General features: G+C 45.3%; 110 protein-coding genes, 16 tRNA genes, 1 rRNA gene and 1 riboswitch (2 of these 128 running past the window's edge). Of the genes, 18 read left to right on the top strand and 109 right to left on the bottom strand.

The window, feature by feature from the left end; all coding sequences use genetic code 11:
* Window positions 1–274: the final stretch of a flagellar brake protein gene (locus tag NYR53_RS07470; RefSeq protein ID WP_261304593.1), read on the top strand. It extends 401 nt beyond the left edge of the window; only the last 274 of its 675 coding nucleotides appear in the window; its start codon lies off the left edge, out of view; the stop codon is at window positions 272–274.
* Window positions 275–361: 87 nt separating this feature from the next.
* Entirely contained in the window at window positions 362–1,174 is an 813-nt protein-coding gene (locus NYR53_RS07465) for an NAD kinase (protein WP_261304592.1), read from the top strand.
* A gap of 62 nt (window positions 1,175–1,236) precedes the next feature.
* Here the strand turns inward: NYR53_RS07465 and NYR53_RS07460 are convergent, their stop codons facing one another.
* Both NYR53_RS07460 and lipA read right to left on the bottom strand, forming a co-directional pair.
* A complete protein-coding gene (locus NYR53_RS07460) occupies window positions 1,237–1,554 on the bottom strand; it encodes a YutD family protein (RefSeq protein ID WP_261304591.1) in 318 nt (105 codons plus the stop codon).
* A 40-nt stretch (window positions 1,555–1,594) separates the two neighbouring features.
* On the bottom strand, window positions 1,595–2,509 hold the full coding sequence (lipA, locus tag NYR53_RS07455; protein WP_261306298.1) for a lipoyl synthase: 915 nt from the start codon (window positions 2,507–2,509) through the stop codon (window positions 1,595–1,597).
* Window positions 2,510–2,625: 116 nt separating this feature from the next.
* Between lipA and larE the strand changes: the two genes are divergently transcribed.
* Genes larE through larC form a run of 3 tightly spaced genes read left to right on the top strand, consistent with a single transcriptional unit; the run spans window position 2,626 to window position 5,117 of the window.
* A complete protein-coding gene (larE, locus tag NYR53_RS07450) occupies window positions 2,626–3,474 on the top strand; it encodes an ATP-dependent sacrificial sulfur transferase LarE (protein ID WP_261304590.1) in 849 nt (282 codons plus the stop codon).
* Complete coding sequence (larB, locus tag NYR53_RS07445; protein ID WP_057307614.1) at window positions 3,471–4,247, top strand: nickel pincer cofactor biosynthesis protein LarB; 777 nt, start codon at window positions 3,471–3,473, stop codon at window positions 4,245–4,247. Before larE ends, larB begins: the two co-directional genes overlap by 4 nt.
* Before the next feature lie 9 nt (window positions 4,248–4,256).
* A complete protein-coding gene (larC, locus tag NYR53_RS07440) occupies window positions 4,257–5,117 on the top strand; it encodes a nickel pincer cofactor biosynthesis protein LarC (RefSeq protein ID WP_261304589.1) in 861 nt (286 codons plus the stop codon).
* 51 nt (window positions 5,118–5,168) lie between these two features.
* Here the strand turns inward: larC and larC2 are convergent, their stop codons facing one another.
* The gene (gene larC2, locus NYR53_RS07435; protein WP_261304588.1) at window positions 5,169–5,657 is read right to left on the bottom strand and encodes a nickel pincer cofactor biosynthesis protein LarC2; all 489 of its coding nucleotides are present in this window, start codon (window positions 5,655–5,657) and stop codon (window positions 5,169–5,171) included.
* 115 nt (window positions 5,658–5,772) lie between these two features.
* Here larC2 and NYR53_RS07430 point away from each other — a divergent pair, with 115 nt between their 5' ends.
* Window positions 5,773–6,822: a M23 family metallopeptidase gene (locus NYR53_RS07430; RefSeq protein ID WP_437180135.1), complete on the top strand. Its 1,050-nt coding sequence runs from the start codon at window positions 5,773–5,775 to the stop codon at window positions 6,820–6,822.
* 10 nt (window positions 6,823–6,832) lie between these two features.
* On the opposite strand, the gene yunB is transcribed toward NYR53_RS07430, so the two are convergent.
* Window positions 6,833–7,630: a sporulation protein YunB gene (yunB, locus tag NYR53_RS07425; protein WP_261304586.1), complete on the bottom strand. Its 798-nt coding sequence runs from the start codon at window positions 7,628–7,630 to the stop codon at window positions 6,833–6,835.
* 1,134 nt (window positions 7,631–8,764) lie between these two features.
* On the opposite strand from yunB, the gene NYR53_RS07420 reads away from it, so the two are divergent.
* Window positions 8,765–9,610 carry a transposase gene (locus tag NYR53_RS07420; RefSeq protein WP_261304585.1) on the top strand — a complete coding sequence of 282 codons (846 nt, stop codon included), beginning with the start codon at window positions 8,765–8,767 and terminating at the stop codon, window positions 9,608–9,610.
* An 818-nt stretch (window positions 9,611–10,428) separates the two neighbouring features.
* Here NYR53_RS07420 and NYR53_RS07415 read toward each other — a convergent pair.
* The 33 genes from NYR53_RS07415 to NYR53_RS07255 form a co-directional block, all read right to left on the bottom strand.
* Entirely contained in the window at window positions 10,429–11,292 is an 864-nt protein-coding gene (locus tag NYR53_RS07415; protein ID WP_261304584.1) for a hypothetical protein, read from the bottom strand.
* 106 nt (window positions 11,293–11,398) lie between these two features.
* Entirely contained in the window at window positions 11,399–11,959 is a 561-nt protein-coding gene (locus tag NYR53_RS07410; protein WP_261304583.1) for a 5' nucleotidase, NT5C type, read from the bottom strand.
* Between the two features lie 62 nt (window positions 11,960–12,021).
* A complete protein-coding gene (locus NYR53_RS07405) occupies window positions 12,022–12,666 on the bottom strand; it encodes a pentapeptide repeat-containing protein (protein WP_261304582.1) in 645 nt (214 codons plus the stop codon).
* A gap of 92 nt (window positions 12,667–12,758) precedes the next feature.
* Window positions 12,759–13,328: a hypothetical protein gene (locus NYR53_RS07400; protein WP_261304581.1), complete on the bottom strand. Its 570-nt coding sequence runs from the start codon at window positions 13,326–13,328 to the stop codon at window positions 12,759–12,761.
* A 254-nt stretch (window positions 13,329–13,582) separates the two neighbouring features.
* Entirely contained in the window at window positions 13,583–14,605 is a 1,023-nt protein-coding gene (locus NYR53_RS07395; RefSeq protein ID WP_261304580.1) for an ATP-grasp domain-containing protein, read from the bottom strand.
* Window positions 14,602–15,438, bottom strand: a complete 837-nt coding sequence (locus tag NYR53_RS07390; protein ID WP_261304579.1) for an HAD family hydrolase — start codon at window positions 15,436–15,438, stop codon at window positions 14,602–14,604. The genes NYR53_RS07395 and NYR53_RS07390 overlap by 4 nt, the downstream gene beginning before the upstream one ends.
* Window positions 15,435–16,586 carry a cysteine protease StiP family protein gene (locus NYR53_RS07385; protein WP_261304578.1) on the bottom strand — a complete coding sequence of 384 codons (1,152 nt, stop codon included), beginning with the start codon at window positions 16,584–16,586 and terminating at the stop codon, window positions 15,435–15,437. The genes NYR53_RS07390 and NYR53_RS07385 overlap by 4 nt, the downstream gene beginning before the upstream one ends.
* Window positions 16,541–17,956 (bottom strand): phosphoribosyltransferase family protein, encoded by a 1,416-nt coding sequence (locus NYR53_RS07380; RefSeq protein ID WP_261304577.1) that lies wholly within the window; start codon window positions 17,954–17,956, stop codon window positions 16,541–16,543. The genes NYR53_RS07385 and NYR53_RS07380 overlap by 46 nt, the downstream gene beginning before the upstream one ends.
* On the bottom strand, window positions 17,901–19,004 hold the full coding sequence (locus NYR53_RS07375; protein WP_261304576.1) for an HpcH/HpaI aldolase/citrate lyase family protein: 1,104 nt from the start codon (window positions 19,002–19,004) through the stop codon (window positions 17,901–17,903). The genes NYR53_RS07380 and NYR53_RS07375 overlap by 56 nt, the downstream gene beginning before the upstream one ends.
* A gap of 76 nt (window positions 19,005–19,080) precedes the next feature.
* Window positions 19,081–19,818, bottom strand: a complete 738-nt coding sequence (locus NYR53_RS07370) for a TerC family protein (protein WP_261304575.1) — start codon at window positions 19,816–19,818, stop codon at window positions 19,081–19,083.
* Window positions 19,819–19,849: 31 nt separating this feature from the next.
* Window positions 19,850–21,103 (bottom strand): TerD family protein, encoded by a 1,254-nt coding sequence (locus NYR53_RS07365; RefSeq protein WP_261304574.1) that lies wholly within the window; start codon window positions 21,101–21,103, stop codon window positions 19,850–19,852.
* A gap of 68 nt (window positions 21,104–21,171) precedes the next feature.
* Window positions 21,172–21,759: a TerD family protein gene (locus NYR53_RS07360; RefSeq protein WP_261304573.1), complete on the bottom strand. Its 588-nt coding sequence runs from the start codon at window positions 21,757–21,759 to the stop codon at window positions 21,172–21,174.
* 52 nt (window positions 21,760–21,811) lie between these two features.
* The gene (locus NYR53_RS07355) at window positions 21,812–22,393 is read right to left on the bottom strand and encodes a TerD family protein (protein WP_261304572.1); all 582 of its coding nucleotides are present in this window, start codon (window positions 22,391–22,393) and stop codon (window positions 21,812–21,814) included.
* A gap of 38 nt (window positions 22,394–22,431) precedes the next feature.
* Window positions 22,432–23,031 (bottom strand): TerD family protein, encoded by a 600-nt coding sequence (locus tag NYR53_RS07350; RefSeq protein WP_261304571.1) that lies wholly within the window; start codon window positions 23,029–23,031, stop codon window positions 22,432–22,434.
* 102 nt (window positions 23,032–23,133) lie between these two features.
* Entirely contained in the window at window positions 23,134–23,580 is a 447-nt protein-coding gene (locus tag NYR53_RS07345) for a tellurite resistance TerB family protein (protein ID WP_261304570.1), read from the bottom strand.
* A 228-nt stretch (window positions 23,581–23,808) separates the two neighbouring features.
* Complete coding sequence (locus NYR53_RS07340; RefSeq protein ID WP_261304569.1) at window positions 23,809–25,137, bottom strand: LLM class flavin-dependent oxidoreductase; 1,329 nt, start codon at window positions 25,135–25,137, stop codon at window positions 23,809–23,811.
* A gap of 22 nt (window positions 25,138–25,159) precedes the next feature.
* Window positions 25,160–25,690 (bottom strand): GNAT family N-acetyltransferase, encoded by a 531-nt coding sequence (locus NYR53_RS07335; RefSeq protein ID WP_261304568.1) that lies wholly within the window; start codon window positions 25,688–25,690, stop codon window positions 25,160–25,162.
* 49 nt (window positions 25,691–25,739) lie between these two features.
* The gene (locus NYR53_RS07330) at window positions 25,740–26,219 is read right to left on the bottom strand and encodes a DinB family protein (protein WP_261304567.1); all 480 of its coding nucleotides are present in this window, start codon (window positions 26,217–26,219) and stop codon (window positions 25,740–25,742) included.
* On the bottom strand, window positions 26,216–27,403 hold the full coding sequence (locus tag NYR53_RS07325; RefSeq protein WP_261304566.1) for a M20 peptidase aminoacylase family protein: 1,188 nt from the start codon (window positions 27,401–27,403) through the stop codon (window positions 26,216–26,218). Before NYR53_RS07325 ends, NYR53_RS07330 begins: the two co-directional genes overlap by 4 nt.
* A 37-nt stretch (window positions 27,404–27,440) precedes the next feature.
* Window positions 27,441–28,451, bottom strand: a complete 1,011-nt coding sequence (locus tag NYR53_RS07320) for an LLM class flavin-dependent oxidoreductase (RefSeq protein WP_261304565.1) — start codon at window positions 28,449–28,451, stop codon at window positions 27,441–27,443.
* Between the two features lie 18 nt (window positions 28,452–28,469).
* On the bottom strand, window positions 28,470–29,222 hold the full coding sequence (locus NYR53_RS07315) for an amino acid ABC transporter ATP-binding protein (RefSeq protein WP_261304564.1): 753 nt from the start codon (window positions 29,220–29,222) through the stop codon (window positions 28,470–28,472).
* A complete protein-coding gene (locus NYR53_RS07310; RefSeq protein WP_261304563.1) occupies window positions 29,219–29,929 on the bottom strand; it encodes an amino acid ABC transporter permease in 711 nt (236 codons plus the stop codon). The genes NYR53_RS07315 and NYR53_RS07310 overlap by 4 nt, the downstream gene beginning before the upstream one ends.
* On the bottom strand, window positions 29,926–30,708 hold the full coding sequence (locus NYR53_RS07305; protein ID WP_261304562.1) for an amino acid ABC transporter permease: 783 nt from the start codon (window positions 30,706–30,708) through the stop codon (window positions 29,926–29,928). Before NYR53_RS07305 ends, NYR53_RS07310 begins: the two co-directional genes overlap by 4 nt.
* A 44-nt stretch (window positions 30,709–30,752) precedes the next feature.
* Window positions 30,753–31,619, bottom strand: a complete 867-nt coding sequence (locus NYR53_RS07300) for a transporter substrate-binding domain-containing protein (protein ID WP_261304561.1) — start codon at window positions 31,617–31,619, stop codon at window positions 30,753–30,755.
* 146 nt (window positions 31,620–31,765) lie between these two features.
* The gene (locus NYR53_RS07295) at window positions 31,766–32,656 is read right to left on the bottom strand and encodes a LysR family transcriptional regulator (RefSeq protein ID WP_261304560.1); all 891 of its coding nucleotides are present in this window, start codon (window positions 32,654–32,656) and stop codon (window positions 31,766–31,768) included.
* Window positions 32,657–32,836: 180 nt separating this feature from the next.
* Window positions 32,837–34,420, bottom strand: a complete 1,584-nt coding sequence (locus NYR53_RS07290; RefSeq protein WP_261304559.1) for a sensor domain-containing diguanylate cyclase — start codon at window positions 34,418–34,420, stop codon at window positions 32,837–32,839.
* A gap of 161 nt (window positions 34,421–34,581) precedes the next feature.
* Window positions 34,582–35,421 (bottom strand): hypothetical protein, encoded by an 840-nt coding sequence (locus tag NYR53_RS07285; protein ID WP_261304558.1) that lies wholly within the window; start codon window positions 35,419–35,421, stop codon window positions 34,582–34,584.
* Between the two features lie 162 nt (window positions 35,422–35,583).
* The gene (rpmG, locus tag NYR53_RS07280) at window positions 35,584–35,733 is read right to left on the bottom strand and encodes a 50S ribosomal protein L33 (RefSeq protein ID WP_029195131.1); all 150 of its coding nucleotides are present in this window, start codon (window positions 35,731–35,733) and stop codon (window positions 35,584–35,586) included.
* A 34-nt stretch (window positions 35,734–35,767) separates the two neighbouring features.
* Window positions 35,768–36,988 (bottom strand): GTP-binding protein, encoded by a 1,221-nt coding sequence (locus NYR53_RS07275; protein WP_261304557.1) that lies wholly within the window; start codon window positions 36,986–36,988, stop codon window positions 35,768–35,770.
* An 81-nt stretch (window positions 36,989–37,069) separates the two neighbouring features.
* Window positions 37,070–38,011, bottom strand: coding sequence for a metal ABC transporter substrate-binding protein (locus NYR53_RS07270; protein WP_261304556.1), 942 nt, complete (start codon window positions 38,009–38,011; stop codon window positions 37,070–37,072).
* Between the two features lie 9 nt (window positions 38,012–38,020).
* The gene (locus NYR53_RS07265) at window positions 38,021–38,908 is read right to left on the bottom strand and encodes a metal ABC transporter permease (protein WP_261304555.1); all 888 of its coding nucleotides are present in this window, start codon (window positions 38,906–38,908) and stop codon (window positions 38,021–38,023) included.
* The gene (locus tag NYR53_RS07260) at window positions 38,854–39,561 is read right to left on the bottom strand and encodes a metal ABC transporter ATP-binding protein (protein WP_261304554.1); all 708 of its coding nucleotides are present in this window, start codon (window positions 39,559–39,561) and stop codon (window positions 38,854–38,856) included. The genes NYR53_RS07265 and NYR53_RS07260 overlap by 55 nt, the downstream gene beginning before the upstream one ends.
* A 318-nt stretch (window positions 39,562–39,879) precedes the next feature.
* A complete protein-coding gene (locus tag NYR53_RS07255) occupies window positions 39,880–40,461 on the bottom strand; it encodes a TetR/AcrR family transcriptional regulator (RefSeq protein ID WP_261304553.1) in 582 nt (193 codons plus the stop codon).
* Window positions 40,462–40,638: 177 nt separating this feature from the next.
* Here NYR53_RS07255 and NYR53_RS07250 point away from each other — a divergent pair, with 177 nt between their 5' ends.
* Window positions 40,639–40,860 carry an alpha/beta-type small acid-soluble spore protein gene (locus NYR53_RS07250; RefSeq protein ID WP_261304552.1) on the top strand — a complete coding sequence of 74 codons (222 nt, stop codon included), beginning with the start codon at window positions 40,639–40,641 and terminating at the stop codon, window positions 40,858–40,860.
* A 76-nt stretch (window positions 40,861–40,936) separates the two neighbouring features.
* On the opposite strand, the gene NYR53_RS07245 is transcribed toward NYR53_RS07250, so the two are convergent.
* The 6 genes from NYR53_RS07245 to NYR53_RS07220 form a co-directional block, all read right to left on the bottom strand.
* On the bottom strand, window positions 40,937–41,767 hold the full coding sequence (locus NYR53_RS07245; RefSeq protein WP_261304551.1) for an ATP-dependent DNA ligase: 831 nt from the start codon (window positions 41,765–41,767) through the stop codon (window positions 40,937–40,939).
* A gap of 103 nt (window positions 41,768–41,870) precedes the next feature.
* Complete coding sequence (locus tag NYR53_RS07240) at window positions 41,871–42,035, bottom strand: hypothetical protein (RefSeq protein WP_261304550.1); 165 nt, start codon at window positions 42,033–42,035, stop codon at window positions 41,871–41,873.
* 214 nt (window positions 42,036–42,249) lie between these two features.
* Window positions 42,250–43,632 carry an ADP-ribosylglycohydrolase family protein gene (locus NYR53_RS07235; RefSeq protein WP_261304549.1) on the bottom strand — a complete coding sequence of 461 codons (1,383 nt, stop codon included), beginning with the start codon at window positions 43,630–43,632 and terminating at the stop codon, window positions 42,250–42,252.
* An 83-nt stretch (window positions 43,633–43,715) separates the two neighbouring features.
* The gene (locus tag NYR53_RS07230) at window positions 43,716–44,570 is read right to left on the bottom strand and encodes a helix-turn-helix domain-containing protein (RefSeq protein ID WP_261304548.1); all 855 of its coding nucleotides are present in this window, start codon (window positions 44,568–44,570) and stop codon (window positions 43,716–43,718) included.
* 220 nt (window positions 44,571–44,790) lie between these two features.
* Window positions 44,791–45,564, bottom strand: a complete 774-nt coding sequence (locus NYR53_RS07225; RefSeq protein WP_261304547.1) for a TrmH family RNA methyltransferase — start codon at window positions 45,562–45,564, stop codon at window positions 44,791–44,793.
* A gap of 34 nt (window positions 45,565–45,598) precedes the next feature.
* Window positions 45,599–46,303, bottom strand: coding sequence for a potassium channel family protein (locus NYR53_RS07220; RefSeq protein WP_290429005.1), 705 nt, complete (start codon window positions 46,301–46,303; stop codon window positions 45,599–45,601).
* Window positions 46,304–46,414: 111 nt separating this feature from the next.
* Here NYR53_RS07220 and sspI point away from each other — a divergent pair, with 111 nt between their 5' ends.
* Window positions 46,415–46,618: a small acid-soluble spore protein SspI gene (gene sspI, locus NYR53_RS07215; protein ID WP_029195114.1), complete on the top strand. Its 204-nt coding sequence runs from the start codon at window positions 46,415–46,417 to the stop codon at window positions 46,616–46,618.
* A gap of 220 nt (window positions 46,619–46,838) precedes the next feature.
* On the opposite strand, the gene NYR53_RS07210 is transcribed toward sspI, so the two are convergent.
* The 13 genes from NYR53_RS07210 to NYR53_RS07150 form a co-directional block, all read right to left on the bottom strand.
* A complete protein-coding gene (locus NYR53_RS07210) occupies window positions 46,839–48,500 on the bottom strand; it encodes a glycoside hydrolase family 3 protein (protein WP_261304545.1) in 1,662 nt (553 codons plus the stop codon).
* A gap of 15 nt (window positions 48,501–48,515) precedes the next feature.
* Window positions 48,516–50,801, bottom strand: coding sequence for a glycoside hydrolase family 3 C-terminal domain-containing protein (locus NYR53_RS07205; RefSeq protein WP_261304544.1), 2,286 nt, complete (start codon window positions 50,799–50,801; stop codon window positions 48,516–48,518).
* A 115-nt stretch (window positions 50,802–50,916) separates the two neighbouring features.
* Complete coding sequence (locus tag NYR53_RS07200) at window positions 50,917–53,622, bottom strand: family 78 glycoside hydrolase catalytic domain (RefSeq protein WP_261304543.1); 2,706 nt, start codon at window positions 53,620–53,622, stop codon at window positions 50,917–50,919.
* A gap of 90 nt (window positions 53,623–53,712) precedes the next feature.
* The gene (locus NYR53_RS07195; protein ID WP_261304542.1) at window positions 53,713–55,233 is read right to left on the bottom strand and encodes an ABC transporter substrate-binding protein; all 1,521 of its coding nucleotides are present in this window, start codon (window positions 55,231–55,233) and stop codon (window positions 53,713–53,715) included.
* An 84-nt stretch (window positions 55,234–55,317) separates the two neighbouring features.
* Entirely contained in the window at window positions 55,318–56,202 is an 885-nt protein-coding gene (locus NYR53_RS07190; protein ID WP_261306297.1) for a carbohydrate ABC transporter permease, read from the bottom strand.
* A gap of 16 nt (window positions 56,203–56,218) precedes the next feature.
* Complete coding sequence (locus tag NYR53_RS07185) at window positions 56,219–57,196, bottom strand: ABC transporter permease (RefSeq protein WP_437180133.1); 978 nt, start codon at window positions 57,194–57,196, stop codon at window positions 56,219–56,221.
* Window positions 57,197–57,338: 142 nt separating this feature from the next.
* Window positions 57,339–58,949: a response regulator transcription factor gene (locus NYR53_RS07180; RefSeq protein WP_261304541.1), complete on the bottom strand. Its 1,611-nt coding sequence runs from the start codon at window positions 58,947–58,949 to the stop codon at window positions 57,339–57,341.
* A 1-nt stretch (window position 58,950) separates the two neighbouring features.
* Complete coding sequence (locus NYR53_RS07175) at window positions 58,951–60,696, bottom strand: sensor histidine kinase (RefSeq protein WP_261304540.1); 1,746 nt, start codon at window positions 60,694–60,696, stop codon at window positions 58,951–58,953.
* 151 nt (window positions 60,697–60,847) lie between these two features.
* The gene (locus tag NYR53_RS07170; RefSeq protein WP_261304539.1) at window positions 60,848–62,587 is read right to left on the bottom strand and encodes a DUF5605 domain-containing protein; all 1,740 of its coding nucleotides are present in this window, start codon (window positions 62,585–62,587) and stop codon (window positions 60,848–60,850) included.
* Between the two features lie 3 nt (window positions 62,588–62,590).
* Window positions 62,591–64,093, bottom strand: coding sequence for a glycerol kinase GlpK (gene glpK / locus NYR53_RS07165; protein WP_261304538.1), 1,503 nt, complete (start codon window positions 64,091–64,093; stop codon window positions 62,591–62,593).
* A gap of 11 nt (window positions 64,094–64,104) precedes the next feature.
* A complete protein-coding gene (locus NYR53_RS07160; protein ID WP_261304537.1) occupies window positions 64,105–65,040 on the bottom strand; it encodes a transketolase family protein in 936 nt (311 codons plus the stop codon).
* Between the two features lie 2 nt (window positions 65,041–65,042).
* A complete protein-coding gene (locus NYR53_RS07155) occupies window positions 65,043–65,888 on the bottom strand; it encodes a transketolase (RefSeq protein WP_261304536.1) in 846 nt (281 codons plus the stop codon).
* A 50-nt stretch (window positions 65,889–65,938) separates the two neighbouring features.
* Window positions 65,939–67,372, bottom strand: a complete 1,434-nt coding sequence (locus tag NYR53_RS07150; RefSeq protein WP_261304535.1) for an L-fucose/L-arabinose isomerase family protein — start codon at window positions 67,370–67,372, stop codon at window positions 65,939–65,941.
* Window positions 67,373–67,697: 325 nt separating this feature from the next.
* Between NYR53_RS07150 and NYR53_RS07145 the strand changes: the two genes are divergently transcribed.
* Window positions 67,698–68,747 (top strand): LacI family DNA-binding transcriptional regulator, encoded by a 1,050-nt coding sequence (locus NYR53_RS07145; RefSeq protein WP_261304534.1) that lies wholly within the window; start codon window positions 67,698–67,700, stop codon window positions 68,745–68,747.
* Between the two features lie 156 nt (window positions 68,748–68,903).
* Here NYR53_RS07145 and NYR53_RS07140 read toward each other — a convergent pair whose 3' ends face one another.
* Together NYR53_RS07140 and NYR53_RS07135 are read right to left on the bottom strand one after the other, a co-directional pair.
* Window positions 68,904–70,907, bottom strand: coding sequence for a beta-galactosidase (locus NYR53_RS07140; protein WP_261304533.1), 2,004 nt, complete (start codon window positions 70,905–70,907; stop codon window positions 68,904–68,906).
* A complete protein-coding gene (locus NYR53_RS07135) occupies window positions 70,904–72,256 on the bottom strand; it encodes a glycoside hydrolase family 30 protein (RefSeq protein WP_261304532.1) in 1,353 nt (450 codons plus the stop codon). Before NYR53_RS07135 ends, NYR53_RS07140 begins: the two co-directional genes overlap by 4 nt.
* Before the next feature lie 126 nt (window positions 72,257–72,382).
* Here NYR53_RS07135 and NYR53_RS07130 point away from each other — a divergent pair, with 126 nt between their 5' ends.
* The gene (locus NYR53_RS07130) at window positions 72,383–73,291 is read left to right on the top strand and encodes a helix-turn-helix domain-containing protein (RefSeq protein WP_261304531.1); all 909 of its coding nucleotides are present in this window, start codon (window positions 72,383–72,385) and stop codon (window positions 73,289–73,291) included.
* A 160-nt stretch (window positions 73,292–73,451) separates the two neighbouring features.
* Here the strand turns inward: NYR53_RS07130 and NYR53_RS07125 are convergent, their stop codons facing one another.
* From NYR53_RS07125 to NYR53_RS07105, 5 genes are all read right to left on the bottom strand, one after another.
* On the bottom strand, window positions 73,452–73,901 hold the full coding sequence (locus tag NYR53_RS07125) for a hypothetical protein (protein WP_261304530.1): 450 nt from the start codon (window positions 73,899–73,901) through the stop codon (window positions 73,452–73,454).
* 228 nt (window positions 73,902–74,129) lie between these two features.
* Window positions 74,130–75,224: a Gfo/Idh/MocA family protein gene (locus NYR53_RS07120; RefSeq protein ID WP_261304529.1), complete on the bottom strand. Its 1,095-nt coding sequence runs from the start codon at window positions 75,222–75,224 to the stop codon at window positions 74,130–74,132.
* 20 nt (window positions 75,225–75,244) lie between these two features.
* Window positions 75,245–75,874, bottom strand: coding sequence for a ThuA domain-containing protein (locus NYR53_RS07115; protein WP_261304528.1), 630 nt, complete (start codon window positions 75,872–75,874; stop codon window positions 75,245–75,247).
* Between the two features lie 30 nt (window positions 75,875–75,904).
* Window positions 75,905–77,065 carry a Gfo/Idh/MocA family protein gene (locus NYR53_RS07110; RefSeq protein WP_261304527.1) on the bottom strand — a complete coding sequence of 387 codons (1,161 nt, stop codon included), beginning with the start codon at window positions 77,063–77,065 and terminating at the stop codon, window positions 75,905–75,907.
* Window positions 77,066–77,146: 81 nt separating this feature from the next.
* On the bottom strand, window positions 77,147–78,181 hold the full coding sequence (locus tag NYR53_RS07105; protein WP_261304526.1) for a LacI family DNA-binding transcriptional regulator: 1,035 nt from the start codon (window positions 78,179–78,181) through the stop codon (window positions 77,147–77,149).
* Between the two features lie 263 nt (window positions 78,182–78,444).
* On the opposite strand from NYR53_RS07105, the gene NYR53_RS07100 reads away from it, so the two are divergent.
* Complete coding sequence (locus NYR53_RS07100) at window positions 78,445–79,809, top strand: putative bifunctional diguanylate cyclase/phosphodiesterase (protein WP_261304525.1); 1,365 nt, start codon at window positions 78,445–78,447, stop codon at window positions 79,807–79,809.
* Here the strand turns inward: NYR53_RS07100 and NYR53_RS07095 are convergent.
* From NYR53_RS07095 to zwf, 5 genes are all read right to left on the bottom strand, one after another.
* Window positions 79,804–80,595, bottom strand: a complete 792-nt coding sequence (locus NYR53_RS07095; protein ID WP_261304524.1) for a YheC/YheD family protein — start codon at window positions 80,593–80,595, stop codon at window positions 79,804–79,806. The genes NYR53_RS07100 and NYR53_RS07095 overlap by 6 nt on opposite strands.
* Window positions 80,555–81,724 (bottom strand): glycosyltransferase family 4 protein, encoded by a 1,170-nt coding sequence (locus NYR53_RS07090; RefSeq protein WP_261304523.1) that lies wholly within the window; start codon window positions 81,722–81,724, stop codon window positions 80,555–80,557. Before NYR53_RS07090 ends, NYR53_RS07095 begins: the two co-directional genes overlap by 41 nt.
* Before the next feature lie 151 nt (window positions 81,725–81,875).
* Window positions 81,876–83,459: a peptide chain release factor 3 gene (locus tag NYR53_RS07085; RefSeq protein ID WP_261304522.1), complete on the bottom strand. Its 1,584-nt coding sequence runs from the start codon at window positions 83,457–83,459 to the stop codon at window positions 81,876–81,878.
* A 41-nt stretch (window positions 83,460–83,500) separates the two neighbouring features.
* Window positions 83,501–84,571 (bottom strand): metallophosphoesterase family protein, encoded by a 1,071-nt coding sequence (locus tag NYR53_RS07080; RefSeq protein WP_261304521.1) that lies wholly within the window; start codon window positions 84,569–84,571, stop codon window positions 83,501–83,503.
* A gap of 165 nt (window positions 84,572–84,736) precedes the next feature.
* On the bottom strand, window positions 84,737–86,272 hold the full coding sequence (gene zwf / locus NYR53_RS07075) for a glucose-6-phosphate dehydrogenase (protein WP_261304520.1): 1,536 nt from the start codon (window positions 86,270–86,272) through the stop codon (window positions 84,737–84,739).
* Window positions 86,273–86,463: 191 nt separating this feature from the next.
* On the opposite strand from zwf, the gene NYR53_RS07070 reads away from it, so the two are divergent.
* Window positions 86,464–86,832 carry a hypothetical protein gene (locus NYR53_RS07070; RefSeq protein ID WP_261304519.1) on the top strand — a complete coding sequence of 123 codons (369 nt, stop codon included), beginning with the start codon at window positions 86,464–86,466 and terminating at the stop codon, window positions 86,830–86,832.
* 42 nt (window positions 86,833–86,874) lie between these two features.
* Here NYR53_RS07070 and NYR53_RS07065 read toward each other — a convergent pair whose 3' ends face one another.
* Window positions 86,875–87,321 (bottom strand): GNAT family N-acetyltransferase, encoded by a 447-nt coding sequence (locus NYR53_RS07065; protein ID WP_261304518.1) that lies wholly within the window; start codon window positions 87,319–87,321, stop codon window positions 86,875–86,877.
* 165 nt (window positions 87,322–87,486) lie between these two features.
* On the opposite strand from NYR53_RS07065, the gene NYR53_RS07060 reads away from it, so the two are divergent.
* Window positions 87,487–88,206: a hypothetical protein gene (locus NYR53_RS07060; RefSeq protein WP_261304517.1), complete on the top strand. Its 720-nt coding sequence runs from the start codon at window positions 87,487–87,489 to the stop codon at window positions 88,204–88,206.
* 135 nt (window positions 88,207–88,341) lie between these two features.
* On the opposite strand, the gene lepB is transcribed toward NYR53_RS07060, so the two are convergent.
* From lepB to NYR53_RS07030, 6 genes are all read right to left on the bottom strand, one after another.
* Window positions 88,342–88,890 (bottom strand): signal peptidase I, encoded by a 549-nt coding sequence (gene lepB, locus NYR53_RS07055; protein WP_261304516.1) that lies wholly within the window; start codon window positions 88,888–88,890, stop codon window positions 88,342–88,344.
* A 26-nt stretch (window positions 88,891–88,916) separates the two neighbouring features.
* On the bottom strand, window positions 88,917–89,564 hold the full coding sequence (locus tag NYR53_RS07050) for a response regulator (protein ID WP_047679491.1): 648 nt from the start codon (window positions 89,562–89,564) through the stop codon (window positions 88,917–88,919).
* Between the two features lie 58 nt (window positions 89,565–89,622).
* On the bottom strand, window positions 89,623–90,684 hold the full coding sequence (locus NYR53_RS07045) for a sensor histidine kinase (RefSeq protein WP_261304515.1): 1,062 nt from the start codon (window positions 90,682–90,684) through the stop codon (window positions 89,623–89,625).
* A 49-nt stretch (window positions 90,685–90,733) separates the two neighbouring features.
* Window positions 90,734–91,396, bottom strand: a complete 663-nt coding sequence (gene liaF / locus NYR53_RS07040; RefSeq protein WP_261304514.1) for a cell wall-active antibiotics response protein LiaF — start codon at window positions 91,394–91,396, stop codon at window positions 90,734–90,736.
* Between the two features lie 173 nt (window positions 91,397–91,569).
* Window positions 91,570–92,202: a PspA/IM30 family protein gene (locus NYR53_RS07035; protein ID WP_261304513.1), complete on the bottom strand. Its 633-nt coding sequence runs from the start codon at window positions 92,200–92,202 to the stop codon at window positions 91,570–91,572.
* A 27-nt stretch (window positions 92,203–92,229) separates the two neighbouring features.
* Window positions 92,230–92,520 carry a hypothetical protein gene (locus NYR53_RS07030; RefSeq protein WP_261304512.1) on the bottom strand — a complete coding sequence of 97 codons (291 nt, stop codon included), beginning with the start codon at window positions 92,518–92,520 and terminating at the stop codon, window positions 92,230–92,232.
* A 163-nt stretch (window positions 92,521–92,683) separates the two neighbouring features.
* Window positions 92,684–92,836, top strand: a riboswitch (cyclic di-AMP (ydaO/yuaA leader).
* A gap of 4 nt (window positions 92,837–92,840) precedes the next feature.
* On the opposite strand from NYR53_RS07030, the gene NYR53_RS34335 reads away from it, so the two are divergent.
* Entirely contained in the window at window positions 92,841–93,629 is a 789-nt protein-coding gene (locus NYR53_RS34335; protein ID WP_290428988.1) for a stalk domain-containing protein, read from the top strand.
* Window positions 93,630–93,756: 127 nt separating this feature from the next.
* Here the strand turns inward: NYR53_RS34335 and NYR53_RS07015 are convergent, their stop codons facing one another.
* From NYR53_RS07015 to NYR53_RS06970, 10 genes are all read right to left on the bottom strand, one after another.
* Complete coding sequence (locus NYR53_RS07015; RefSeq protein ID WP_261304511.1) at window positions 93,757–93,927, bottom strand: hypothetical protein; 171 nt, start codon at window positions 93,925–93,927, stop codon at window positions 93,757–93,759.
* A gap of 85 nt (window positions 93,928–94,012) precedes the next feature.
* Window positions 94,013–95,218 (bottom strand): DHH family phosphoesterase, encoded by a 1,206-nt coding sequence (locus NYR53_RS07010; RefSeq protein ID WP_261304510.1) that lies wholly within the window; start codon window positions 95,216–95,218, stop codon window positions 94,013–94,015.
* A gap of 79 nt (window positions 95,219–95,297) precedes the next feature.
* Window positions 95,298–96,308, bottom strand: coding sequence for a CapA family protein (locus NYR53_RS07005; RefSeq protein WP_261304509.1), 1,011 nt, complete (start codon window positions 96,306–96,308; stop codon window positions 95,298–95,300).
* Window positions 96,309–96,524: 216 nt separating this feature from the next.
* On the bottom strand, window positions 96,525–97,715 hold the full coding sequence (locus tag NYR53_RS07000; RefSeq protein ID WP_261304508.1) for a GNAT family N-acetyltransferase: 1,191 nt from the start codon (window positions 97,713–97,715) through the stop codon (window positions 96,525–96,527).
* A gap of 25 nt (window positions 97,716–97,740) precedes the next feature.
* Window positions 97,741–97,866, bottom strand: coding sequence for a hypothetical protein (locus tag NYR53_RS06995; protein ID WP_261304507.1), 126 nt, complete (start codon window positions 97,864–97,866; stop codon window positions 97,741–97,743).
* Between the two features lie 128 nt (window positions 97,867–97,994).
* Window positions 97,995–99,257, bottom strand: a complete 1,263-nt coding sequence (locus tag NYR53_RS06990; RefSeq protein WP_261304506.1) for a molybdopterin molybdotransferase MoeA — start codon at window positions 99,255–99,257, stop codon at window positions 97,995–97,997.
* Window positions 99,258–99,278: 21 nt separating this feature from the next.
* A complete protein-coding gene (gene moaA / locus NYR53_RS06985; protein WP_261304505.1) occupies window positions 99,279–100,283 on the bottom strand; it encodes a GTP 3',8-cyclase MoaA in 1,005 nt (334 codons plus the stop codon).
* An 89-nt stretch (window positions 100,284–100,372) separates the two neighbouring features.
* Window positions 100,373–100,984, bottom strand: a complete 612-nt coding sequence (gene mobA, locus NYR53_RS06980; RefSeq protein WP_261304504.1) for a molybdenum cofactor guanylyltransferase — start codon at window positions 100,982–100,984, stop codon at window positions 100,373–100,375.
* Window positions 100,981–101,625 carry an MOSC domain-containing protein gene (locus tag NYR53_RS06975; RefSeq protein WP_261304503.1) on the bottom strand — a complete coding sequence of 215 codons (645 nt, stop codon included), beginning with the start codon at window positions 101,623–101,625 and terminating at the stop codon, window positions 100,981–100,983. The genes mobA and NYR53_RS06975 overlap by 4 nt, the downstream gene beginning before the upstream one ends.
* 93 nt (window positions 101,626–101,718) lie before the next feature.
* Window positions 101,719–102,675 carry a molybdopterin-dependent oxidoreductase gene (locus NYR53_RS06970; protein ID WP_367618628.1) on the bottom strand — a complete coding sequence of 319 codons (957 nt, stop codon included), beginning with the start codon at window positions 102,673–102,675 and terminating at the stop codon, window positions 101,719–101,721.
* A 231-nt stretch (window positions 102,676–102,906) separates the two neighbouring features.
* On the opposite strand from NYR53_RS06970, the gene NYR53_RS34405 reads away from it, so the two are divergent.
* Window positions 102,907–103,056 carry a hypothetical protein gene (locus NYR53_RS34405; protein WP_367618627.1) on the top strand — a complete coding sequence of 50 codons (150 nt, stop codon included), beginning with the start codon at window positions 102,907–102,909 and terminating at the stop codon, window positions 103,054–103,056.
* 189 nt (window positions 103,057–103,245) lie between these two features.
* On the opposite strand, the gene NYR53_RS06965 is transcribed toward NYR53_RS34405, so the two are convergent.
* From NYR53_RS06965 to NYR53_RS06945, 5 genes are all read right to left on the bottom strand, one after another.
* Complete coding sequence (locus tag NYR53_RS06965) at window positions 103,246–103,671, bottom strand: copper amine oxidase N-terminal domain-containing protein (protein WP_261304501.1); 426 nt, start codon at window positions 103,669–103,671, stop codon at window positions 103,246–103,248.
* Between the two features lie 489 nt (window positions 103,672–104,160).
* Window positions 104,161–105,204 carry a HAMP domain-containing sensor histidine kinase gene (locus NYR53_RS06960; RefSeq protein ID WP_261304500.1) on the bottom strand — a complete coding sequence of 348 codons (1,044 nt, stop codon included), beginning with the start codon at window positions 105,202–105,204 and terminating at the stop codon, window positions 104,161–104,163.
* Window positions 105,201–105,923, bottom strand: coding sequence for a response regulator transcription factor (locus NYR53_RS06955; RefSeq protein ID WP_261304499.1), 723 nt, complete (start codon window positions 105,921–105,923; stop codon window positions 105,201–105,203). Before NYR53_RS06955 ends, NYR53_RS06960 begins: the two co-directional genes overlap by 4 nt.
* Before the next feature lie 111 nt (window positions 105,924–106,034).
* Complete coding sequence (locus tag NYR53_RS06950) at window positions 106,035–107,270, bottom strand: MDR family MFS transporter (RefSeq protein WP_261304498.1); 1,236 nt, start codon at window positions 107,268–107,270, stop codon at window positions 106,035–106,037.
* 111 nt (window positions 107,271–107,381) lie between these two features.
* On the bottom strand, window positions 107,382–107,765 hold the full coding sequence (locus NYR53_RS06945) for a hypothetical protein (RefSeq protein WP_261304497.1): 384 nt from the start codon (window positions 107,763–107,765) through the stop codon (window positions 107,382–107,384).
* Between the two features lie 236 nt (window positions 107,766–108,001).
* Between NYR53_RS06945 and NYR53_RS06940 the strand changes: the two genes are divergently transcribed.
* On the top strand, window positions 108,002–108,796 hold the full coding sequence (locus tag NYR53_RS06940) for an alpha/beta fold hydrolase (RefSeq protein WP_261304496.1): 795 nt from the start codon (window positions 108,002–108,004) through the stop codon (window positions 108,794–108,796).
* Here NYR53_RS06940 and NYR53_RS06935 read toward each other — a convergent pair.
* Both NYR53_RS06935 and NYR53_RS06930 read right to left on the bottom strand, forming a co-directional pair.
* Window positions 108,786–110,000 carry an ROK family protein gene (locus tag NYR53_RS06935; RefSeq protein ID WP_261304495.1) on the bottom strand — a complete coding sequence of 405 codons (1,215 nt, stop codon included), beginning with the start codon at window positions 109,998–110,000 and terminating at the stop codon, window positions 108,786–108,788. The two genes, NYR53_RS06940 and NYR53_RS06935, sit on opposite strands and share 11 nt — an antisense overlap.
* A gap of 73 nt (window positions 110,001–110,073) precedes the next feature.
* Window positions 110,074–110,883 (bottom strand): class I SAM-dependent methyltransferase, encoded by an 810-nt coding sequence (locus NYR53_RS06930; RefSeq protein ID WP_261304494.1) that lies wholly within the window; start codon window positions 110,881–110,883, stop codon window positions 110,074–110,076.
* A gap of 149 nt (window positions 110,884–111,032) precedes the next feature.
* Between NYR53_RS06930 and NYR53_RS06925 the strand changes: the two genes are divergently transcribed.
* Entirely contained in the window at window positions 111,033–111,146 is a 114-nt protein-coding gene (locus NYR53_RS06925) for a YjcZ family sporulation protein (RefSeq protein WP_261304493.1), read from the top strand.
* 260 nt (window positions 111,147–111,406) lie between these two features.
* On the opposite strand, the gene NYR53_RS06920 is transcribed toward NYR53_RS06925, so the two are convergent.
* From NYR53_RS06920 to NYR53_RS06840, 17 genes are all read right to left on the bottom strand, one after another.
* Window positions 111,407–111,485, bottom strand: a tRNA-Leu gene (locus NYR53_RS06920).
* 20 nt (window positions 111,486–111,505) lie between these two features.
* Window positions 111,506–111,594, bottom strand: a tRNA-Leu gene (locus tag NYR53_RS06915).
* 9 nt (window positions 111,595–111,603) lie between these two features.
* Window positions 111,604–111,677: transfer RNA gene (locus NYR53_RS06910), tRNA-Cys, on the bottom strand.
* 10 nt (window positions 111,678–111,687) lie between these two features.
* A tRNA-Gly gene (locus NYR53_RS06905) sits at window positions 111,688–111,762 on the bottom strand.
* Between the two features lie 8 nt (window positions 111,763–111,770).
* Window positions 111,771–111,842 (bottom strand) — tRNA-Gln (locus tag NYR53_RS06900).
* Window positions 111,843–111,864: 22 nt separating this feature from the next.
* Window positions 111,865–111,937 (bottom strand) — tRNA-His (locus tag NYR53_RS06895).
* A gap of 24 nt (window positions 111,938–111,961) precedes the next feature.
* A tRNA-Trp gene (locus NYR53_RS06890) sits at window positions 111,962–112,035 on the bottom strand.
* Between the two features lie 14 nt (window positions 112,036–112,049).
* Window positions 112,050–112,131, bottom strand: a tRNA-Tyr gene (locus NYR53_RS06885).
* 9 nt (window positions 112,132–112,140) lie between these two features.
* Window positions 112,141–112,216, bottom strand: a tRNA-Thr gene (locus tag NYR53_RS06880).
* Window positions 112,217–112,232: 16 nt separating this feature from the next.
* Window positions 112,233–112,308: transfer RNA gene (locus NYR53_RS06875), tRNA-Phe, on the bottom strand.
* Between the two features lie 20 nt (window positions 112,309–112,328).
* Window positions 112,329–112,405: transfer RNA gene (locus NYR53_RS06870), tRNA-Asp, on the bottom strand.
* Window positions 112,406–112,417: 12 nt separating this feature from the next.
* Window positions 112,418–112,494, bottom strand: a tRNA-Met gene (locus NYR53_RS06865).
* 56 nt (window positions 112,495–112,550) lie between these two features.
* Window positions 112,551–112,623 (bottom strand) — tRNA-Val (locus NYR53_RS06860).
* 14 nt (window positions 112,624–112,637) lie between these two features.
* Window positions 112,638–112,712: transfer RNA gene (locus tag NYR53_RS06855), tRNA-Glu, on the bottom strand.
* Window positions 112,713–112,727: 15 nt separating this feature from the next.
* Window positions 112,728–112,819 (bottom strand) — tRNA-Ser (locus NYR53_RS06850).
* Between the two features lie 3 nt (window positions 112,820–112,822).
* Window positions 112,823–112,898 (bottom strand) — tRNA-Asn (locus tag NYR53_RS06845).
* A 116-nt stretch (window positions 112,899–113,014) separates the two neighbouring features.
* Window positions 113,015–115,343 (bottom strand): 23S ribosomal RNA (locus tag NYR53_RS06840); it runs 587 nt beyond the window's last position.

Raw genomic sequence — 115,343 nt, 5'->3', positions numbered from 1 at the left:
CATATCTGCAAGCAAGGGAGTCGCCTTTTCCGGACAACTGCTTGATATTAGTGCCAGCGGGCTTTCTTTTGTTACGACGAATCGGCTTTTCTTTCCCTTATTTCTGGAATTCAGCTTCATTCTCCCCGGATATCCCCACCCTATTACAGCCTATGGTGAAATTATAAGGGTGACGAATTTCAGTAATGATTCTTACCGGGTCGCCGCCGAATTCCGACATACACCTGAATCGATGCTTCAGGACATTGATAAATATTGTTCGATAACAAGCTAATGCTTACGAAGAAAGTTTTGCTAAAGCAAAACTCAGTTTATGCTTACGATGCAAGTTTTCTTACGAAAACTCTTAGGAGGAAATCAATTGAAATACAACGTCATTGAACGAGGCGATGACATCTCCAAGGGGCTGACAGAGCGGTTCCATAAACTCGCCGCAGAGCAAGGCATGCCGAGGGATGAAGAAAATCCCGACATTGTCCTTTCTATTGGCGGAGATGGCACGATGCTGCAGGCTTTTCATAAATATGTGCAGCAGCTTGACACAATCGCTTTCGTTGGTATCCATACAGGACACTTAGGTTTCTTCGCAGATTGGAAACCAGATGAGCTGGATCATCTAGCTTCATTGATGTTCAGCGTCACTACCCCCGAGGAGCTGCGCGTTGTACAGTACCCCGTCGTTGAGATTGAAATTACGACAGAAAAGGGCTCCGAGACGCATCTGGCGCTCAACGAATTTACAATACGAGGAATCGAAGTATCGCTAGTCGCGCGACTTCACGTTAACGACGAAATGTTTGAAATGTTCCGCGGTGACGGGATTTGCATCTCCTCGCCTGCCGGCAGCACAGCTTACAACAAAAGCTTAGGCGGGGCAATGGTTCACCCTTCGCTCGAAGCCATTCAAATTGCAGAGATTGCTTCGATTAACAATAGGGTCTACCGCACACTCGGCTCTTCCATGATTTTACCGAAGCATCATCACTGTGACATATATCCCAAGGCGCAGCAGAATATGCTTTTATCACTTGATCACTTGTACTTGCAGCGAAACGACGTTGTTTCTATCCGCTGCCGCGTAGCAGCCAACGTGAAGGTTAAGTTTGCCAGGTTCCGTCCTTTTCCTTTCTGGAATAGAGTTCGGGAAGCATTTGTTGGGTTAGAAGTAAAATAAACAAATAAAAAGACGCCCCTCACTCCGCTTAAGAATGAGAGGCGTCTTTTGGTTTAACTGCATTAAAGAGTGGTTGTAATCACTTCAGAAGGCACTTGCTGCTTGGCGCCATTCACTTTTTCGATAATGAAATACGCGCAGCCGAAGTTGCAGTACTCATTCAAGTAATCTTGAAGAGCAGCGATTGATGTTTCCTTGGTCGCTTTAGGATGGATTTCTTTAAAAAAACCTCTCAGCCTTAGCTGGCTGTAACCCCAATCACCGACAATATAATCGTATCGCTCCAACACTTCGCTAAAGCGTTCCTTAAAAACTTCAAAATTCCAGCCATTCTTATGGTCTGTAACGAGCTCATATGTTTTATTTGCAATATGAATCATGATGGTAGGAAGCTCTCCTTTCTATGATCCGTTCGTTCATTTAAACGTTCGATGCGGCTTGAACTTGTTCATGGGCATGGTACGAGCTGCGTACCAATGGCCCCGACTCTACGTGCTTAAAGCCACGTTTCATGCCCTCTTCTTTGAGCATGGCAAACTGCTCAGGCGTATAATACTTGGCTACAGCCAAATGCGTTGTAGACGGCTGCAGGTACTGCCCAATCGTCATAATGTCGCAACCAACTGCGCGTAAATCCTCCATCGTTTGCAGCAGCTCGTCCCACTCCTCGCCCACGCCAATCATGACGCTGGATTTGGTTGGGATGTTCGGAGCAATGCGCTTCGAACGCTCCAGAAGTTCAAGAGAACGGCGATATTTCGCCTTCGAGCGGACGCGGTCTGACATGCGTTCAACAGTCTCCATATTATGGTTCAAGATATCAGGCTTAGCCTCAAGAACCGTGGCCAGTGACTCTTCCCGCCCCAAGAAATCGGGGATCAGCACTTCGACTGTGCACATTGGCAATTTGCGGCGAATCGCTTTGATCGTTTCAGCGAATATCATCGCGCCGCCATCTGCTAAATCATCGCGCGCTACGGAAGTGACGACACAGTGACGCAGTCCCATTTGTAAAGCGGCATCCGCTACACGTTCTGGCTCTTCAAGATCCAGCTCGGTAGGCAGCCCAGTTTTGACCGCACAGAAACGGCAGGCTCGGGTACAAATATCGCCCAAAATCATAAAAGTGGCTGTACGATTGGCCCAACATTCATGAATGTTCGGACATTTAGCTTCTTCACAAACCGTATGCAGCGTCTTGGAACGCATCATTGACTTTATTTCTTTGAAATTCTCATCTGTCTTGAGATTGATTTTTAACCAGTCTGGTTTTCTCTCTAATGGCTTTGTAGGCATTATATTTCCCGCCTTTAATTGGTTTCTCGTTCTTGTTATTATAACATGAATGACTGACAAAACAATCCACTTTGCCAGTCAGTTGTGATACACTTATCAAGATGGCCAAAACAGCTTAACCTTATCACGTAAAGGCTGTATGGGAGGGAAGAAACATGAGCATACAAGAAGTAACACGAGAGAAAGACCGCAAGCTCGGAGAAATTTTAAGAGGTATGGGCCGAGTATTAATCGCCTTCTCCGGAGGGGTTGACAGTACATTCGTCCTCAAACGCGCGCAGCAGGAGCTCGGAGATCAAGTTTTAGCCGTCACTGCAGCATCTGAAACGTTCCCTTCTAGGGAATTCGATGCCGCTGTTGAACTAGCAGAACAAATCGGTGTCCCCCTGTACAAAACAGAGGTCAAGGAACTGGAGAACGCGAATTTCGTCGCGAACAATCCAGATCGCTGTTACCATTGCAAAACGGGACTTTATTCACATTTGCAGCAACTAGCCAAAGACTTAGGTTACCCCTATATTCTGGATGGTTCGAACATGGACGATCTCGGTGATTATAGACCGGGTCTACAAGCCAAGAACGAGCAAGGCGTCCGTAGTACTTTGCAGGAGTCCGGCATGACCAAAGACGAGATCAGACAGCTTTCCAAAGAGCTCGGACTACGTACTTGGAATAAACCGTCTTTTGCTTGCTTGTCCTCTCGCATCCCTTACGGGACACAAATTGAGAAGTGGAAAATCGACCAACTGGACGAAGGCGAATACTTCTTGTCCCAGCTTGGATTGTATCAGGTGCGCGTACGTCACCATGAAAAAATTGCCCGGATCGAAGTTATGCCGGATGAGATTCATAAAGTCGTTGAACACCGTGATGCGATTTATGAAAAGTTCAGCAAGCTCGGCTTCACCTACGTGACGCTCGATTTACAAGGTTACCGCACAGGCAGCATGAACGAAGTCCTGTCCAAAGAGACGAAAGACAAGGTGAAAGAAGCATCCTTATGATGGACCTAGAGAAAATCTTAAAGCTCGTCCAGGCGGGCGATCTGGACGTAGAAGAAGCCAAAAAGCAAATCATCAAGGAAGGCAGCGCCGCAGGCCCGGCTAACCTTGATCTTGGATTTGCTCAGCTCGACATCGATCGCGAGAAGCGTACGGGCTTCCCCGAGGTCATTTTCGGGGAAGGCAAAACCGCCGAGCAGATCGAGGCGATTTTCCGGCGGCTGATGGAGCACACCGACCGCGTGCTCGCTACGCGCGTAGACGCGGCCAAAGCCGCCCATGTTACCGCTGCCGTGGAAGGTGTCACCTACCACGAAACAGCGAGGTCGCTGACCTGGTTCAAGCGGCCCATGCTTAAAGTCCACGACGGCTATATCGCCGTCGTGTGCGCAGGCACCTCCGACCTCCCCGTGGCGGAGGAGGCGGCCCTTACGGCAGAATGCCTGGGCAGCCACGTTGAACGTATATTCGACGTGGGTGTCGCTGGCATTCACCGGCTCTTCCGTCGGCTGGAGCTCATTCGCGGTGCAAACGCGATTGTAGTCGTTGCCGGCATGGAAGGCGCGCTCGCCAGCGTCGTCGGCGGACTAGTAGCCAAACCGATCGTGGCTGTGCCTACAAGCATCGGTTATGGCGCGAACCTTGCAGGTATCGCCCCCCTGTTGTCGATGCTAAATAGCTGCTCACCAGGAATCTCCGTAGTGAACATCGACAACGGCTTCGGAGCTGGCTACTATGCAGGACTCATAAACAAAAATATGTCGAAACGAGCGTGAGATCCTACAATGCGCATTTTATATTTAGACTGCTTCTCCGGAATCAGTGGCGATATGACCCTTGGAGCTTTAGTAGATGCGGGAGCAGATCGAGCTTACATAGAAGATGAGCTTACCAAAATCAAGCTAGAGCCGTACATGTTGGAATGGAAGCGTGTCGTTAAGCGCGGTATTTCCGCCATGAAGCTAGATGTCATTCTAGATCCACAGCATCCACCAAAGCACCATCGTCATTATTCAGAAATCGTACAAGTCATTCAACAAGCAGGATTCAATGAGCGTGTAACAGCTCTCAGCTTAGCTATCTTCGAAAAGATCGGTATTGCTGAAGCCAAAATCCACGGCATTCCCGTTGAAAAAGTACACTTCCACGAAGTCGGAGCCATAGACTCCATTGTCGATATCGTTGGTGTGGCCTTAGCTATTGACTCTCTGCAAATTGAGCGCATCTTTGCCTCTCCAGTACCACTAGGTTCAGGAACGATACATATCGATCATGGTATATATCCCGTACCGGCTCCGGCAACACTGGAAATGATGCGAGGGTTACCCATTGCTTCAACCAGCTATAACCTAGAGATGACTACGCCAACTGGTGCCGGTATTATTTCCGGAATCGTGGACGAGTTCTCCAAAAGCTTTCCTCCTATGATCGTTGACACTATCGGTTACGGGGCAGGTACAAGAGATTTACCTAATCAACCTAATGTGCTTCGCGTTGTAGTCGGTAAAGTTGATCCTTATATTGGAAAATGGCAAGTAAGCCACGAACACCTTGCACACGAGCACGGTCATGGTCATGGACATACACACGATGATCACCATCATCACCAACATGAACATTCACATACACACCCTCACCATACATGAGCCTCCAAAGAGGCCGATAATAAAATTGCCAAAAACGCCTCTTCCTTCAAATCAGGAAGAGACGTTTTTTTGTTTTTGTTGTATAAACTGCATCCTAACTTCCTCGTATACCTGCTTCAAAGGTACTTGATGCTCCTTAGCAATTTGTTCGCATTCTTTAAACTCTGGTGCATATTGTACCAATTTCCCTTGGTGATAGCCGACTTTTACCGTTAAAAGTCCCCATCTTGTTAGCACTTGCTCGAATTCTCTAGCCAATCTATGACAGGAAGCATGCATATAGCGGATGCCAAGTGTCGTTGTCTCGCTAAAAATAACTTCCTCTACAACAGGGAGCCGCCCACCTTCAACCAGCACGTTCAGCATAATCCCTGGTCTGCCTTTCTTCATAATAATCGGAACTACAAATACATCGTTCGCACCTACTTCAAAAAGCTTATCCATTATATAAGAAACCCACTCCGGGTTCATATCATCCAAGTTAGCCTGAATTAACAGCATACTATCGTCTACATGCTCATCCCTATGATTAAAACTCACGATCCTCACCTCTTACAGCATCATAGCAAAAATCGGATAACAACGAAAGATGCAGGGATAAACATTCGCAGAAGAGTACATCCTAAGAACTAACATTTAAGGAAGGATGATAGAGATGAAAAGCAGACCGTATTGGTCGCGGGTTCTTGTTCTTAGCCTCCTCCTATCAGCAACCGAATTCGGGACTCTCTCAGGCAATGCTGAATCCCATGCCGCTGTATCTGACCAAATTTTTACCACAGCTCCGTCTAAGGTTAACCCGAACTTGAATGCTGAGAGGAAAGAGCTATTTGAAAAAACAAGCATCTTGTCGGGCATTCCATGGGCTTACCTTGCCGCAGTTGATCAGTACGAAAGAACGATGAATATCGCGAAAAAAAGACCCGTGCATCAAGGAATTACCAGCATCTACTTCCCTGAAGCAGATTGGGTGGGCTCATTAAATCCAGACCAGCAAGATACGAATCCAAAAAGCATCTCCTTCTTTCATGGTTACGGACGAGATGGTTCAGGTGACGGCATCGCAGATCGAAACAACGATTTAGACGTATTGGCAGCTATGGCCACACTCATGAGCAATAATGGCAACCAAGAAGAAAATTTACAAATTAACTTATGGAATTATTATCAAAACTCGCGCAGTGTTGAACGTATCAAACAATTCGCTACAATCTATGCCACACTAGGTACCCTCGATGTTTCTGAGCATGCTTTTCCATTGCCGGTGAACGCAGACTACTCCTACCGCAGCACATGGGGAGACAGTCGCGGATGGGGCGGGCATCGTTCCCATGAAGGAACAGATTTATTTGCGGGTTATGGTGTTCCTGTACGAAGCACTTGCTATGGCATTGTGGAGATTAAAGGCTGGAATCCCTACGGAGGCTGGCGGATTGGTATTCGAGATGTGAACAATATTTACCACTACTACGCCCATCTCTCTGGTTATCAAAAAGGAATCAAAGAAAACGATATTGTAAGGCCTGGACAAACCATCGGCTGGGTGGGTAGTTCCGGTTATGGTAAGCAAGGAACATCAGGTAAATTTCCGCCTCATCTTCATTTTGGACTTTATCGTGATAACGGGCTTACCGAATGGAGCTTTGATCCTTACCCCTCCCTTCGCAAATGGGAACGAGAAGACCGGATGAAAAAGAAAAAATAAAACCGCTCCATTATTGGGGCGGTTCTTTTTTTGTCTTGCTTTCTTGCGTTGAAACTCCTTCTGTCTTTGGTGTTATTGTAGTTCCGCCATTCGGTATGCTAGGCAGCGATAAACTTGGTGGACTCGCATCCTTATTACTCCCCACAGGCTTTCCTTTATTATCATAATAATAGGTAGGGACATCCCCAACCACGAGAGAATATGAAATAGGAATTTCTGTTTCCACAATTTCAGTATCAGAATCAAAGGGAATAATCACCGATACTTCAGCAATAATACGAACATATACTTCAAACATAACCATATTGATTCCCGCATTTTGAGAACGTGTATTCAAATCAACCTTTACAGTCCCAACTGGTAGCAGCCGAATTGGAATATCAGGGCCAAATGAAGAAAGAATCGCACTATTCATCGCTTGCCCAACCGGAATATGCTCAGAAATACTTTGCAAATCTTTCAGTTCACCTTGCACAGTTTTAATCGTATCCGCAGTTATACGCATATGTTCATTATAATTAAGCATGAAGCCTGTTATTTTACCATTTTTATCCATTTTCCAATCAATTAATTGCTCCGCACTCGTACTTCCAGCCACATGATCCGCTATAGCACTATTAATCGCTTGTGTCGCTATCTGCTTGATACGTACCTTTGCCAAATTCATCAGCGGAGGTCTAAGATTGCGTTCTACGAAAATAAAAAACTGCACGGTAAATAAGACAAAGATGAGAAGACCGATCAACAGCACCTTTTTGCGGTTTGTTTTCCCTGTAGGTCTGCTTCTCCAGCGTCTCCTTAGCAGCATCCCATTCCCTCCCCCAGCCACTTAAATCAATTAGTACTACCTTATGCGGACATGGAGTGAAAAAGAAGGCGCGTTCCCTACAGCAAGTCCTATCAACACTCATACGTTCAGTTCCTTTGTTAACCTATCTATTCTCCGTCCCCATTCCATTTGTGCCTCGTCCATGCGTATCCCGTATCGTCTACACATTATTTTATCTGAAACCCCATCCACCTAACCCGCTTCCCTCCTTTTAAGTTATCCCCATCATTTAGTATCCTCTCAAATCTGGATCATATCGTCTCCGCGTCTTCTCTTCTGCGACCCATAATCTCAGCTGCTTCTCATGTACGTCTTATTCGTATCATCTCACTCCAGCGTCACATCGGTCTCAACTTCCTCTCATTTGTGTCTCAACCCTCTTATCTTCTTATTCTTGCTGCTACCCATCATCTAAGCATCTTTTCACATGCGTCTCATCCATTTCGTATCTTCTAACAATGCAAAACATCATAATAGCATCTTCCCACTTGCATCGCATACTTTCCGTATCTTCTCACGTCTGCCCCCATCGTCTCCGCAACACCCAAGTTTTCTCACTCATCCTTCCGTCGACAAAAAGTGTCTTGTTGTCCTGATCTGTTCTGTTTGTTCTGTTTGTTCTGTTTGTTCTGTTTGTTCTGTTTGTTCTGTTTGTTCTGTTTGTTCTGTTTTGTTCTGATCTGATCTCCTCAGATCTGCTCTGATCTGATCTTGTCGGTTCTGTTTGGTTCTGATCTACTCTGGTCTGATCTGATCTTCTCTGTTCTGCTCTGCTCTGCTCTGCTCTTCTCTGATTTGTTCTGTTCTGCTCTGTTCTGCTCTGTTCTGCTCTGCTCTTCTCTGATTTGTTCTGTTCTGTTCTGTTCTGTTCTGTCCTCCCTGTCTGCGACATGAACCTCATCTTATTAGTATCTTCGCTCTCACGTCACCTCACTTTGCATCCAACCCTACTTTTCTGCACTTCTATGGACACTATCCCAATCACTCAGAAATCAGAAAATAACCTCGATCTTCAAAGAAATATTTTCCACATTCCATTGATATAGGATCGTATGTTTGGTATAATACTAATAAGAACGTATATTCTCATATCGGTGTAATGGAGAGGTGCATATGAATTTTGCAAGTATGTCTCTTGATCAATTTCAAAATCATTTTTCAACTGATAGTGCTTGCATCGAGTATATTTTCCATACTAAGTGGCCTGATGGTTTTAGTTGCCCGCGTTGTAAACACAGACATGCTTATGTGACAACTACTCGGCGTCTTCCGCTTTACGAATGCTGCCACTGTCGACATCAAACGTCTCTTATTTCCGGGACAGTTATGGAAGGAAGCCGAACTGAACTAAGTAAATGGATGCTGGCTCTTTTTCTATTCTCTCGTTCCAATAAAGGTACAACCGCAACCGAACTTTCTAAACTTATTAATGTTACTTATAAAACGGCCTGGCTAATCTTACATAAAATCCGCTCTATGATTCATAGTTCCGATAATCAAACTCCGCTTTCGGGCTCAGTTTGTATTAATTCGGCTATCTATGGACGACCTTATAATCCTTCTGTTCACAAACATCCGCAAGAGCACCTTCTTCTCATTGGCTCTTCAGTAAATGAATGGAATGAGTCTACCTACCTCAAAATAAAGCACGTTCTTCTTGCGAATCCAAAAGAAAGACATATTCCTCGTTTTGAAACAAAAGCCTTCCATCAACAGCACATTGAATCCGATACCCAAAATATTGAGGTTGTCACAGGTTTTTATACCCTTTCACGACTTCGCCCATTGCTCGTATTCGCTAAACAAGCTAGTAAATGGATAAATAACACCTTCCATGGCCTCGGACCCAAGCATTTACAAAAATACCTAGACGAATTTAGTTATCGACTGAACCTTTCTTCAAAAAACATACCTATTTTTGCCCATTTAGCTCAACTCTGCTTCAAATCGGTTAGCTAATAATAAGACTATTAGCGGTATTCTATTTGACCATTTCAATTTCTTGTCATATATAAATAAAACTTAGTTTCAATTGAGGAACAACTTGATCACACGCACGTACGCATAAATACATAAATACATACATACATCTTACTTGCCTACTTACTTACTTACTTACTTACTTACTCACTAAACTTACTTTCTACTTACCTTTCTTATTTTCATACTTATTTATTTACTTATTTATTTACTTATTTACTTACTTATTTACTTACTTTCTTTCTTACTTTCTTTATTACTTTCTTAATTTCTTACTTTCTAGCTTGCTTACTTACTTTCATGTTTGCTTTTCATTCTGAGTTAAAGGGATAGTGAACATAGGGAATGGAAGTGAATGACCACCTTTGTTGAAAGGTGGTCATTCACTGGATTCATAATTTGGGGTTTGGGGTTTGGGGTTTGGCTCCTGGTTCTTGAGTGTTCTGTGTTCTGTGTTCTGTGTTCTGTGTTCTGCGTTCTGTGTTCTGTGTTCTGTGTTCTGCGTTCTGCGTTCTGCGTTCTGTGTTCTGCGTTCTGTGTTCTGCGTTCTGCGTTCTGCGTTCTGCGTTCTGCGTTCTGCGTTCTTCGGTCCTCGGTTTCTTGGTTATTGATTCTTCTATTTTCGGTTCTTTGCTTCATGGGTCTTCTATTTTCGGTTCTTTGCGTCTTGGTTCTTCTATTTTCGGTTCTTGGTTTTCGATTCTTTGCTTCTTGGGTCTTGTTCTCGATTCTTAGCTATTTGGTCTTAGTGCTTGATCTTGGTTCGTTTTTATGGCCGGCGTCTTATAGATAATGGTTTAATACCGGTCCATGATTAGTTGTGTTTTTAGTGAATCTTGAGCGAGGAACCAGCCTTTATTTTGTAGATAGGTAATTAATTCATCGTGCTTAGTGGATGCTGTCGATTCACTATTTGTTTTAAATGAAGCTTCAACAATGTATTCAGTTCCCGTACCAGTTGCGTTAAGAATTGGCCATACTTCGATATAAAGCTGTTGGCCGCTCCATGTTCCGATTGAACGTTTAGCTAGGACAGGACCGTAGACACGAGAAGAGGCAAGCTTGCTAGTCCCCCAACCACTGTAGAGCCAATTATTAAATTTATCAGGTGCATTATTGATCAGAAGACTGCGGGAATCGGTCAGGTTTGGGAGATCCATACCGCTATAGCCTGATTTACTACCTGTCTTTGGACGTGTGATACTTAGTGTCTTCTTCTGATATCCCCACTCGACTTGTGCCTCATAGCCCGTGTCGCCGGAATCAAAGCCTTGTTGGTTTGCGAGTGTTAAGGCACCATTAATATCGTTGTCAATAACGGCATAACGCTTTTTGTAGGTAAGCTCGAAGTCGTTTTCTCCCTCTGTCTTACGAATCCTTGGACTCCAGCCATTGTTATAAATATCCTTGGCGTTCGTGTCCAGGAACTCGACGTTCATCTTGGTCACGCTATCAGGCATGCCAAATGCACTCTTTACGCTGCTTGTAAGTTTAAAGTCTGATCCAAGAACTGCGCTTGGGTTAAGGAGAAGCTTCACTTCATAATTCGGTACCATGTTGCTAGCAGCTGCTACAGGCTGGGGGGCTCCGCCTAGACTAGCAAGTAAACTAGTTCCTACTACGGCCACTAGGACGACCGTCATAGCATTTTTCTTTAACATGAATTCATCTCCTCTTCCATTCTGGAAAGTTTAACCTTTCAGATTGACATTAATGGAAGAATGTCAGTGGACGATTACCTACACATGTATTTATTGTAAAACTGTTTCATTTTATAATTTCTCGAAGTTCATCCCAAGATTCAATCCTAGGCAGGTTCAAGTGCTGATTATACGATCTATCTTTCACATATAGGTTCAATGGGAGGTGTGACAAGGTTTCCAGAACGGCCGGTTTGTCATCAAAATAATAATCCAAGTTCAGTTTTTCAATAATATGTACTTTCTCGGAATCACTCATCCCACAATAAAAATGTCCCTCAACTACCGGGAAACCATTGGCTATTAACCAGTTTTTCGTTCGGTCTGTATGCTCTTTGGCCCTTGCCGTGATATAGTACACCTCATGACCTTGTTGCACTAGTTCCTGCAAGATGTCAACGGCGTGTGGAAAAGAGGGACACTGCGAATAATAAATGTCATCGCGAAGGCTAAACCACAGCTTGCCTCCTTCTTCTTTCGTCAAACCGAAGGCACTGTGGATTTCCATCGTCGTTAAGGCGTGGAACGCGTCCAAGCCAATATTTTGCTTTAGTTTATGGTTATAAATATGAAAGGCATGTTCTCTTAAATTAATTAGTGTATCATCGATATCAAAGCCGAATTTCAAGGTTAACTCCTCATTTCACGGATATACTTGGCTGCCGGAGCAATTCCCTTTATTATTTCCCCTTATTCCTTCAATATAAGTCCAAAAAGACTTGCAAAAACAGAGGCTTGTCCCCTCGAAATGATGCAGCCGCGCAAATCCTCAATACTCACACCTAAACTTGTGAATTCACAGCTGCTGATATCAATTCCTGCAAGCTTTACACCCGTGAATTGTACACGGTCCAGCTGACAATTATCGAAATATACTTTTTGCAGCGTGGATTCGTAAAAATCGGCACTTAAAAGTGAACACTCTTGAAAAACAATCTGCTTAAAATTAGCCATACGAAAGGTCGCATAGTCGGCCAAGCATGTATGGAATAAGACGTTTCGAATGGTTGCTTCTGTCAGGTCAATGCCCATGATTTTGCAGTTTCTAAATTCAGTCCGATGGATTGTTGCTTCACCAAAATCAACGTTGGATAGATCGCATTTCTCGAAAATAACATCAGTCAGCTCGATGTCTTTCATTGATATTCGAGTAAAAGTGACATTACGAAATATCACTTTATCAAACGCGACTTTATATGCGGACTGATTGTCAATGATACAATCACTTATTAGACCCGTATGAAAGCTATCTTCCGGCTGCATTTCCTCATTTGGCAGTGTAATGGCAGGTATTTCTTTGGGGATCTTCGGTGTTTCTATTTTGGGATTGCTCATCTGGTACTCCTTTGTATCAAGTGATAGGGCAAAAAAATAAGCCTTACGGCTTTTTGAACATTTACTCTTTGGTTTTTAGCGCTTCCTCTATACTACCATCTCTTCTTCCCGCCAGACAAATCTTGATCGCTTAACCCACTCAATTTCTCATACGATCCTTTCCACATCAAATAAATGGATTGAATCTGGATAAATTCCTCGTCCGCCGGTCCCGCTCCTTGCATGAACATAGCTTCTAACATTTGTTTGTAAAAAGTCATTCGTTTATGAATAATTTGTTTCTCCATATCTATAATTTCATCCAAGGTATGATAATCCATAAATGACTTTATATCGTCGGGAAGCTCTTCATCCTGTCGTTCTTCTCTAGGTGAAGGACTAGGTGTAGACGTGCTTGTTCTATTACTTAAATCAACCGTCGTCCGCAGTTCTGACAATAGGATATTCTCTTTCGCGCACATGACATGAAAGTATTTATTTTTGAGCAGTTCATTAATTACAAGCTGACACATATCTTTATTCCGTATTAACATACCATCAAAGGGATGAAGTGTCCAAACATGATCTTTCTCATATATATTGAAAGTGAACCATTCATTGGCATACAAAATTCTGGTATTAATTGTAGACTCATCAACAATCTCAAATGTAAAATCCAGCAACGTTCAGCCCCCTCCCCAGCTTTACAAATCTATTCTTATATTCTACCAAAACTTAACAAAAAAAAGAAACCTTTTCAGGTTTCATAATTGACTATTTTTCAATAAATTTAGACACAAATTCTGCTTTTTCAGCGCTTGCTACGACAATGAGCACAATGATTATTCCAGAAAGTATAATCCCGCTTATGATCATCCTGTGCACCTTCTTTGACAGATTTGTTCATCTTATTCAAAGATATGATGCACGGTTTCTTTTATTCGCCTAAATCCATAATAACGTATTTCTCAATATGACTGGCCAGAATGCCATAATTAGGCTTTTGGTTGTCCACATGCCCACCCAAAATTGATTTCACTGCTAAATAAGGGAAATTAATGCCAGATAGACAAGTCACATGCAACCCGCCAGACATTCTCGGATTAATCTCAAGTAATTTAGGCACACCCTGATTGTACTTCACTTGAATGTTGTAATTAAACGGGATCTTGTAGGTGGCAGCAACCTGATGTGCGATTTCGATCAGCTCAGGCACTTCCTCAAGCAGTCTTAGCCGTCCGTCCGCTTTGCGACGCGGTACAGCTGCAAGTAATTCCCCTGAAGCCGTTGCTAAGCAATCGATGCTGTACTCAAAGCCGTTTAATAATTCCATCACCATCAAGTCCTCGAAACGATCTACGGATGATAAAGTCTTGTACACCTGTTCCGTAGAGAGATAGGGAGTAACTGTGCCGAACAGGTCACTTAATGTATCCCGCCCATTGCTGATGATTCTGAAGCCCATACCGCCTTCGGCATTCGTCGGCTTCATACAAACCTGATGACCTGCGCTTACGAGCGCCTCATAGGCTGTCATAAATTCATCTGCCGTATTGACCACATGATAATCAGGTATTTCAATAATGTTCTTTTCCCTAATGGCTTCATAAAACTTTTGTTTCTCCAACAAGTTCTCTAAAAGCTCTAGGTCACGGCAAACCGTTACTTTCGTTCCTACTTTTTCGAATAAATCAATATGCTTCGCAATGGCATACATATGCAATCTGGGAATGAATACATCAATGCCATGCTTTTTACAGAAATCTAGAGCAAAGTCCACATAATCATCATCACCTAACACGGGTTCGGTATCTGCGAAATCAGCCGCCTGTAGAGCCATGTGAGTACGGTCCGGATGAGTAGCGTACATTTTGAATTGGACGCCATCTTCATTATTACGAATGCTATTCATGTAATGAAAGGCTACCGAGAACCAACGGTTAAACCATACTTTTTTCATGAGGACTCCTTTATGACAAATAGATTCGTTTGCCCTATGTTTACGGATTCAACATACTTAAGTATTTCGTCTGCAGCGAAAATCCCGGATTCCTCGGTAAATAAATAGTTCCCCGTCGATTGAAGCTGCTCTTGTCGAAATAATTCTCCATGTCTTGGTACGATAGAGAAATCAGCGAAATCAATCAAGATCTGATCCAAGAGGGAATCACCAGATGCCACAACTTGGCGCTCCTCTGTTAACTGTTTTAGATACTGAACGGCATCTCTTTTATTAACGACTTGGGGAACGACATAGACCTTTCTTCCTTGAATGGAAGTGCTCCAGCCCATGCGCTGAAGTTCTGCACTCATCTGAGTTACTTCCTCCAGCGGCATCTTTGCTCGGTCAATGATATGGGAAAAAAATAGCTCGTCGCAATAGCTAGAACTGATGACCCACTCCGGACTAAGGACACGATCTAGCAGTATCCTGACATCCTGCACATGCTCACTTGATTCACTAACGCGAGCAACAACAGAGGCTTGCCACTCCAGATCGGGTTGTCCATTTATTAGAATATTTCCGCCGTTGCTCGTAACGGCATAGGTGGGCTTCAACATTTGACTAATTAAATGTATACGATTGTACTGCTGCATGGTTCGTGTCGTTACCGGGATGAAAATGAGTTCTGACATCAACTTTTGAAGCAGCTGATAGGAACTTGAGGACATATACGATCTCACTTTACCGTCAATCAGTTCTGCTGTAATAATCCGATCGCCTAATTCTTCGGCGCGCTCTAAAGACTGTGAATAGATTAACGTTTGATCTAAATCACTTGCAAATATCATTCGGCATCTCCTTTCACGGATTTTATAATACCACAACAGGAATAAGTGAGATCTGGGTACACTTCTACTGGTACGTCCCTAGCTTCAGCTAAAAGGAGGATATGACGTATATTCGGATTATCTAATCGGTCAACTAATATTCGCCATGGCACTCTACGGAGCAGTACACGTGTCGTTTCTCCAACACCGGGTTTAATCAAGTTGATATCCGCAATCTGATACTCGCTCTGAATCGTTTGGATATCCCGCAAACCCTTCCATGAAACCGTCGGAGGATGCTGGAGTAATCCCAAGGCACTATGCTGCGCTTCTTTCATTACCTCACCAAAAAAAGGCACGATCTCCTCAATAAAATGATTGGAGAGATCCTGTTCCAACCACTCTTTATAATATTTGGAACCATGAAAGTCATGCGGCCCAATAAGATCCTCACGCAGTACCGTTCGACTCATTAAACCGGATACCACCGCATTTAAGCATGCACTCGGAATCAAGAAGTCTTCTCTAGTTCCAAACATATCCGTGCAATGGCCAGGATCAGCAAGTACAGCAAGATCATCGTCCAGCTTGATTCCGTACTCTCGTTCCAGCTTACTGCAAGCCTCTATAAGCACTTTACGGATTGCTCCTTTGCCGGTCCACCCGTCAACGAATTGAAGCTTCGCCTCTGGATGTTTTTGCAAGATATAAAACAAAGCGTTCTCGTCAATCCCTTTACCTCGAATAATCGAGATGCTGTAATGGGGCAAGTCTAGCTGATGTACTTCTTGCAGGTAACGTCTTATTAGAATACCAACCGGCGTGCCCGCTCTCGCAAGAGAGACCAGCACCGTGTTCGGTCCTTTCTTAGTTCGAATAAGCTCTGCCGTTGTTGCGACTGCGAATGCAACCTTCTTGGCCGACATCTGAAGCGTCTCTCGGTACAGTTCTAAATAATCGGACGTTGGCAGATGCTCTTGTGGTAGCATCTCTGAGTAATGCGTACCCGATTGAATGGCTAATTCTCTCGCATCCATCGACTTTTCCAGCTTAACCTCGCTCAAATCCTTAAGCAGGAATGTCACATCGGAAGCTGGATAGCTGCCCAAGTGCACAGGCTCCTCTATTGGTTTAACTCGCCAATCTTCCAAGCAGTGTCCTCCTTCCATTTGACTGTTTGAGGAGAGAAAAAAACAATATGAATCTGTTTCAGCCCTCGCGTTTGAAGAATTTGAAGCAATGGCTGCATCGAAGCTGGATCTGCTTCTCTTTCCATAAATACATAAAGATCATCATACATACCTTCTGGAACATTGTATAGAAAATGAGTTACGTCGGGATCCTCCGGAGATGAGTACGGATAGCCTACCTTAACTGCGTAATCCTCTGTATCAATCGTATGAATGGGACTCCTCGTCGTCGATTGGTAAGACACACCTTCTCCCATTTCAGCGGCAATTCGCATGGGGATATACATAAACTCACCTGTGCCGACGCACAACGTCTTCTTACCAATACGAGTAAGTTTCAACTGCTTGGCGGCTTGAGATATCGAATGACCGGATAGTTCGCTTTCCTCCGGCGTAAGACCAAATCTTCCACTGTGCTGTAAATAAGGATGCTGGCTCACGTAAGGAGCATGAGCAAATAAATGATCTATATACGTGAAATGAATGGGTTCCATTTGATTTGGAACAGGAAGGACAGGCACTTGGGGGGTTAAACTTTCAGATGAACCCGTTACTTTTACCTCACCTTTGACTAAGGAAAGCACGTAGATGGAGATACCTAACTCCAGTTCTAACTTCAGAAACTGCTGCTGATCCTCTGGGGTTCTCCAATCAAGCAGAGCAAGGATGTAGTAGGTTTTCTTCGGAAATTTCCCCTGCATATCTCGAATAATGTTCAAAGAGGTCTTGCCTGTCGTAATTTCATCATCTACAAGGACAACAATCTCAGGATGCGTAAGCATCTGAGGATCCTTCGCGTAACAATAATGAGCTACCGCATGGGAATGCTCCTCACTGAAATTAATGATGGATTCCGATCCTTCGATCACTTCACGCGTGGTATGAATATAGCTGCCCCCATGACCAAAGGTTTCATGAACCGCATGCCCGATGGCTGTGGCAGTTTCAGCAAACCCTATAAAAGCAACAGATTGCGGCAAACTTAAACGATAGGACATAATTTCTTTATAGGCCGCCTCGGCCTGAGAAGGATCTATAATGCCCTGAATGGCTTGAGGAATTAACTGTAGCGGCATAGCACCTTTTAAAGCTTGTTGTAAAAGTAGTCCCAATGAAGCCCCGCTTAACAAGGAGGAATACGGATTGACAGGGATATGTTTACCCAGCACTTTGCTAACAAACAGAAACGATCGTTTCTTATTGATTCTTGCCGCCATGCCGAAAAGAGAGTCGAGGGGAATCTCAAAGGGGTTAGAGGTCAATGTCACTTGAAGCTCTAAATCTCCCGCGATCTTATACGTATGCTCGATTATGCTTGAGCAATAATCCGTCATATTGTTGTTGTTCATGCAGCACCCCATAGATTTGTGATCGTAAGAGAATACGTCTAGCCCAGCTTAAATGAGGTTTGATTTCATTCATTTTATTGGCATATGTGCTCTTCATAACGCCATGATCACCATTATTGTTCGTAATGATGCTTGTTGCATCGGTATACTCTTCATGAGTCACCGTGTATAGTGATTGAACGGGTTTAATATGAGTGGGATGAATAATTGTCTTGCCAATCATGCCGTTCTCTTTATCCATAATCACTTCACGAACTAAACCCTTTTGAGGGAAATATTCCCATACAGGTCCAGAAATAACGTAAGAGGCTTCAACGCGGCCAAATATATTAATAATGTCAGCTAAGCAATCTCGAATCGGCGTTATATCATAAATGGTCATGTCTGGGCTGCGTCTCAAACCAAATAAGCTGGAGAAGTCCGTAGCACCAATTCTTACATTGAGGACCAAATTCTTATACTGCTCTAGGATCTCTTTAATCGTTTGAAGCGTATAGCTGCGGCTTTCTTTATAAATAACAGGTCCAGATTCTAGAATTGGCAGACCATATAGTATTGGGGCGGAAGGCGGTTTCTCATCATTATAATTTTCAAGTATTTGAAAATAAGCTTCGCTATTGTCTGCAGTAAATTTCGGGAATACAAATCCCGTTAAAAGGGTTACATTCTCTTCTAACCGTTCGATCAAATAATTTAACTGATTCACACTTCTTACACGTACGAATAAAAGCGGAATATTGTCCGTATCGAGAATTCCGACCTCGATGAAGGTGGCGAGCTTATTCATTTGATTCACTAAGGATTCTTCTGCGGCATGAACCTCATTTTCACCAACAGCATCTTCCAAATCAAGAATAACAGAAACAAGACCTTCAATTTTACCAAAAGCGATATCTTCCGCGAATGTGGGACGTGTAGCAGGCATATAAAGAGCAGCACCAATGGAATAAGCAAGGATTTCTTTGCGCGAATGATTATGGAAGGAAGTCGGAGGTAAATAAAATAGAGCTTTCTCTTCATCCGCTGTTAAATAATTAAAATATCTCATTCCCGATTCCTCCCTCTTTCGTTTAAGAAACAAATCCCCCCGTAAAGGAGGGATTGTCATCGTATAGTCAGTATTATTAGTTAGCTGATTCCTGCTTGTCCTTTTTGCGAAGTAAACTAAGAACGATCGTGCCTCCAAATATGACAATCAGAGTTGAGAAGAAAAGAACATGTGAAATATGAACACCGAATGCGCCGGCAATCATCTTAAGACCAATAATGATAATAAGGATGAAGGCTGCTTTCTCCAACTCTGGAATCTTGTCAATGAGCTTTAAGAAGACTTGCGCCACGCCTCTCATCATAAGTACACCGATGATGCCTCCAAGGAACAATACCCAAACCTGGTCACTTACGCCAAAGGCAGCAAGTACGCTATCGACACTAAAAGCAATATCCATGACTTCTACAGCAAGAACTGTTCGCCAGAAGGAAAGTCCTTTATTCTGAACCTCCCCTTCCTCTTCATTCTTCTTGAAGAAAAGATTACTGATGGCAATCCAAAGGAGATAGGCGCCGCCGAGCACTTTAATCCAAGTAATTTGAACAAGGAACGTACCTACACCAATAGCTATAAACCTGAAAATGTAGGCACCTAGAAGTCCGTAGAATAAAGCTTTTTTCTGCTGCTCCTTCGGCAAATGCTTTACCATTACGGCCAGCACCAATGCGTTATCTGCGGATAAAAGACCTTCTAATAAAACCAGTGTCCCGATAATTCCCCAGCTAACCGGATCAGAAAGTGTTGTTGAAAGCACTTCCCAGTTGAAAAAGTTAAGGAAGTTGTTGATGAAACTTTGGAAAAAATCTGACATGCCTTGACCCTCCTGTAAATTTCGCAATTAATTACTTATTTCCTGCAACCCATCTCATTCCCCATCCAAAGGCTTCATCTAACGCCTTATGACCGGTGAAATATTGAACAAGCCGCTCAATGCTAAATGTTTCATTATTTTGGTTACGAATTAATGCAATAGCACACATGCCCTGACGATTATCATGTTCATTCAATTTCACTATGATGTCGGGTCCACCATCTTGTTTGATGGACACTACGCCATCTGCTTCAGACCAAGTTGTTGCACCTTCGTAAATGAAAGTAAAGATTAGAATTCTTTCAAATTCTGAGAGCTTATTCCCATTAATTCGTATGTTTTCTCCCGTTGTTACCGAGCCCGTACGATCATCACCGTCTAAGGCAATGTACGGCTCTCTATGGAGTGAACCGAAGCGGTTGCCAAGCGCTTGAATAACGCCCTTCTCACCGTTCTTTAATTCATATAAACAAGCTAGATCCAGATCGATCACTTTGCTTTTACCGAAAAATCCACCGGATTTCTTCTGATTCCAGTTTAAATTAATGACAATTTCCCCGAGATTTCCTGTTGTCTTCTTCTCGAGACTAATGCGATCGCCCTTCTTCTTCAATTCAATCTTATTCAGATTAATTGGAGCTGGAGGGATAAGAGGAGGTTTACCCGATTGCGCCGGAGTTGAAACTGGGGGCGGCACAGGTAGCGGATTAGGTATAGGGCTAGGTGTCAGTTCATCCTTAACCTCGATTCCGAAATTACCGCACAGCGCCTTCAGACCGCCAGAAAAGCCAGATCCAACCGCACTGAATTTCCATTCCGTACCATATCTATATAATTCCCCTACAACAATAGCTGTCTCGACGGAGAATTGATTTCCTAATTCATATCGCAACATATCTTGCCCTGTGTTAGGATGAAAAATCCGTAAATAAGCTTGTGTCACTTGGCTGAATTGCTGCTTCAGCTTCTCACCTTCATGAATGGTTAATGTGATAGCAACTTTCTCAACATGGGCTGGAACGCCCGAAAATTGAATAGAAAATTGCTTCTTATCGGTCCCGTGAGAGGGTTGATCGATGAAATTCACACCGCTTTTTGTGGGATTGTTGTAGAATACCAACTGTTCGTCATTATCTACCTTTCCATTAGCGCCTAACAAGAATGCTGAAGTATCCAAATCTATGTTCGCAGGAGAGTTCCATCCGAGTCCAATACCAATCTGTGAGAGTCCCGGATTTGTTTTTGTAACATCCGTCTTTTGGCCTTTGACAAGAGATATATGCATAAGGGCTGTCCCTTCCGTACTTCATAATTGAAGGGTGATGCCTTACTCGCACCACCCCACCTGTGAATTTATTGGGCATCAAGTCCGTAGTTTTTACAAAGGGCTTGAAGACCGCCTTGAAAACCACTTCCAACAGCTTGGAACTTCCATTCTTGACCTTGGCTGTCTCGGTACAATTCACAAATGACAACAGCAGTCTCTACAGAAAAGTCCTCACCCAAGTCATACCGTAAAATCTCGCGATTCGTTACCTCATCAACAAGGCGAACGAACGCATTCGATACTTGACCGAAATTCTGATTACGACTAATCGCATCATGGATCGTTACTGCAATGCCGACTCGGTGAATATGCGCAGGGATTTTGGAGAAATCAACTTTAATTTGCTCGTCATCTCCATCGCCATCACCTGTCCGATTGTCGCCTGTATGTTGAACGCAACCACCCACACCAACTAAGTTGTTGTAAAAAATGAAGTCCTCAAGACCTTTGGCTTTACCTTCAGCATGCAGCAGAAAGGCTGACGCATCCAAATCGAATGAATGCCCACCACTGTATTTGTTCGTATCCCAACCTAATCCGATAATAGCCTTACTGAGGCCAGGGTTCGTCTTCGTTAAGTCAATTCTTTGACCTTTTGACAAGCTGATTGACATTGCTGCATCTCCTTAGAGTTTTCGCAAGAAAACTAGCATTATTAATAAGATCTTAGGAAGTTTGTAAGCCGTAATCGCGAGCTAATCCTGCAAGACCGTCTTTGTAGCCGCTGCCGATTGCGCTGAATTTCCATTCGCCGTTGTTGCGGTACAATTCACCGATGACTACGCCTGTTTCAATGGAGAAGTCTTCGCCAAGATCAAAACGAATCAATTCTGTGCCTGAAGTTTCGTTAAGAATACGAACGTAAGCATTGGAAACTTGTCCAAAGTTTTGCGCTCTTGCTTCAGCATCATGGATTGTAATGCAGAAAGCAATTTTCTCAGTCTCAGCTGGAATCGCACTTAGATCGACACTTACTTGCTCATCATCGCCATCGCCAGCACCTGTACGGTTGTCGCCGTTATGTACGATTGAACCATTCGCATTCTTCGGGTTGTTGTAGAAGATGAAATCAGATTCAGATCCTACTTTGCCAGAAGCATTAACAGCGAAAATGGAAGCGTCTAGATCGAAATCTTTACCGCCATCATATTTGTTCGTGTCCCAACCTAAACCAACAACAACTTTAGTTAAACCTGGGTTTGTTTTTGTCAAATCTACTTTTTGACCTTTGGATAGTGAAATTGCCATTGAAATAACCTCGCTTTATAGGGGATTTGGTATAGCTCTTATTGATATCGTTTAACTAATTGGCCAATCGTTGTATCTGTGCTGCCTTCACCAATCGCGTTGAATTTCCATTCGCCGCTATGACGATAAAGTTCACCAACAATCAGGGATGTTTTACCGGAGTAATTGTCCGAAAGATTAAATTTAATTAATTCTTGATTATTGGAATCATTCACGATCCGAATATAAGCTGATTGAATGAGTCCGAAATCTTGTTTTCTATTTACGCAGTCGTAGATATTAACAACGAAAACGATTTTACTAACATCCGCAGGAACTTGTCCTAAATTAACAGATACTTGCTCATCATCGCCATCGCCTTCCCCTGTGCGGTTATCACCGGAGTGAACAACGGAGCCATCAGGACTTTGCAAGTTAGCGAAGAAAACAACATTCTTCTCTTTCGTCAATTTCCCATTCTCATCTAATAAGATGACGGAAGCGTCGCAATCAATTTCAACAGCTGTTTTTTTGGAACCGAAGAAACCTTTCTTCTCAACAACCGCAGGATCCCAACCTAGTCCAACTACAACCTTGGAAAGACCAGCATTACCTTTGGTTAAATCAATTTTTTGACCTTTGACCAAGCTAATTGTCAACGAGGTCACCTCCTCTCATTTCCTGTATTCACTCTTTCATTTGATACGGATGAAGTCCAAACACGTTTCACTTTTCAAATTAAATGTTTTGTAAATCGACGATCACAGACTAAATTCGCTAGGATTGAGGTTCAGCGCTGTACAAATATCTCTGACAACTTTCTTCTCTTGATCATCAAAATCACCGTCTGCAGCACCAATTGCGCAGCATACCGCAATGATGATTCGTCCAACTTCAGGCTTATTGTTAAACTTGGAAATAACTTTAAGCGCCTCTTGCTTGCCTACAATATTTGAGAACTCAAAGTTGCCAGCAAAATGATTGAAGCGAGCGATGACATTACTAACATCAAATACTTTAAGCTCTTCGCTACGGCTGATGTAACCAATCATCTTTTCTTTTTCTGAATTGCCAATGCTGCCATCAGCTGCCGCAACAATCGCACAACCCGCTACAACGGCATCCAGAAAATCTTTGTTTTGAAATTTTTTGACTTGATCGGACAAGCCTGATTTGGCATTTGAAAACCATGATTTAAACGTACTCATTTCAGCACCACCTATAAGATTTAGTAACACATTACGACTATAGGCTACATTTTTCTCCACAATAGTCTATGTTCACAGTTTAAACGATTACACATTTGTTTTCAAATTTTGGAATTTCGACGCTGCATTGGGAAATACTTCAATCTAAACGCCATAAAACCGCCCTTAACGGGCGGCTAAATAGATTGAATATATAAAATGAAAATGAGTATCCATCCACTCTAATTATTAGATAGTTGCCTCTACTTTCGTGTAGCGATTAGCCGGAATCGGTACGCCTAGGTTTCCGCGCAGCGTGTCAGATTCATACTCTTTCCGGTATATACCGCGCTCTTGCAGGATAGGCACAACGAGATCGACGAAATCGTCCAATCCTTTGGGAAGAGCTGCAGCAATAATAAAGCCGTCTGCCGCTTCTTCTTTGAACCATAGCTCGACACGATCCGCTACTTGTTCAGGTGTTCCTGTAAATTCACCACGCGGAGTTGCCACGTTAAGCGCCACTTGTCTCAAAGTGAGGTTTTTCGCTTTGGCCGTTTGCTTGATTTTATCTGTACCGCTGCGGAAACTGTTGCTGCCGAAATCACCAAGATCCGGGAATGGTTCATCCAGTGGATATTGAGAGAAATCGTGGTGCTCAAAGAAGCGTCCGAGGAAATCCAATGCTTTATCAATCGTAACTAAATTAGCAATTTCTTGATATTTGCTCTCCGCTTCTTCTTCCGTACGTCCGATAATCGGGCTAATCCCAGGAAGAATAACGAGATCTTCGGCTGAACGGCCATAAGCTACCGCTCTGCTTTTAATATCCTGATAATAAGCCTTCGCTTCCTCAATCGTTTCGTGTCCGGCAAATATGGCATCAGCGACTCTAGCCGCGAAAGCCCGACCATCCTCAGAAGCTCCTGCTTGGAAAATAACCGGCTGACCTTGCTTCGAACGCGCGATATTGAGTGGTCCCTGCACGGAGAAGAACTCCCCTTTGTGGTTCAACGTATGAAGCTTGCTCGGATCAAAGAATACGCCGCTTTCTTTATCCCGGATAAAGGCATCGTCTTCCCAGGAATCCCAAAGTCCACGCGTTACTTCCAAGAATTCATTCGCGATTCGATATCGTTCTGGATGTGTGGGGTGTTGGTCTTTGCTATAATTTCTAGCCGACCCCTCTAGCGGTGAAGTCACGATGTTCCAGCCTGCACGCCCATCACTGATCAGATCAATCGAGCCGAATTGTCTGGACACAGTAAATGGTTCGCTGTAAGAGGTCGAAAGCGTACCAACAAGACCGATGTTGGATGTGACAGCAGCCAGCGCCGAAAGAATCGTAATCGGTTCAAACCGATTCAAAAAATGAGGGATGGATTTCTCGGTAATGTACAGACCGTCCGCAATAAAGACCAGATCGAATTTACCGGCTTCAGCCTTCTGAGCCTGCTGTTTATAAAAGCCAAAATTGACGCTGGCATCCGTAATCGCATCGGGATGGCGCCATCCTGATATGTTTCCACCAACACCATGAATGATAGCTCCAAGCTTCAATTGCTTTTGTTTTGACATCGTCATCACGTCCTTATGATTATTATTGAAGAATCGCTGCTTCTTTGAGCTGCAGACGATAGCTTTTTACTACGTTTTCGCCCTTTAGAATATCCTTATCAAATGCCCGTTCGAAACCTAAACGCTCATAAAGCTTCACGGCAGATTCCATCATATCGGAAGTGTGCAGATGCAGCGTAGATGCACCCAATTCCAGCGCTCGCCTAGCACTTTCTTTAATAAGCTCCGTAGCAATTCCCTTGCCTCTAGCCTGGGGGGAAACAGCCAATAAGCGAATAATCGGCGTATGGATATCCAATTCAGGAAGTCCATAGGCAACCTGAGAAGATAGGAACAAGAGGGAGCTGCCAACGATTTCCCCATTGATTTCGGCAATTAGTCGTGCAGAAGGAGCGTCGCCATCTACAGAGGCAAGAATGTTGTCTTTGTATTGCTGCCATCCTTCAGGAGGGAGCACAGTTTCGTACTGACCATAAGCATCAATAAGAAGCTGTCTGATCACCTCACGGTCTTCTGTACGAGCGTCACGAATCCGAATCCTATTTATACTCATTTCCCCACACCTCTTTCTATCCCATATAGGTTTAGTCCGTTTTAGACCATTAAAGATTCGCTGCTCGCTCAGCTTGTTTAATCCGCTCAATTTGAGCAAGGTGTACCTGCACATGTGCGGTAAAAGATTGAACGACATCCGTCAGCGCTAACGTCTGTCCTTTGAAGTTAACACCCGTTTTCTCCCAGTCTTGGGGGGATAATCTTCGCAATAATAGGCTGTTATAGGTCAATAACGCTTGAAAAGCGTCCAAAATATCTACAGCTGCGCCTTCATTGGCCTTGGCACTACTTACCCATGCATCTTGCCCAAAGGCAGGCAATTGAACCGTCGATCCAGAAATGATCTCGCGAATGCGAAAAGAAACAACGATGTTGTGATCGGTCAAATGAGACAGAACTTCTGTCACACTCCATTTATCCGCATTTTCCTTCCATGTCAACTGCTCATCCGTAAGACCTTCAATCGCAGCCCTTAACTGTTTATTTGTTTCTATATAAGGCCCAATATCGATTACAAGTTGACTCATCCCGATACCTCCACTTCGAATTTGGAGCTTATTTGCTTGAGAGCTTGCTCCGCTAATATGGCAAAATAGTTGGCGCTGATTGGCAGCGCGCGCTCATCGAGATCAAAAGCGGGATGGTGCCATTCCTGCGCACCCGATGTGCCCATGAATACGAAGATGCCTGGCACCTTCTTCTGATAGAACGCGAAGTCTTCCCCTGCTAGCGACGGTGTAGGCGTGATGACTTGCAAGCCTGCAATACCCGCAGCACGGGTTGCTAATTCCGCTAACCCCGCATCGTTATGCACGGCTGGCGGACCCTTGATCCATCGTACAGATGCTTTCGTCCCATAAGCAGCCGCTACACCATGAACCACCTGATCGAACCTGCTCAGAACCGTGGCTCGAACCTCCTCGTCAAATGTCCTAACCGTTCCGTCTAAGACAGCTTTATCCGGAATGACATTCCAAGCGGTTCCACTGTGTATCTTGGTAACGCTTATCACAGCGCTTTGCAGCGCACTCACATTCCGGCTTACAATCGCTTGGAGTGCTGTGACGATATGTGCGCCGGTTACAATGGGGTCTATCCCCGCTTCAGGCACTGCAGCATGTGTACCCTTTCCCTCGATTTCAACAACGAACCCATCTGCAGATGCCATGAGTGGTCCCGATTTAATGCCGATTGTGCCCACAGGAAGATCGGGTTTGTTGTGCATCCCAAATACCGCATGAACCCCCTCTAAAGCACCGCTTCGGATGACCTGCTCCGCTCCTTGCGCTTTCTCCTCCGCCGGTTGGAAAATGAAACGGACCGTACCCCGCAGCTCTTTCTCTTGCTGCTTTAATATGAAAGCGGCGCCCAGAACGGCTGCGGTATGAAAATCATGTCCGCAAGCATGCATGGTGCCCGGAACTGATGAGGCATAAGCCAGTCCAGTAGCTTCTTGGACAGGCAAAGCATCAATATCGGCTCGCAGCGCAATAATGGGTCCTTCGTGCAGACCTCCAACCTCCGCGATAAGACCTGTTTTCAGCGGAAAGTTATCCACTCGGATGCCCGCTTCTTGCAGCCAGCCTCGGATCGATACGGTCGTTTGAACTTCTTCGTTCGATAATTCCGGATTTTGATGCAGATGGCGCCGAATCGCGATCAGCTTCTGCTCAAATGCCGACTGTGATTGTTCCGACAGCGCTTCGCTCATGCTCATTCCCCCTTTGTAAAGCCGTATGGCGTTATAACTACACAAGCAGCTCCGAGAAAGCCTCACTAAGCAACTCAAAGGAACGCAAGCGTTTGGCGAAATCTTTCACCGACGTTGTAACGATGAATTCGTCTACCCCATACGTTTGCTGGATGTCCAGCAGCTTTTGGCGGACGGATTCTTTGGTACCTTTCGTAATCTCCGCTACCTTCTCTTCAACGGTGAATTTGGCCTGCGTTTGCCGCCCATACTCCTCGGCTTGTTCAAGAGTTCCAACCGTCAAGGTTTTACCGTTTTCCAAATGGATTTTGACATTTTTATACTCGCCAGCCAGCACTTTGGCCTCTTCTTCTGTATCAGCTACAATTAAGGACAGAGCCAAGATCGCCTTCGGCTGTCCGCCATGTTCTCGATTAAACCCAGCATGATACGCTTCAAAAGCAGCTGCTGCCACAGCATGATCACCATTAATGAATTGGGCAAATACATAAGGAAGCCCTAATTCAGCAGCTAATTCTGCACTGGCCGCAGTGGCGCCAAGCAGATAGATATCCGCTGGTTGTCTCGGAATCGGAGATACCCGAAGCCCTGTTAACGGATGATCAGCATCCAATCGATTATGAATAAATTGTTTGAGTTCCTTCAGCTTCTCAGATAATGTAGCTGGCTCCGTGATGCCTTGCTGTAGAGCTTTGGTAGAACGAGGAAGCCCGCCAGGCGCCCTTCCGATACCGAGATCTACTCTTCCAGGTGCTAATGCTGCCAGGACATTAAAGTTTTCAGCTACTTTGTAGGGACTGTAATGCTGCAGCATAATGCCGCCAGAACCAATGCGAATACGCTCTGTTTTCGCTAATAAATGAGAAATGAGCACCTCGGGCGAAGAACCGGCCAACTGATCGGAATCGTGATGCTCCGATACCCAAAAGCGGTGATAGTTCAGCTTTTCCGCTAATTGCACAAGCTCTATGGTATGCTGCAGAGCGGCTTCCGCATTCTCGCCCGGGAAAATAACGCTTTGATCCAAAATACTAAGTTTGATCCCCATGTCATCCACTCCATAAAATTAAATGTTATACGTATATTCCGGCGTAATTCGTTTCAGAAATTGTCTTGTACGCTCTTCCTTTGCATCACCAAAAATATCCTGCGGCTTTCCTTCTTCCACAATCACACCTTGGTCCACGAAAACAACATGATTCGAAACTTCTCGAGCAAAGCCCATTTCATGCGTAACAACGATCATCGTAATGCCTTCTTTGGCAATTTTCTGGATAACCTCCAGCACCTCGCCGACCAGCTCAGGATCTAGTGCAGAAGTTGGTTCATCGAACAAAATCACTTCTGGATTAAGTGCCAGCGCACGGGCAATACCCACCCTTTGCTGTTGTCCACCTGACAATTGGCTTGGATATGCGTCCAGCTTACTGCCCAGCCCCACTTTCTCCAGCATTTGAATGCTAGTTTGCCGTGCGATTTCCTTGGATTGCTTCTGTACAATGACTAGGCCTTCCATCACATTTTCCAGCACCGTTTTATGCTTAAATAAATTGTAATGTTGAAATACCATCGCTGTTTTCTTACGGAGCGTGTGAATATCCTGTTTGCTTGGGCGCTTGCAATTGATGGTGAAATCTCCAATCGATACCTCACCTTGATTCGGCTTCTCCAAGTAATTGATGCAGCGAAGCAGCGTCGTTTTGCCTGAACCGCTTGGGCCAAGGATACAGACGACTTCTCCTTTTTTAACCGTCAAATTGATACCTTTCAGCACCTCATGCTTGCCGAAAGCTTTGGTGATATTCGCCATTTTGATCATCGTACACCACCTCGGTTGTAAATATTTATTCGTTTCTCGAGCAGCCCCGTTAGCTTCTCGATCAGAATCGTCACTCCCCAGAATAGGAAAGCCGCGGCAATATAAGATTCAAAAAATTTCCAATTTGTCGTAGCAACGATTTGCGCTTTGGCGTTAATTTCAACAACAGATACCGTAAAAGCCAGTGTAGAACCGTGAAGCATACCTATGAGCGAATTGGATAAGTTAGGCAAGCTAACAGCCAATGCTTGAGGAAGCACGATGCGCCATAATGCTTGCGGTGTTGTCATGCCGATGGAATAAGCGGCTTCAATCTGTCCTTTATTCACGGCTAGAATGCCCGATCTTACGACCTCTGCCAAATAGGCTCCTGCTGTAATCGAGAAGGAAAGGAAGGCAAAACCGATCATTGGAATAGAAGTCGAGCGGAAGCTCCAACCGATGGCTGCTGCCAAAGAGTCAATAAGCACAGGCAATCCGAAATAAATGAGCAGCAAGTGCATCAGCATCGGTGTTCCTCGGATAAACGTCACATAGCCGCTTGCGATGTAATGGATAAAAGGAACGCGGTAAATTCGGATGATCGCCACGGCCGATCCAATTAGAAATCCGAAGAAAACCGATACAATCGTAATTAGCAGCGTAATGGGCAAAGCAGAGAGCAGTTGAATAAAGGCGGAACCGATAAACCCTAAATCGAGCTTCATGGCTGATACCCTCCTTTATCCGTTTGAGCGGATGCAGCCCAAGATGTCTTAAACAATCGCCTAAATGTAAACTTCGAATCACGTTGAACAAGGGGTTGATCGTGGCGCAGCAGTCTCTTTTCAATATCCAAGAACAGCTTCTCGAGCCCGTAACAAATAACAAAATAGATGAGCGATAAACAAATGTAAGTTTCAATAAAATGCTGAGTTGCCGCACCAAGCGTCTGCGCTTTCCCCATCAATTCCATTGCGCCTAACGAAAAGGCTAATGAAGTATCCTTCAAATTGGCGATAAGCAGATTCGCAAAGTTCGGTATCGATATGGCAAGCGCTTGAGGCATGATGATACGTGTAAAGGCTTGGTAACCTGTCATACCTATGGCATAGGCAGCCTCCACTTGCCCTCGATCCACGGCTTTCACGGCTGCCCGAATGACTTCCGAGATATAAGCCCCGCCATGCAGCCCAAAAGTCAGAATAACGAAGGTCAGGACAGGGACTTTAGAGACGTCGACGTTAATAAGCTTCAATATCTCTGGAAGACCATAATAAATGAGGAACAGCTGGATGAGGATCGGCGTCCCCCGGAAAAATGACACATAGATTTGAGACATCCTTCTTAGCACCGGAACCTCATATAACCGGGGCAGGGCTATGAGGAATCCGATTAGCACACCCAGCAGCATAGAGCAAGCTACAATAAACAATGTAATATGCAGATAAGAAACTAATTTGGGCAAAAAATCAAAGACATAGGTGATATCAAATTGTTGTTCCATTCGGACGATCTCACCTTTCTGTACCGTACTTATTTAAAGCAGCATTACTCTTTCTTCGTATAGTCTCCGCCGAGCCATTGCGTGCTAAGCTTGGAAAGCGTTCCATCTGCCTTAACAGCCTTCAATGCCACGTCGATTTTATCCGCAAGATCTTGCCCGTCTTTATCATTTTTGCGGAAAAGGAAACGAACCTCCGCTTCTTCAATAATCGGTCCTACGGCTTTTAATTTGCTTTGCGGGTCGACGAGCGGCAGCAAGAAATCCGCTCCTAGTGATCCGTCCGCACGACCTGTTGTAAGCTGACTAACCAAGTCATTGGCAGCACCGCTTTGGTAAACAATTTTAATCGCGTTATCGTTTGCTTTATTATAATTTTCTAATAGCGTAGCTTCAGCACTAGTCGCTGTCGTTAACGCTTTTTTACCTTTCAAATCATCAATCGATTTAATGTTTGTATTGTCTTTTGCCACAATAACTTTGGTTTTCCAGTAGGCATAAGGCTCGTTGTTGAAAAGGTATTTTTGCTCTCTTTCCTTGTTCTTCTCGATCTCGTGGGCTACAAAGTCAATTTTGTTCGTTTCCAAGCTGAGGAGCAGATTGGCGAAATCCATCGTTTTGAATTCAAACTCGTAATCAGGAAGCCGATTATCCAATTCTCTGACAAGCTCGATATCATAACCGGTTAGTTTACCGTCTTTATCAAGAAAAGCCACGTTCGGAAATTTAGTTCCCGTTCCAACAATGATCTTCTTCACTTTGACAGGCTCAGTCGCAGTTGTTGCAGCTGCAGCAGCTTTCGTACCTTCAGCGGCTGCCTTTGGTGATGCGATCGTTTCTGTATTTTTCGCCCCGCAGCCTGCAGCTACCAAAGCCAAAGTTAGTGTTGTTCCAAGGATTGTTAATTTTTTCATCTGTGTATACCCTCCATTTTTTCGTTTACAAACATTAATCTCATAATTCCTACCCGTTTTGTATGAATTACTTTAGAATTAATTTATCATCAAGTTTCACAACTGGATAATAGAGTTTTTCTATAAGCATATATAAGAATCTGATATTACCCTTTCGTTCGGCCCCATAATCCTTTGCAAATATCCAACATACTGTTGAAAAATAACGTATTCTCCCCAGTTAACGTAATCAAATTCGTCTGTAAGGCAATGCCTGCTGTCTCTGGAAAGTCAATTGGAAATAGCTTATTGTCCTTAACTTCCTGACTAACGCTAAGCCCTGGCAAGAAAGCGATACCTGCCTGCTGAAGAACCAACTTCTTGGCAGTTTCAGAGTTATCCGTCTGAATCTGGATGTTTGGCGACTCTTTCAAATTCTCAAATACACGGTGAATACGCATCCAGTCCAGAGAGCCGCACTCAAAGAAAATAAGAGCCTGACGTCCGATATCTTGGATCGTTAAGTTTTCTTTCCCAATAAAGGGATGCCCTTCATAAACATAGAGTCGGATAGGATCTTCATAAAATTTCGCTGATAAAAGACTAGGATGGGTGATTCCACGCACAAAGCTGATATCCACATCTCGGTTCAGAACCTTGTTGACGAGATCATCTGTGATTCCAGTCGTCAGTTTAAAATTGATTTCCGGGTATTTATGCTTCATCTTCGGGATGATGGCTGGCATCATGTAATTAGATACAGATACCGTACATCCGATTCGCAGTTCGTTAGGCAGCGCCTTTTTCTGCTTAAGATGGATTTTACTCTTTTGAAATGTTTGCAGTAATTGCTGCGCGTAAGGGAGGAACTTCCTGCCATCATCCGTTAAATGAATTTGCTTGCCAATTCGATCAAAGAGCTGACAATCCAGTTCCCGTTCTAACGATTGAATTCTAGCCGTTACCGAAGGCTGGGAAAGGAATAATACTTCCGATGCCTTGTTAAAGCTGCCATAATGGATGACATAGACGAAAGCCTCTATATTCTCAATATTCATCGCAGTGCCCCTCCAGTTGACCTAAAAAATATATTTTCAATTATTCCAATCAATTAACTCGGAATTAAATATTTTTATAACTATAAGCTATCTACCAATTGCTGTCAATATAAAAATGCTGTTCGTAAAAAAAGACCTTAGCTCCTGCCGCAAGTTGTTGCGGAGAGCAAGGTCTTCTGATCATGTAAACTTAGGATCGTAAACAACGGTACAATTCCGCCCTTTACCTTTGGCAAAATAGAGCGCTTGATCCGCATGTTCAAGCACTTCATGTGCCGTCACTCCATCTGTTGGAAATGAAGACACTCCCAGAGATACCGTGATGGGTTGACCTACTGGGCTTATTGTCAATTCCAGCTTATTGCGGATTCTCTCTGCATACAGATAGGCATCCTCTTTCGTCACACGGGGCATTAGAACAATGAATTCCTCTCCGCCAAACCGGAAATAGTGTTCGTTCTCACTTGCCATTGCCAGCAAAAGCTTGCCTAAATATTTAAGAACCGTATCTCCTACAAGATGCCCGTGCGTATCATTAATAATTTTGAAATGATCAATATCCAGCACAATAAGAGAAAAATCGATGCCATCCTCCAACCAATCGAGCATTTGTGTTTCCATGCTCCTTCTGTTGGCAAGGCCCGTTAAATTGTCCGTTTGAGCTTCCAGTTCATATTGATTCGCTTTCTTTTGCAAAGCATCAATCGTGATTAGCATGGTTTTATTCAAATGAAAGGCTTCGTACGTATTCGTTCTTACCTTCGGCAGATCTGCGATTTGCTTGCCATTCAAGATTTGATAGGCGGTCGCAGCCAATCGAGAAAAGGGAAGAGTCAACTTCTTGGCCAGCCATGCTGTTAGCACAAGGATGAGAAGAAGAAAGGGTAATGAGTATAGAATCGCATTTTGGATCAAACCCATCGACTTTTCATTTATCTCTTCCAGCGGGGATTGCACCACGATTCCCCACCCATTGGCAGGGACATAAGAATATCCAGCCAACATGGGTACGCCGAGTGTATTCACGACTTTATCCTTGCCGCTTTGACCGCTAATGAGCTTGGCTACTACTGGATTAGCACTCACATTTTGACCTAAGCGATTGTGTTCTGGATGATAAATCAGATTGCCGGCCCCATCGACAACATAGATATATGAACCCGATGGCGAGTAGCTGTTGGAACCGAATATATCATTTAAAACATTGTTTTCTCGCAAATAAATGGCGCCCCCTAAAGAGCCCATATACTGACCTGCAGAATTAAATATGGGATTTGTCATTAATACAATAAGCCGATTCGTTACAGATTCAAAGGATGCTGAGATCGTAGGTTTTCGTTGTTCAATCGCATCTAAAACGGCTTTCGATGTCAGCTTTTTGCTAGTAAGACCTACCGAAGCAGGGGATATGGCTAAGACATTCCCGTTGGCGTCATTGACCATTTGTGAGTTAAAGTAATTGCTGCTCCCCGTTACCAAATCCAATTGCGCTTGGATAGAATCATGAGTTTGCATACTACTCTCTAGGTGTTCAGAGGTCACTTTCAAGCTGTTCTCCATCGCTTTGAAAAGGGAGTTCATGGTCACGCTCATTTTTTTTGCACTTTCATAATTAAGCTCTAGTGTCGTTTCATACAAGGAATCTCGTTGTGCCTTAAACGAAGCAGCTATTTGAATGATCGATATGATCAAAATAGATACAAGCATCAATAGGGTTATAAAATGAACAAGTCGTATCCGCGGAGCAGCATCGGTTGTTCTCATACTCCTCATCTCCTAAAAAAGATAGTTACGAGTCGTTTCGACAACTTTCGACAGAACTCCTTCATTTTTAATGCTAAGCTTGCAAATGAAAAACTGTACAACAACTTGCCTTCCTTATTCAGCCTTCCGCCTATTAGTGAAAATAAACGGTTTCGTGGTAACTAAACCTTCCAGTTCAATACGCTTTCCAGCATGGAAGTCAGATGCTTCACGCGGTGCAGCTCAGGTTTTGCTTTTACTATTTTAAATTCATCCTTGATATGTTGGATAAAATCCATCCGTAAGTGTTCTAGCTGCTCCTCCGTTAAAACGTACAAATAATCTTGGACTGATTCGTACGTGTGATACCATTCGCTGTTTTCCAGGAACGTAAAGGATGAACGTTGGTACCACGCCTTTACATGACTCTTCAATGCTGCTGTAATAGTATCATCGTTCCCCGACATGGCATAAAGTCGATCAGAGGAAAGCAGGTTTCTGTACTTGATCATACTCTCATCTGCGAACGAATTGGGAAGGGCATAGAACTGAATGACATGGTCCAAAATTTCAATATAGGCATGTGGTCCAGCCGTTTTCGGATGAAATTGACACTTAACCGCGGCATAAGCGATGCTTTTCAGTAGGTGGAGTGCTTCTGCGGCTTCCTTTTTATCAGGTGAACCTTCAAAAAATAACCCTTGTTTTCCTGCACGAATTTCAGCCCGATCAATCGCGTCATGGAGCGCATCTTCAAATTGATCTTTACTGTACGGGGCCCATTGATCGATATGATCTGTAAGTTCCACACTCATGCCAAACTCCCTACGGATAATGCTCAACAGGTTAATCCCGCCGCTGCCGTTAACTACAGCAAATATATCGTATAAAAACCTTTCCAAGTTTTTTGCCTTTTTTGTTGCCCCCATAATTTCGCTGGGAATCGTGTAAATGGTCTCAGCCGCCTTTTGTTCGAGATCGGTAATAAGCTGCTTCAACTCTGAGAGTAATGGATGTTCCATTCTTGAATCCTCCGCGTTCTATTTATTACTAGATGGTTCCCCCTCCAACTCATTTTTATCAGGTTCAGACCATTCACTCATCAAACCCATCAGCCTCCTTTGGGATATTCCCTTCATTAAAGCAGAAAACCCGGACAAGTATGCCCGGACTTTCTTGGTTTATTAACGTGTTTCACGGTGAAGCGTGTGACGCTTCAGACGTGGACAATACTTTTTCAGCTCCAACCGAGAAGTTTGGGTTCTTTTATTCTTCGTCGTTGTATAGTTTCTGTCACCAGTTTCCGTACACGCCAATGTAATAATGACTCTCATGCTGTTCACCTCCTATCGTTCATCATGGCTGCATTTATTGAGGTAAAGGACAGGCTTCTTCCAACTCCATCACGGCATTCGGCAGCTCATCCTCGAAATGATTCCAATCTCCTTGCATTTCAGCATCCGTTAGCAAGCAGGCATCCAACGAAGCGACAATACCAGCTCGGTCCATCTCCATGCCAATGAATACAACCTTGTTAATGCGATCTCCATAAGTATCATCCCAATGATTGATTTGATCTGCATCTTCTTCGAGAACAGCTTCTCTTTCACCATCTGGCAGCGCCGCTACCCAAAATCCTGCTGGACCGAAGCGAATAGAAGGGCCTGCTTGGCTTAAGTTCTGGGCGTGATCGTTGCGCGTTGCAAGCCACAGGATCCCTTTGGCACGGATGATCTCAGCTGGCCAATCTTCCATCCAGCTCATCAGCCGCGAAGGCTCGAATGGACGAATTCTTTCGTAGACGAAAGAGGAAATGCCATATTCTTCGGTTTCTGGTGTATGTGTTTCCTTTTCCATTTCGCGCATCCAACCTGCAGACGTACTTGCTTCATCGAAATTAAACAAATGCGTGTTCAAAATATCCGCTGGAGCAACCTTCCCGTGAACCGAGCGAATGAATTTGGCTCTAGGTTGTAATGTGCGCAGCACGCCCTCTAGCTCAACCAGCTCATCTTCATCCAGCATGTCACATTTGTTCAAAATCAGAACATCACAAAATTCAATCTGATCAATTAGAAGATCAACAACTTCGCGTGTGTCATCTTCACCTACAGCTTGACTGCGTTCAAGGAGCGTCTCTCCAGAGGAGTAGTCTGTCCAGAAACGATAAGCGTCTACGACGGTTACCATCGTGTCGAGACGGCAAAATTGCGTAAGATCAATCCCCTGCTCTTCATCCAAATATGTGAATGTTTGCGCAACCGGTAAGGGTTCACCTACACCCGTTGATTCGATCAGGATATAATCAAACTTATCCTCTTTAGCAAGTCGCTCTACTTCCTTCAAAAGGTCTTCACGCAATGTGCAGCAGATGCAGCCATTGGACATTTCAACCAAGCTCTCATTCGTGCGGGAAATCCCGTTGCCTTCTCTAATCAGCTCAGCATCAATGTTGACCTCACTTAAATCGTTGACAATAACCGCAACTTTTAAGCCATCACGATTATGTAGAATGTGGTTTAATAACGTTGTTTTGCCTGCTCCCAAATAACCGCTTAAGACGGTTACAGGTATTTTACGATCCACCAATATCACAACCTCTTTCTATTCGTAAATTTTACGTATTTAATTTATAAAAAAAGTAAAATCAAGAGTTGCTATTCGCACTATTTATTCATTCAGCGCTTTTTTCAATGCTTCCAGGTTATTCGTCATAACACCGATGTAATCAAGGTTTTTCTTTTTATCATCGTCCGTTAATCCCTCTATGGGATTCAACACAGCCGTTTTCGCACCGACTTCTTTCGCAATTGTACTCGCAACCTTTGGATCTACCAAGGTTTCAAAGAAAATCGTCTGTACCTTATTATCTTTCGCAAATTTAATAATTTCTGCCATTTTATCCGGAGCTGGCTCTTCTTCAGGGGAAAGTCCGGCAATAGGAACTTGTGTCAGCCCATATTCTTTGGCCAAATAACCAAAAGCAGCATGCTGTGTGACGAATTCTTTATGCTTTACGTTTTTAAGACCTGTTTTAAATGACTCATCCAAGGCTTTCAGCTTTCCGATATAGGCATCCGCATTTTTCCGATAATCATCCTTATGAGCAGGGTCAGCTTGGGTTAATCCAATTACAATAGCCTCAACTTCTTTTTGAGCAAGAACAGGCGTTAACCAAACATGCGGATCTAGGATTTTGTCTCCATGCGCTTCATTCTTGTGATCTTGATGCTCTTCTTCCGCTAAGCCTTCCATTAATTCAATTCCTTTACTGGCTTCAACCACAACACGATTCTTATTCTCAGCGCTCTGAAGTGACTGCTCCGCCCATCCTTCTACGATACCGTTGTATACGAACACATTGGCGTTCTTCAGTTGTTTCATATCTTTCGCACTAGGCTCCCAATCATGGGGTTCGGCCCCCGGCGGGATTAGAGCAATCACATTGGCATGATCACCAGCAACCTGTTTAGTGAATTCATACATGGGATAAAAGCTTGTTACGACATTTAATTTGCCATCGCCTGAAGCCGTTTTAGACGCACAACCCGATAAGAGAACAGCTGTTAGTACGGTAAAAGCAAGTGATTTCGATACCCAGATTTTTTTCATTTTTTCCTCCTAAAATTTGTTGAATGATGAAATGGTCGTTTCTTTGGACATACGAGGGATGGTGTCAATGGCATTTTTTGCTTTGCTTTTGCTCAAAGTTAGCACAACCTTTTTCAAACCAAGGCCAGCAATAAGAATAAATAAGAGAAGCAGCGCTATCGTTCCACCTGGGGGTGTACTAAGCTGATAGGAAGCAGTAAGACCGGAAATAACACCAAGTAAACCAATACTCATAGCTATAAAAAGGGCGGAAGTAAAACTAGGTGCAATTCGAATGGCAAGCGCCGCGGGCAATACAATTAATGCCGAAACGAGAAGAACTCCCACAATCGGCATAGCCACAGATACAATCATACCGGTTAAGACGCTAAAGCCAAGTGAGATCCATTTCACAGGAAGCCCATTGGTTTTGGCCGTATCTTCATCGAATGTAATCTGATAGAGCGGACGACGGAATATATAGAAAAAGATGCCCCCGATTATCGCGACCACAAACATGAGAAGAAGCTCGGTTTCATTCACAGCAACAACAGAGCCGAATAAATAAGCGGAGAAGCCTTTATTGATGCTTTGCTTGAGACTCATGATGATCACTGCTGTTGATAATCCACCCACCATAATGATGGCAACCGAAATTTCACTATAGGTTTTATAGGACCTCCTTACATATTCAACAGCTATTGCTCCCAGTGTAGCTACGACGAATCCAGTTAAAGTTGGATTGATGTTTAGATACGCGCCTCCTGCAACCCCTGCCAAGGAAACATGGGAGAGCATGTCAGCCATCAGTGCTTGCCTGCGAAGCATCAGATATACCCCCAGAATCGAAGCCAGGATGGCAATTAACCCACCGGCACAAAATGCCCGCTGCATGAAGTCGTAGTGCAGCATTTCCATCCGCCATCCCCCTTTCTCTCCAGCTCGATAATACGATCCAGATAGGGAGCGACCTCGCTGAGTCCATGCGTCACCATCACAACGGTTCGCCCATGAGCTTTCACTTGATGATGCATCAACTCGTAGAAACCAAAGCGGCTATCCTGATCCATCCCTGTTGTCGGTTCATCAAGAACAAGCATGTCGGGCTCCTGTACAAGCGCTCTGGCAATGCAAATACGCTGCTTTTGGCCGCCGGAGAGCTCACCGATCCTACGCTTGCGCAAATCCCACATCCCAACCTGACGGAGTGCTTTCTCCGTCTGCGCCTCATCTTCTTTGTCGAGTTTACGAAACCACGATCGGCTTGCATACCTACCTGATTGGACAAACTCCAATATCGTACTAGGGAATCCACTATTGAAGGCGGAAATTTGCTGAGATACATAACCCACTCTCAGCTTCTTCCCCTCTTTATTGGTTGAAGACAAGAAAATACTCCCTTTCCAAGGATCAAGCAAGCCAAGAAGTAATTTCAGCAAGGTCGATTTGGCTGCACCATTGGGGCCCGTTATAGCTACAAATTCACCCAACTGAATCTCTACACTCGCATCTTGAATACATGGGACGTCATTGTAACCGAATTCCACCTCATCCATGGAAGCTAACAGCATAAGAACAGATCCTTTCCGATTTTTATATGTAAAAATTACGATTTTACATCGTGACTTTCCTCGATTTATATGTGGAAGCCAAAACTACAAGAAATTTATTAGGCATTGCCGCTGCGATAAATCGTAATAATTACATTTACACTGAAGAATATATCTTTTTCCAGTGGTTGTGTCAAGAACAAATAAGTGTGAAAACGCGCTATCTAAATCGCCCGAACCAATAAGGACGAAATTTAGTATGTATAAGAAAAAACATTCACCCCAAGGAGTGAACGCCGTATGATGCGCCACCGTCTTTACTGAAAAGCGCATACAGTTTTATTTTTTTATTAATCCAAACGAGGTATTTAGAATAGTTTCGATTTGTTCCACAGGCACTCCTGTTTTCTCTAGAATGCGGGTACCACGCAAGGCATTTGCCAAGAAGGCTCCTAATTCTTTGCTTGAGAAGCGTGTCGTAAACTCTCCAATTGCTTGCCCTTTGCTAATCACTGCCTCGAGTACAAGCTGGACATCACTAAACATTTTTTCAACTTCTTTGGTTACTTCCTCATCGCTCATTCCAAATTCCAGCGCCGTATTTACCATCAGACAACCGCTATGGCTATCTTCATTTTTTGAACAAAGTGAAGCGGATTTAACGGCGTCTAGAATTTCCGTTGGCGACCCGCCTTGATCGACCATTTCTCGAAGTGAATCGAGATTTTGCACTCGATACAGGGCAAGTGCTTTTAGAAAGAGTGAACGCTTGTCTGCAAAGACGCCATACAGACTTTGTTTTTTTACATGAGTCTTATTAGTGAGGTCTTCGAAGGAGGTTGCTTTGTAACCTTTTGCCCAAAAAACTTCCATCGACTGATTCAAAACCTTCTCAACATCAAATTCTCTTGGTCTGCTCATAAGGAAATCATACTCTTAGTTGACTACGCAGTCAATAACTTAGCCGCAGCTTCTGTCTAATATCGCAAATAAGCAATAAGTAGATGATTTCCTGCTCCGAAAATAATTTATATAAGATGAATAAAAAACCATTTAATCCACAAAATACTCCTACATCACAAAAAAGGAGTGGATCAAATGGCTAGAAGAAGAAACAGCAATACATTAGTCGTGCAACAAGCAAGAGCAGCTCTTGAACAAATGAAATATGAAGTCGCTCAAGAATTAGGTATTCAGATTCCGCAAGATGGTTATTACGGCTATATGGCTACTCGTGATACTGGCGCAATCGGTGGTAACATTACGAGAAGATTAGTTCAACTGGCCGAACAACAACTAACCGGCGGAATTAGACGCTAACTCCTTTGGTGATAGGCAAGAGAACAAAAAGACTGTAACCACCACTTCCTCCTTTGGTGATTTCAGTCTTTTTTATTTAGATAACGAATTCCATGAATACTGGCGACCTCAGCTTTCCGCTTTTGGTCCAATTTCTTGTCTTAATCTTTGCCATGATTCGTGGTTCCATATAGGCAAAATTCTGGTCTTCCTTGAATACTAAACGTTTCTTCACTCTATCTAGAATTTTCTGGTGAATGGATGTTACACCTGACTCTATAACCCCGACTGGGAACTTGGAGCCATCAGCTGCATCAATAGAGGCCAATAAAGCAAAATTATTTTTTCTGTAACCGGAAATGTACACATCCGCATAAGTCCAATTAATCACCTTTTGCCACTGTTTGGAGCGTTTTTCTATTTCGTATTTGGAATTCTCTTTTTTAGATTTCATGATGATGCCGTCAAGTCCCCGTCCACGAACCTGCTCAAAATACTCAACGGCATTTCCCTCAAATACTTTAACCTTCTTATAGTTCTCGGTTTCAACGAAAGCCTTGTCCAACAGTTCTTTACGCCTCAGTAAGGTTAAACCGGTAACATCAACGCCTTTGTATCTCAATATGTCAAATGCGCAGAATATCACAGGTGTTTTGTTTTTATTTGATAAAAACCTGGCTGACATGGCTTCAACGTCTGGTTTCCCTTGATCGTCCATCATGATTAATACGCCATCAAGTATGGTCCCTTCAGGCAGGGGGCAATTATACAACTCGGGGAATTTATTTGTAATCAAGTTATTATGTCTCGTATAAACATAGAGTCTATCCATGTTGGAAATAATACATCTTAGACCATCTAATTTTAATTCCGCTATATGATGTTTACTGTGAAATGGTTGATTGTTTTTTGCATTGTACGCTAGCATAGGAGAAATGAACATTTTTTATCACCCTACGCTAAATGATACTTCACTGTTATTCATCTGCCTAATGGAACTTGAAGGAAAACTCATTTGAGAGGGAATACCGTCAGGATACGAAGCATAAGAGGCGTTGTGGCTCCCACCTCCATGCGAATGCCGTAACGCTAATGTTGATGCTATGCGGTCCGTCATGTCCAACCAATACGAAATCATCGACAAAGTCAAATGGGTGCAGCTTCGCGAATGATCCTCCTGCATCGAGACGATCCATGATCAACATCTCTGCGCACGTTTTCAAATCAGCTTCACCGGCAAGCGGAATCCCTTACGCGGTGTTGTTTAGGGAAAACAGCAATTATCGAGAATAATTCGGTTAAAGGCGAGTAGAAAAAATCCCGATGTATCAAATCTTTGGGCCACATCGGGACTGATGCCTATTGGCATTTGTTGGAATGACAATTATCATAAATCGTTCAACAGAACCGTTAGTTTGCCGATATCTTCTTAAACACCTCATAGCTGCGTTTGGCACATTCCGAAATCGCAATCGGATGAAATCCTGTCACTTCTGCGTATAACGTATCGTGAAGCGGTTCTGCCCAATCGGGCGGAAGTTTATCTGCTCCGATCTTCGCACCCATAATCGATCCAACGGTAGCGCCGTTGCAGTCGGTATCCCACCCGCCAAGAACGGCTGTCGTAACGGCCAGTTCAAAATCATCCTTAGCGAAAATCAGCGAGGCAGCAACTAAAGCTGCATTATTGTTCGTGTGGACACAATGATAGTGCTTGAACGCTTCCCAGATCCGATCGACTAAATCCAATTGATCAACGGAGCTGCTCGCTATTTCTACAGCTTTGCGAATATCATGAGCCAATCGGCAGTCTCTAGGAATTTCACTAAGTCCAATTTCAACAATACGTTCATTGTCGGTTTCGTTAAAAGCCGCTGCAATCATGGCGGCCACAAACATTTCCCCATAAATGCCGTTCTTCACATGGGAAAATGAGGCATCTCGCCAAGCTAATTCCGCTGCCAGCTCTGGATTTCCCGCCGCGCCATAAGCAAAGCCATCGGCTCTGATTTGAGCTCCAATCCACTCCCGATAAGGATTTAACCAGGTTCGCACCCATTCACTCTTCTGTGCCCAGTCCGCCGTTTTTTCACCTTGCATATGGGAGGTCACTTGAGCGAAATTCAAATAAGCCTGCGTCTCAGCTGTACATACTTGCTGGTAGCTCAGATACTTATGCCACAGCTTGCCAATATCCCAAGCATCAAAATCCAATCCTTTTTCCTCTAAAAGAATTAAGCCTAACACGGTATAACGAATATCATCGTCGGATTCCATAAACTGAATATGTTCTTTCCAGCTTTTCTGGCACCAATCATTCACTTTCAAATCATACTCGACGGCCGCACGGGAGCTTCCAGGCGTATATCCGCGAATGGGCCAGGCATCTGCGCCTTTGAACCATAGCTCAATATTTTTCCAGCCCGCTTTTCCACCGCTGCCCGACATAGAATGACCATTCTCAAGCGGCTTACCCAAGGCACATCCGATACTTCGGCCGAGCCATGCGCCTTGAAATTGATTAAGCCAATCAGCTTTCGATTTATCCGCCGTTAGTTGTCTGGGGCCTTCAGGCCTCAACGCAAGAATACCAGGCAAATCCGAAGGTTCTTGATATGGGAAATCAGCACGAATTTCAAGCGCCATCAACTGCTGATAAACCGCCATCAGCTTCGTTTCATCATCTCCTGCTGCAGCCCATTTGTCTTGAAACCCACTGACATTGCAGCCTTCTTCTCCCCTTTGTATGATTTCTAAATGTACAATTCCCTTTAATCGTTCCCAGCCAGCCATCGTAAAACCACCTTTAATGTAAGATTTTAAGCTGATTATACGGATTTGGCCATAGAGAATCTTCTCAATTTCCTTCATACTTCTCAAAATAATTGCTTAACGCCAAATTGTTTGCGATATTCTTGAGGGGACATGCCGACTGAGGAGTTAAAGGCGCGATAGAAGGACGCCAAGCTCTGAAACCCGCTGGAAAAACTAATGTCTGCGATACTATCAAGGTTCGTGACAAGCTGTTTCTTAGCTTCGCTAATACGCAGCAAAGTAACGTAATTCAAAAAGCTGCTGCCCGTATGCTCCTTAAAAAGGCGGCTTGTCCGTGAGTTGCTCCAACCTAAATGAGCAGCAACATCCGTAAGCTGAAGGGGTTCACGAAACCGTTCTTTGACAAATAGCATCATTTCTTTGATCTCACGCTGCGAACTGGACATCTTTACCCATTGCTCTTTACTGAACGAACTCCTGTAATGGCGAAGCAGAATAACACCCAACTCCAGCAATTTGCAGCGGGAAATGGTAAGATAACCATCCGCTTTCGCGTTTAGCTCCTCATAGATCTGTTGAATGAATACGCCAATTTGCTGTGCAAGTGGTGTTCCCCCTGCAATATGATTCTCAAATCTCTCAGACCGATAGGCAAATGGCAGTAATAATTTTTCATCTTCTTCAAGGAAGAGACTCGGATCAAAATTAAGAAAAATATATTGGCTCGGATCGTGCTGAGCCGATTGTGCAATATGAAGCTCCGTATTATTGACAATAAAGACGTCACCTTTGCGTACTTCATAAAGCTTATTTTCAAAAATAAAATGCCCTCTGCCTCCCCGGCAATAGCCAATTTCCAAGCTTGAATGGAAATGAAGAGGCTGCGGATACGGTTTTGGACACCAAAGATACGCATTAATTGGAATTAAATTGTCATATTCTATTTTTTGCTTCATTTGGTTTTAATCCACCTTTGAAAGAAGTTGCTCTTGAACATCGCGCAGCTCCAGATAACTACCAGTTATTAAAGAACCTATTTTCATTTGTCCGGCACACAAAAAATCCCGATGTATCAAGGCTTTGAGCCACATCGGGACTGAACTAAGTAGTGACAAAATTACGTTCCAAACGGTGACAAAGTGAATTACAACTCACAGAGTCATGAGTTTATTTGCGCTAGACCAACCGCTGCCGCGAAGCCTCAAACAGCAGCACCGTCGCGGCCATCGCGACGTTCAGCGATTCCGCTTTGCCCTGCATCGGAATAATCACCTGCACATCCGACTGCGCTGCGACCTCCGGCGACACGCCCTTGGCTTCGTTGCCGAGGATCAGCCACGTCGGCTGCCGCAGGTCCGTGTCATAACACGAGCGCTGCGCCTGCAGACTCGTGGTCACAAGCCGCACGCCGCGCTCACGCGCGCGCGGCAACAGCTCAAGCAGATCTGCCTCGACAATCGGCAGATGATACATCGATCCCATCGTCGAGCGGATCGTCTTGGGGTTGTACAGATCGACCGTGCCGCGGCCGAGCACAACAGCCTTGGCCCCGACGGCATCCGCGCTGCGGATGATCGTGCCCAGGTTGCCCGGGTCCTGAACGCCGTCCAGGACCACGACAAGATCATGCTCGCCGGCGAGCAGCTCGTCCATGCCAAGCTTCGGCCGTGTCACAACGGCCAAAACCCCCTGCGGCGTCTGCGTATCCGAGCATTTCTCCAGCACAGCCTGGCTGACGCCAACCCATTCCACAGATGGCGTGACCTGCTCAGCTAATCCAGCAGGCCACCCTTTTTCCAAGCTATACATGATGGTCTCCACTGGAGCTCCCGCACGCAATGCTTCCTCGACCAAATGGTAACCCTCAATGATATATTTCCCCTGTTTATCCCTGCCCCGGCGTTCTAAAAGCTGCGCCCATTCTTTGACTCTGGCATTCTGAACAGACATAATTTCCGTGTGTGCACTTGTCATTTATCTTTACCTACTCTGCAAAAGTCACTTCAAAAGTTTGAAGATCTGAATTTTTTCCGACAATAACTAGAATATCGTCCATCCTAAGCGGGTCTTCCGCACTTGGAGGAATAATCAGCTGTTCATTTTGTTTGATCGCAATGACATTACAGCCATATTTTGCCCGGATATCCAGCTGTTTCAGGCTTTTACCAATCATTTGTTTGGAAACCTTAATCTCAACGATACTGTAATCGGCAGATAGCTCTATGTAATCGATAATATTAGATGAGATCAGATGATGCGCCACACGCTGTCCCATATCTCTTTCCGGATAAACGACTTTGTCTGCGCCAATTTTCTTTAACACTTTTCCATGAAGATCATTGACAGCTTTCACTATAATCGTAGGTATGCCCATTTCTTTGAGGATTAATGTAGTCAGAATACTCGCTTGAATATCCTCCCCAATAGCTACAACCACAACGTCAAAATTGCGAATACCTAGAGCACGCAGCGCTTCCTCATCCGTAGAATCAGCTTGAACGGCATGTGTGACGAATGCTGAGACATCTTGAACCGTCTCTTCACGATGATCAATAGCAAGGACCTCAAACCCTAATTGTGACAATGTTTTAGCGACGCTAGACCCGAATCTTCCCATCCCAATAATCGCAAATTGCTTTCTCACTGTTGGTGTGTCCTCCAAATTCCTAAGATGATTATAGTATAACATACACATGGTTCGCATCTCACTATGCATGGAAAGTGGCGAAGTGAGGAGGATGAACGGCTAGAAACTTGCACATATTAATATCGATAACGAAAATGGAAGCGAGGTCCACGAATGAACATCACCTTAAGACAGGCCATCGTCCAGCGAGTCCAGAATAAATCAAATGATGAGCTTCAAGAAGTTATTGAGGACTCCATCGGCGGAGAAGAACGGGTATTGCCAGGGCTTGGTGTGCTTTTCGAAATCATATGGCAGCATAGTGAAGCCAATATTCAAAACCAACTCGTAGAAACGCTCAAAGACCATCTCGAATGACCTACAACCTCTAGCTGGCTAGGGGGCTGCCTATGGCATTCCCTTAGCTGGTTTTATCCTAATCCGGGAACTTACAGGCAGCAGGAAATCTCCCTTGAAGACGGCGAATTGCTGTGCCATTCGGATACGAATCCCAAGCTGGTCCTCTGTGTTTAACCCAAAAAAACCTGCCCAAAAGGACAGGTTCCTACTCCAACTATTTAACTCTCACTACTTCGCCTTATAACTTAGCCCACTCAAGACCGCAGAAAGCATCGATTGGAGACTCTCCTTGAAACGGCTGCTTGCCAATCAAACATCTAATAATTTCCTTCTGTACGGCTAAAGTAGCGTTATAGGCATTTATCATCGTAGGCATGGACGGGAGTTCATAAAGTGTGTACGGATTTCCCAGCGAGATAAACAGGGTCGGCACCTGTGTGGGGTACCATTTGAAGAGTCCGCCTGTTTCCTGGGGTGAAAGCCGCATGGAATTTTGCATGAATCCAGGTGATTTCTGAACAAGAAAGACTACCGCATCTATTTCGTTGCCCTCTTCTTTTACGTTATATTCCCGAACAACCGTGAAGCCTTCCTCACTTAACATCCGGGCGAATTCATCCCCCGTTGCAGCCTTATCGGCAAAAAAGGAAGCCTCATCCGAAGCAGCTAATAGTAAAATCCGCTTGTGCTTTTGAGGTGTTAGTGGTAAGAGGCCTTGTGTATCCTTAACCAGAGTTACCGATTTGCTCGCAATTTCCGCTGCTAACTGCAAATGTTCTGCAGAACCCACCACTCCAAGATCCCTTTCATCCGCATGAGTCAAATGAAGACCAAGTGACGCTTTCAGCGCTAGTATTCTAGTGACCGCTTCATTCAGCCGCTCCTCCGTTAGCACGCCGTCATGGACGCCTCGAAGCATAGCTTGAAAATCTTCCTGCATATCATTCGTAAACAGAAACATATCAACGCTCGATGCAATACATTGAGGAATGATATCTTTACGCCGGCCAAAGCTCGTCATGCCAATCATCGATGTGGCATCAGAAATGATAAGTCCATTAAATCCGAGCTCTTCACGCAGAAGCTTCGTGTTCAATTCGTGTGATAAGGACCCCGGAGTATGTTTGGTTCTTACGTCCGTGATTCCTAATTCTTCATAATAGCTTGGCAGCGAAATGTGAGCGCTCATGACCGTCTTGACTCCGTTCTCGATCGTGGATTTATACACACGGCCGTAGGTCTCGCGCCACTCTTTCATCGTTAATGTATTATTCGTCAGCACCTTATGCTGATCTCGGTCATCCATGCCGTCACCGGGCCAGTGCTTCACGCAGGCAGCCATCCGATTGTTCTTCTGAATAGCCTTCATGACAGGCAGAGCAGTCTGCTCTACGATACCCGGCGTATCGCCGAATGCGCGAATGTTGACGATGGGATTTTGATAGTTGTAATTGATGTCAATGACCGGTCCGTATACCCAGTTGAACCCCATAGCGTGACCCTCAACTTCAATTGCAGCTCCGAACGCGGTTGCAAGTTCTGGATCGTTTGTCGCAGCCAACTGCATATTTGAGGCCAGATTTGTTCCATCGTTTGCCCCGCCTTGTCCTCCGTTCTCAAGATCGCCGGAAACCAATAGCGGTACTTTACTGCGCTTTTGCAAGTCACGGATGATAGCTGCCTGATGCTGCTTCGTTGCATGAGGGGAGAATCCAAATACATGGACTCCGCCTGGGCGAATACCCAGCAAATCCTTTTTATCCCCAGTATCAAACGGAAGATCTACGGTAATAAACAGTTGACCGACTTTTTCTTCCAAGGATAATTCACGTAATGTTTCGTTGACCCACTGAATCGCTGCTTCGTCCAAATGAAACGGTTTTGTTTTCAGATTAATCATGCACGACTCCCCCTTTTATCGCGAACTCACGTTTACTTTTTCTGTGACGGCATTCAAGTTTTTTAAATCGTCAGCCAACATCTCTTCGGAATATTGCCCTTGCCCAAAGCCAATCATTGCGCGCAGCGGCATATATCTCATCATAGCCATCAGCATGTCCGGGTTATCGCCCAAGAGAGCGTCAAAGCCGAATCTCCCAATAAATTCTTTCGCTTTATCGGCCGTGAGCGGATTTGCCATCAAATCGCCGATTAGTGAGTTGCGAGTATACGTCCCCGGAAGAGTGACTGTAGATTCGACCTCAATCGTTGTGCGAAGCTCGATATCCCGCGAAGATTTTCCAAGTAAGATGTCAAATGCCCCGGTTTCCACATACCAATCACCGATTTGAACGTTGTAGTAAGCGAAAGATCTTTTATCCAAAACAAAGGTAACAGTTTGTTGTTCTCCTGGCTGCAGCTCGATTTTTTGGAAGCCTTTCAGCTCTTTTTGCGGACGATTGACGCTGCTCTGAACGTCTTTGACGTAGAGTTGAACGATTTCTTTTCCGGCATAGTCCCCTGTATTTTTCACAGTCACTTGAACGGTAACCGTCTCATTATCTTTGATCGCTGTTTTGTCTACCTGAAGATCGCTGTATGCGAAATTGGTATAGCTGAGTCCGAATCCGAATGGGAATAAAGGCTCAATCTCTTTGGTATCGTAATAACGGTAACCGACAAAGACGCCTTCTCTATATTCCACTTTGTCGCCCTCACCCGGGAAATTCAAGAAGGATGGGTTGTCACTTAGTTTCACAGGGAACGTTTCCGCAAGCTTGCCGCTTGGATTCGCGAGGCCAAACAACAAGTCTGCTACCGCACCGCCAAAAGATTGCCCTCCCAGGTATCCCTCCAACACGGCTTTCGCTTTGCCGATCCAAGGCATTTCTACCGGCGAGCCGTTGCTCAAAATAACGATAAGGTTGCTTTGAACTTCCGCCACCGCTTCGATCAGTGCGCGATGATTGGCTGGAATGGCCATATGCGTTCGGTCATACCCTTCCGATTCGTAGCGATCCGGCAGTCCGACAAATAGAACAGCCACATCCGCATTCGCCGCTGTTTCCTTTGCCTCTCTTATCAAATCTTCATCGATTTCATCGTTATCCAGCTTGTAGCCTTGCGAATAGATAATTTGTGCGCCGTCTCCTGTGACATTCATCATTTCTTCAAGCGCATCGTCCAGCGTGGTCGGATTGACATGTGAGCTGCCGCCGCCCTGATAACGCGGGTTCTTGGCAAACTCACCGATGACAGCAATCTTCCCTTGCTTGCGGAGCGGAAGAATATCCCCTTCATTCTTGAGAAGCACCATGCTTTCATGTGCAGCTTTTCGTGCCAACAAATGATGTGCTGCCGGATCGTAAACAGCTTCTGTCTTCCTGCTATCTGCAGCCTTAAAGATGAAGGTCAACATCCGTTCAACCGCAACATTCAGCGTTTCCTCCGAAAGCTCCCCGCTTTTCACTGCCGCAACAATCTTGGCGTCTCCGATTCCTGCACTTGAAGGCATTTCCAGTTCCAAGCCAGCCTGAAGAGATTTTACACGTTCGTTAACCGCACCCCAGTCTGAAACAACAAAACCTTCAAAACCCCATTCATCCCGCAAAACCTGTGTCAGCAAAAATGCGTTCTCCGAAGCATATTCACCGTTGACTTGATTGTAAGAACACATCACGCTCCACGGTTGTGCCTGCTTCACAGCGCCTTCAAAGCTGGCTAAATAGATTTCCCGCAGTGTCCGCTCGTCAATGACAGCATCCGTGGACATTCTCCGATGCTCCTGGTTATTGGCGGCAAAGTGCTTAAGTGAGGTGCCAACGCCCTGACTTTGAACGCCTTTGATGTGATTGGCCGCCATTTCCGATGAAAGGTACGGATCCTCCGAGAAGTATTCGAAATTTCTGCCGCACAGAGGCGACCTTTTGATATTGGCTCCCGGCCCAAGAAGGACCGCAACGTCTTCCGCTTGACATTCCTTCCCTAATGCCTCGCCTACTTTGCCGATCAGCTCACGATTCCACGAGGAAGCCATTCCCGCAGCAGAAGGGAAGCAAGTTGCAGGTACACTATTATGAAGGCCAAGGTGATCTGCATCTTTTTTTTGTTTCCGTAAGCCGTGAGGACCATCCGTCACCATAAGTGAGGGGATACCGAGCCTCTCTATACCTTTCGTATGCCAGAAATCCAAACCTGAACATAAGCCCGCCTTCTCTTCCAGCGTCAGTTTGGAAATTAGTTCTTGGATTTTCGAATTCATGGGTTTCTCCTCCAGTAAATAGAAGTTAGTTTTATACCACGCCCTAGTGAGAGCGGAAAATGCATTCCTTATTTCCTGTCACTTCAGCCATTGAGGAACGTAGATGCCTTAAAACTTAGCCAAAAACAAACGGCTTCACTTCCGGAAGCGGCGGTATAGGCTGTGTCAACACATAGCTGAAACTGTATTGACCCGAACCCGCTTCTAAGCTCACTCCCATATCAGCTGCCTTAATATTCCAAATACCAGCTGCCTCTTTAAGTGCTGTTCCGCCTTCTGTCACACCATCCGCCGGAGCGTAAGGCAAGCGAATTTCAGCCGTTGTGTTCGGCGGAATCACCACCTGAATGTCTAATCGTTCACCATCCGATTTCGACCAGCGGCAGCTAACCTCCCCATACATCGTGTCGATACGCCCCTCTGCCCATGTCAGGCCATCACCAGGCATGGGGCGAATGATTACCCTTTTATAGCCAGTATGCTGTTCATCCGTATCAATTCCAGCAACAACACGGTAAAGCCAGTCTCCAATGGCTCCGTAAGCATAATGATTAAAGGAATTCATATCCGGACTCCAAAAACTGCCGTCCGGCTTAATCCCATCCCAGTGCTCCCAGATGGTCGTGGCGCCTTTGGTCACTTGATACAGCCAAGATGGATAATCCTGCTGAAGTAACAGCTTATAAGCGAATTCCGATTTGCCGTTATCGCTCAGCACGTGGTTCAAATAAGGAGTGCCGACAAATCCGGTAGTTAGATGAAACTTCTCCTCTTCGAGCAATTCAAGCAGCTTGTGCACGGCACGTTCCTTGGCATCGCCCTCGACAAGTCCAAACATAAGGGACAGCACCTGTCCCGTCTGAGTAGGCACAGATAAGCGACCAGTTGGCGTGACGAACTCCTGTGTAAAAGCATCGAGAATACGCGTATGCAGCTCTGCATAACGTCCCGCTTCCTCTGACCTCCCAAGCACCACGGCTGCTTTCTGCACCAACGACACGGAATAAGCATAGTAGGCCGTTGCTACAAAATCTCGCGCTGTAGCTCCTATATAGCTGTCTGGTCGAGAATCCAATGCAAGCCAATCCCCGAAATGAAAGCCGGAATTCCACAAGTATTCGTTGTCGCCTTGGCGCTTGATATACTCCACCCATGCCTTCATACTTTCGTACTGCTCTTCCAACACCCGCTTATCCCCATAGCAGACATAAAGAGTCCACGGAATAATGACCGCAGCATCTCCCCATGCGGAAGCGGACTGCGCTTTCTCACTCAACACATTGGGAACTACAAACGGCACGCCTCCGTCAAGCTCCGCTTGCTCGGCCTTCAAATCATGCAGCCACTTCCTGAAGAAAGGCACTACATTCGACAAATAGGCGGACGTACGGGCAAACACCTGAGCATCCCCTGTCCAACCCAGCCTCTCATCTCTTTGCGGGCAGTCCGTAGGAACGTCCAGGAAATTCCCTTTCAGCCCCCATCGAATATTATGCTGAAGCTGGTTAACAAGCGGATCGGAGCATGTGAACTCTCCCGTTGTCTCCATATCTGAGTGCAGCACGATACCTGTAAAATCCTCCAGACGGATCGGTTCTGGAAACCCAACAAGCCGGATATACCGAAAACCTTGGAAAGTAAAATGAGGTTCGAAAGTTTCTCTCTCTCCTCCTTTGAGCACATAGCGGATCGTTTGCTTCGCTTTACGGATGTTGTCCAAGTAGAAGTTGCCTTCAGCATCCAATATTTCGGCATGACGGATGCTGACCTCCTGACCAGCGTCCCCCTGCACGGTAAACCGGATCCATCCGACCATGTTTTGACCCATGTCAATGACCGTTTCTCCCATGGGTGTCGTGATAAGCTCGATAGGTTGAATGCTCTCGATTTTACGGACAGGCACGTTCTCCTGTGCCACCAAAATGTCTTTGCGTTGTTCGATCACATCGACAGGATGCCAGTCACTATCATCGTAATCTCCACGGCTCCAATCGGGCCGCTCCAGCCGCGCATCATACGTTTCACCGTCATAGATTTCCGACATCAAGATCGGACTTCCCGACACTTTCCAACTATTATCAGAAACGATAACTTCTTGCCTGCCATCCGCATAATCAATGTGGATTTGTATGAAAAGCGCAGTCCGGTTTCCGTAATGCTCGTTTTTCCCGTCCCATCCAAGAACACCTTTATACCAGCCGCTGCCTAATAAAGCGCCAATTCCGTTCTTTCCGCTGCTCAGCAGTTCCGTAACATCATAAGTTTGGTATTGAAGACGATGCTTATAGCTGGTCCATCCCGGAGCAAAATAGTGGTCCCCCACCCGTTTCCCATTCAACTCTAACTCATAGATGCCAAGCGCTGAGGCGTAGACACGGGCCGCGCTTACTTCGCTATCAATGAGAAATTCCCGCCGAAACATTGGAACTTGATCGGTGCCCGCTGTCAGCGCTGGGGGAGCACTGATCCATTTAGCCGACCACTCCGAAGAATCTATGAATCCGGTTTCAAAGTTAGCCTGATCAGACCAGCCAGAACTTAGCCCATGCTGATTCCAAGCTTGAACGCGGTAGTGATACCGTTTACGCGCAGCCATTTGAAGCCCTATTAATTCCACGTGAACCGATTGATCTGAATCCACTTTCCCAGAGTCCCAAACCGGCTGTTGAAAATCCGCGTCTTCTGCCACTTCGATGCGGTAAGCCGATTGTACCGCTGCTCTTTCTGAAGATTGCAATCGCCAGCTAATCCTGGGAGTCTTGTGATCTAACCCAATCGGATTCACTTGATATTCACAACGAAGATCTTTCACTTTAAACATGACTATGTAACCTCCTACTCAGAATGTACGATCAAAATTTAAGAAAGAAACCGTACCCCACCTGTTGTAGAGTACGGTTCAAGTTCATCCTTATTTACCTGCAGCTTTAGCCCAAGCATCAATCTGTTTTTGTTTCTCTGCGATGATCTTATCGAGTCCCGCAGTTTTGAGCTTCGCATTGAACTCGGCTGTCAATGCCGGATCTAATGTACCGCTTTCCAGACCTACTTTATATTGATTGATAACGTTAGTCGCAGCAGCAAGTTCTGTTTTAACCGGGTCTACGTTGAAAGTAAAGCCGACTGCTTTCGATTTAATCGCAGCGTCATTATGCTTTTTGGTCAAATCCCAAATTTTCGGATCTGTACCTTCCCATACGTAGGTCAGGAAGTTATTGCCGACTTCCCACTGGTTGAATTGGTAACCGCTTTGCTTAACGCCATCTGGAAGCGCAATGATGTTATCCGATTTTTTTACATAGTGCTTTCCTTCAATACCCAGGGAGACCAAGTTGGCAATGTCTTTGTCCGTGTACATCATGTTCATGAATTGCATAGCTCTCTCAGGGTCTTGACTGTTCTTCGTGATCGACATCATGAAGCCTGTGATCGAAACAGACGTTTGCAAAGGCTTCGTCAATCGAACAGCAACCATTTCTTTTCCGGACAAATTCGTTTCCTGCGCCTCAAAGCCCGGCTTCATATTCGATGTATAAGAGAACGCCTTACCCGCTTTGACCAGGTTAACTCCCGTCTCTTGCGAAGTAGCGATATCTTTCATAATATAACCTGCCTGATACCATTTACGAGCTAATGCAATAGCGTCTGTAAATTCCTTTGTTTCGAACAGATTCACGATTTTGGTGCTGTTCCCCGGATCGGCAAGTACACCCAGATTGTCTCCTAATGTATCCACGATAGAGTTGTACATATTGGTTCCCGGCATACCAGTGTTCGTTTGCTGTACTAAAGGCGCCAGTCCTGGCTCGTTATCTTTGATCGTTTGGAACACAGGATCCAGATCCGCCCAAGTTTTGATTTTGCTCAAATCAATCTTGTACTTGTCCACCAAATCCTTCCTCATGATCAAGCCATTGTCAGACCCAATATCTCTTAAGCTTGGAACCCCATACACTTTTCCGTCGATCTTGGATCCATTAATTAAATCCATGCCAACTGTGTCTACAAGACCTTTGCCATATTTCTTAAGCAAATCGTCTAATGGCTCTAATTGACCTTTCGCGACTTGGCTGCCGAAGTTGCCAATGATAGAGGAAGAGACCATCAGATCCAGCTTCTCGCTTCCTGCGAGCATCAGATTCATTTGCTGCGTCCAAGCGGAAATACTGATAGGCACCAGCTTAACGGTTGCATTGATTTTTTCTTTGGTAATTTTGCTGATTGCCTCAGACACGAGATTCGAGTCCGGCATATCATTTAGCTGTATATACGCCATCGTGATTTCATAGGGCTTGGAATTCGCAGGCTTAGCGCTATCTGTCGCTGATTTATTCCCATCATCGCTAGTGCTGCTGCCACAAGCTGAAAGCAAGGTCGACGTTGCAAGAACAACACTTAATAATCCACTGGCTCTTTTCCATTTCTTTTCCATGGTTCATAATCCCCCTAATGTATATGAATAATGGTTGATCTATACTAATCGAATCCGAAAGGGATTCAAGAGTAGCCTCGGTCGTTAACCTTTTATAGCACCAAGCGTAAGACCTTTGACGAAAAATTTCTGAAAAAATGGATAAGCGCAGAAGATCGGAACGATCCCGATAACAGCTATAGCCATGCGAACCGAATCTGTCGGTATGTTCGAAGAAGCTTGTGAGGCGTTGGTCATGCTGCTCTTCTGAAGGAACTGAATATCGCTCAGCATCCGATTCAGCATATTTTGAATACTGAAGAGCTTGCTATCGGTTACATAAATCAATCCATTAAACCAATCGTTCCAATAGGAAATACCCAGCATCAGTCCGATGGTAGCCAGAATCGGCAGCGAGAGCGGAAGCACGATGCGGTAAAAAATCTTGAATTCGGAAGCGCCGTCAATATACGCCGATTCAATAATCGCTGCCGGAATCGAAGTGCTGAAGAACGTTCGGATTAGTAAAATGTAAAAACCGTTTGTAAGTAATCCCGGGATGATAAGCGCCAAAATCGTATTTTTAATATGGAAAAATTCGGTGTAAATCAGATAGGTCGACACAAGTCCGCCGTTAAAGAGCAAGGTGAAAAACACGAGAAACGACATTACTTTGCGAAGCGGCATATCACTGCGTGATAAAGGATAGGCGAGCATCGTCGAGATAGCCAAACCCACAACCGTCCCGAAGATCGTAATGAAAACCGTGATGCCATAAGCCCGAAACAACGAAGTTGAGCTCTTCATCATATACTTGTACGCATCTAAACTAAACACACTTGGTAAGAGTGAATAACCATCATTGATAATTGCTTTCTGATCGGTAAAAGATGCCATAACAAGCAGGACAAACGGGAAGATGCTGGCACAGGCCATGAGAATAAAGATCAGGTTGACCGCGTATTGATTCATGTGATTCGATTTCAAGATAGCACGCTCCTTTCTTTTAGAATAAAGCTTGTTCCGGGCTTTTGCGGCGAATGATAAAGTTGGATACTAGCACCAATACGAATCCTACGACTGACTGGTAAAATCCTGCCGCTGAAGACATTCCGATGTCGCCGAGCGTCATTAAACCCCGGTATACATACGTGTCGATAACATCCGTTGTTGGCTGTAGTGGGCCAGAATTTAGAGGCACCTGATAGAACAAACCGAAATCTGAATAGAAGATGCGTCCAATGCTTAACAAGGCCATGATAATGATTGCCGGTGATAGAAGCGGTAGCGTTATCGTGCGGATTTGCTGCCATTTGTTCGCGCCATCTAGCGTTGCTGCTTCATAATATTCGTTATCGATCCCAACAATAGCTGCCAAGAAGATGATGCATAAGTAACCCACATTTTTCCAAATGTTTACTATTGTTAAGATGTATGGCCAGTATTTAGGTTCTGAATACCAGGAGATAGGATCGATTCCGAACAGCGGTAAAATATGATGATTGAGGAAACCGTTCTCTCCATTCAACATGGCAAGTGCTAAATATCCGACGATAACCATGGAGATTAGATAGGGTAATAGAATGACACTCTGGTAAAAACGGGACATGAACCGATTTTTCACTTCATTCAGTAAAATAGCTACAGCGACGGCTAGAGCCAAATTGATGATAATGAAGAGCCCATTGTACAGAATCGTATTTCGGGTAATGACCCAGGCATCAGCGGTTTTAAACAAATATTCGAAATTTTTGAGACCAGCCCATTCACTTCCAAATATCCCTTTGCGGTAGTTGATATTTTTAAAGGCAATGATAATCCCAAACATAGGGAGATAATTGTTAATTATCAAATAAATCATGCCAGGCAAGACCATTAAAAATAGCGCACGGTAGCGTTTAAACGTTTTCAACGTCTTCTGCAGCGTACCCGTCTTCCTTACAACCTTAGCGTTTTCGTATAAAACTTCTGCTTTGGTGTTCATCGGATGTCAACTCCTTTTCTTTATAGTTCTAGTATAGAAGAAGTTTAACTAGACTGCTCACCACGAATACGACTTTATACTTTAGGTTTTCCGACATTTTCGAAAAAAAGACTCCACGCCTATGTTTTAGGGCGGAGTCTTTCTATCTTTTCTCAAATTGTTTTCTATATTCATTAGGATTCATACATACTGCCTTTTTGAAAAGCGTCGAGAAGTAAGAAACATTCGAATAACCCGCTAATAGCGCTATATCGATAATGGATTTATCCGAGCCCGCAAGTAAATCCTTGGCATATTGGATCCGCTGCTGCTGCAAATAGTCAGAAATGGATAAGCCTGTTTCTTTTTTGAACACCCGTGTCAAATAATCCGGATTTAAAAATACGTGTGCCGCGATAATATCCCTGGATAATTCCGATACGGAAATATGAGCCGCAACGTATTGTTTCACCTTTTCAACAACGGACATGCCCCCTTCGGTCGAATGGATCTGATTCATAGCCACCTCGATGACGTATTGCACCCATTCTTCCAAAGCGGTTATAGATCTCAGAACCAGTTCCGGCTTTTCCGTGAATAGATTGGCTGCAAATACTTTATTCGCTTGTAAACCCTTCATCTGAAGAACGAAGAACAGCATTTGAAGAAAATCCTGATAGAAGCTGTGCAAGAGCGGGGCGCCAATTCCTTCTCTGGTCTCTCTTAACGATTGGAACAATAACTTAACCTCGTTCAACAGCTTTTCCTTTGATCCTTGCTTCATCCACTCTGCCCAGTCATTCAAAGATGGAAGTTCTACCTTGCACTCACCCTTCTTCACATCCCAAAGCACGATGGTTTCATTTACAACAGAAACATTGTCTCGATCCAAATCGTTCAGCCTTTTCACCATAGGCACGACTTCACGAAGAGACGCGGGTTCGCTGATATAGCAGCATAGATCACAGTAGAAGTATTGATTGCAGGATTGCACGTATTCCTCGCATACTTCCCGAAGCTCCAACATTTGATGTTGGCGTTCATATGGGACCATGATCAATAAACACCCAATATCCGGAGAGATGATCGCTGTATGCTGATTGTCTCGTGTAATTTTCTCTTCTGCGGCATTCTTCAATGCATATTCCATAATTCGTTCATCCCGCTGATTCAGGTTCTTATGCCAACGCCTAACGCGAATCATAATCATCACAAACCGCATAGCATCCAAGGATAATAAATTATACTTTTGTAAATGTTCCGTTATCTTATCCTTGGTCGACGGAATCGATTGTTGGATCAGATCCTGCCAAAAGCGTTCTTTCATCAAAGGCTGATGGGACTCCCATAGCTGGTAATAATGCTTATAGGTTTCTTCGAAGGAAAGAAGCTCCTGATCTTTTTTAATTTTGGCCAAAACCTTCAGGATCACCTCTTCAAGCTCTTCGTAATCCACAGGCTTCAGCAAGTACTCGAAGCTGCCCAATTGGATGGCTCGCTTCGCATACGAGAAATCGGAATGACACGTTAAAAATATCGTCTCTGTTCGGGGATAATGCTCTCTGACCCAGCTCAATAAATCCATGCCGGAACCCTGGGGCATTTCGATATCACAGATCATCAAATCAATCGGAGATGCTGCATAGATTTCTTGGGCTTGCTTCATACTATGGGCCGTATGAACCGTAGAAATATGGAGCTTGTCCCAATCTACACCGGCCTTTAACCCTCTCACCGCGTGCACTTCGTCGTCGACGATTAACACATGAACCATATTACTCACCTCCTGTAGGTGGAACATTTGCCGGTATGCGGATTCGCACGCACGCGCCTTTGCCGGCTTCATTATAGAAATCAATAGCGGCTTTATCGGCATACAACAAGTGTAGTCTACGTTTGACATTCCAGATCCCGATGTGTTCCCCTTCATCACTAGTCAAATCCATATTGCTTTTCAATAATTCCAAAATAGGATCCGGAAAGCCTGCTCCTGTATCCTCGATATGAATAACCACCCATTGGTTTTCTTCGTCTTCCTGCGTATTCACGCGGATATCGATCCGAATCTGTTCATCCATATTAACCGCATGTTTAATGGAATTCTCCACCATCGTCTGAATGACAAGCGGAGGGATCTGCAGTGAAAGAACAGCTTCTGGCGCTTCAATCTGATACGATAAAATCCCCGGAAATCGAAGCTCTTGAATACGCAAGTAGTTCTGGGTATGAAGCAGTTCATCCTTGAGTGTTACCAAATAGGAAGTACTTCGGAACATAAACCGGAAGTAAGCAACTAGACACTTCGTCATCTCTTGTATTAATTTAAAATCCTTTACTGTTGCCAGATTATAGACGATGTTCAGTGAATTCAAAAAGAAGTGAGGGTTGATCTGAAGCTGTAGATGCTTAAGTTCCGCTTGCTGATGCATTAATTTTTCTTCATAGACATTAATTTTCAAATGTTGAATCTCAGTGATCATCCGGTTATAGGTTTCATTCATCATACTAAACTCGGTAGAGGTCGGATAATGATCGATTTGCGAATTCCAACGCCCATCGCCTAATTTTCTCATCGCCAGAATGATCCGATTGATCGGCAGCAAAAACACTTTTCTCATGTAAAAGACAAATATCAGCAGAAATACGATGGCTCCAATCGATATGATGGAAGAAATACGTTGTAAATAAGGTAGTTTCTCCAAAGCCGTTTCCTCGGGAATTAAGGCGAATAAATAAAAGTTTCCTTTCTTCGACGGTTCCCCCATAACTAAATAATCCGCATTCGTTCCCGAGAGTGTGTAAGCCTGATTGGTTAGTGCTAAATGAATGCCTTTCTGTGCAATTAATTCTCCGTGACTCATGGGTTCTAGTCGTTCCGAGGTCAGAAGCGCCGCACCATTAGATCCCAGGTCAATGAGTTGAAGAGGGATCATCAGCTTCTTTGCATCTACCCATGCCCCAACATAGACATCACCGGTTTTTATCACATGATAGACATAGTGATTTCCTTCCGATTGCCAGGTATACCATTGATAAACATTTGGAGTCACTGAGCTATCCTGCAGCATCCTTACAATTTCATTTGCAACCTGGTTACGTTCATCAAAGCTGCTTCCAAAACCTTGCGTCATGAGCAAATCTTTGTTTAGGCTGGAATATATAAAAAACGAATCGATTCCCTTGTAATAGCTGACACTGTTGTTGATCGTTTGAAACAGACGAAGCTTGGCTTTCATATAATTATTTTCGTTCGCAATCCTGTCCGTATCCAAATCAAGTAAATCCAAATTCGTTTGTGATAAGTTGATCAAAAAGTTGTCCACTTCCTGCAAATTGCGATCAATCTGCCCCATGTATAAGCTCAGCATGTTTTTATTGGACTGGGCCACTTGGTTGCGAACGACTTGAGCCGAGTAATAGTTGATAACAAGCAGAACGACGATAAGTGGAACAATCGTGAATAATAACCCAGAGAAAAGCTTGAAACGCAAGGAGTTCAGCCATAATTTCAGTTTTCGCATGAAGACGCTCTCCTCTATAAGGTGTAAGGTCTCCCTATTGTACAACGAAGACAGGAACAAATCACCCTGCGATGTAACCTCTTTCATTGAAAAAAAATGACATGCCAAACTGTTGTCAGCTTGCATGCCATTATTGTTGTCGCTTAAAACTCTATATCTTCCGTAATCTAACGGCTATATACGGTGTCCCAGGCAGCTCAATCCGGAAGGCTCCCTCATAGGTCCCAGCCTGCTCTTGGATGGTCATATTCCATGTGTCGATAACATCCACTTTGTAACGGACGCCTGGCTTCATGTTGTAATTTCTGAAACTAGGTTGGTTAAAGCCGTAGTAGTACAAGTAATATTCATCGGGAATGCCGGCTGAAGGAACATCCCACTCGGACTTTAACGGATTTAGACCTTCTGCTGGTCCCTCTTCCATGATTTTGCGTAGGAAACCGATCCGTTCAGGGCTGCTCCCGTACAGTTTCCCACCCTTCGACCACCATAGGATGTCCTCGTCATGCAAATAGGTTTCACCGTGACCGACATAACCGCCTCGAATGGCGCCTTCCCAGAAGCGGCGCACCATTTCCTGTCCGGAAATGTTCCCCCAACCCTGATCAATGTTCCCTTCATACGCGCATTCGTCAATGACAATTGGCTTCTGCCACTGCTCCCGCCAATCGTTGGTATTTTCCGCAGTCCGGTAAACATCGACCCGCTGTATACTGCAATGAGTGATCCAAGGCCGATTGTAATCGTAGAAGCCGAAACAATTGTGAATGGAGATCAAATGATGATACGGATCATTCTCCGTTACGATCTCAGCGAAGCGTTCCCAATCTTCGGTCTCCTTTTTCCACATCAAATCGTATTCATTCGCGAGTGACCACCAGACATGACGATAAGCCGATAACCGAGCCGTCAAATAACGCAGGTAACGGTCATCTGCGGATTTGGACATTTCGGAGAAACCCCAGCGGTCATAACCATGGAATAAAATCAAGTCAGCTTCGATGCCAAGCTTCCCAAGATCAGCGATTCTATTTTCCAAGTGCTGAAAGAAGGCAGGATTGAATCGGGTATAATCCCAACCTTCTTCCACGGAGCCCTCGTAAGGGTAATACACCGGCTCATTCGCGTTGAACTGGTAGGATTTCGGGAAGACGCACATACGCATCTTATTGAACGGGGCGGTTTTAAGCGTAGCTAACGTCTCTTCCTCCAACTCATCGCCTTGATGGGTCCAGACGTAACTGGTGGTCCCGACCGGAATATATGGCGTCCCGTCCTCGTAAGCGAAATGGAAGGTATTCTTGACCCGTACCGGTCCATGACTCCCCTCAGCCTGGGCTATGCATATAAATTGCCCTGTAAGTCCACTAAGGGAGCGCGCGTTGCTGTTGGTTCTGTACATCCACGTACCTTCCACATCCGGCATAAAACGGATCCGATAAATTCCTTCCCCGTCATAAAAACCTAGGGTTCGGACAACACGGCCTTCAAAGCTGAATTCAGCCCCCAAGCTTACATCCACGAACGGATTTCCATGTTGAGGCCCTTGAAGCGTTAGCTCGTAGACGCCCCATTTGTCGATTTGATTGGGCGCATTGATTCTCGCCGACCCCAGAGCTACGGATTCGTTCTCATAATCGAGCGCTGGTGTGATATCTACATCCGTTTCTGTTTCAACTTCGATTAGTGACAATTCCGTGAGCATCGACTCCAGCAATTCCGGAGCTATTGACCAAGCTGGATTGAACGCAGCGTATGAGGGCAGCGTATTTTTCTTAATGAACGAAAGAAATGGGGAATCTTTGAGATGAGGTAAATATTTCAAAAGCACGGCTCGACCTGCTGTATTCTCCCAAATTTGACCGATCTTCGAATTTTCACTAAACGTCATGATCTAGGCCTCCGTCTTCTTGTTTAGTACCGAATCTACGGCACGGTTCCATCCGTTGATATGCTGCTCACGTATGTTTTCCTGCATCTTTGACTCATAAACGGAATAAGCTTGGCTTCGGTTCTTAATCTCTTCGAGCGATAACCAATAACCGACCCCTAACCCTCCCAAATAAACGGAACCCATCGCGGAAAGCTCGGCAACCTCCGATTTGATGACGCTGCGTTCCAGAACATCTGCTTGAAATTGCATAAGCGTGATATTATCGGAAGCGCCACCATCTGCTCGCAGTTCTTTCAGCCTGATGCCGGATTCAGCTTGCATCAACTCTACCGCATCCTTGACTTGATAGGCAATGCTTTCAAGCGCTGCACGGATGATGTGCGACCTTCCACTTCCCCTGCTCATCCCCATAATGGCCGCCCGGGCATAGGGGTCCCAGTAAGGAGCGCCTAGTCCGACGAACGCCGGAACTAGATAGACACCTTCGTTATTCGGAGCTTGAGCTAGCAATTCCTCCATCTCCTCAAAACTGCTAAAGAGGCCCAGTTGGTCGCGAACCCATTTAATCGTATCGCCGGAGGTGCGGATAATAGCTTCAAGCGCATAGGTGATCTTGCCGCTCATCCCCCATGCAATGGTCGTCACCAAGCCATTTCCAAGCTGATCATGCTTCTCACCGATGTTCATGAGTACGGAGGTGCCGGTTCCATAAGTTGCTTTGGCCATACCGGCATCAAAGCATTGATTGCCAAATAAAGCAGCTTGAGAGTCGCCTATGATGCCAGAGATAGGAATCTTTGCAGAGAACAACGCTGGATCCTGCGTATAGCCGAAAATCTCATCTGACGATTTAACCTCAGGCAGTAAGGCAGATGGAACCTGGAACCATTTACATAATTCTGTGTCCCACTCTAATGTATGGATATTGAATAATGACGTTCGGCTAGCATTCGTAAAGTCAGTGGCATGCACGCTGCCCCCTGTGAGTTTCCAAAGGAGCCAACTGTCTATCGTACCAGCCAGAAGCTTTCCTTGTTCGAGTTTCTCCCTAGCACCTTCTGCATGCTCCAATATCCATCCCCACTTGGTGGCAGAGAAGTAAGGGTCGAGGAGCAGGCCCGTCTTGGCTCGAACGATTTCTTCCATATTGGCAGCTTTATACTCCGCGCATCGATCCGCTGTCCGCTGACACTGCCAAACGATAGCGGGATAGACGGGCAGACCTGATGTTCGATCCCAAACCACGGCTGTTTCTCTCTGATTGGTGATGGTCAGTCCGGCTAACTGATCGGTTTTAATACCGGCCAATCCCATGGCATAATGAGCTGTTCTTTTGACATTGTCATAAATCTCAACTGGATCGTGCTCCACCCAGCCAGGCTGCGGATAACTCTGCTTATGTTCGGCCGTACTGCGAGCGATAATACGTCCGGAACGATCTACGATCAAGGCCTTCGTACCCGATGTACTTTGATCTATGGCTAGGATATAGGTTTCAATCATGAGCTGCCCACCTACTTTCCAATCATCTCAAGCGCTACACGTTTGAGATTATCTGCGTGGATCCCGTAATGCTTGAATACTTCCGAGCTTTTGCCCGCGATGGCCGGCTCATCCGGAATGCCGATAAGACGCATCGGAACGGGTTGATGCTGGACGACTACTTCTGCAACTGCTGCACCGAGCCCGCCGAAGATACTGTGCTCCTCTACCGTAATGATATGCCCCGTTTCCCCTGCAGCCCGAATGATCGCTTCTTCGTCTAACGGCTTAATCGTGTGCATATTGATGACGCGACAGGATACACCAACCTCTCGGAGAGCTTTCTCCGTATCAAGTGCCACCCGAACGGTTTCCCCTGCAGCAATGATCGTCAGATCCGTGCCATCACGCAACGTCACCGCTTTGCCAATGACGAATTCATAGTCATCGGATTCGTAAACATCCTCTACAGCATTTCTACCAATACGAACATAAACACCGCCTTCGTGCCTAACTAAAGCCTCTGTCATTCTCTTCGTTTCGTGACGATCGGCTGGCAATACTACCGCAAGTCCCGGAATTGCCCGCGCTACAGCTATATCCTGAACCGAATGGTGTGACATACCCAGGGCGCCATAGCTGACTCCGCCGCTTATGCCAACAAGCTTCACGTTGGTTCCAGAATAGGCCACATCCACTTTGATCTGCTCAATGCTGCGCATACTTAGGAAACAAGCAGGCGAAGTGACAAAAGGTTTCTTCCCGCTATGAGCTAGACCAGCCGATATGCCAACAATATTTTGCTCAGCGATGCCAACCTCAACGAATTGATTTGGGAACACCTTGGCAAAAGGCGCCATAGCCGCTGAACCTCGAGAATCACTGGTGAGAACCATAATATCTTGATCGGTTTCAGCCAAATTCATGAGTGTCTCGCAAATAACCTGACGGTTAGGGATCGTGTTCATGTTTAGCGCACCTGCCCTTCATGTTTCAATAACTCAAGCGCCGCTGAGAGTTCTGCCAAGGCTTGCGAAAGCTGTGAATCGTTCGGCACATGATGGTGCCAAGCAGGATTATTTTCAGCAAAGGAAACACCTTTGCCTTTCACCGTATTGGCCATGACCAAGGTAGGTTTTTCAGGTACAGTTGGCACCGCCCCGAAAGCCTCAACCAGTGAATCCATATCGTTTCCGTCAATGGAAACAACATTCCAACCAAATGCCGCCCACTTCTCTTCTAGTGGCTCAAGCCCCATGACTTCTTCCGTGCTGCCGCTGATTTGCAGGCGATTTCGGTCAATAATACCTACGAGATTGTCAAGCTTGAAATGGGGACCAGCCATAGCTGCTTCCCAGACAGAGCCTTCTGCCTGCTCACCATCACCCATGAGGCAAAATACCCGATAGCTTTTACCATCTCGTTTAGCCGCAAGCGCCATACCTACCGAAATAGCAAGCCCATGCCCAAGAGCACCGGTATTCATTTCAATCCCAGGCACCTTATTGTTAGGATGGCCGATTAAACGTGTACCGAACTGACTGAAGGTCCCAAGCTCTTCTTTCGGGAAAAATCCTAGGTCTGCGAGGATGCACCAAAGTGATTCCACAGAGTGCCCCTTGCTAGCGATGAAGCGGTCCCGCTCAGACCATTTCGGATTCTGTTGATCGATTTTCATAATTTTATAGTATAAGGCCGTCAAAATATCCGTATTGCTGAGGGAGCCTCCAGTATGTCCTGTCTTGGCTCCGTGTATCATCTTCAGCAGATCCATTCGGATCTGGATGGCTTTTGCTTTCAGTTCTGTATGGTTCATTGGGCCCTCCTTAGTGGTTTTGCCAGATAAACTGGCTTCGCAAGCTTTGTTTATAGATCAGAGCCACGCAGCCACGCCTGAATTTCTTGCACAGTCGGATCCACTGGATCCGGGGAAAGACCCGGTATATATTGGCACGCTTCATAAAGCGCGGGAATCACGTTAGCATGAATACCAACGGCATGATGAACGTAAGGACCTTTCACCAACTTCTCTTCCCATAACGGCCAGTCATTGACTTCCACCCAGACATAGGAACCGCGTGTATAAGGACCTTGGATACCTTGTGCACGACCTAAAAATAATTGATATTCCCCATGGTCACCGTCAAAACGGGCCAAGGTTATTCCGCCGCCTTTGATTTCCCCTTCGTGTGTACCTGGCGCATGGTCATCGAACAAGAAGTGCTTGCGCAGCTTCGGCTTATCCTCAACCGAGAGAGAGACAGGGAAATTACCGCAGTGAAAGAGCAGTTCTCCGTTCGGATTCTCAGGATGACGGACCGTCAAATCAGCGAAGAATGTCGGAGCTTGATTCATCGAAGCTGCCTGCACCATGATGGAGGTAATCGCTCCGTGAATGTCGGTTTCGCAGGTTACCGGAATCTGCTCATCCGTTAGAATCGCATTAGCCAGACAAGGCATAATTCCCATAGCATCTTGAAGAGAAGACCAACACTGGATTGCGATAGCTGTGCTTCCGGTTTTGGTTGCGTATTGTTTCATAGCTACTTTCAGGGCAGCAATGCGTTTCACATCATCCTCAGTTACTTCGCTATAATCAAGCTTTTCTTTGATGTATGTAATGGCTTCATTCAGCTCAACGCTGTTTCCTTTTTCAATCTGCTTCGATGTCCGTTGAATATCAACCAGTGTAATGGGATGAATCTCGATGCCAAATCGCTCCAGCAGCTCCCCCTCGTTGCACATCATCGTTAAGAAAGAAGCTGGCCGAGGCCCAATTTGCAAAATACGCAAGTTGCGCATTTGACGAACCACGTTCGCAGCAGCAATGAAATTGGTAAACCCACGTTCAAATACCGGATCATTCACCCGACTGTTCGTCACATACGTAAAAGGCACATTAAAACGGCGCAGCACTTTACCTGTGGCGAATAGCCCACATTGGGTATCCCTCAACCGCATACCGTCCTCAAGAGGCGATTCATCGCGAGGTCCCCATAACAACACCGGCTTTCCAAGCGCTTTACCAACCCGGGCTACGGTATCCTCGGTACCAAAGTTGCAATGCGGAAAAAAGACGGCATCCACCTTTTCCTCTTTAAAACGTTCAATAATCGCATCTGCATTGATATGGTCGTCATAAAGCAGCCCCTCGGAATTCAGACCCTCCAAATCCACGATGTCGATGTCCAAACCGAAGCTTTCGATTTTCTCCCGGATTTGAACCTTATACTTGAAAGCATCTTCAGCGCTAAATACAAAACGACGGGTAGGGGCGTAGCCCAACTTAAACTTCTTCATGATATGTCTCTCCTCTAAAAATCAAATGATAAACGGATGAATAAACAACTAAACACAGTAGTAATGAATACAACAGACCAACTAAACTTAACTTTTATTTTAGTATTTAATGATATAAACAATTTACTTAACTTTCTTTATGAAATCATCCTATCACCCTAAAATTCTGGTGTCAACGACTTATTTTAGCTATTTTAAAATAAAATTTAGTTTATATCTCACTAAACTTAACTAAACAAATATAATTCAACTTGTATATGTTTATCAATCGTTGTAAACTAAACTTACTTAACGAATTAGTTAACATGAAATGAGGAACCCGATAATGAAGATGGAAGATATTGCGAAATTAGCAGGCGTTTCCAAATCTGCCGTATCCTTTGCTTTCAGCGGGAAGCCTGGAATCAGCCCAGAAACCCGTGAACGCATCCTGCAAATCGCACAGGAAAGCGGATACCTCCCTAGAGCAAAATCCCCATCCATTGACCATACAGCTAAATCGCTTACCTTTTTAGTCATTTCAAACTCTGGCATCGTACTAGAGCAGTTTTATCAACAGCCATTCTTTAGGGAACTTATCCAATTCATAGAGGAACGTTGCCGTACGAAAGGCTATTCCTTACTTTTTTCCTCCATCGATATGGAGTTTTTGGAGAGGGATATTCGGATGGTTGCAGAGGAAAAAAAGAGCAATGGAATCGTCCTTCTAGGTACGAACTTAAATAGGGAGCAAATCGCAGATATTGCCAATAATCTTCAATCGCCTCTTGTAGTTTTGGACACTTGCTTTGATACGCTGCCTATTCATTTTGTAGAGATTAACAATTTTATGGGCGCTTATCAGGCCGGCACTCATCTCTGTGAGATAGGACATACTGATATTGGCTATATTGAATCGAATGTGAGAATTCATAATTTCGAGGAGAGAAAGCGTGGCTTTACTTCAGCTATCCAAGAACATGGCAGGGAGATTCTGAATACCCATAGATTTTCCGTAGCGCCTACCATTCTATCCTCCCAAGATGCGCTCAAAGCTCAGTTGCTAGCGTTCCTGAAGGAAGGGCATCGTTTGCCGACCGCGCTATTTTGCGAATGCGATTATATCGCCATCAGCGCTATGAAGACGCTTCAGGAGCTCGGATACCGTATACCGGATGACGTGTCTGTTATCGGTTTTGACAACATCTCCGAAGCGGTCATTGTTTCACCAGAATTAACGACCGTCCATGTGGAGAAACAAAGAATGGCTTATCTCGCTGTGGATCTGCTTATTGAATCGATTGAATTAGAGCAAAGTGCCGGCACTAAAATCAAGGTTGATACGCATTTCATCGAGAGACTGTCCTCGCGCGTAAATCAGGCACCGATAGACTAGGTGAAAAGGTCCACGTTCCGTCAAATGTTGATATGCCCACCATTTTGACATAATAACGAACTCTCGTTCCGCTAAATCATACCCGCCTCGATGACTTAACCAATACATAAAGAAAGACTGCCCCTCTAGGCAGTCTTCTTCGTATAACCTCAGCAGTTACGCTTCCTCAATAATCGCAATTCCCCAGCGAGTCAGCTCCCTGACCTCACCTTGCTTCACAGCCTGTCCGCTCAACAATTCTTTCCCCTCCGCATGCGGGTACTTCAACGTCTCGGTACGATCCGAGTAATTGAAATAGTAACGAACCGTCTTCCCTTGGTCATTAACGCCCGATTTCACAATAAGGGGATAGTGGATATCCTGATCCTTCCCCCATAGTCCGGCATCATAGACCGCCTTTTCCAGCACCTTGCTCATCACGGCAGCGCTCGGCAAACAACCAATATAAGTCGTAGTACCTTTCCCGTAGCGATTCTTTGTTATAGCCGCATACGCTCCCCAGTGAGGATGGTCATAATAGGCTACTACCTCTGCTGTCGTAGGAGTAAGCAGTTCCATCCATGTGTTCACTGCGTTGTCCTCAGGTCCAACTTCAAATGGGTCACCCTTGAATGAAACGGATTTCGGCTCCACAAACATACTGTAGCGAATACCGCAAGCTTCATCGATAGCGCCAGGTTGATGTGTAGTGCGGACTTTGACATGTTCGTTGGTAAAGCCGCTTTTAAACGTGTACACGACATGCCCGCCATTTCTGACGAAAGCATTCAACCGCTCCAGCAGCTCATCTGACGCTGCATACAGTGCCGGAACAAGAATCAGCTCATAATTCTCAAACGTATGACTGTCCGGATGAACGATATCGCAGCCGATATTCATTTTATATAACTCATCGTACATAAGCCGAACAATATCGTTATAGTTGACTTGACGCCCAGGCAAAGGAAACCATTCCATCGCCGTCAAAGCCTCATTGCTGACCAGCATCGCAACCCGATTCGATTTCTGCAGATTCACAAGATGCGGCGACAATCGATCAAAATCTCTGCCAATGGTCTTGGCTTCTTCATAAACGGGATTCGACGCCAAGTCGTGGCTTAGCAAGCCCTTCCAGTAGGTTTCAGCGGAATTGTGGATCGAATGCCAGTGCCAATAAGAGACCATGTTCGCCCCAGAGGCCAGATGGCTGAATGCTTGAAGCCTTAATTGTCCCGGGTAAGGAGTCCAGTTAGGAAAAGCTTGCGCCTGAGTTTCCAACACGAAATAGTTGGTTCCTTTCAGAGAACGGGTAACGTCTCCGCCAAACGAAATTTCGGTTCCAGTCAACTCATCTTGGGAAGGGTGATAGATATCGACTCCAGCGATATCCAAAGACGCCGACGCAGCAAAATGGTCTACATCCGGTTGGACACCGAAGGAGTGACCTCTCCATTCGAAATCAAAATTATGCGTGACGAATTGACCTGATCGTTTATATTCATTCACGATAGCAGCTTGCCAAGAAAGAAAATCAGTAACGAGCTTCCTTTGGAATCGGGCGAACTCCGCTCCTAGACTGCCGTTGATCGTTCCAACGACAGAAGGAAAGTCCTCCCAACTGTTAATTCGGTTGCTCCAGTAGTCCAGCCCGAATTCCTCATTAAGGCGTTCTAGGGTTCCAAACTTATCTTTCATGTACTTCACGAACATGAACTGGACGTTGGAACCTGCCGTCTGATAATGTTTAGTCTCATTATCTACCTGATAACCGATAATCGCAGGGTGATGTTGGACATGCCCGATCAGCTTACGGATGATCCTTTCAGCATAAAACAAATACGTTGGGTTCGTAATGTCCATAATTTGACGAGCGCCATAACGTCCCGGCCCCTTCGGGGTTACAGCCAAAACGTCCGGATGCTCCTTCACCATCCAAGTGGGAATCGCATACGTGGGAGTTCCTACGATGACCTTAATACCCGCTTCATGCATCGCATTGAGCACCCGATCGACATGCGTGAACTCAAATACCCCATTCTGCGGTTCATGCGTACTCCAAGTCGACTCAGCAATTCGCACCAGATTAATTCCGGCATCCTTCATCATCTGGATATCTTGATCCAATCGTTCATAGGGCATGTATTCCCTATAATACGCTACACCATACAGCAGCTCTTTCATCGTCCATTTCCTCCACTAAACACAATTGTATTGAATGAGTCTGGTTCAAGTTCAAATGTATGAACCCTTGTCCCATCTGAAATACAAACAACCTTGGATTCTGCAAAAGGATTGGCGATCACGACCACTTTTTCCCCGTTCGGCTTTTCAAATGCAAGCGCATTTCCGGTCCATGGACCTTTTAAACCTAAGCGTGTAGATTCTGGAGCTATAAAGTGGGAAAAGTGCTTCATCACATAGTATTCTGGGTTGTAAGTCGCTGCCTTAGTCGCTGGATCTACCGTAATCATTGAGTTTTGCTCCCAGCCCCATGTGCTGCGTCCCTTCGGCTCAAGCACCATGTTCCAATAAATATAGGCGTTCACGCCGTTTGTAAAATAGTGCTGATATAAATTAAAAATATATTTGGCATAATCCCACGTATTCGTGCCGTCTCCACATTCATTTTCCGTCTGCATGTAACGAAGCTCCGGATAGCTTTGAACGGTTCGTTGGATGCCGTATTTTCCGGCCCATTGGTAGCCGACACCTTTAATATACTTATAAGCCTCAGGATCACTCAGCACGGTAAAAGCATAGGCATTGAAATCCGACGACGATTTTTTCAACCATTCCTGCCACGGCTCCGGCGCATTAATCGTTCCCAGCCAAATTTCAGCATCGATCCCATGCTTCTCGAAAGCAGGTCCTAAATAATCCCGAATGAAATCGCGAAGCTGTTCCCCTGTCCACAAGCAGGATGGAAATTTTTGATCAGCGACAACTTCGTTTTGAACGTGAATTTGATGAATCGTAATCCCTTCATTGCGGTAAGCTTCTACATATTTAACGAAATAAAGCGCGTAGGCTTCTAGTATTTCTTTTTCCCAGCGTAATGTGCCATAGTTATAGACTCTTGGGAACTTCATCCAAGTTGGAGGGCTCCAAGGGGAGGCGAAAAACTTCAAATCCGGATTATAGCTTAAAGCTTCTTTGATATACGGAATCAAGTACTTCAGATCCCTCTCGATGGAGAAATGCTTCATTTTCAGATCTCCGTCTGTCTCATTTAGACTGTACCACTCGAGTGCATAATCGCTTGCCCCGATCGGAAGACGGCAAATACTAAACTTTTGGTCGCCATCTGGATGAAAAAGGGAGTGTAGAACTTGCCCGCGTTCTTTTTCCGATAAGAGAGAAAGCGCGGCGAAACCTAACTCATTGAAACATCCCCCGAAGCCTTCCACCATTTGAAATGTTTCATCGGTTATCGCAAGGTTTACATCACCGTTCCCACGATTAGACACTTCTTTATTTTGCCACGCGGATTCTTTGGTGCTTGATATCCACTCAATGTTAGCGTTATCCATGATCTAAGACCTCCATCTATTTTTGGTACGACTTGATCCTTTTCTCTCTTTATTATAGATTGAGAATAGATCCCTACGCGATTGTCCAATCAACGTGAAATTTACCCAAAACCAAGGTGAACCGAGATGGCTAAGGAAAAACAGTATGTAAGTTGGGAAAACGCTAATTGGCTTCCTATGTTTGATTGGAATGTCAAATTTTTTGGAGCTCACTTGCAGCAGGTGGAGAACAAGTGGGAAATGCCCATTGAATCTCATATAGGCTTTGAAGTTAACCTAATCCTAGATGGCTGTCAGGAAACGATGATGGAAAAGAATCGTTACTTGCTGAAAACAGGAGATATCATCCTCATCCCGCCAGGATTCAAACATGCTAACCGTTGTATTTCAAAGGAAGGCATGACATATTTTACTGCCCATTTCAATGTAGACGACCCCCTATTTCGGCAAGAAATGATCAAAAACTCAAAGATTCTCTTCCCATCCGAGACCGAGGAAAATGGTAAACTGCGAAAAGTTCTCGATTATTGGGTTGAAATGGCGCAGCAACCTCGTGAATATACGACAGCGGATCGGTTTCGCTTACAAGCTACTTTGTTTGAGTTATTTGGAATCTTGGCGCAAATGGTTAGTCCAGCAGAAGATCAGAACGAAAGCATTCCCCCCACGTCCGTTCAGTATGCCAAAGCAATTGCTGAGTCCATCAAAGCATCCTTCAACCCATATTCTCAGATGGATGAAGAAACGCTAGAAAAGAAATTGAGTATCGATGACATTGTTTCCTCGCTTGGGATCAGCTCTGGTTATGGACTTGAGGTATTCCGCAAAGTGTTTGGGATGTCTCCACGACAGTATTTATCCGATCTTAAATTGCATGAAGCGAAAGTCCTCATTGCGCAGCCCGATCTACCTCTCAAAAAAATCGCCTCCCTATTGGGTTATTCTCATTTATCCCATTTCAGCAGGCAATTTAAACGGTGGACGGGGATGAGCCCCTTGCAGTACCGTCAATCGAAAAAAGCTGCCCTACATTAGGCAGCTTTTCTTTAATCCTCAAGATTGTTCCGGTACTGGCTGGGGGTCATGCCTGTATATTTTTTAAAAAATAACAAAAGGCGTTACCGCAGGTGCAGTCAAGGGCTGATGTCGGAGGACAAGAACATGGGGTTAGATAACAAACAAAAAGCAGGTACCGCTACCTGCTTTTTTTTCTACGAAATCTAAATCCCCCATAATCAATGACTACGATCTGTTTACTCCGCTTTAAACGCAAGTGCTTCTTTAAACGCAGGTTACGGGCATACGATTTATAATAATTGCCTGTACCCCTGGATGGAATGATTCCATTGTCCAAAAATTTCTTTACTAATTTCATAAGCAATCGTCTATTTATTGAGGAATTCCGGAATTTCCGATCATATTTTTTCATAATTACCCAGCGATAATCCGTGTCGTAATCGATAATTTGCGCAAAATATTTTCTTAACGATTTCAAAGATGATTTATACATGTCTACTTCCCTCTTGTTGCATTTGATCCCTTTTTTTGATTTTGCTATCTTCATAACATAGCCGTTACCTAAATCGTATACAACTCGCGTTACACCAGACCCAATGAATTTCTTCCCTTTTATTTTCCTTTTCATGTACGGATTCATCTTAATCAAGACAGCTCACCTCATTCTCAATAATGTAATGCCCTCCAACTGCGCCATTTACGGATTTAATTATAAATTTAGTATATGTTCAGAACCTCGACCCGAACTGGTTGTACATATAGATTGTAAAAAAATGGTCTTTACGTGAATTTATACTTTCTTATCAACTCAAAAAATCCCCCTCTTAATCAAGAGGAGGATCCATGTATTAATTTATTATAGTACGGTATCAGGTGACAGCGGGGCTGGTCTCTCACAGCTGCTTTGCATCACATAATGCTTCCCTGAGTCGGACGCATCGTGAAAGCCATGCATCGCCTCGAGCACGTGGTACGCCAGCTCCCCATTCGCGCGATGTGCATCACTTTGGCCGCTTATCAGAGCCTCAGCCATCGCTGCAACACCTAAACCGCGGTGGTTTTCTGTGTAGCCGTGCGAAAGAGGAATCGGCTCCCAATCGGATCCGCCTTTGCGAATAAGCACCTGACCTCCGAATGTATTCGGGTCCGGAACGCGTAAAGAACCTTGACTGCCGTAGATTTCAATGTGAGGCAGCTGAGTACCACCCATAATATCAAAGCTTGTTACTAACGTGGCAATCGCACCGCTATGGAAATCCAAAACACCAGCAATATGCGTTGGTGTTTCTACCGTGATTTTCTGCCCGCGTTTCTTCTCACTAGAAATTGTGCGCTCCGGGAAACTAACGGCAGCCGAACCGGTAACTCGGCGGATAGGCCCCAGCAAAGCCACAAGCGCGGTTAAGTAGTAGGGACCCATATCGAACATAGGGCCGCCGCCTTTTGCATAATAAAATTCAGGATCCGGGTGCCAATGCTCATGGCCTTTGCCCATCATGAATGCCGCCCCTGCAATCGGTGTGCCAATCCAGCCGTCATTAATCAGCTTCACACACGTTTGGATGCCTCCTCCGAGGAACGTATCCGGTGCACTGCCAACCAGCAATCCCTTACGGCGCGCAACTTCTAGAATCTGCAAACCTTCTTCGCGGGTTACAGCGAGCGGCTTCTCCACATACACGTGTTTGCCCGCTTCCAGCACTTGAATACAGACTTCGGCATGCGCAGCAGGAATCGTCAAATTAATTACAATATCAATATTCGGATCATTCAATAGCTCTTGAACCGTATACGCATGAGGAATACTGAATTCCTCCGCCCGAGCCTTTGCTCTAGCCAAATCGATATCGGCACACGCGAGCAGCTCCAAGTGCTCAAAGGTAGGAATATTTTTCATATAAGCAGCACTAATATTGCCGCAACCGATAATACCAACTTTCTTCTTGCTCATTGCTTACTTCCCCCTAATTGTTATCTTGTTGCCCACAGCAAGCCGCGGCGCATTAACTCTAGTGTTTCTGGCATACGAACGATGTTAGCTTGATGACCTAGCGAGTTATAATACACCTTGCCCGCTCCATAGGTTTTGGTCCAAACAACCGGCATCTCCACATCGCCAAAGTCTGTTACCGCATGTACGTGGATAGCTGGGTCCACATGCATGTAATACTTTTCCGAGACCACAACGAAATCATCCATGCCCTCCGTCAATAGATGCCCCCGATCCTTAATTCGAACCGTATACGTAACGCCGTCATTCCCAGGATGCGCTACCCATTGACCGCCAACCATGTATTGATATTCCACTTCATTACGGAAAGAATCTGCCATGCCGCCATGACAACCTGCGATGCCAGTTCCGCCTTCTTTTACCGCTGCAATTAACGGGTTCAGCTGCTCACTCTCGATTTTACCCATGGTCCATACTGGAACGATAAGATCTACGCCCGCCAAGCGCTCTGCATCTTTGAAGCTGTCCAGTGTATCTGATACTTCCACGCCAAAGCCTTCCTCACGCAATAACCCTGCGAAAATGCCAGCCACCTCTTCAGGTTGATGGCCGTCCCAGCCACCCCACACAATCAATGCTTGTTTACTCACGCTTAAGACCCCTCTCCATACTTTCTATCCTTAGACTTCGCTAATACTGACCCAACGACGCTGCGCAATGGATTGATCCACTGCTTCCAGCACCTCTTGACACTTCACACCATCTACGAAATTCGGGACCGGCTGACGGTCTTCCGAAAGTGCGTTCATGAACTCAACGACTTCGTGTACAAATGTGTGCTCATAACCAATCGTATGTCCCGCAGGCCACCACGCATCCATATAAGCATGCGACGGATCTGTCGCCAGAACTCGTCTGAAACCCTGTACATCCTCATCATCGCTTGTAAAATAAACCTGTAATTCATTCAACCGCTCAAAATCAAACTTCACACTGCCCTTACTGCCATTAATTTCAAAAGAATTCGTGCACCGGTGCCCTGGAGCAAAACGAGTAGCCTCGAAGCTGCCAAGCGCCCCATTCGCGAAGCGTGCCATGAACAGCGTCGCATCATCGACCGTGACCGGTCCGTGCGGTGCATCCTTGCTGCCTTTGGCGCTAAGCCCCGTCATCGAAGTCGGCAGCGGACGCTCCTTGACGAACGTCTCACTCATGCCGATAACCTCCGTCATGTCACCGACTAAGAAGTGCGCCAGATCGATGAGATGCGCGCCCAAATCGCCGTGCGACCCAGAGCCGGCAATCTCCTTCTGGAGGCGCCACACCAGCGGGAACGTTGGATCTACGATCCAATCCTGCAGGAACCAGGCGCGGAAGTGATAGATGTCTCCGAGACGGCCGCTCTCGACCAGCTTCTTCGCGAGCTGCACCGCAGGTGCAAACCTGTAGTTGAAGCCCACCATGTGCTTCACCCCGGCTGTTTCAGCCGCCTCCAGCATTTCCCTTGCATCCGCAAGGGTCAGCGCCAGCGGCTTCTCACAGAACAGATGCTTGCCGGCCTTCGCCGCAGCAAGCGCGATTTCCTTGTGCGCGTCGCTGGGCGCATTGATATCGACGATGTCGATATCGGGATGCGTGACCAGCTCGCGCCAGTCGGTGACATACCCGTCCCAGCCGAATTGTTCGGCTGCGCTGCTGACACCGCTTTCATCTCGACCGCAGATGAGCTTCATCTTCGGTACCGCTGTCTGCGGGAAAAACATATGCAAATCCTTATAAGCATGACTATGTGCTTTGCCCATAAACTTATAGCCAACCATACCGATATTGAAAGATTTCATAAAAGTGCGCCTCCCTAGAGTTTCGCCTTAGCAAAACTAGCTTCTTTAGCATTCATTTGGGTTCTTTCATCCATATACCTATTAATCATTTATGATGACTGCTCTCGATGATTGTCGCACAACCAACCGGGTTGGCAGTTTGATTCGTGTATCCTTCGTGCCTTCCGCATGCAGCAAACCCGCCAGCACACTGCGTGCTGCTTCTTTGCCCATCTCATAGAAAGGCACATTGATGCTGCTTAGCGGTGGATCGCAGAGCTTGGCAGCATCCGAATCATCGCAGCCAACTATGGCGAAATCACGTCCAGCGACCCAGCCTCGCTCACGGAGCCCTTGCATCAGACCAATCGCCATGCGATCATTGGCCGCAAATACCGCTTCCACTTGATCCCGATGTTCCCATAGCCTTGATGCTGCTTCATAACCGCTTTTACGGCTGTAATTGCCTTCAAGCAGGAGCTCAGGAGGAACTTCTAAACCTGCTTCACTCATTGCTTTCCTATAGCCTAGAAGTCTATCTCCAGAGTTTGAGTACTGTGGCGAACCGTTCAGAAAAGCAATCTTCCGATAGCCCTCTTCCTGTAAATGCCGAACAGCCCTATAACTGCCCTCTACATGATCCGCATCCACTTCATGAAAGGATAACCCCTCGAAGCTTTGATTGACCAAGCAAAAAGGCAGTCCCTGCTCCTGCAGCTGCAATAACGATTCCCGCTGCTGCGGAGTATCCCTTGAACCCAGGATGACACAAGCATCCACCTTCTGCGAGCGATAAAGTCGGGTGTAATCCAAACTCTCATCCGGTGTTAAGAGCGACAGCAGCATATCGTACCCCAGCTCCCTTACTTGTTCCCCTATGCCGCTTAATATTTCCGCGAAATAAAAGGCAGAGAAGAGATGCACTTTGGGCATATAGGGCAGTACAACGCCAAGATTACCGCTGCGCCTCCGAGCGAAGCTTTGCGCAATCGCATTGGGATGATAGTTGAGCTGTTTAGCAGATTCAAGTACACGCTCTTTCGTAGCAGGCTTCATGGGGCCTAGCCCATTGAATACACGGGATACGGTCGCCTCTGAAACCCCTGCTAGTTCAGCAACCTCTTTTCTCGTCACCATGCATAAGCCTCCAATAATTCATCCATTAAACTAACAATGTACACGCGTACATTCTCTCATTCAAAAGCCATTCATGTCAATACAAAATTAACGATTATTTTAATTTACAATATTCGACATTTTCATCAATTTTACATAAAGTTAAACAAATATTTTGCTATTTTTTGTAAAAATAACTAATTTATAATCTTGTCTACTGTTCGCCTTTCGACTTATGATAAAGGGTACAGTGGACAACTATGATGTGGGAATGAGTGATAGCAATGAAAGCAGTCTGGCGCCTTTTTCACTTCGCCGCATCGACAAAATTAGGTACTCTTAGGAGTAAGAAAATACACACTCGCATTTACCAACGCCAGCAGCTTCAAGCATTGTTAAAGCAGGCTATTGGAAGCCGATATCACGATAAGCTCACAGCTCCATTACGCACGCTTCTCATCCTTGATATTGACCGGTTTCGTCAAGTTAATTTCTCGCTTGGCTACATGTCTGGCGATCTCCTTTTGGAAGAAGTGGCCCATCGTCTGCGGAACATACATGGCTGTGACCTAGTTGTTCAATCAGGAGATGATGAGTTTGTTCTCCTTATACATGCTAATACCCAAGATCAGCTTTCCCAAACCATTCAAAGTATCCAGCAGGTTTTTGCTACATCCTTCATTGTAATGGGTCAAGAATGTTTTATTACCGCAAGTATGGGTAAAAGCGCTGTAGACATATCACTAGCTACAATTGAACAAGCTATGCATCAAGCTGATCAAGCTCTCCTAGCCGCTAAGCGTACAGGCAAGAACAAGCTCGTCAGCTATCATTCATCACACATGCAGCGTTTCTCCAATCAAATTGAGATGGAAACTGAGCTGCGGAAGGCTATACTTGAGAATCAACTGATCCTATACTATCAGCCGCGTCTTGAACTCTCCACCGGTAACATTATTTGTTTGGAAGCCTTGGTGCGCTGGAATCACCCGAAGCTCGGCTTAATTGCTCCTAACGAGTTTATTCCGCTTGCCGAAGAGTCCGGTTTGATTTTGCAGCTCGGTGAATGGGTGCTCCGTGAGGCTTGTCTCCAAAAAGCGAGATGGCTGGAAGCCGGCATTTTAAACTATCAAATTGCTGTAAATATCTCCCCTTGTCAATTTCAAGATGAGTCCTTTTCCGATAAGGCCATTCAGATTATTGAGCAGACCGGTATTGACCCTGCTTTTCTGGAATTTGAAATTACCGAAAGCTCTATTATGCAAAATATGGATACAACCGTCGCGGTACTAGAAAAGCTATGTACGAAAGGGATTTCGATCTCGATCGATGACTTCGGAATTGGCTACTCATCACTTAATTACTTGAAAGAATTTCCTATCCATTGTCTGAAAATTGACCGTTCTTTCGTGAAAAATATACATAGCAATAAAGATGATTGGGCCATTACCAATGCCATTATCCATCTCGGCCATGCTCTTGAGGTACAAGTGGTTGCAGAAGGCGTAGAAGAATGGAGCCAGCTTGAAATATTGAAAGAAACGACCTGTACGACGATTCAAGGCTATTTATTAAGTCCTCCTGTATCCGCTATCGAAATTGAGCAAACCTTTCATAGGAATAACAACAGACCGGTTATGATTTCATAACCGGTCGTAAGCTTTGGCATAACGTCTCATTTTCGCAAAAATACGTTTATCACTCAATCTCCGAAAAATATAGGGATCTGGACTCGTATTGACCTCGAGAATCCATGGATGCAGCTTATCATCCAATGCCACATCGACGCCGATCTCCTTAACCCCTTTATAGCGCGCGTTAATCGCCTTCGCAACCTGCGTCCCCAGACTGTGCAGCTTCTTGACATAATCTTTCCGCTTACTTGCAGGCAAATATTTGTGGAGCAGCGTTTCCACTGGCTTCAATGTTCCCCCATTGTGGAAGTTAGTAACCACTTTTTTCGGATGGGCCACTCTGCCTATGACACCCGTTGTCTCCCATTTCTGAAGAGGCGTTTGTTGAACCATAACACGAAGATCGAAGCGGTTTCCTTTGTATTTGAGCAAGTGAATCCCTTTTTGCACTAAATAATTCCGTTTTTTCGTCCTTCTACTGATGGATGCATACATCTCATCAAATGTTTTAAACTGTCTTAGTCGAACCCCAGACTGATACGAATATGGCTTTTCTACCCCCTCATTCCCCTGTTCCACACGAATAACACCGTTTCCAAACATCCCTACATTCGGTTTAATATACACCATTTTATATTGATTAAGCATTTCCCTTAGTGTCTCTTGATTCATTCGTTTGGTGATCGGAACATATTGACGCAGCTTTTGCTTCGATTCGATTGCTTTCGTTTTGCCAATTTTGCTTGTGACGTACCTAGCTCTACGAATACGACGAACTGGTTTCTTTGACGTCTTTTTCATGTTTTGCCTCCAGCTTCAGTCTATAGAATTCGGCCAAAGATTGTGCTGTGGCCTGCCAGCTGAATTGCTTGATGACATCGCTCCGCGCCTGTTTGGCTAAACCATCTGCCCATTCTTTCCGTTCGGCCATCGCCACAATACTTCGTGCGAATGTGCGAGGATCTCGAAATTCTTGGATCAGAACCCCGTTATGTTCATGCTGAATGATCTCTTTAATTCCCCCTATATTCGAAGCGATAACCGGAAGTTCAGAAGCCATTGCTTCCACATTCACCAATCCAAATGCCTCATGCTTCTGTGAAGGACAAACGAAGCAATTCGCGAGTCCATATACTTCATGTATCTTTCGATGAGGAATATTGCCTAGAAACTTTGCCGGCACTCCAAGCTTATTTGCCTTCCTTTTAAGCAGTGCCTTGAAGCCATTACCTTGTTCGCCCCCAGCAATCAAAAGCTTCATCCCAGGGATGGATTTTCTAGCCAGATGAACAGCGCGAATCAAATGAAATATACCTTTACGCCTTATAAGTCGGCCGACATAAAGGACATGAAAACCGTTTCCGCTAACCCGGTACTTTCTTCTTAAACGTCTTCTCCTTTTCTCCGATCTAGGGCGAAATCTAGCCACATCGGTCCCGAGGTAAATCTTGTGAAGCTTATTTTGTTGTTTCGGATAAAGTCTTGTTAACTCCTCTGCAAGTGAGCTGCTGTTAGCTACAATCCAGTCCACTTTATTCAAATGCTTGGAGCATCTGCGAATAGAAGCATACGGCGGCTTCACGAAAGTTAAGGAATGTAGAAATAAAGATACTGGTGTTTTCGGAAAATGGCGTTTAATGACAGCAGCATACTCGGGTCTGTTATCGACTTGAATCCAATCGAATGTTTTTCCCTTGGTTGCCTTAAGCACTTCCTTCAAGTACGTACGAGAGCTTCCCGTAGGTACTCTAATAATCGTAAGTCGACCCTGACGTGAAATACGGCTGTACCTAGGATGCTGCCGCGAAATAACGGTGACTTGGTGCATTTTGGCAAGCTCGCGTGCAATGGAATGAATAGATATTTCGACGGAACCACCTAGTATCGGCGGCACTGGAATTTGTTCAGGAGCAATGATTAAGAGGTGCACGTCTCTACTTCACTTCCTTAGGACTGGTTTATAAAACTACTTATTAACCCGTACCTATTGTATGAAGCAAACTGTCCGTTGGCGACAAAATTGAAAGAAGAGGCTGTTCCCCAGATTAAGATCCGGAGGCAGCCTCTTCTTTAATTACAACTTATGGAGCGCTAGTTAAAAATTTAGCAGTCGGGTTTTTCTCGATCGATGATCGCAGCGCATACTCGCTCTCGAACAAGCCCACGTAATTCCCTTTTTTATCTTTGACCAGCTGTGAGTTAATGCGGAATTTGCTTGGATCCAGCTTCTCGTCTATAATCCAACGAGCGAACTGATAGTTCTGACGCTGTAATAAAATGTCAACGCCGTATTCGGATTTCATCCGATGCTCAAGTACTTCGAATTGCAGTTGACCGACTACGCCAAGAATCATATCCTCGAAACCAATCGTGGTGAATACTTGAATCATACCTTCTTCGGTCAATTGATCAATCCCTTTGAGGAACTGCTTTTGCTTCAAAGCATTCTTGATCGAAACTTTGCTGAACAGCTCCGGAGAGAAAGTCGGCAGCTCGTCGAAGACGACCGCTTCCCCTTCACTTAGGGAATCGCCGATGCGGAAAATTCCTGGATCAAACAAGCCAATGATATCGCCTGGGAATGCCTCTTCGACGATGTCGCGGTCCTGCGCCAAAAATTGCTGCGGCTGAGCTAACTTAATGTCTTTGCCCAGTCGAACATGTTTCACAGACATGCCACGCTCAAATTTCCCAGAGACGATACGAAGGAAAGCCACACGGTCGCGGTGAGCTGGATTCATATTCGCTTGAATCTTGAATACATAACCTGAGAATTTCTCTTTGGTAGGCTCAATGATACCTACTGTGCTGTTACGCGGCTCTGGCGCTGGCGCAAGCTGTAGGAAGTTCTCAAGAAACGTCTGCACTCCGAAGTTGTTCACGGCACTTCCGAAGAAAACAGGTGTAAGCTCGCCTTTCAACACTTTCTCCATATCAAACGGATCACCGGCTATATCGAGCAGCTCAATGTCCTGGCTTAATTGTTTGTGCAGGAATTCACCAGCAATTTGCTTCACTAATGGATCATCAACACCATCCACTTCGCGTACTTGAATATCTTTATGATCTTCACCTTGATACAGCTCTAATTGCGATTTCCCGCGATCGTAAACTCCGCAGAACTGCTTGCCAGATCCAATCGGCCAGTTCATAGGATACGAACGAATGCCGAGAACCTCTTCTAATTCCTCTAAAAGTTCAAACGGGTCGCGGCCCTCGCGATCCATTTTGTTAATAAACGTGAAGATCGGTATTCCGCGCATTCTGCACACCTGGAATAGCTTCTTCGTCTGCATCTCGACCCCTTTGGCTACGTCAATCAACATCACCGCACTATCCGCGGCAGTAAGTGTTCGGTACGTATCCTCACTGAAATCTTGGTGACCAGGTGTATCCAGAATGTTCACGCGATGCCCTTCGTAATCGAACTGCATAACGCTGGAAGTTACCGAAATTCCACGCTGCTTCTCAATTTCCATCCAGTCGGATGTCGCATGTTTGCTAGCCTTACGCCCTTTGACTGTTCCAGCTAAGCGAATCGCGCCTCCGAATAACAGCAGTTTCTCGGTCAATGTTGTTTTACCCGCATCCGGGTGAGAAATAATCGCGAAAGTACGCCGCTTAGCGACTTCTGTTGCGAGTTGTTTTGTGAGTTGCGTTGTCATTAGATTATTCCCTTCTTCTTTTACATATGGCTTGCTATGAATCAGGCTTGAACTTTCTGCAAATCAATACTCCAATTCGCTTCATCTAGGAAAGTTCGATTGCTAAACTCTCGGCCGCGCACGACGACCTTATCTGCAAATACTTGCACATAGATGCCCTGTGCTTTATTCTTGGCTTCTTGCTGGTAGGCCCGGTTAAGCGTTCTTCCAACCGAAGCATTGTGGAAATAATGGAAAGACTCCTTCACATAATGCGGTGTCCCATTCTGGAAATCTTGATGACGATGTCCGCAGAACACGAATACATTCTTATATGGCTTTAACGTCTCGCGGAACTTGATAGCGCGCATTAATTGATGTGATCCCCCATCTGTGCCACTAGGCGGCAGCGGCTGATGCGTCATCACGAACAGTGGTCTTCCAGGTTTGTAGAGGCTTTTCACCCGTTCTTTGAACCATTCCAATTGCTCATCGGAATACCAAGCTCCCTCACCCACCTCAGGCTTCTCTTGCACGTAGGCTTCTTGTGAAAGCAGCAAGATGGAGTGACCCTTGGTCGTAAAATCATTGTAGAGCTGCTTGTAGCCAAAAAACTTCTTGAACGACTCTCGGCTCATCGCGTCACTTTTGCCGTTCGGAACGGCTGCTTGATCCCATATATTCGCTTTATTAATCCAGATCGAGTAATAATCGTGATTTCCCATATTCGCATGAACAGGTGGAAGTTTATATTCACTTACAATGGTACGCAGCTCCTTATAATCTTGTTCCGTTCCTGTGTCCGTCAGATCGCCTGTCAACATGATAGCATCAACAGGACCGTCGAAATGGGTAATATCATCAAGCGCTTGTCTTAATTTCTTACCCGTAAGTGCATCACCTATACTAATATGAAGGTCGCTTAATATAAAATAGGACATGAGGGGACCTGCCGGCAAGGGTTCTGCCGAAGATGCTGCCACGGATTGGGAAGGCTCAGGTTTCACAGATGATAGGGAGGGCTTAGCATCCGGAATAAACTTTTTCTTAACCATTTGACTAAAAATGGCACTTAATCCAACAAGTGCAGCCCCTATTGCCAGCAACCACCTGATAAAAGCTCTTCGTGACATATACGCACCTCAAGTAATGAATAGTAAGATTTACTCCGTAATATTTATTATACCACAAAAAAAATCCAACAGGCAGAGTTCGCCAGTTGGATGTTAAGCTTGTTACCTCAAGGATAAACGGCTTACGCCGTCCATAACGAGCGCGTTTGTCAAGGTTGAAAGCAACTAGGTTAAAACCGTTGTTTTTTGAACGGCTTCCCAATCAACTTCACCTTCATTTTGACCGTTAATCGGCCACCACTTGAAGCCGTCATCGCTTAGGAGCTTCGATGCCTCTTCAGGCCCCCAAGATCCGGCTGGATAGTGTTTGAGGTCTTCCGTCTTCTCACTCCATGCTGCTGCAATACGATCCACATAGGACCATGCAAGCGCCACTTCATCCCAACGGGTAAAGTACGTGGAATCTCCACGCGTTGCGTCATACAGCAAGCGCTCGTAAGCTTCCGGCGTATTGATACCGATCTGACAGCTTTGGCAGAAATCCATCGCTACGGGAACGATGACGCCTTCCGAGCCCGGCTGCTTCGCATTCATTTTCAGATAGATGCCTTCCATCGGGTTCACACGGAATACAAGCAAATTCGGCTCTAACTCATGCTTTTTGGCCAAATACACATTATTCGGAATGTTCTTAAATTCTACAACAACTTCGGTTGTTTTGACTGGCAGCCTTTTCCCTGTACGAATGTAGAAAGGTACACCTGCCCAGCGGAAATTATCCACGTGAACTCTGGCTGCAAAATAAGTCTCTGTTGTAGATTGCGGATTCACCGAATCTTCTTCACGGTAAGCAGCCAGCGCTTTTCCTTTGGAAGAGCCGCTCGAATATTGACCACGGACCACATTCGCACGAACATCTTCGCCGGATTCGAATAAGCGGAGGGAACGCAGGACCTTCACCTTCTCATCCCGGATATCTTCCGGATGCAGGCGGCTTGGCGGCTCCATGGCCATCATCATCAGCATTTGCAGCATATGATTCTGACCCATATCCCGCAGAGCGCCAGAGTGATCGTAATAACCGCCGCGTTCTTCAACGCCAACCGTTTCACTTAGCGTAATTTGAATGTTAGCTATGTATTTATTATTCCAAAGTGGTTCAAAGAAAGCATTCGCGAAACGAACGAACTCAATATTTTGCACCATTTCTTTACCTAAGTAGTGATCAATTCGGTAAATATCTTGCTCTTCAAATACTTGACGAAGCTGTCCATTCAAACGCTCCGCTGAAGGCAGGTCGTATCCGAACGGCTTCTCAATAACAAGACGATGCCAACCTTTGGTTTCGAGTAATCCGCCTTCACTTAAGTTGTACGATACGTTGCCGAAAAGCTCTGGAGCCAGAGCCAGGTAGAACAAACGATTCCCGCCGGTCTGATATTTCTCATCCAATTTGGCAGTCAGTACATTAAGTTCATGGAAACCAGCGACATTATTGATATCCAGTGACATGTATTCAAAACGTTGTGCGAATCGATCCCATTCCGCCTCATCCGTCACTTTATAACGGGCAAAATCCTCAATCGAATGCTTTACATCATCACGAAATTGTTCATTCGTGCGAGGTCTTCTAGCCAAACCAACTACAGCAAAATTTTCCCCTAACTTTCCTTCACGATATAGGCTATAAAAAGCAGGAAACAGCTTTCTTTTCGCCAAATCGCCCGTTGCTCCGAAAATATAAAACACAGCTCCACTCATCTATGCATCATTCTTTCTCTATTAGGATTAGTTAATATGCTTAGCATACCTAAAATAGTCAAGCTATTCAACTTTTCTGAGAACTTTCTCTCATAACTTTTTCTTATACGAATCTAGACATTCGTCTATACCGATCCGCCCGGCAATGAATAGGCTGAAAGTACACAATAACACGGAGGTGCTAAGATACAATGCAGCCTGTTTATCCAATTACTGATAAAACCTGTCGAAGCTTATACGGAAAGCATGTTCTTATTTTTTTAAACAATGGTTCCGAAATCTATGGCGTATTAAGTCGTATTGAAAAAAACAAGCTGATCCTGAATGATGATGCCAATCCGAAGCTCAGCACAACTACGAAGAAAACCAAAAAAACCATTTCCAAATCAAAAGCAATGAAAACAAATCAAGCAAAGCCACTAGATCAAACACCATTCTCAGGCACAGCAGCAGAGAGTTATTCCTCCTTTGGCTTTCCTCTTTTTGGTGGCATAGCTCCTGGGAATCAAGGCCCGATCGATATTCCACTTGAAAATATTGCGGCTATGTTCAGCGAATGATGAAGGGGCTGTGGATGAAACCATCATCTGCAGCCCTTTGTCTTATCTTCTTAATTTCTTACTCATTTTATAACAGCTTAACTCGGGAATAAACGAATGGATCTCGTAACCTTTGCGTAAGTAAAATTGAATCGCTTTAGGGTTGCTTTCATCAACAAAAAGTTCAGCCGTCATACAGCGTTCACTTTTCCCATACTCTTCGGCGACCTTCATAAGCTCATTCCCCCAGCCTCTCCCTTGCTCACGAGAATCGACGGCTAACATATCAATGAATAACACACTCGATTTGCGAATCATCGTGATGAATCCGAACGGCTGTTTATACCCTCTGGCCGTAACAAACGTTTTATTCTGATTCAGTCTCTTCCGTATTTCCGAAAATGTTACGGAACTACCTGTGTCATACAATCTAGAAAAGGGTACTAACTGTTCAACGACTAATCGATGGATAGCTCGATCGTCAATGGAAGCCAATCGTTTGCGTATCACTTGGCACCGCCTCCACAAGAAGCAATAATGCTATCTTATGTTGGCAAGACTGCAAATGACTCCGCTTAAATAGGCAGCTTTTTTCTCTTCTAACGAAGCAAGTACCAATTTACCCCAGTCCCTACGAATGCTATACTTGAATTAAGCGAAAATGAGGTGATCTCCATGATTTATGCATATCCCCCAATCACAGCTTTGAACAGCTATCAAACCCATAAAGACTACTACCGGGTAAGCGCGGTTAGCGGTATTGCCGGCGGTAAATCAAGTACCATTCGACGTCCTCTTGACATGCCTTTTGCAGAACTAGCCTACAAACAACATGCTCAGTCTGCAGCGAAAGACGTAGCCGAATTTGTTCAATCTGCACAGAATGTTAAACAATCAGCACAATCCTTAGTGGAGTCTCGACTTCCTGCCATTGCCTTCAAGGCAGCACCTCTTTCGTCAGAAGCTGATAGCGAATCCATCATTGAACCTATACGTCAATTCGTACATACATATAATGAATTTCAGGACAGTTTGCGGGATTCTCCCGAGTATTTGAATCGCTCGCTTCTCATCGGACTAGAGCAAGCCGCTAAGCCCTATTCTCTGAAAGAAATCGGGATAACAAAGCTGGACGACGGAAGCTTAGAACTCCAAGAAGATGAACTTCAAGATCAGATTAAGAACCATTCTAGCTCCGCGTTAAAAAGTCTTGGCAGCATTACAAACTTCGCCGCCTCGCTTTCTAATTCGATAGGACAATTGCAGCAATTGCCTTCGGAGTCGTTGTTCCAAATGTCTCGTTCACAACTCAAGCCTTACGGCCAATATCGATCCCAGCTCCAAGCTTATCTGCCGGTTCCGATGAGCGGATTACTGCTTGATATTCAGATGTGAGTGAATATTCAAAATATATAGCTCTTATGAAAATGACCTGGCGATGCTCAGGTCATTTTTAATTTCCTAACAACAAAAAAAACGACCCTCGAATGAGCTCATGCACATGCACGCTCATCCAGAGGGTCGCTTTCTTTAGAACAGCTTCTTACCTAAAACATGATCAAGAGGGATGTATCCGATCACTCTGCTATCCATACTATTATTTCGGTTATCTCCCATCACGAAAATATGATCGGCAGGCACCGTCCATTTCTTGTTTCCGTTGGCTCTCATTGCCTCGTTAATGTATGGCTCGTCAAGAGGCACGCCGTTACGATACATCTTGTCGTCCTTGAGCTCCAATTGATCTCCCGGCTTACCAATCACCCGTTTGATCCAGACATGTTTATCATCACCATTAGTAAATAAACTGAGCAATGGGCTGTCTAACAAGTCGTTCTTGAACGTTCTCTTAAGATCCACTCTGGAGTCGATAATCACAATATCCTCATAGTTAGGTTCATATTTAAACGTATGAGAAAGCTTTGATACATACACGCGTTGACTGTCATGCAGCGTCGGATCCATGGAATGTCCCATCACCTTCGTGGATTGGAACACGAAAACACCAAGAAATACGACTAAAATAAACGAAATGGCAATGGAACCAAACCAGCTCCAAATTTGCTTTAATAGATTCATTCGTATCGCTCCCTTGTGACTTTTTGCTATTCAGCCAAACCATGTTTAAAAGCATAGATGGCGGCTTGTGTTCGATCTTCTACACCTAGCTTGGCCAGAACATTGGTGACGTGAAACTTTACCGTTTTCACACCGATAAACAAATCATCTGCTAGCTCTTGATTGGATTTACCTTTGGCAATCAAGCGAAGCACTTCCATCTCACGATCGGTTAATTCCTCATGCGGTTCTGCTGCCGGCTTGGGCTGACGAAAGCGATTCATAATCTTGGAGGCAACTTGCGACTCCAGAATGGATTGCCCTTTAGCCGCTGCTCTGATCGCTTGAGCGATCTCGGAGGCGCGTGACGTTTTGAGCAAATAGCTGAACGCCCCAGCTTCTATCACAGGATACATTTTCTCATCATCTAAGAAGCTCGTCAACACAATGACCTTGCAATCTGGGTAAAGTTGCAGCAGCTTCCTTGTCGTTTCGATACCGTCCATGCCTTCCATGACCAAATCCATGAGTACGACATCTGGTCGATATTCCTGAGCAAGCCGAATGCCATCATGACCATTGCTGGCTTCCCCGACCACTTCAATACCATCCTCTGTCCCTAGTACGGCTGCAAGTCCGATCCTGACCATTTCGTGGTCATCGACAAGCAAAACCTTAATCAACGCGTCGTCCATTTGCTTCTCCTCTCGTTAGAAAACTATTTTCGCCTTGATAGAATATCTTTGATAATAATTAATTTTCAACCGCATACTCAGCAGCCAATATAGGCACACGAATTTCAATACGCGTACCTCGATCAGGCGCCGTAATAATATCCACAGAGCCGCCGATTTCATTAACCCGCTCCTTCATGGACACGATACCATATGATGTAAGCTTCTTAGCATCTAATTCAAATCCAACCCCGTCATCGCGTATCGCAAGCCGAACACCGTCAGGACGATGCAGCAGCTTCACTTCCAGCTTATTTGCCTTAGAATGACGCAGCGCATTAGAAAGCGCCTCTTGTACAATACGGAACAAATGATCCTCAATCCCCTTATTCAAGCGGATATCCTCGTCCATATCCCAAGTAATCGCCATGGGTACTTTAGCCGCAAGCTCCTTCAGAAGCTCGACAAGTCCTTCGGACAGTCGTTTCCCTTCCAGATGAATAGGTCTTAAATGCAGAAGCAAAGCTCTCATTTCCGACTGGGCGACAGAAGCCATCTCCTCGATGAGATGAATTTGCCGTTTAGCCTTCTCGAAATCTTTATCCAAGGTCCGCCCTACTGCTGTTGCCGTCATTGATATTGCAAATAATTGCTGGCTCACCGCATCATGAAGTTCTCGCGCCAATCGCTGTCTTTCTTCAATCACAGCAGAAAGCTTGGCTTTCTCCGCAAGCTCCGCATTATCATTAGATAAGCGCTGCAGGGAAGTAACCTGCTCTTCCCACCGTTTCATAATACGGCCTAACTGATCACCCAGGCGCCCGATTTCATCTTCCCCGTTCTGGAAGCCGCCGCGGGCAAACGTCCCTTTTTCGAGCAAAATCATCGTTTCCATCATCGGCTCCAGCCTCCGAGTAATTCGGTTGCTATTCCAGAAGCCGTACACAGCGCCAATGCCGCCTATTACCAAAATCGTTATGAATGTAAACTTAACGCCCTCTTGCCAGCTTGTAAATGGCACAATCAGATTGCGTGAATTCAAAAAATAAATGATCGCGCCAAACACAACGAAACTAAAGATGATCGATTCACTCATGCTGCGCCATATCATATTCGTTAATCGCCGTTTATAGCCGTCCAATTGGTGATGAACCTCCTCTAGATCATTACGCATGCCCAAGCGCACATTCTCACAATACTTTGATCTTGATATCTCCTACGATGTAAGAAAGCACAAGTTTCACGCGGTGATCGCAGAGTTCATAGTTAGGGGACTGCCAGACCAGCTTGTTCATAACCCCTGACTCACGCTCATTCGCAACTTGAATCTGCCCGAAAGAGATGGAAGCTGTGACAGCGACACCGATATCCTCCGGCACTTTGATATCTACATCTCCTACAATGCCTTGCAGGATGACCGTGGTTTCCTTTTGCTCCAAAATCGCAAGTGAAAGATCAATGTAGGTTTCTCCAATAATGTACCAAGTTGAACTGTTACGTAAAATCCAAGGCTCACGGCCTAATCGGACGCTATCCACCAATTTCTGCTTTTGCATATACGTGTCGTCTTTGTGTACTTGCTTAGATCGTATGAAAAACAAACCTAGCGAAATTAAGACAATAGAAAACACGATGGTAATATGATCACCGAATAAAATCACTGCCCCTATGCCTATCAGTACATAACCTTTGCGCTCTTTGCGTGAACGCACCCGATGAATGCCTAGCAAGATGAGGATTATGGCAAGAATGGGGAAAAAGCCTATCGTATGATCTAGAAGCAAAAAAAGACCGGCTCCAATCAGCACTAGTGCTGTATTGCGGTTACGGTTGCTTTTAGTTTCTTCTCCCATCGCTGCACCTCCTCTGGCTGACTTTTAAATTAGTTCATATAGATTCCTAGCATACCATAAGAATGGACGACCTCCAAGATGCAAATCCTTGCGCGGCAAGGCTTCCGCATGAATCATGGAGGTCAAGGGCCCCTCTGCGCCTACTTACTTGGCGCTGGAGGGATAACACGCGGCTATTTCTTGCCGCGCGGGTCAGTGTCATCGCTGGAGCGATGCTGCTGCCACTCCTGCTGGAACTTGCCGCGCAGCGTGCGCAGTTCCTGCTGAAGGTTGCCGCTGGCTTCCTTCAGCGTCTCTTGCGACAGGCGACCCGCTTCGCGGAGCCCCTGCAGCGCTTCCCGGCCGAGCTCGCGGCCGGTCACTTCCAGCTCGCGCCATGCGTCGCGAGCCTCTTTCTCGTGCAGCCCGCTGCTCGGCGGCTGCACCCGAGGCCCCTCGGCTGCGCGCCCCGCACGCAGCCCGCGCAGTTCATCCGCGAGCGCCAGGCACACATCCTGGCTGCCCGCGTACTGCGCGCGGTAGAGCTCGCAAGCGGCTTCCTCGCGCTGCTTCTCTTGCAGCGCTAGCCGCGCGAGCTCTTCATCGCCGGCGCGCATTGCCAGCTCGGCTTGCTCGCCGCGCAGCTGCGCCATCTCCTCTGCGTTCACAATGTGGCGTCGCAGCTCAATGGTTCGCTGCAGCGCCTCCTCATAGCGCTGTTCAAGCTTATCTATCACGCTGCCCCCCCGTTCATGTTGCTCAAGCTTGCTTGCCGTTTCTTGCCATGCAGCTTCAGCTATTTTGCCAATCCGATTCAATATATTCATGAAGTTACACCTCCATTTGCTTGAAAATTAATATTCATTTCGTTTCTTCAATAAATGAAATCCATACAACACTATACATACTGCGAAAGCGATCGCGATAAAGCCCGATAGTTTAATGGTCAGTATCAATCCGCCCAAGCCGGCAATAAACCATCCAATTTTCTTCCCATTCTGAATGCCTACATAGCCTAATCCAAGCAGAGCTGCCGGGAATAACAACCCCATTAAATGAATGTGACCACCAAACTGATGCAGACAAATAAGTAAACCTGCTGTGATTAAAACCAAAGCCAACCCTTTAGATCGATCCATACTCATTTTTGCTTACCGCCCTTCACATATTCTTCATGCTTCTATCGTACCTGAAACAGATAACCGTCAAAACGGACTCGCGACTGTTTTTGTACCTAGACCTAAGTCTAGTACACTCTAAGACCTCCATCCATATTTTGGTCGTTGTCCCACAGAGCCTCGAATGCTAAACTATTTGAAGCCGAGTCCGGTGCACAGACAAAGTGCCGGTACGGGGGACGATTTACATGGGGTGAATATTTGCTCTTCAAAAGAGCAGACTAGGGAGAACCTTCTTCCCGAACCCGTCAACTAACCTCGAAGGCTCATTGAAGGAGGATTACCAATTGCATACAATTACTAAAGGGTTAACTAGCCTTGCTGTGTCTTTAACAGTGTTGGCAGGAGGCTTTCTTTCCCCATTTTCGGCGCATGCTGCAGAGATGGATGTGAAAGTGCAAGTCAATGATGAGCTCGTTCAATTTCCGGATGCTCAGCCATTTCTGGATGATAATCATGCTACCCAAGTACCGATTCGTTTTGTAACGGAGAAGCTTGGTTATGATGTGAAGTGGCAAAAAGAAGGCGATGAGATCAAAGTCACGCTAAATAACAACAAACATTCGATCACCTTAGTATCGGGACAAAAAGAAGCCAAAATCGATAGCACCCCTGTCGAGATGGACACACATGCGGAATTCCAAAACGGACGCGTATACGTGCCTCTTCGTTTCCTAAGCAAAGCATCCGAAATTCCTGTTCAGTGGGACGCTAGCAGCAAAATAGCTATTCTAAGTAAAGATGGCAATCAGCATAAGCCAGATTATGAATTATTTCAATCTACTGCCTATTCAGCAGATCCTTCTGAAAATGGCGGCTACGGAGCTATGGATTATATGGGTAATCCATTAGGTATTGGAACCGTTGCTGTAGATCCCTCTGTGATTCCTCTAGGGTCTAAGCTCTATATAGAAGGTTATAATTTCAACGGCCTTCCTGCAGGCGGCATGTATGCTTATGCAACAGATACAGGCGGTGCAATCAAAGGCAAACGTATTGATATCTTTATCCCAGGATCTAAGCAATCTTTGCAGAAATTTGGTATCCAAACCATTAAAGTGTACAAACTAAATTAAACGGCTTATAACAAAAAAAGCTTGGTTTCTGAGATGTACTTCTCAAGAAATCAGCTTTTTTTATTTAAGGTGGGAAAAACAGAAAAACTGCTCTCCCAAAAGTGCTAGAAGAGCAGCCTGTTGTTACTTAAACTTGATTTTTGGGAATACCATTTAAACTTGGGACGAAATCATCGGCATTGTGGCTCGATAGCGTTTGCGCCTCTTCAGTAAAATTAGCGTTATTCTGCTGATTTTTTTTCTTATCTGCTCGGTTATCTTCGCGGTCATACTTGGGATCGGCTTCATTTTTGGGCATAGCGTTCACCTCCATTGTCTCATAGTTAGTATGAGGAGGAGGCTTGCATTTTATCCCAGTTATCTGGAACTGGCGTCGTTCCTTATCATACTGAACTACCCTCGAGGGTTTTTGTTTTTCTTGCCGCCATATGCTCCATTAGGAAGGCAACATACGTTTCGTCCCGAACTAACCAAGCTGCATAATCTCTTTTGACATAACGTTCCGCCTCTTCGAAAGTACTAAAATGTTGGTTGGATAGGGCCCCATCCACATCGACTTCCCACTTGCCTCCTGAAGGAAAAATAAACACTTGTTGTTCATTTCTATTCTCATAAAGGGATCCATAAACAGAATTTTTCGTGTTAAATGTATTTTTATTCGCATCCGCGCGAATGGGCTCCATCGGAAATGGCTTTGCTACATACCACTGATAAGCTTCTTCTGTCATTGAGCAACCGGAAGCTTTAGCATGGCCCCCTCCTCCATAAAGACCCGCAATTTCCGAGACATCGATGTGATCGTGAATCGTTCGAAAGCTTATCTTCTTACCGCCCATATTCATGATTGCGATATAATCCAGATGAGGATTTTCTTTGCCTAGATCGTTTCCAAGTTCAGAATGATAGGATTCCGCATGAACGATGCCTACATGATGATCATTAATACGGGAGTGGATGATTTCTCTCTTTTTTCTGCGCACATAGCGTTCGATTTTTTCTTCTTCCATATCCAAAATTTTTTCTTCAAAGGGATCGAATGCAAAGTTCTCACTTTGCTGAATGCGAGCTACCATTTTTTCCTCAAATTCTTCGATGGAAATTAAATAAAAGAGATCGTTTAATCGCTTGGCCTTCATGTATTCATTCTGTTCCCATTCCCAAGTATCATACTGACGGACCAATTCGACGAATTCATCTAATCCCTTCATCGGCTTCAACAATCCGTTCTGGATCAGATACTCATAGAATAGAGAAGTTGCAGAAGCGAGTTTTCCATCTTCATACGCGATCTGAACCATTCCCCACGAATATTTGTTTAAATGAAGTGAGGTTTTATGATGATCAATAAGTTTTACTTTCCCACCCGATTTCGCAAACTCGTTAAGTCCTTGTTCATTCGTTTCATCCACGGATAAGTCGGTGATAAACAAATAGCTCTTTTTTCTTGATTTTTCTAAAAAGCGCTTTACTTGTAGATTCAACCCTCCGACAGAGTTATATCGAATTTCTACCTTTTCCCCGAATGCTAATCGAGCTATTATACCGCAACCTACTCCATCCAGATCATTATGAGTATACAAATGATACAAGGACACACCCTCCTGTTAATGATTTCCATTAACGTGCCCTTGATCAAGTCACTTTATTCGGTGTTAATGGTACCAATCATTATATCCCCTTCAATATTTTGATCGAATGCTCTACCATTTTTTTTATTCGTTCTCGCTGTTTTTCTTTCAAATTTGGATTGTTTTCACTCAGCGCTTCTCGAATTGGGATAACTTCGGTTTTTTTACGACCATTTTGAAGTTTTCGATGCACCAATGTCGGAATATAATGAATCCCGTTTATGCTTATTTTTCCTTCATTATCTTTTTTGACATTAATATTAAGAATAATGCTGCTCTGTGTGTTGTGGTTATTCTTTAATTTAGTAGATATAAAATTACCTAACGAATAAATAACGAATTGTTTCTTCCCTCGAGAGTCTAACGGTTGAAGAACATGCGGGTGCGATCCCAAAATAATATTCGCTCCATGTTTAAACAAATGTTTGACCAATTGCTTCTGCTGCAAGTTTGGAGAATGATGGTATTCATTTCCGAAATGCAAATATACGATCACCAGATCTACCTTTTTTTTCAAATTATGAATATCCTGAACAATTTTTTTTGTTCGAACTAGATTAACCAACCATGGTTTACTTTTTGGTATAGGAATACCGTTGAGCCCATTTGCATAGGAAAGGATTCCGATTTTTATACCTTTGATATCTTTGATGAGATATTCCTTGGACCCTTTTGCGGAGTTAAATGTACCCGTATGATGAATCCCATTTTGATCTAAAATCCGCAACGTTCGAAGCAAACCTGCAGCGCCGAAATCCATACAATGATTATTTGCCGTTATTAGTACATCGAAACCGGCTCTCCTAAGGGCTGGAGCCAGTTCATCCGGACACTTGAATAATGGACCCTTCGATTTTTGGCGTGCACTTCCCTTTTTTCCGGCAAAGGTGGTTTCGAGATTTCCGATCGTCAAATCCGCTCGTTTCAGATACGGAGCTACTTTTTTTAAAAGAGGGTCAAATACATACGTTCCGTTAGGCTGTTTGGCATCAGAGATGATGTAACGTTTTACCATAAGATCTCCAACAGCAGCTATCTGAATTTCAGTCAAAACCATCCGCCTCCTCTAATTTTTCATTTGCCCTTGCTTGATTTTCTAGATATATGGAATCCGCTCCTTGCACCTTCTACTCTTTCCAAGGATAAAGTATTCATAAAAACAAGCAGAAGTGTGGGTTTGAAATCAAAGATACATCGAACTACTATACGAAAGCACAAAAAGACGGCCCTATGATTTTTACCACAGGTACCGTCTTTTTTTTATCTTTTAAAAGAAATCCGCTAAATAGGTTGTCCGCCGCGGAATGGCAGCTTCCAACCGGCTAACAAGTTCATCAGAGCCTTGAAGACGCTCGATCCGGGCCATGAAGCCTGCTTTCTGATAACCCATGAACAAAGCCGTCAAAGTCTGTATGTTACATCGAAGTAGTTGATCCTCTTCAGGTATTACATCTTCAGATAACTTCGCTACGACAGCCGCCTTCCCATTGTCGGTAAACTCTAACCGGTAAACGCCTTCGTTCCAATCTGCATGACTGTCTGAAATATGTAGATATATGGTTTCCGCTCCTTCGCGAGCTTCAAACACATACTCCGTCAGAAAAGCTTCTACATCCACAATTCTCGCCGAGAAATAAGTAATCTTCTCTTGTTTGAACTTTGGATCGTGCACCAGAAACGGAAGCCCATCATCTACAGGTGCTTTCACTTCGACTTTAGTGATCATCGAATCATGATCTGCAAGGAATTTCCATATGCCGCGTCTTGCTTCCTCGTCAAGAAAAACCAACTCATGGATGGTCGCCACCGAGTCCTTTACTTGGTAAAATACATAACCTCGCTGTTCCCCTTGAGCGTTTGTATAGACGGCAGCTGTGCCCTTTTTAAATTTCATATAGCGATTATTCCACCAGTCCGCATCCCGCTCCATCATGCCATTGTATGCTTTTGCAAACTCAGCGTAGATTGGATTCAGAATCTCTTCGCTTTTGGCTACACGTAAGATCGAGCTGCCCTCTGCGGCTTGAAACTTGGGAAGCTTATCGACAGGAATTTCATATTTCAAATAATCCACGTAGATTTCCCAGCCATATTTACGATAAAATTCAAACTTAAACGGCGCAAGAAAGGAGATCGTCTGCCCCTGCTCTCTCATTGTTTTAAGCGCTTGAACCAGCAGCTGTCCCACCATCCCATTGCGTCTGTACTCAGGCCATGTGGCTACGCCCGCAATACCTCCCATCGCGAAGCTCTTCCCGTTAATCCAAGTCCGGAAGTTAAGTAAGGTAAGCTTTGCGGCCATATTGCCGTCAACGAAATAGCCCCACATTTGATTAGGATCTGTAGCGCTTATCCGCTCTGCCCTTTCCTCTTCGGTAAGCTCATACTGAAAAGCAAACTCAGATAGAGAAAAACTCTCTAGAATCTCCTCTTGTCGTAATTTACGAATTTCATTCATCTCAAATCACCTCATTTCGAATAGATCAGCTTTTCAATAAAGCGGCAACCAGAACTGACTTTCCTCTGGGCATGACACCATGAGCATCGAGCTCTAGTGTAATGGCAATCGTGTCATAATTATTCGGATTAAATGTGTAATATAACCTCATTGAGGTAAGGATACATGAACATTCTCGGTTGGTAAAGACATTATGGAAGTCCGCATTAATTGTACCCGTATAAAATGGCCTACCTTCAAAGACTTCTTAACGGAAGTTCAGCGATAGGTAGGCCATCTTTATTTTATAGGATAAATAATCACGCGTTCATCTCTTACGAACCCCTTACCTCCGGCAGGTAAATGAATCAAACAATCCGCATCTTTAATAGAAACCATAATACTGGACTTATCGATACCTGATGGCTTAACCTTCAGACACCCGTTGTTGTCCACCTGCGTCGTTCCTCTGACATAACGCGGGTAAGCGGAGCCTTTATCATAATCAACGTCCAACTTAGCGGTGATCGCTTCCGGATAAGGTAAGTGACACCCGGCCATCGCTTGAATCAGCGGTTTGGCAAACAGTTCAAACCCAACGAATGAGGCACCCGGATTACCGGATAAAGCTAACAATAACCGATTGTTCCATAGAGCTGCACTTGTCGGAGTGCCTGGACGCATGGCCACTTTGTTGAACAGCAGTTTGCCCTCAAATCGATCAAAGACATCAACAAGAACATCGTAATCGCCAACGGAAACACCGCCAGATGTAAGAACTAAGTCGACTTGGGGCAAAGTTTCCTGCAGCGCCGCCTCGACCTCTTTTACATCGTCCGATAGCGCCTGCATGATAACCGCAGAGCCCCCAGCAGCTTCCACCTGCGCCGCCAGCATGTAGCTGTTACTGTTGCGAATTCGTCCCGGTTTCAGCGCTTCTGCCACATTCAACAATTCAGAACCAGTTGAGAAAATGGCGACCCTGGGCTGCCGATAAACAGATACTTCTGAGTAGCCGAAAGTGGCTAATATCGCCGCTTCGCCAGGACCAATCTGTGTTCCTCGCTCAAGCAAGATTTCCCCTAAACCGATTTCACCGGCTATTGGCGTTATATTGCTGGCTGCGGGTATGTTTTTTTTGATGCTCACATCGTAGGAGGTCATTCCTGCATCTTGCAGGGAATCCGTCATCTCCAGCATAACGACAGCATCCGCACCATCAGGAACAGGAGCTCCTGTCATAATACGAGCAGCCATACCAGATTGGATGGTAAGCTCAGGAACCGTTCCGCTAGGAATTCGCTCTATAACACGCAATACAACAGGAGCTTCTGGTGTAGCTTGCTCAATATCCTTCGAACATACGGCATACCCGTCCACACCTGATCTGCGAAAATGGGGTACCGGATGATCGGCATAGATGTCCACGGCCAGCCTTCTACCGAAAGTGGAAGATAGCGGAACGGACTCTATAGGTGTGTGTTTAACGTGTTCGAAAAGTAGGCTTCGGGCTTCCTCAACCGAAATCACTTTACGCCCAAATTTAAGTTTAGTATCGCTCACAAACGTATGTTCCTCCTAAGGTCAACCGCCAATTTGCGACATCCGGCGAAGTGTTGGTGTATGAGACTGCTCTTCATTCATTAGTGCCTGGGCCATCTCATGATTTTGAGGTTTGATATCCAAAGCACGGAAGAATAAATCTTCTATCGCAGAATCATCTCCGATATATGTTCGAACATTAAATTCATCCGACCAGTATAGACATGGCTTCACATTGCCATCCGCAGTTATTCGCAGACGATTGCAGGTCTCACAGAAGTGATCGCTAATCGGATGTATGAGGCCGAATGAGCCTAACGCTCCGTCAATTCGAAAGTTCTGAGAAGGCCCATTTCCATAAACCGCGTCCGATGCTGAAGCATGCCAACCCTTCGCTTTACAGCGATCTAAAACGGTTGTCAGCGATAAATAGCGGCTTTTCCAATCCTCATCTTGGTGACCGATAGGCATGTACTCAATAAATCGAACCTGAATAGGTCGGTCAATCGTCATTTGCAAAAAGTCTTCAATTTCGTCATCGTTAATGCCTTTCATCAAGACCACATTAAGCTTAATCGGGGTAATTCCCACGCGGTAAGCTTCTTCAATGCTAGCCAGAACACGATGAATATCACCGCCTCTAGTTATCAAAGAGAATCGATCCGCTTTCAACGAATCCAAGCTAATATTAACACGGGTTAACCCTGCTGCTCGTAGCTTCTCAGCCCTCGATGCAAAGTAAATCCCGTTCGTAGTCAGAGCAATATCTTCAATTCCGGGAATTTGAGAAAGCATACCAATCAATTGCTCCAAGTTTTTACGCACAAGGGGCTCTCCGCCGGTTAATCTCAATTTACGAACACCAAGCCCAGCCAGCACACGGACAACTTCAGTAATTTCCTCGAAAGTTAACAACTTTTCATCCGCTTCAAATTCCATTCCTTCTTCAGGCATGCAGTATACACAGCGCAGATTACAACGATCTGTAACAGAAATTCGCAAGTAATCGTGCATCCGCCCGAATCGATCCATAAGCAGCTTCGACATAGGAGTTCACCTTCTCTCAAAGTACATTATGGCATATTTCATGACAAAATCATAGATTTCATAGCGAAAACCAACTAAAAAAACAACTTTCATGATAGATTAGCTAACATTTGCTCATACTCTTCCGGAGTATTCACATTTGTTGCGAAATGGATAGGGATATTTTTCCTTTCAAAAAAATCATTCTCTACAGCCTTCCAATCTATATGATCCAGCAGTCCCATTAAACGAAACTGTTTTTGTTTCAATAACACCTCGGCTTCGGAACCTACTATTCTTGAATATATGCCGTGAAGTGGATGAACGCGACCGTCCAGCACAGGGATAACGGCATCCAAGTTAGCTTCTTGGCACAACATGGCCATTGCCTTTGCCGCTTCGGCAGAAATAAAAGGCATATCACAGCCCACAATCCACATATGCTGCTCTGATGCGATCAGAGAGGCAGCTTGAATACCGCTTAAAGGCCCTTTTTGTACATATTGATCAGTGATACATTGCACGTTTATATTCGATACCGTAGACAGGTGAGGTCGTAAAACCTCAGGTTCATTGGTTACGACAATGACTTGCTTGCAGATGCTCGACATTTCCTTCAATTGCCTAAGGAACAAGGGCTGACCTTGTACGGGGAGAAGTGCTTTTATCCTTCCGCTCATACGGCGATTAAGCCCTCCGGCAAGAATAACGCCCGTGATCATACGCCAAGCTCCGCCAACCTTTTAAGGAAGGATTGTTTCCAACTTGCTGATAATGCTTGTATGGTCGCAATATGCTGAGCAGCTTCTACATTCATTTTTTCGTGATACTTAATTTGGTTGGCATAGGCGACTGTTACACCCGCTTCATCTTTGGCGATAAGCTTCACTTGTGCATTCTTAGAAATTACACCTTCTGTTAGCACCCTGAAATAGTAGCCAGTATAGCCGGTTTCCTGTACTTGGAGGACAGCGTCTGTCCAATCCAAACGTTTCGCTAGTTTATGACAAGGTTGACGAGGCTGCGAGACCTGGACGATTACGTCACCAATCGCGTAGGTGTCCCCGATGCAGACCTGATCTTCGAGCAGGCCGCGTACTGTTAGATTCTCACCGAACGTGCCTGCTTCCATCTTCTGGCCCAGCACTTGCTCCCAGTGTGCGTAATGCTCCTCCGGGTATACACACAGCGCTTTGTCGGCTCCGCCATGCACCGTCAAATCTGCTTGCCCGTCTCCATCCAACTGTGTCTTCGTTACATGCAAAGATGAGCTGACCGGATATTTATAAATACCCGTAACCAGCTCCTTCCCTTGATATATTATTGTTTGTGGTAAACCAACATTCACAGATACGATTTCCATGATAATGTCCCTCATTTCCGAGAAAATTCTTAGTATACACTATACCAAAAACCTCCCGGAAAGTCAGTGCCAGCTTGTCTGAGTACAAGTAAATTACGCTTTTGATCTATCTACCCATGCATCGTTATCGTAGCCTCTTACTTCCCAGTAGCCCATGTGCTCCTTCTCGATGAGCTCGATCCCTTGAAGCCATTTAACGGATTTGTAGGCATACATTTGCGGAACGATCAGCCTTACTGGGCCTCCTAATTTTTGCGGAATGGGCTTACCATCCATGAGCACAGCGACCATAATGTCATCCCCATTTGCCTGGCTCAGGGACAACGCATCCGTATATACCTTATCGCCTGAATAAAACTTCACATATTTCCCCTTGGCTTGAACACCAGCAGCAGCTAATAATTGCTTAAGCGGGATGCCCTCCCATGTGCATTTGTATACAGACCAGCCGGTCACACAGTGGAAATCACTAACCTGCACAGTCCGCTTCAGCTTCAGGAACTCTTCCCAGTTCCATGCACTGGGGTTATCGACCAGACCGGATATGGCGAATTTCCACGTATCCGAGGAAAAAGCCGGAATTTCCGTAACCGTGTATATCCGGAAATTCCCTTGCGCTCCTCCGCCCACAACAGCGGCGGAGTCAGGTAGGGGCGCCGGCGGCGGAAGCATCCGGTTGCCGTCGGTTGCGATATACTCTGCGGTCGTAGAGCCGCCAGTGTCGAATGCGCCTTTTATCCAGCGATAAAAGGCGGGACCGATCGCGATCACGAGCAGCAGTCCTGCGGCTATCCGCAGGAACGATGCGCGTGTGATCGGCGACTCCTTCAGCGCGGCGATGACCGCCTGCGCTGCTGTGCGCCTTGCCGTGGCGTCCTCTGCCGCCACGGGGGCCTGGTTCGGCGCCGCTGCGATAGCACTGGCGGCGGCTGGGGTTTGGACCGCCGTCGCGGATGCGGGCGGTCTTGCCGTGGCAGCGGCTTGATCTAGCCGCTGCTGGCGCTTAAGCCATCTGCTGCGCGAGATGGCGTGGTACACGGCATACGGCACTCCGACCCAGGTGAGCAGGTCATGCACGAAGAGTGCCGAATTGTTCAAAGCCGGTGGCAGATTGCGGAACTGCCACAAAATCCCCCCTGATCCGGCCCAGCCGATCAGGAGCGCAAGGACGAACACCAGATTCGCGCGTTGATTGCGGCGCGCGCGAATCTGGTGCCAATGCTTACGAAGCATCGGCGCGTATAACGCGATGAGCAGAATTGATGCGACACCCAAGTAAATGTGAAGCTGCTTGATCGTCACACGGAAGCTCCCCAGATCTCCCCTAATCGCACCGATACTCAGCACGATGCCCGTCACAGTAAGCAGCAGCAAAATCCACGCATTCCAGCTATGAACAGCATTCAATCGCTTCCCAAAAGACTGCTTTAGCCATCCTCTTTTTGAATCCATAACGTCACCACCTTCATCCACTTACAATCTTTTCGTTATTCTTATCATAACGTATAAATATTAAAAAAGGCTTACAAATCCGCTAATATTTCGTGTAACTCTCAACCTAAGAACCCCCCAAACTCCACTAACATCGTGGCGATGGGGGGGGGGGGTATACGATTTAAACTACTTCACTAAATAAGTATCGACCAATTCTTTCGGTACATAAGTCTTGTCATTCAAAATGGTCGGTGCAACCATGAGCACATTATCCATCATGCCTGCCTTAATTGTCTTACTATCGATTTGAATCACGAACGTGTTCCCCATCGTCACCATATCTTTCATCGTCTTATCATCCATCATGCCTTTGTCTTCCGTCATACTCTTCATTAAAGTAACCGAGCGAGTTTCCCCATCCCATGTCACCTTAAAACCTAATGATTCAGCAATCTCCCGCAGGGGAACGAGCTCCGTCCCATCCTTCATCATCGTTTCAATACCGCTGTAGTTAAACTTCTTTGCCATCATTTCCTCTGCACTTGCCAACCCTGGAAGTGCTAAAGTACAAGCAACCAGTGAAACAACCATCGCTTTTTTCCATCTTTTCATCGTCTATTCCTCCTAAGTTTTCGTTACGTCTTTCTATTCCTTAAATTAACGTACCGAGCTTAAGAAACACTAACGGATCCATTACGAAATACTTACAAGAGACTAACAAAAAAAGCCCAGCATCCCTACATGCCTGGCTTCCAAATCATTAAAATTAGCGAAATCAGAGACAATATTGTACCAATTGTCCCGTAAATATCCCATTTCCTCGATTCCTTCCGATACGCTGCTGTTTGCTCCCCTAATCGCAGTGATTCTTCACTATAGCGGATCATTCCTTCTCTGCAGAGGCAATAAAATGCCCAACCACAACAACCCAGAAAGCGAAAATAGAATTAATGATGTCCCTCCCCATCCGCGCAAAAAAACCACAAAGAAGGGGGCAATCCTTCTTGTGGTCCATAGGAGTTTCAATAGCAATCTAAATGCGGTCCATGCGCGTTTCAATTGCAGTGCTACCTCTTGATACCACTTTCAGCTCTTACCACACTAATAAATCGGCATCGTAAACCAGAAACGGCTGCCGTGCCCTTTAGCACCTGTATGGCTATCAACACCAATTGTTCCTCCATGCAGGTGAACAATTGATTTGGCAATCGCAAGTCCGAGACCTGCGCCTCCGCTGGCTCGTGTTCTTGACGGATCCGAACGATAGAAGCGATCGAAGATCTTATTTCTATCCTCTTCGTCGATCCCTTGACCATGATCCTGAATATTAAGCTTCACATACTCGTCTGAGATCTGTTCAACTTTTATTTCAATCGTCCCACCAACAGGAGAATGTCGTATGGCGTTATCCAAAATGTTAGAAAGGACCCGCTTCATTTCCTGGGGCATAATGGCCACCGGGGGCAATCGATCAGGCAAGTCGACGTCGACCTGCAGCTGTTTTTCCTCCAACTGAAAAGCCAAGCTTTGCAAGCTGTCTAGCAGCAAATGATCGACATGGTACCGTTCAGGAGCAAATTCAGTTCCTCCGGCATCCAACTGTGACAGCTTAAATAATTCTTGAATCAGTCCATCTAATCGTCCTGTTTCAAGCCGTATGGTTTGCAGATATCGTGCAAAAGTTTCTTTATCTTGAATGACATCGTCCTCCAAAGCTTCAACGAATGCTTGAATAGAAGCCATTGGGGTCCTCAAATCGTGTGAAACATTCGCTACAAGCTCTTTACGGGACGCCTCAGCTGTTCGCAATTTCTGAAAGCTTTCATTCAGCTTGCCCGTCATTCGATTAAATTGATCTGCAAGTCTTTGGAATTCAGCAGGTCCAATCTGAGGCACTTGTCCCTCAAAATGCCCTTCCGAAATATGCGTCGTTTCCTCCGTAATCGCATGAATGGCTTTCTCAAGAGGGCGCGTCATGAAGTAATGTATAAGCATCGATACACTCGCAGCGCCAAGAGTTACCGACGTCAACAGGACGACGTCTTTCCAGTTCAATAACATATATCGATAGCAGATAAACAAGGTAAGCAAAATAATACCCGTACTCACCCCACTCGCGATGAGCAAATATATACGAAGCTTCATGTCGGCTCCCTACCCTCAAATTTATAACCAATACCCCATACGGTCTTAATATATCGCGGCTCAGAGGGATTCGGCTCGATCTTCTCTCTCAGCCTGCGAATGTGGACAGTGACCGTTGTTGTATCGCCATAATAGTCAATATCCCACACTTTATTTAGCAGCTGATTACGTGAAAATACTTGCTCCGGATGCCCTGCAAACAGGTGCAGCAATTCAAATTCCTTGACGGTCAGCTCAATTTCCTTCCCGTTCACTCGAACACTCCGGTGCAGAACATTAAGCTCCAGCCCCGGAAACTTCATAATATGCGCAGGTGGCAAAGCACCTGCACCGTTTGCCGACTCCGCTTGGCCGCGCTGCTGCCTCCGCAGAATCGCTTTCGCTCGCAGAACCAGCTCACGCGGGGAAAATGGCTTCGTCAAATAGTCGTCTGCGCCCATCGTTAACCCCATGAGGCGATCCATTTCATCGCCTCGAGCCGTTAACATGATGATGGGCACGTCCTGCTCGTTGCGAATTTCTTCGCATACTTGCCAGCCGTTTTTGCCCGGCATCATGAGGTCAAGAACAATCAGCTGCGGGCTGTGCAGCCTCCATAAGCGGATGGCTTCGTCGCCACTCACCGCCGAAATAACCTGATATCCCTCTCGCTGCAAATAGACGGTGCACACATCAATAATATTCGTTTCATCATCCACCACGAGAACGAGTGAACCCATACGGCATACCTCCTCAAGCATTCATTCTATTATACCGCAGAGCAATGAAATGAAGCTTACGTATGTATTACAAAAGTATTAAAGCTCCCCAAATTGCGGGGAGCTCATTCCTTATGTTTGCAGAGCAGCCTCTATTATAGGCTCCTCTTTTTTGTGATTAAGACTTCGAATATATCGCGATTGAGCAATACCGGCTAGGAGAATGATGGCAGCTACGACGGCGAACATGACCTTCCCGCCAAAGTGACTGAATAACAAGCCTCCCAAAATAGGCCCAATGGCACGTGATAACTGCCAATTCATACCGAACACTGAGAAATACCAACCTCTATGCTCCTCTGGCGCAATAACGGAGATCACCTTCTGAATGTGGGGACCATTTAACATTTCACCAATGGTAAATAAAAGTTCAACAAAAAGGAGTATAGCAAAGATAGGTACAAATCCATAACCAACTGACACAATGGCAAACAAAAGATAGGAGGCTGCGACTACTAAATACGCGGAAACGTGCTCTGTACGCTTAGCAATCCATATTTGCAGTGCAATAACGACACAGCCATTAAAGGTAATAATCGTAGCAAAAACCGTCTTATAATTCTCGAAATGCTGCTGTAAATGCAGTGGGAGTGTAGACTCCACTTGAGCATATAACAGCGATACCGGCATCGCTAGAAGCGTTATCCAAAGGAGCGGCTTATGATCCCGCCATCTGATTTTCGGCTTTGTTTTAGACAATTCCAGCTCCGCCGCGGTCTTCACAGGCATGGTCTCTGGAACTTTCCAGACGACCAGCCCTGCGTATGCAAGGAGAGCAACCGAGCAAGTCAAGAAAATAATGGTCGGATTCCAGGTGAATAGAAGCAGTCCAATGAGCGGTCCAAATGCTGAACCCATATTTAATGCTGTGTGCAGCAAAGCGAATACTTCAGCGCGTTTCTCCTGTGGAACAACATCCGTAATCTGTGCATTAGCAGCTGGTCCAAACATGGCATGCCCAATGCCGTTAATGATCGAAATGACAGCAAATTCCCAAACGTGACTGGCAAACATATAACCGCCAATAGCGAAAGCTTGGATCATGAGAGCAGCCAGCATCATCGGCTTCCGTCCATACCGATCACTTAAACTACCTGCATACAAATTCACGAAAATTCCGCATAACGGCTGTAATCCGATAATCAACATAGATAAGAAAATAGAACCATCCAGTTTGTCATACAAATAATAAACCAAATAAGGTCTCATCATAAACCCGGCTAATGAAGTTAGAATCGTCCCAACGACCCGAACCCATATCGCCGTATCATACTTGCTAATCAGTGAAAACAAAGGGATCCTGTGCATACAACCTCCTAGATGTTATTAGTCTTCTCAGTTTAGAGCTATTTGGACAAAAGAAAAAGGTAAAATCTCGTTATAACGGATTTCACCTTTTATGAATGATTACCTATATAGTTATCCGCCAATACGAATTTTGCGGTATGTATCGATAAACGAGAGGACATCTACTCTTTTCCCCCTCTTTTTCGCGACTCTGGCCATTTTCACGAGTGTTGTCCAGAATTCATCTAGAACAGGAGATTCGAATTCATTTTCTTTGGGTGCTTGTGTCAGGTTATGTTTATTTTTATACGTCGTGCCCTCATCCGAAATGAGATACTGAATTTGACTTTTTTTCCATTGCTCGCCGGTTACATAACTTACTCCAATTTCCCGCATTTTTTTGCGTACTGAAGTCACAGGACGACAAAGTTCTCTGGCAATTACAACTGGAGGACACTCAGAGGAAAGGCGAATCAATTTGTCCAATTCCTGTGTGGACCATGGCTTTTTAGTCATAAGAATAACCTCACTTCATAAAATGAATGTTTCGTTCTGCCTGTTAATGGTTACTAACAAAAGGTATAATAAGAGAATACCAACCAAATGTTAAAGAAGTATGAGTTAACCATAATGAAAGTATGAAGACATAACATTTTCGATAATTTTCCCTATTTTATGCCCTAAGAACTACGATTGGGGGACGAATTAGGACTTTATGCGTGGTAAATTTATCTGCTGGAGAGTGAAGGACAATGAAACATCATATTAACGGGACGGAACTGTTTGTCGAAGAAAAAGGGCATGGAGCACCTGTAATTTTACTACACGGCTTCCCATTGGATCATCGTATGTGGCAATCGCAGATAGACGCGTTGTCGGGAAGCTATCGTGTCATAACACCTGATTTACGTGGCATGGGCCAGTCTGACGTACCTGCATCGAATATATCGATAGACCAATATGCCAATGACATTTTAACTTTAATGGATAAAATGGGCATAGAAAAAGCCGCACTTGGCGGCTTCTCCATGGGTGGATATGTGGCGTTTGCACTTCTACGCAAAGCTCCAAAACGTTTCACAGGGCTTATCTTGGCCAATACTCGTCCTGAAGCAGATGGACAAGAAGCTCGTAAGAATCGTTTAAACATGGCTGTCTCTCTCTATGAAAAAGGGTCCGTGGTGGCAAGAGACGCTATGCTGCCTAAACTTATTACAGAACCTTCCAAGCAAGAACATCCTAAGCTCGTCGATACCTTGAGTATGGTGATGGAATCGATGCCAGCAGAGGGACTTGTCCATGCTTGTCTTGCTATGGCATTCCGCGAGGACTCTGTCGACCTGCTTAGCTCAATCTCGGTGCCAACGCTCGTCATCGCAGGCGAACAAGACCCGATCGCGCCTCCGGATGTCATGAAGAAAATGGCTGACCTGATTAATGGCGTCAGCTATCATGTAATACCCGCTGCCTCACATTTGACGCCTATGGAAAAGCCGGAAGCTTTCAATGCGCTGATGATTGATTTTCTAAAGGGCATTAAAGCCTAACCAACTGGTCCATGACCATCACGGCTGCACCAATTGCCAGAGCTTCCTCACCAAGCTGCCCTTTGCTGAAAACAACCTGATAGGCGGGGTAGTAGTATGTCTTCCGAATCGCTACCTGCGTAGCGGTTTGGAAAAACAACTCCCCGCCCGCAATTAATGGCCCCCCTAGGATTACCTTCTCAGGGTGTAAAATATTTAGCAAGTTAGCTAGTCCAATGCCGAAATAAGTGGCAGCCTCCGTGATGATCTCCACAACTAGGGGATCATTTTTTTTGAGCGCCTCCATCACATGCAGGTACGTGACATGCTCGGGGTCATCAACCAAATGAGACAACGCCGTAGATCGACCCTGCTTTAAGGCGGATCGAGCTGCCTTCTCGATGGCATATAAAGAAGCATACGACTCCAATGCTCCATAGTTGCCTGACGTATTACGATGGGGAACACCATCCGTTTGAATAATCATCTGACCTACAGAGCCTTCCATATCGACGGCACCATAAATAACCTTTCCTTCAGAAACCATGGAGGAGCGCAAACCAATTCCAGCATGAATATAGAGCAGATGCTTAAAACTCTGCGTACGTTGATGCCATGATTCAGCTAGGATCGCCGCGTTAGCTCCATTATCCAGCAATGCGGGAATACCTAATTCTCCCGTCAACTGCCTACAAATCTCAACATTTCTCCATCCTTTTGCTGGAAAATAGGACGGTTCCAAGATGGTCCCTGACAAGCGATCCACAGGACCAACCGCACCAATCCCTATTCCAAGCACAGAGGAAGAATCAATGTTATGTGTGGATAACATCCTTTGTACTTCATCTACGATTAGACATATCAGCACATCTGGCGTCATCTCAGCCGTCATCGTCCAGCTCCGTGTATCCAATTTCTTCATTCCCAGATCGACAAGGACAAGCTTGGACAACGTTCTGGATATTTCCAAACCAAATACATAAGCATAGGCCGGATTCTTTTCATACAGAATCGGCCTACGCCCTCCTGTTGAAGCACCGAAACCAGATTCAAGGATAAGTCCTTGTATCGTAAGTTCCTCCAAAAGCCGCGTCAACGTAGATACCGTCATCCCGCTTTGCTCTAACAACTCCGTTTTGGATACCGTTGTTTGACGACAAATTCGCTCATAGATTTCTTTCGCCTTACGATTCGGAATTCGTTCTGTTATGACATCTACGTTCAAAGAAACAGCCCCCAATGATAATCTTTCTCATATATTTCGCCATTGGGAAGCCAAATTCCTTCCTTGTCTTCCCTTATTCCTTCGATCCAATCATGAGAGTATATCCCATATAGGGATGATATTTATTAACGAGCTCATCGTATTTGGCGGTAATTTGCCAAATCCGCGGATCCATAAACGACTGCTTATCAGACAAGTGAACAGGGTCTGGATGTTGGACTTGATCTTCGAACATGGTTAGCGGGAAAGCATGTATCCCTGAGAAGTCCACGGGTTCAAATTTGCTCTTCTCTAACAGCTCCCGCCATTCATCCATACTATATATTTTACTTACCCCATAGAAGCTGCACAGCGCCCGATGAACACCCGGTGACATCTCTTTGATTCGGATAACTTCTCGATCATAGAGCTTACCTTCGGATTTAAGTACCCTATAATACTCGGATACAGCTTTCTGAGCATCTGCAAAATTCGTCACTGACTCCACCATCACAACATCAAAAGTATGATCATCAAAGGGTAATTGGCATACATCCCCAACCTTGAATTGTACCTGTACCCCCTGCTTCTCAGCTCTTATGATCGCTTTCGCAATCATTTCCGGACGAATATCGACTGCTGTTACTTCGCATCCTTGCTCGGCCAGGAAACATGCCGTTCTTCCAGTCCCGCATCCGACCTCTAGCACGCGCTTCCCTTTCTCAATGGGATACTTCTTCAATTGTTCAATCGTCTCTCCGAATCCCCCGGGATGCGCATTGCCCACTCCTAATTTGGCTAACATATCTAAGTACTCGATAGCACTTACACCTCCACAATGGCATAACATTCTCTTTTCTACCATATGGGGGGCTGCAGCCTCTTGTTCAGATTCTTGGTACATTTTCTAAAAAAAGGCGCTCGCCTAAAAGCGTATTTTTCCAACCTCTATTAGGCTAAAAACTGAATCAAATCATAACCACTCCCCATAGGATAGTATTGTCTCTCATCCGATTTCGCAGAGAACATTCCTTTAGATGGGGGGTGACATAAATGGGTGTTGCTGCTGGTGCTGGTGTTGGTTACGGCGGTGGTCATACTTCCGCCGCTGCTGTTCTCGTATTGTTTATTTTGCTCGTAATCGTAACTATGTCTTTCTGTTGGTAATCATGAATCATTAGAGATATTGGCAAAAAATAAGGAGTTTCGGTTCAGACGACCGAAACTCCTCCTAGATACGTGATCATTCTCTTTAATGCCGACAATCTATGCAACATACCATCCCTACCCGCATCGATCTTTTTACTTACTTTTACGACTGCAGCATTTTGTGAATTTAATAATTGATCTACTCTAAATAGCAATATACGAATACATAGAAAAAGCTCATGAAATCGAATGATTTCATGAGCTTTTTCTATTCGTTATACCGGCAAGAGGACTCGAACCTCCACCCTTTCGGACTCGATTTTGAGTCGAGCGCGTCTGCCATTCCGCCATGCCGGCATATGAACTTGTAAAAATAATGGTGCCGAAGACCAGACTTGAACTGGTACGGTAGTCACCTACCGCAGGATTTTAAGTCCTGTGCGTCTGCCGATTCCGCCACTCCGGCTAATAAATGTGGAGGCGCCACCCAGATTCGAACTGGGGGTAAAGCTTTTGCAGAGCTCTGCCTTACCACTTGGCTATGGCGCCTTAGTAATAATGGAGCGGAAGACGGGGATCGAACCCGCGACCCTCGCCTTGGCAAGGCGATGCTCTACCGCTGAGCCACTTCCGCATATAAAACTGGGGATCAAGGATTTGAACCTTGGCATGACGGAGTCAAAGTCCGTTGCCTTACCGCTTGGCTAATCCCCATTATGTTGCTTTGGTAATAATGGGCGGACGACGGGACTTGAACCCGCGAATGCCGGATCCACAAACCGGTGCGTTAACCCCTTCGCCACGACCGCCACAATATTAAGTTTAATGCATTTTGGCAGGGGCAGCAGGAATTGAACCCACACCAAAGGTTTTGGAGACCTTTGTTCTACCCTTAAACTATGCCCCTACAAAAAAGGAAAATGGAGGCTGATGGATTCGAACCACCGAACTCGAAGAGAGCAGATTTACAGTCTGCCGTGTTTAGCCACTTCACTAAGCCTCCACAAAGCAATGGTGCCGTCGAGAGGACTTGAACCCCCAACCTACTGATTACAAGTCAGTTGCTCTACCAGTTGAGCTACAACGGCTTATTTAGTTAATAAATGGTGGCTTTGGACGGAATCGAACCGCCGACACAAGGATTTTCAGTCCTCTGCTCTACCGACTGAGCTACAAAGCCTTACTAATAGAATGTGATAATGGCGGAGCTGACGGGATTCGAACCCGCGGTCTCCTGCGTGACAGGCAGGCATGTTAGGCCACTACACCACAGCTCCACATTCATTATTTGGTTGCGGGGGCAGGATTTGAACCTGCGGCCTTCGGGTTATGAGCCCGACGAGCTACCGGGCTGCTCCACCCCGCGTCATTAAGTATATGTCACGTTTCCTATTAAATCAAGTAGCTGATTAGGAAACATGATGGAGGCTGACGGGATCGAACCGCCGACCCTCTGCTTGTAAGGCAGATGCTCTCCCAGCTGAGCTAAGCCTCCATGGGAATTAAAAATGGTGACCCGTAGGGGACTCGAACCCCTGTTACCTCCGTGAAAGGGAGGTGTCTTAACCACTTGACCAACGGGCCTTACTAGAAAGATAGTGGCGGAGAGAGAGGGATTCGAACCCTCGAGACGCTTGTGACGCCTACACGATTTCCAATCGTGCTCCTTCGGCCAGCTCGGACACCTCTCCATATGGCTCCCCGAACAGGACTCGAACCTGTGACAACTCGATTAACAGTCGAGTGCTCTACCAACTGAGCTATCAGGGAATAGGAATATATATCTTTCAAGGATTTATTCCTTGAAAACTAGATACGAAACGTTTGTAAAATATTCCTTAGGTTTCAAACTGAGAGACTTTGACTTTCGTCAAAGATCCCTATATTAGGTTAAGCCCTCGACCGATTAGTATTCGTCAGCTGCATGCATTGCTGCACTTCCACCTCGAACCTATCAACCTCGTCGTCTACAAGGGGTCTTACATACTGGGAAATCTCATCTTGAGGGGGGCTTCGCGCTTAGATGCTTTCAGCGCTTATCCCCTCCGTACATAGCTACCCAGCGATGCCTCTGGCGAGACAACTGGTACACCAGCGGTACGTCCATCCCGGTCCTCTCGTACTAAGGACAGCTCCTCTCAAATTTCCTACGCCCGCGACAGATAGGGACCGAACTGTCTCACGACGTTCTGAACCCAGCTCGCGTACCGCTTTAATGGGCGAACAGCCCAACCCTTGGGACCTACTTCAGCCCCAGGATGCGATGAGCCGACATCGAGGTGCCAAACCTCCCCGTCGATGTGGACTCTTGGGGGAGATAAGCCTGTTATCCCCAGGGTAGCTTTTATCCGTTGAGCGATGGCCCTTCCATTCGGTACCACCGGATCACTAAGTCCGACTTTCGTCCCTGCTCGACTTGTAGGTCTCGCAGTCAAGCTCCCTTATGCCTTTGCACTCTGCGAATGATTTCCAACCATTCTGAGGGAACCTTTAAACGCCTCCGTTACATTTTAGGAGGCGACCGCCCCAGTCAAACTGCCCACCTGACACTGTCCCCATACCGGATTACGGTACCAGGTTAGAACTCCGATACGATCAGGGTGGTATCCCAACGGCGCCTCCACCCAAGCTGGCGCTCAGGCTTCAAAGGCTCCCACCTATCCTGTACAGATCGTACCAAAGTCCAATATCAAGCTGCAGTAAAGCTCCATGGGGTCTTTCCGTCTTGTCGCGGGTAACCTGCATCTTCACAGGTATTAAAATTTCACCGGATCTCTCGTTGAGACAGCGCCCAAGTCGTTACGCCATTCGTGCGGGTCAGAATTTACCTGACAAGGAATTTCGCTACCTTAGGACCGTTATAGTTACGGCCGCCGTTTACTGGGGCTTCAATTCATAGCTTCGGGTTGCCCCTAACCACTCCTCTTAACCTTCCAGCACCGGGCAGGCGTCAGCCCGTATACTTCGCCTTGCGGCTTCGCACAGACCTGTGTTTTTGCTAAACAGTCGCTTGGGCCTTTTCACTGCGGCCCCCTCGGGCTATTCACCCTACCGAGGCACCCCTTCTCCCGAAGTTACGGGGTCATTTTGCCGAGTTCCTTAACGAGAGTTCTTCCGCGCGCCTTAGAATTCTCTTCTCACCCACCTGTGTCGGTTTGCGGTACGGGCACCTTCGCCTGGCTAGAAGCTTTTCTTGGCAGTGTGAACTCATGACCTTCGGTACTTAAAGTTTCCCTCCCCATCACAGCCCAGCCTTACGGTTAGCGGATTTGCCTACTAACCAGCCTCACTGCTTGGACGAGCATCCATCAGCTCGCGTCACTATCCTTCTGCGTCACTCCATCGCTCATAACGGCTACGGTGGTACAGGAATTTCCACCTGTTGTCCATCGACTACGCCTTTCGGCCTCGCCTTAGGTCCCGACTTACCCTGAGCGGACGAGCCTTCCTCAGGAACCCTTAGGTTTTCGGCGGATCAGATTCTCACTGATCTTTTCGTTACTTATACCGGCATTCTCACTTGTATGCGCTCCACCTGTCCTTACGGTCAGAATTCAACGTACATACAACGCTCCCCTACCCATGCACATACGTGCAAGCCATAGCTTCGGTGGCGTGTTTAGCCCCGTTACATTTTCGGCGCAGAGTCACTCGACCAGTGAGCTATTACGCACTCTTTCAATGGTGGCTGCTTCTAAGCCAACATCCTGGTTGTCTGTGCAACTCCACATCCTTTCCCACTTAACACACACTTGGGGACCTTAGCTGATGGTCTGGGCTGTTTCCCTTTTGACAATGGATCTTAGCACTCACTGTCTGACTCCCGGATTTAAGTTTGTGGCATTCAGAGTTTGACTGGACTTGGTAACCCTTGGCGGGCCCCGCACCCAATCAGTGCTTTACCTCCACAACTCCACATCCGAGGCTAGCCCTAAAGCTATTTCGGGGAGAACCAGCTATCTCCGAGTTCGATTGGAATTTCTCCGCTACCCCCACCTCATCCCCGCATTTTTCAACATGCGTGGGTTCGGGCCTCCAGTGAGTGTTACCTCACCTTCACCCTGGACAGGGGTAGATCACACGGTTTCGGGTCTACGTCCACGTACTCAAGCGCCCTATTCAGACTCGCTTTCGCTGCGGCTCCGCCTTTTCAGCTTAACCTCGCACGGGAACGTAACTCGCCGGTTCATTCTACAAAAGGCACGCCATCACCCA

The sequence above is a fragment of the Paenibacillus andongensis genome, from assembly GCF_025369935.1.
Classification (GTDB): domain Bacteria; phylum Bacillota; class Bacilli; order Paenibacillales; family NBRC-103111; genus Paenibacillus_E; species Paenibacillus_E andongensis.
This window is presented reverse-complemented; position numbering and strand designations above follow the sequence as displayed.

Coding starts and splice junctions, on each gene's coding strand:
- NYR53_RS07210 (WP_261304545.1), bottom strand. CDS start 48,500: ATGATTAATCTGAAAACAAAACCGTTTCATTTGGACGAAGCAGCGATT.
- NYR53_RS07360 (WP_261304573.1), bottom strand. CDS start 21,759: ATGTCAATCAGCTTGTCAAAAGGTCAAAGAATTGACTTAACGAAGACG.
- NYR53_RS07140 (WP_261304533.1), bottom strand. CDS start 70,907: ATGAAAGAGCTGCTGTATGGTGTAGCGTATTATAGGGAATACATGCCC.
- larE (WP_261304590.1), top strand. CDS start 2,626: ATGAGCATACAAGAAGTAACACGAGAGAAAGACCGCAAGCTCGGAGAA.
- larC (WP_261304589.1), top strand. CDS start 4,257: ATGCGCATTTTATATTTAGACTGCTTCTCCGGAATCAGTGGCGATATG.
- NYR53_RS07345 (WP_261304570.1), bottom strand. CDS start 23,580: ATGAGTACGTTTAAATCATGGTTTTCAAATGCCAAATCAGGCTTGTCC.
- NYR53_RS07315 (WP_261304564.1), bottom strand. CDS start 29,222: ATGATCAAAATGGCGAATATCACCAAAGCTTTCGGCAAGCATGAGGTG.
- NYR53_RS07310 (WP_261304563.1), bottom strand. CDS start 29,929: ATGAAGCTCGATTTAGGGTTTATCGGTTCCGCCTTTATTCAACTGCTC.
- NYR53_RS07135 (WP_261304532.1), bottom strand. CDS start 72,256: ATGGATAACGCTAACATTGAGTGGATATCAAGCACCAAAGAATCCGCG.
- NYR53_RS07150 (WP_261304535.1), bottom strand. CDS start 67,372: ATGAAGAAGTTTAAGTTGGGCTACGCCCCTACCCGTCGTTTTGTATTT.
- NYR53_RS06960 (WP_261304500.1), bottom strand. CDS start 105,204: ATGAAGCTTCGTATATATTTGCTCATCGCGAGTGGGGTGAGTACGGGT.
- zwf (WP_261304520.1), bottom strand. CDS start 86,272: ATGAGTGGAGCTGTGTTTTATATTTTCGGAGCAACGGGCGATTTGGCG.
- NYR53_RS07130 (WP_261304531.1), top strand. CDS start 72,383: ATGGCTAAGGAAAAACAGTATGTAAGTTGGGAAAACGCTAATTGGCTT.
- larB (WP_057307614.1), top strand. CDS start 3,471: ATGATGGACCTAGAGAAAATCTTAAAGCTCGTCCAGGCGGGCGATCTG.
- NYR53_RS07105 (WP_261304526.1), bottom strand. CDS start 78,181: ATGGTGACGAGAAAAGAGGTTGCTGAACTAGCAGGGGTTTCAGAGGCG.
- NYR53_RS07185 (WP_437180133.1), bottom strand. CDS start 57,196: ATGAACACCAAAGCAGAAGTTTTATACGAAAACGCTAAGGTTGTAAGG.
- NYR53_RS06950 (WP_261304498.1), bottom strand. CDS start 107,270: ATGCACAGGATCCCTTTGTTTTCACTGATTAGCAAGTATGATACGGCG.
- NYR53_RS07355 (WP_261304572.1), bottom strand. CDS start 22,393: ATGGCAATTTCACTATCCAAAGGTCAAAAAGTAGATTTGACAAAAACA.
- NYR53_RS07250 (WP_261304552.1), top strand. CDS start 40,639: ATGGCTAGAAGAAGAAACAGCAATACATTAGTCGTGCAACAAGCAAGA.
- NYR53_RS07375 (WP_261304576.1), bottom strand. CDS start 19,004: ATGAGATATTTTAATTATTTAACAGCGGATGAAGAGAAAGCTCTATTT.
- NYR53_RS07255 (WP_261304553.1), bottom strand. CDS start 40,461: ATGAGCAGACCAAGAGAATTTGATGTTGAGAAGGTTTTGAATCAGTCG.
- NYR53_RS06945 (WP_261304497.1), bottom strand. CDS start 107,765: ATGACTAAAAAGCCATGGTCCACACAGGAATTGGACAAATTGATTCGC.
- NYR53_RS07405 (WP_261304582.1), bottom strand. CDS start 12,666: ATGAGCAATCCCAAAATAGAAACACCGAAGATCCCCAAAGAAATACCT.
- NYR53_RS07265 (WP_261304555.1), bottom strand. CDS start 38,908: ATGGAAATGCTGCACTACGACTTCATGCAGCGGGCATTTTGTGCCGGT.
- NYR53_RS07380 (WP_261304577.1), bottom strand. CDS start 17,956: ATGAACAACAACAATATGACGGATTATTGCTCAAGCATAATCGAGCAT.
- NYR53_RS07120 (WP_261304529.1), bottom strand. CDS start 75,224: ATGAGCAAGAAGAAAGTTGGTATTATCGGTTGCGGCAATATTAGTGCT.
- NYR53_RS07285 (WP_261304558.1), bottom strand. CDS start 35,421: ATGGAACATCCATTACTCTCAGAGTTGAAGCAGCTTATTACCGATCTC.
- NYR53_RS07290 (WP_261304559.1), bottom strand. CDS start 34,420: ATGAGAACAACCGATGCTGCTCCGCGGATACGACTTGTTCATTTTATA.
- NYR53_RS07240 (WP_261304550.1), bottom strand. CDS start 42,035: ATGGATCGTCTCGATGCAGGAGGATCATTCGCGAAGCTGCACCCATTT.
- NYR53_RS07205 (WP_261304544.1), bottom strand. CDS start 50,801: ATGAATTCGAAAATCCAAGAACTAATTTCCAAACTGACGCTGGAAGAG.
- NYR53_RS07395 (WP_261304580.1), bottom strand. CDS start 14,605: ATGAAAAAAGTATGGTTTAACCGTTGGTTCTCGGTAGCCTTTCATTAC.
- NYR53_RS07180 (WP_261304541.1), bottom strand. CDS start 58,949: ATGGTTCATGTGTTAATCGTCGACGACGAAGTGCACGCGGTGAGAGGG.
- NYR53_RS07420 (WP_261304585.1), top strand. CDS start 8,765: ATGAATTTTGCAAGTATGTCTCTTGATCAATTTCAAAATCATTTTTCA.
- liaF (WP_261304514.1), bottom strand. CDS start 91,396: ATGGGAGAAGAAACTAAAAGCAACCGTAACCGCAATACAGCACTAGTG.
- NYR53_RS07330 (WP_261304567.1), bottom strand. CDS start 26,219: ATGAGTCAACTTGTAATCGATATTGGGCCTTATATAGAAACAAATAAA.
- NYR53_RS07230 (WP_261304548.1), bottom strand. CDS start 44,570: ATGAAGCAAAAAATAGAATATGACAATTTAATTCCAATTAATGCGTAT.
- NYR53_RS07365 (WP_261304574.1), bottom strand. CDS start 21,103: ATGCATATATCTCTTGTCAAAGGCCAAAAGACGGATGTTACAAAAACA.
- NYR53_RS06955 (WP_261304499.1), bottom strand. CDS start 105,923: ATGGGTTCACTCGTTCTCGTGGTGGATGATGAAACGAATATTATTGAT.
- NYR53_RS07080 (WP_261304521.1), bottom strand. CDS start 84,571: ATGTCACGAAGAGCTTTTATCAGGTGGTTGCTGGCAATAGGGGCTGCA.
- NYR53_RS07160 (WP_261304537.1), bottom strand. CDS start 65,040: ATGAACACGATCCCTAACCGTCAGGTTATTTGCGAGACACTCATGAAT.
- NYR53_RS07390 (WP_261304579.1), bottom strand. CDS start 15,438: ATGATATTTGCAAGTGATTTAGATCAAACGTTAATCTATTCACAGTCT.
- NYR53_RS07340 (WP_261304569.1), bottom strand. CDS start 25,137: ATGTCAAAACAAAAGCAATTGAAGCTTGGAGCTATCATTCATGGTGTT.
- NYR53_RS07295 (WP_261304560.1), bottom strand. CDS start 32,656: ATGAATATTGAGAATATAGAGGCTTTCGTCTATGTCATCCATTATGGC.
- NYR53_RS07110 (WP_261304527.1), bottom strand. CDS start 77,065: ATGAAATCTTTCAATATCGGTATGGTTGGCTATAAGTTTATGGGCAAA.
- NYR53_RS06965 (WP_261304501.1), bottom strand. CDS start 103,671: ATGAAAAGATGGAAAAAAGCGATGGTTGTTTCACTGGTTGCTTGTACT.
- NYR53_RS07145 (WP_261304534.1), top strand. CDS start 67,698: ATGAAGATGGAAGATATTGCGAAATTAGCAGGCGTTTCCAAATCTGCC.
- mobA (WP_261304504.1), bottom strand. CDS start 100,984: ATGATCACGGGCGTTATTCTTGCCGGAGGGCTTAATCGCCGTATGAGC.
- NYR53_RS06925 (WP_261304493.1), top strand. CDS start 111,033: ATGGGTGTTGCTGCTGGTGCTGGTGTTGGTTACGGCGGTGGTCATACT.
- NYR53_RS06930 (WP_261304494.1), bottom strand. CDS start 110,883: ATGTACCAAGAATCTGAACAAGAGGCTGCAGCCCCCCATATGGTAGAA.
- NYR53_RS07175 (WP_261304540.1), bottom strand. CDS start 60,696: ATGCGAAAACTGAAATTATGGCTGAACTCCTTGCGTTTCAAGCTTTTC.
- NYR53_RS07225 (WP_261304547.1), bottom strand. CDS start 45,564: ATGTCTGTTCAGAATGCCAGAGTCAAAGAATGGGCGCAGCTTTTAGAA.
- NYR53_RS07170 (WP_261304539.1), bottom strand. CDS start 62,587: ATGACGTTTAGTGAAAATTCGAAGATCGGTCAAATTTGGGAGAATACA.
- NYR53_RS06975 (WP_261304503.1), bottom strand. CDS start 101,625: ATGGAAATCGTATCTGTGAATGTTGGTTTACCACAAACAATAATATAT.
- NYR53_RS07370 (WP_261304575.1), bottom strand. CDS start 19,818: ATGTCAGATTTTTTCCAAAGTTTCATCAACAACTTCCTTAACTTTTTC.
- NYR53_RS07325 (WP_261304566.1), bottom strand. CDS start 27,403: ATGAGCGAAGCGCTGTCGGAACAATCACAGTCGGCATTTGAGCAGAAG.
- NYR53_RS07060 (WP_261304517.1), top strand. CDS start 87,487: ATGATTTATGCATATCCCCCAATCACAGCTTTGAACAGCTATCAAACC.
- NYR53_RS07095 (WP_261304524.1), bottom strand. CDS start 80,595: ATGAAAAAGACGTCAAAGAAACCAGTTCGTCGTATTCGTAGAGCTAGG.
- sspI (WP_029195114.1), top strand. CDS start 46,415: ATGAACATCACCTTAAGACAGGCCATCGTCCAGCGAGTCCAGAATAAA.
- NYR53_RS07335 (WP_261304568.1), bottom strand. CDS start 25,690: ATGAGTATAAATAGGATTCGGATTCGTGACGCTCGTACAGAAGACCGT.
- NYR53_RS06995 (WP_261304507.1), bottom strand. CDS start 97,866: ATGAGGTTATATTACACATTTAATCCGAATAATTATGACACGATTGCC.
- NYR53_RS07300 (WP_261304561.1), bottom strand. CDS start 31,619: ATGAAAAAATTAACAATCCTTGGAACAACACTAACTTTGGCTTTGGTA.
- NYR53_RS07305 (WP_261304562.1), bottom strand. CDS start 30,708: ATGGAACAACAATTTGATATCACCTATGTCTTTGATTTTTTGCCCAAA.
- NYR53_RS07245 (WP_261304551.1), bottom strand. CDS start 41,767: ATGCTAGCGTACAATGCAAAAAACAATCAACCATTTCACAGTAAACAT.
- NYR53_RS07430 (WP_437180135.1), top strand. CDS start 5,773: ATGAAAAGCAGACCGTATTGGTCGCGGGTTCTTGTTCTTAGCCTCCTC.
- NYR53_RS07270 (WP_261304556.1), bottom strand. CDS start 38,011: ATGAAAAAAATCTGGGTATCGAAATCACTTGCTTTTACCGTACTAACA.
- NYR53_RS07460 (WP_261304591.1), bottom strand. CDS start 1,554: ATGATTCATATTGCAAATAAAACATATGAGCTCGTTACAGACCATAAG.
- NYR53_RS07030 (WP_261304512.1), bottom strand. CDS start 92,520: ATGAGTATGGATCGATCTAAAGGGTTGGCTTTGGTTTTAATCACAGCA.
- NYR53_RS07195 (WP_261304542.1), bottom strand. CDS start 55,233: ATGGAAAAGAAATGGAAAAGAGCCAGTGGATTATTAAGTGTTGTTCTT.
- NYR53_RS07015 (WP_261304511.1), bottom strand. CDS start 93,927: ATGCCCAAAAATGAAGCCGATCCCAAGTATGACCGCGAAGATAACCGA.
- NYR53_RS07220 (WP_290429005.1), bottom strand. CDS start 46,303: ATGTTATACTATAATCATCTTAGGAATTTGGAGGACACACCAACAGTG.
- NYR53_RS07320 (WP_261304565.1), bottom strand. CDS start 28,451: ATGGGGATCAAACTTAGTATTTTGGATCAAAGCGTTATTTTCCCGGGC.
- moaA (WP_261304505.1), bottom strand. CDS start 100,283: ATGTCGAAGCTGCTTATGGATCGATTCGGGCGGATGCACGATTACTTG.
- NYR53_RS07235 (WP_261304549.1), bottom strand. CDS start 43,632: ATGGCTGGCTGGGAACGATTAAAGGGAATTGTACATTTAGAAATCATA.
- NYR53_RS07000 (WP_261304508.1), bottom strand. CDS start 97,715: ATGAATGAAATTCGTAAATTACGACAAGAGGAGATTCTAGAGAGTTTT.
- NYR53_RS07385 (WP_261304578.1), bottom strand. CDS start 16,586: ATGGAAGGAGGACACTGCTTGGAAGATTGGCGAGTTAAACCAATAGAG.
- NYR53_RS06940 (WP_261304496.1), top strand. CDS start 108,002: ATGAAACATCATATTAACGGGACGGAACTGTTTGTCGAAGAAAAAGGG.
- NYR53_RS07155 (WP_261304536.1), bottom strand. CDS start 65,888: ATGAACCATACAGAACTGAAAGCAAAAGCCATCCAGATCCGAATGGAT.
- NYR53_RS07070 (WP_261304519.1), top strand. CDS start 86,464: ATGCAGCCTGTTTATCCAATTACTGATAAAACCTGTCGAAGCTTATAC.
- lepB (WP_261304516.1), bottom strand. CDS start 88,890: ATGAATCTATTAAAGCAAATTTGGAGCTGGTTTGGTTCCATTGCCATT.
- glpK (WP_261304538.1), bottom strand. CDS start 64,093: ATGATTGAAACCTATATCCTAGCCATAGATCAAAGTACATCGGGTACG.
- NYR53_RS07260 (WP_261304554.1), bottom strand. CDS start 39,561: ATGCTGTTAGCTTCCATGGATGAGGTGGAATTCGGTTACAATGACGTC.
- yunB (WP_261304586.1), bottom strand. CDS start 7,630: ATGCTGCTAAGGAGACGCTGGAGAAGCAGACCTACAGGGAAAACAAAC.
- NYR53_RS07085 (WP_261304522.1), bottom strand. CDS start 83,459: ATGACAACGCAACTCACAAAACAACTCGCAACAGAAGTCGCTAAGCGG.
- NYR53_RS07100 (WP_261304525.1), top strand. CDS start 78,445: ATGAAAGCAGTCTGGCGCCTTTTTCACTTCGCCGCATCGACAAAATTA.
- NYR53_RS07050 (WP_047679491.1), bottom strand. CDS start 89,564: ATGGACGACGCGTTGATTAAGGTTTTGCTTGTCGATGACCACGAAATG.
- rpmG (WP_029195131.1), bottom strand. CDS start 35,733: ATGAGAGTCATTATTACATTGGCGTGTACGGAAACTGGTGACAGAAAC.
- NYR53_RS07125 (WP_261304530.1), bottom strand. CDS start 73,901: ATGAAAAGGAAAATAAAAGGGAAGAAATTCATTGGGTCTGGTGTAACG.
- NYR53_RS07415 (WP_261304584.1), bottom strand. CDS start 11,292: ATGTTAAAGAAAAATGCTATGACGGTCGTCCTAGTGGCCGTAGTAGGA.
- NYR53_RS07200 (WP_261304543.1), bottom strand. CDS start 53,622: ATGTTTAAAGTGAAAGATCTTCGTTGTGAATATCAAGTGAATCCGATT.
- NYR53_RS07035 (WP_261304513.1), bottom strand. CDS start 92,202: ATGAATATATTGAATCGGATTGGCAAAATAGCTGAAGCTGCATGGCAA.